The organism is Paenibacillus agaridevorans (assembly GCF_018604145.1).
Lineage (GTDB): Bacteria > Bacillota > Bacilli > Paenibacillales > Paenibacillaceae > Pristimantibacillus > Pristimantibacillus agaridevorans.
On sequence record NZ_CP075889.1, the window covers coordinates 57,672 to 147,500 of the forward strand.

Annotated in this window: 72 protein-coding genes (1 of these 72 cut by a window edge); 40 read left to right on the forward strand and 32 right to left on the reverse strand. The window is 53.4% G+C overall.

Annotated features, from left to right (window positions below; translation table 11 throughout):
• Window positions 1-770 precede the first annotated feature (770 nt).
• Window positions 771-1,157: a hypothetical protein gene (locus tag KJW29_RS00195; protein ID WP_108995945.1), complete on the reverse strand. Its 387-nt coding sequence runs from the start codon at window positions 1,155-1,157 to the stop codon at window positions 771-773.
• 698 nt (window positions 1,158-1,855) lie between these two features.
• Here KJW29_RS00195 and KJW29_RS00200 point away from each other — a divergent pair.
• From KJW29_RS00200 to prpB, 10 genes are all read left to right on the forward strand, one after another.
• On the forward strand, window positions 1,856-3,040 hold the full coding sequence (locus tag KJW29_RS00200; RefSeq protein ID WP_214628304.1) for an acetyl-CoA C-acetyltransferase: 1,185 nt from the start codon (window positions 1,856-1,858) through the stop codon (window positions 3,038-3,040).
• A 212-nt stretch (window positions 3,041-3,252) separates the two neighbouring features.
• Complete coding sequence (locus KJW29_RS00205; protein ID WP_214628305.1) at window positions 3,253-4,113, forward strand: 3-hydroxyacyl-CoA dehydrogenase family protein; 861 nt, start codon at window positions 3,253-3,255, stop codon at window positions 4,111-4,113.
• A gap of 72 nt (window positions 4,114-4,185) precedes the next feature.
• Window positions 4,186-5,334: an acyl-CoA dehydrogenase gene (locus KJW29_RS00210; protein WP_214628306.1), complete on the forward strand. Its 1,149-nt coding sequence runs from the start codon at window positions 4,186-4,188 to the stop codon at window positions 5,332-5,334.
• Window positions 5,335-5,349: 15 nt separating this feature from the next.
• Window positions 5,350-8,949 carry a methylmalonyl-CoA mutase family protein gene (locus tag KJW29_RS35855; protein ID WP_246608518.1) on the forward strand — a complete coding sequence of 1,200 codons (3,600 nt, stop codon included), beginning with the start codon at window positions 5,350-5,352 and terminating at the stop codon, window positions 8,947-8,949.
• A 173-nt stretch (window positions 8,950-9,122) separates the two neighbouring features.
• Complete coding sequence (gene mmgD, locus KJW29_RS00225) at window positions 9,123-10,238, forward strand: citrate synthase (protein ID WP_214628307.1); 1,116 nt, start codon at window positions 9,123-9,125, stop codon at window positions 10,236-10,238.
• On the forward strand, window positions 10,235-10,468 hold the full coding sequence (locus tag KJW29_RS00230; protein WP_214628308.1) for a hypothetical protein: 234 nt from the start codon (window positions 10,235-10,237) through the stop codon (window positions 10,466-10,468). The genes mmgD and KJW29_RS00230 overlap by 4 nt, the downstream gene beginning before the upstream one ends.
• Window positions 10,469-10,641: 173 nt before the next feature.
• A complete protein-coding gene (locus tag KJW29_RS00235) occupies window positions 10,642-10,974 on the forward strand; it encodes a transposase (RefSeq protein WP_214625949.1) in 333 nt (110 codons plus the stop codon).
• Window positions 10,971-11,831, forward strand: a complete 861-nt coding sequence (locus KJW29_RS00240) for an IS3 family transposase (RefSeq protein ID WP_246608780.1) — start codon at window positions 10,971-10,973, stop codon at window positions 11,829-11,831. Before KJW29_RS00235 ends, KJW29_RS00240 begins: the two co-directional genes overlap by 4 nt.
• 743 nt (window positions 11,832-12,574) lie before the next feature.
• On the forward strand, window positions 12,575-13,990 hold the full coding sequence (locus KJW29_RS00245) for a bifunctional 2-methylcitrate dehydratase/aconitate hydratase (RefSeq protein ID WP_214628309.1): 1,416 nt from the start codon (window positions 12,575-12,577) through the stop codon (window positions 13,988-13,990).
• A 56-nt stretch (window positions 13,991-14,046) separates the two neighbouring features.
• Window positions 14,047-14,952, forward strand: a complete 906-nt coding sequence (gene prpB, locus KJW29_RS00250) for a methylisocitrate lyase (protein ID WP_214628310.1) — start codon at window positions 14,047-14,049, stop codon at window positions 14,950-14,952.
• Window positions 14,953-14,975: 23 nt separating this feature from the next.
• On the opposite strand, the gene KJW29_RS00255 is transcribed toward prpB, so the two are convergent.
• Complete coding sequence (locus KJW29_RS00255) at window positions 14,976-15,752, reverse strand: AraC family transcriptional regulator (protein ID WP_214628311.1); 777 nt, start codon at window positions 15,750-15,752, stop codon at window positions 14,976-14,978.
• Window positions 15,753-15,890: 138 nt separating this feature from the next.
• On the opposite strand from KJW29_RS00255, the gene KJW29_RS00260 reads away from it, so the two are divergent.
• On the forward strand, window positions 15,891-16,664 hold the full coding sequence (locus tag KJW29_RS00260) for a phytanoyl-CoA dioxygenase family protein (protein WP_214628312.1): 774 nt from the start codon (window positions 15,891-15,893) through the stop codon (window positions 16,662-16,664).
• A gap of 252 nt (window positions 16,665-16,916) precedes the next feature.
• Here the strand turns inward: KJW29_RS00260 and KJW29_RS00265 are convergent, their stop codons facing one another.
• The 10 genes from KJW29_RS00265 to KJW29_RS00305 form a co-directional block, all read right to left on the reverse strand.
• The gene (locus KJW29_RS00265) at window positions 16,917-17,093 is read right to left on the reverse strand and encodes a dihydrofolate reductase family protein (protein WP_214628313.1); all 177 of its coding nucleotides are present in this window, start codon (window positions 17,091-17,093) and stop codon (window positions 16,917-16,919) included.
• Window positions 17,094-17,106: 13 nt separating this feature from the next.
• Entirely contained in the window at window positions 17,107-17,448 is a 342-nt protein-coding gene (locus tag KJW29_RS00270) for a DUF1801 domain-containing protein (protein ID WP_214628314.1), read from the reverse strand.
• On the reverse strand, window positions 17,445-17,918 hold the full coding sequence (locus KJW29_RS00275; RefSeq protein WP_214628315.1) for a YciI family protein: 474 nt from the start codon (window positions 17,916-17,918) through the stop codon (window positions 17,445-17,447). The genes KJW29_RS00270 and KJW29_RS00275 overlap by 4 nt, the downstream gene beginning before the upstream one ends.
• 103 nt (window positions 17,919-18,021) lie before the next feature.
• Window positions 18,022-19,266: an RNA polymerase sigma factor gene (locus KJW29_RS00280; protein ID WP_214630925.1), complete on the reverse strand. Its 1,245-nt coding sequence runs from the start codon at window positions 19,264-19,266 to the stop codon at window positions 18,022-18,024.
• A gap of 11 nt (window positions 19,267-19,277) precedes the next feature.
• The gene (locus KJW29_RS00285; RefSeq protein WP_214628316.1) at window positions 19,278-19,712 is read right to left on the reverse strand and encodes a YciI family protein; all 435 of its coding nucleotides are present in this window, start codon (window positions 19,710-19,712) and stop codon (window positions 19,278-19,280) included.
• A 90-nt stretch (window positions 19,713-19,802) separates the two neighbouring features.
• Entirely contained in the window at window positions 19,803-20,465 is a 663-nt protein-coding gene (locus KJW29_RS00290) for a DUF998 domain-containing protein (RefSeq protein WP_214628317.1), read from the reverse strand.
• Window positions 20,466-20,470: 5 nt separating this feature from the next.
• The gene (locus KJW29_RS00295; protein WP_214628318.1) at window positions 20,471-21,298 is read right to left on the reverse strand and encodes an alpha/beta fold hydrolase; all 828 of its coding nucleotides are present in this window, start codon (window positions 21,296-21,298) and stop codon (window positions 20,471-20,473) included.
• A gap of 320 nt (window positions 21,299-21,618) precedes the next feature.
• Window positions 21,619-22,173 carry a hypothetical protein gene (locus tag KJW29_RS35860; RefSeq protein WP_246608519.1) on the reverse strand — a complete coding sequence of 185 codons (555 nt, stop codon included), beginning with the start codon at window positions 22,171-22,173 and terminating at the stop codon, window positions 21,619-21,621.
• 398 nt (window positions 22,174-22,571) lie between these two features.
• Window positions 22,572-22,964: a hypothetical protein gene (locus tag KJW29_RS35865; RefSeq protein WP_246608520.1), complete on the reverse strand. Its 393-nt coding sequence runs from the start codon at window positions 22,962-22,964 to the stop codon at window positions 22,572-22,574.
• Between the two features lie 770 nt (window positions 22,965-23,734).
• Window positions 23,735-24,724 (reverse strand): LacI family DNA-binding transcriptional regulator, encoded by a 990-nt coding sequence (locus tag KJW29_RS00305; protein ID WP_214628319.1) that lies wholly within the window; start codon window positions 24,722-24,724, stop codon window positions 23,735-23,737.
• Window positions 24,725-24,975: 251 nt separating this feature from the next.
• On the opposite strand from KJW29_RS00305, the gene KJW29_RS00310 reads away from it, so the two are divergent.
• From KJW29_RS00310 to KJW29_RS00350, 9 genes are all read left to right on the forward strand, one after another.
• Entirely contained in the window at window positions 24,976-25,737 is a 762-nt protein-coding gene (locus KJW29_RS00310) for an SDR family oxidoreductase (RefSeq protein WP_246608521.1), read from the forward strand.
• Complete coding sequence (locus tag KJW29_RS00315; protein WP_087566277.1) at window positions 25,734-27,011, forward strand: nickel pincer cofactor-dependent isomerase, group 22; 1,278 nt, start codon at window positions 25,734-25,736, stop codon at window positions 27,009-27,011. The genes KJW29_RS00310 and KJW29_RS00315 overlap by 4 nt, the downstream gene beginning before the upstream one ends.
• On the forward strand, window positions 26,975-28,510 hold the full coding sequence (locus tag KJW29_RS00320; protein WP_246608522.1) for a gluconokinase: 1,536 nt from the start codon (window positions 26,975-26,977) through the stop codon (window positions 28,508-28,510). The genes KJW29_RS00315 and KJW29_RS00320 overlap by 37 nt, the downstream gene beginning before the upstream one ends.
• A gap of 340 nt (window positions 28,511-28,850) precedes the next feature.
• Window positions 28,851-29,666 carry an ATP-dependent sacrificial sulfur transferase LarE gene (gene larE, locus KJW29_RS00325; protein WP_214628320.1) on the forward strand — a complete coding sequence of 272 codons (816 nt, stop codon included), beginning with the start codon at window positions 28,851-28,853 and terminating at the stop codon, window positions 29,664-29,666.
• Window positions 29,666-30,346, forward strand: coding sequence for a nickel pincer cofactor biosynthesis protein LarB (larB, locus tag KJW29_RS00330; RefSeq protein ID WP_087566280.1), 681 nt, complete (start codon window positions 29,666-29,668; stop codon window positions 30,344-30,346). Before larE ends, larB begins: the two co-directional genes overlap by 1 nt.
• On the forward strand, window positions 30,343-31,860 hold the full coding sequence (gene larC, locus KJW29_RS00335) for a nickel pincer cofactor biosynthesis protein LarC (protein ID WP_214628321.1): 1,518 nt from the start codon (window positions 30,343-30,345) through the stop codon (window positions 31,858-31,860). The genes larB and larC overlap by 4 nt, the downstream gene beginning before the upstream one ends.
• Window positions 31,861-31,875: 15 nt before the next feature.
• Window positions 31,876-33,126: a glucuronate isomerase gene (locus KJW29_RS00340; protein WP_214628322.1), complete on the forward strand. Its 1,251-nt coding sequence runs from the start codon at window positions 31,876-31,878 to the stop codon at window positions 33,124-33,126.
• Between the two features lie 190 nt (window positions 33,127-33,316).
• On the forward strand, window positions 33,317-34,498 hold the full coding sequence (locus KJW29_RS00345; RefSeq protein WP_214628323.1) for a MalY/PatB family protein: 1,182 nt from the start codon (window positions 33,317-33,319) through the stop codon (window positions 34,496-34,498).
• 14 nt (window positions 34,499-34,512) lie between these two features.
• Entirely contained in the window at window positions 34,513-34,887 is a 375-nt protein-coding gene (locus KJW29_RS00350) for an MmcQ/YjbR family DNA-binding protein (RefSeq protein ID WP_246608523.1), read from the forward strand.
• A 381-nt stretch (window positions 34,888-35,268) separates the two neighbouring features.
• Here KJW29_RS00350 and KJW29_RS00355 read toward each other — a convergent pair whose 3' ends face one another.
• The 9 genes from KJW29_RS00355 to KJW29_RS00395 all read right to left on the reverse strand — a co-directional run bounded on the left by KJW29_RS00355 (window position 35,269) and on the right by KJW29_RS00395 (window position 47,722).
• Complete coding sequence (locus tag KJW29_RS00355; RefSeq protein ID WP_214628324.1) at window positions 35,269-37,416, reverse strand: ABC transporter transmembrane domain-containing protein; 2,148 nt, start codon at window positions 37,414-37,416, stop codon at window positions 35,269-35,271.
• Window positions 37,417-37,489: 73 nt separating this feature from the next.
• The gene (locus KJW29_RS00360) at window positions 37,490-41,416 is read right to left on the reverse strand and encodes an endo-1,4-beta-xylanase (protein ID WP_214628325.1); all 3,927 of its coding nucleotides are present in this window, start codon (window positions 41,414-41,416) and stop codon (window positions 37,490-37,492) included.
• Between the two features lie 253 nt (window positions 41,417-41,669).
• Window positions 41,670-42,488, reverse strand: a complete 819-nt coding sequence (locus tag KJW29_RS00365; RefSeq protein WP_214628326.1) for an SPL family radical SAM protein — start codon at window positions 42,486-42,488, stop codon at window positions 41,670-41,672.
• A complete protein-coding gene (locus tag KJW29_RS00370) occupies window positions 42,485-43,051 on the reverse strand; it encodes a methylated-DNA--[protein]-cysteine S-methyltransferase (RefSeq protein WP_425517479.1) in 567 nt (188 codons plus the stop codon). The genes KJW29_RS00365 and KJW29_RS00370 overlap by 4 nt, the downstream gene beginning before the upstream one ends.
• Window positions 43,044-43,646: a bifunctional transcriptional activator/DNA repair enzyme AdaA gene (locus KJW29_RS00375; protein WP_214628328.1), complete on the reverse strand. Its 603-nt coding sequence runs from the start codon at window positions 43,644-43,646 to the stop codon at window positions 43,044-43,046. Before KJW29_RS00375 ends, KJW29_RS00370 begins: the two co-directional genes overlap by 8 nt.
• Window positions 43,647-43,959: 313 nt before the next feature.
• Window positions 43,960-44,988: a hypothetical protein gene (locus KJW29_RS00380; protein ID WP_214628329.1), complete on the reverse strand. Its 1,029-nt coding sequence runs from the start codon at window positions 44,986-44,988 to the stop codon at window positions 43,960-43,962.
• Window positions 44,981-45,484, reverse strand: coding sequence for an RNA polymerase sigma factor (locus KJW29_RS00385; RefSeq protein WP_214628330.1), 504 nt, complete (start codon window positions 45,482-45,484; stop codon window positions 44,981-44,983). The genes KJW29_RS00380 and KJW29_RS00385 overlap by 8 nt, the downstream gene beginning before the upstream one ends.
• A gap of 143 nt (window positions 45,485-45,627) precedes the next feature.
• Window positions 45,628-46,428 (reverse strand): lipid II flippase Amj family protein, encoded by an 801-nt coding sequence (locus KJW29_RS00390; protein ID WP_214628331.1) that lies wholly within the window; start codon window positions 46,426-46,428, stop codon window positions 45,628-45,630.
• Window positions 46,429-46,663: 235 nt separating this feature from the next.
• Window positions 46,664-47,722: a LacI family DNA-binding transcriptional regulator gene (locus KJW29_RS00395; protein WP_214628332.1), complete on the reverse strand. Its 1,059-nt coding sequence runs from the start codon at window positions 47,720-47,722 to the stop codon at window positions 46,664-46,666.
• Between the two features lie 489 nt (window positions 47,723-48,211).
• Here KJW29_RS00395 and KJW29_RS00400 point away from each other — a divergent pair, with 489 nt between their 5' ends.
• The 7 genes from KJW29_RS00400 to KJW29_RS00430 all read left to right on the forward strand — a co-directional run bounded on the left by KJW29_RS00400 (window position 48,212) and on the right by KJW29_RS00430 (window position 65,976).
• Complete coding sequence (locus tag KJW29_RS00400; protein WP_246608524.1) at window positions 48,212-49,009, forward strand: ABC transporter permease subunit; 798 nt, start codon at window positions 48,212-48,214, stop codon at window positions 49,007-49,009.
• A gap of 18 nt (window positions 49,010-49,027) precedes the next feature.
• A complete protein-coding gene (locus KJW29_RS00405; RefSeq protein WP_108995918.1) occupies window positions 49,028-49,915 on the forward strand; it encodes a carbohydrate ABC transporter permease in 888 nt (295 codons plus the stop codon).
• A gap of 58 nt (window positions 49,916-49,973) precedes the next feature.
• Window positions 49,974-51,674 (forward strand): extracellular solute-binding protein, encoded by a 1,701-nt coding sequence (locus KJW29_RS00410; RefSeq protein WP_214628333.1) that lies wholly within the window; start codon window positions 49,974-49,976, stop codon window positions 51,672-51,674.
• Window positions 51,674-54,028, forward strand: a complete 2,355-nt coding sequence (locus tag KJW29_RS00415; RefSeq protein ID WP_214628334.1) for a glucosidase family protein — start codon at window positions 51,674-51,676, stop codon at window positions 54,026-54,028. Before KJW29_RS00410 ends, KJW29_RS00415 begins: the two co-directional genes overlap by 1 nt.
• Before the next feature lie 127 nt (window positions 54,029-54,155).
• The gene (locus tag KJW29_RS00420; RefSeq protein WP_214628335.1) at window positions 54,156-56,618 is read left to right on the forward strand and encodes a glycoside hydrolase family 2 protein; all 2,463 of its coding nucleotides are present in this window, start codon (window positions 54,156-54,158) and stop codon (window positions 56,616-56,618) included.
• 30 nt (window positions 56,619-56,648) lie between these two features.
• Window positions 56,649-62,684, forward strand: coding sequence for an S-layer homology domain-containing protein (locus KJW29_RS00425; RefSeq protein ID WP_281426306.1), 6,036 nt, complete (start codon window positions 56,649-56,651; stop codon window positions 62,682-62,684).
• Window positions 62,685-62,820: 136 nt separating this feature from the next.
• Window positions 62,821-65,976: a hypothetical protein gene (locus tag KJW29_RS00430; RefSeq protein ID WP_214628337.1), complete on the forward strand. Its 3,156-nt coding sequence runs from the start codon at window positions 62,821-62,823 to the stop codon at window positions 65,974-65,976.
• Between the two features lie 44 nt (window positions 65,977-66,020).
• Here KJW29_RS00430 and KJW29_RS00435 read toward each other — a convergent pair whose 3' ends face one another.
• From KJW29_RS00435 to KJW29_RS00480, 10 genes are all read right to left on the reverse strand, one after another.
• Entirely contained in the window at window positions 66,021-66,824 is an 804-nt protein-coding gene (locus KJW29_RS00435; protein ID WP_214628338.1) for an SDR family oxidoreductase, read from the reverse strand.
• Between the two features lie 283 nt (window positions 66,825-67,107).
• Complete coding sequence (locus KJW29_RS00440) at window positions 67,108-68,298, reverse strand: Ger(x)C family spore germination protein (protein ID WP_214628339.1); 1,191 nt, start codon at window positions 68,296-68,298, stop codon at window positions 67,108-67,110.
• Between the two features lie 56 nt (window positions 68,299-68,354).
• A complete protein-coding gene (locus KJW29_RS00445) occupies window positions 68,355-69,863 on the reverse strand; it encodes a spore germination protein (protein WP_246608525.1) in 1,509 nt (502 codons plus the stop codon).
• Window positions 69,860-70,981, reverse strand: a complete 1,122-nt coding sequence (locus KJW29_RS00450; protein ID WP_214628341.1) for a GerAB/ArcD/ProY family transporter — start codon at window positions 70,979-70,981, stop codon at window positions 69,860-69,862. The genes KJW29_RS00445 and KJW29_RS00450 overlap by 4 nt, the downstream gene beginning before the upstream one ends.
• Window positions 70,982-71,007: 26 nt before the next feature.
• Window positions 71,008-71,241 carry a hypothetical protein gene (locus KJW29_RS00455; RefSeq protein WP_214628342.1) on the reverse strand — a complete coding sequence of 78 codons (234 nt, stop codon included), beginning with the start codon at window positions 71,239-71,241 and terminating at the stop codon, window positions 71,008-71,010.
• A 159-nt stretch (window positions 71,242-71,400) separates the two neighbouring features.
• Window positions 71,401-72,339 (reverse strand): coiled-coil domain-containing protein, encoded by a 939-nt coding sequence (locus KJW29_RS00460; protein ID WP_214628343.1) that lies wholly within the window; start codon window positions 72,337-72,339, stop codon window positions 71,401-71,403.
• 37 nt (window positions 72,340-72,376) lie between these two features.
• Window positions 72,377-72,577 carry a hypothetical protein gene (locus tag KJW29_RS00465; protein WP_087566319.1) on the reverse strand — a complete coding sequence of 67 codons (201 nt, stop codon included), beginning with the start codon at window positions 72,575-72,577 and terminating at the stop codon, window positions 72,377-72,379.
• A gap of 166 nt (window positions 72,578-72,743) precedes the next feature.
• A complete protein-coding gene (uraA, locus tag KJW29_RS00470; RefSeq protein ID WP_214628344.1) occupies window positions 72,744-74,039 on the reverse strand; it encodes a uracil permease in 1,296 nt (431 codons plus the stop codon).
• 223 nt (window positions 74,040-74,262) lie between these two features.
• A complete protein-coding gene (locus KJW29_RS00475; protein WP_214628345.1) occupies window positions 74,263-74,976 on the reverse strand; it encodes a cupin domain-containing protein in 714 nt (237 codons plus the stop codon).
• A gap of 90 nt (window positions 74,977-75,066) precedes the next feature.
• Window positions 75,067-75,972 (reverse strand): helix-turn-helix transcriptional regulator, encoded by a 906-nt coding sequence (locus KJW29_RS00480; protein ID WP_214628346.1) that lies wholly within the window; start codon window positions 75,970-75,972, stop codon window positions 75,067-75,069.
• 173 nt (window positions 75,973-76,145) lie between these two features.
• Here KJW29_RS00480 and KJW29_RS00485 point away from each other — a divergent pair, with 173 nt between their 5' ends.
• From KJW29_RS00485 to KJW29_RS00540, 12 genes are all read left to right on the forward strand, one after another.
• On the forward strand, window positions 76,146-76,829 hold the full coding sequence (locus tag KJW29_RS00485) for a carbohydrate-binding family 9-like protein (RefSeq protein ID WP_246608526.1): 684 nt from the start codon (window positions 76,146-76,148) through the stop codon (window positions 76,827-76,829).
• Window positions 76,830-76,831: 2 nt separating this feature from the next.
• Window positions 76,832-77,680, forward strand: coding sequence for a sugar phosphate isomerase/epimerase family protein (locus KJW29_RS00490; protein ID WP_087566323.1), 849 nt, complete (start codon window positions 76,832-76,834; stop codon window positions 77,678-77,680).
• Between the two features lie 32 nt (window positions 77,681-77,712).
• Window positions 77,713-78,723, forward strand: coding sequence for a Gfo/Idh/MocA family protein (locus tag KJW29_RS00495; protein WP_214628347.1), 1,011 nt, complete (start codon window positions 77,713-77,715; stop codon window positions 78,721-78,723).
• A gap of 249 nt (window positions 78,724-78,972) precedes the next feature.
• Window positions 78,973-79,710 carry a GTP pyrophosphokinase gene (locus KJW29_RS00500; protein WP_087566335.1) on the forward strand — a complete coding sequence of 246 codons (738 nt, stop codon included), beginning with the start codon at window positions 78,973-78,975 and terminating at the stop codon, window positions 79,708-79,710.
• Window positions 79,711-79,867: 157 nt separating this feature from the next.
• Window positions 79,868-80,245 (forward strand): ATPase, encoded by a 378-nt coding sequence (locus KJW29_RS00505; protein WP_108995907.1) that lies wholly within the window; start codon window positions 79,868-79,870, stop codon window positions 80,243-80,245.
• A gap of 159 nt (window positions 80,246-80,404) precedes the next feature.
• Window positions 80,405-80,695 carry an Asp-tRNA(Asn)/Glu-tRNA(Gln) amidotransferase subunit GatC gene (gatC, locus tag KJW29_RS00510; RefSeq protein ID WP_214628348.1) on the forward strand — a complete coding sequence of 97 codons (291 nt, stop codon included), beginning with the start codon at window positions 80,405-80,407 and terminating at the stop codon, window positions 80,693-80,695.
• Window positions 80,696-80,725: 30 nt separating this feature from the next.
• Window positions 80,726-82,183, forward strand: coding sequence for an Asp-tRNA(Asn)/Glu-tRNA(Gln) amidotransferase subunit GatA (gatA, locus tag KJW29_RS00515; protein WP_214628349.1), 1,458 nt, complete (start codon window positions 80,726-80,728; stop codon window positions 82,181-82,183).
• Between the two features lie 24 nt (window positions 82,184-82,207).
• A complete protein-coding gene (gatB, locus tag KJW29_RS00520) occupies window positions 82,208-83,647 on the forward strand; it encodes an Asp-tRNA(Asn)/Glu-tRNA(Gln) amidotransferase subunit GatB (protein ID WP_214628350.1) in 1,440 nt (479 codons plus the stop codon).
• Between the two features lie 186 nt (window positions 83,648-83,833).
• Window positions 83,834-84,559 carry an MgtC/SapB family protein gene (locus KJW29_RS00525; RefSeq protein ID WP_214630929.1) on the forward strand — a complete coding sequence of 242 codons (726 nt, stop codon included), beginning with the start codon at window positions 83,834-83,836 and terminating at the stop codon, window positions 84,557-84,559.
• Entirely contained in the window at window positions 84,541-86,547 is a 2,007-nt protein-coding gene (locus KJW29_RS00530) for a DUF4097 family beta strand repeat-containing protein (RefSeq protein ID WP_214628351.1), read from the forward strand. The genes KJW29_RS00525 and KJW29_RS00530 overlap by 19 nt, the downstream gene beginning before the upstream one ends.
• A 113-nt stretch (window positions 86,548-86,660) precedes the next feature.
• On the forward strand, window positions 86,661-87,083 hold the full coding sequence (locus KJW29_RS00535; protein WP_087566330.1) for a Fur family transcriptional regulator: 423 nt from the start codon (window positions 86,661-86,663) through the stop codon (window positions 87,081-87,083).
• Between the two features lie 137 nt (window positions 87,084-87,220).
• Window positions 87,221-88,948 carry a glycosyl hydrolase family 18 protein gene (locus KJW29_RS00540; protein WP_214628352.1) on the forward strand — a complete coding sequence of 576 codons (1,728 nt, stop codon included), beginning with the start codon at window positions 87,221-87,223 and terminating at the stop codon, window positions 88,946-88,948.
• Window positions 88,949-89,098: 150 nt separating this feature from the next.
• Here the strand turns inward: KJW29_RS00540 and KJW29_RS00545 are convergent, their stop codons facing one another.
• Window positions 89,099-89,449 (reverse strand): YgzB family protein, encoded by a 351-nt coding sequence (locus tag KJW29_RS00545; RefSeq protein ID WP_214630930.1) that lies wholly within the window; start codon window positions 89,447-89,449, stop codon window positions 89,099-89,101.
• Between the two features lie 164 nt (window positions 89,450-89,613).
• Between KJW29_RS00545 and KJW29_RS00550 the strand changes: the two genes are divergently transcribed.
• Window positions 89,614-89,829: the start of a nucleotidyltransferase-like protein gene (locus KJW29_RS00550; protein WP_214628353.1), read on the forward strand. It continues 663 nt past the right edge of the window; the window shows 216 of its 879 coding nt (coding positions 1-216); its start codon is at window positions 89,614-89,616; its stop codon lies beyond the right edge, outside the window.

Below are 89,829 nucleotides of genomic sequence, written 5' to 3' on the forward strand. Positions count from 1 at the left end.
ATCGTAAAGTAACTCAGATTAGCGTCCATAGGCGTTAGTAACGCTTATGGCTCAAAAAAGTAGGCGAACGAGCAGCTGTAGGCGTTAAAAACGCCGATGGATCGTAAAGTACCTCTGAATAGCGTCCATAGGCGTTAGTACCGCCTATGGCTCCAAAAAGTAGGCGAACGAGCAGCTGTAGGCGTTAAAAACGCCGATGGATCGTAAAATAACTCAGATTAGCGTCCATAGGCGTTAGAAACGCTTATGGCTCAAAAAAGTAGGCGAACGAGCAGCTGTAGGCGTTAAAAACGCCGATGGACCGTAAAGTGTGCTCTGATTAGCGTCCATAGGCGAAAATAGCGTCTGAAGCCGAAAAGTACAAGTTTTGCTGCCACTGTGCTGGCAAAGTCAGTGAAACGCAAACGAATTTGGTGAAAAGAAAAGGGTGAAAGGAAGAGAGTTGGGCGGTAGATCGCATATGAGTTTGCTAACACCCCGTCAGGTGATTTTGTTCGTTTTTATACGCTTACACTCTAAACCGCATAAATACTGTACTTTCCTGCAAATACGTTCCATCCTTACTGTATTAGTAGGAATGCAACATGCTGTTCTGCCGAAGAACGTCGACGGATTTTTCACTTCGAGACGAGTGCTTGTCGGAACCGATCTGAGGTAGCTGCGTGAAGTGACTGCAGCCTGCTTATCTCGCAAGATAAGCAGGCTGCAGGCTAAACCCAACATTCTTAGTGCTTCCAATAACTATAGATGTCCGCTGAGATGTCTATCGGTTAATAAAAGCCGCCGCCGCAACCTCCGCCACATCCGCCGCCGCAACCGCAACCTCCACCGAAGCCGCCGCCGAAACCTCCGCCGAAACCGCCTCCCCAGCCGAAGCCGAACGGAACGATGAACAACGCCGCGATGAACGCGAGCGCGATGGCCGCGCCAAAGAAGAAAAACGATACATGCGCTTTTGTTTTGGCTCGTTTGGCATGACGTTTTTTGAGACGATTGTAGGTCGGCCCTTTACCCTTGTCGATAGAGGAGAAGTAGAGTCGGCCATTTTTGTACGCCTTGATCGTTCCGCGAATCATAGAGCCGTCCTTCAGTCTTGCTTGAACCACCCTGCCGATATACGGGCGCAAAGCCGCTTCATTTAGTGCAATTCGTTGCATTTGGTACACCTCTCTTTCCGTTAAGCATCTATTATTCTATTCCGAACTCGTCTTAATAGATTGTATGAATAGCGGGGTAGGGGCTTAATGCGGCTTATGTCACGGGGGGCTCAGCAGCGCCGCCTGTGTGGAGTTCAAGTCGGCGAGGCCGATCTAAAACGCCAGCGGCGCGACTTTTATGGAGTTTAGGTCGACGAGGCCGATCTAAACCGTCGTCAGCGCCGCTTTTATGGAGTTTAAGTCGACGCGATCGATCTAAAACGCCAGCAGCACCGCATGTGTGGAGCTTAGGTCGGCGAGGCCGATCTAAACCGTCGTCAGCACCGCTTTTACGGAGTTGAAGTCGACGCGGCCGATCTAAACCGTCGTCAGCGCCGCTTTTATGGAAGTTATGTCGGCGCAGCAGACGTAAAATCCCATGGCGGGCGATGCCTATCTGCATATGAATGGTGCGAGTCCAGGACACGTACCGTGAACAACAAATATCATGTTGCCGGCATCGCAAACATAAGTATGGATAAACAGATAGATTGGAGTATAGATAGCTTGTACGTCACAAGTGCTGGACCACTAGACAGACTATGATTCGAAACGTCACAAATGCCGGATCACTAGGCAGCCTTTGATCCGAAGCGTCACATGAACGAGCGGGGACCATAAGTTGCGCAGCAATCGGCAAGGCGAGAGGGGATGGGAGCATGGCTTCGACAACCGTTATCGTCAGCGGAGCAAGGACGCCCTTTGGCAAGCTCGGCGGTGTGTTCAAGGAAATCACAGCCGTTCGACTAGGGGGTGAAGCCATCAGAGAGGCTGTATGCCGTGCGGGACTGCGGCCGGAGCAGGTAGAGCATGTCATCATGGGCATGGCCTTGCAGGGCGGGGCTGGACAGAATCCCGCGAGACAAGCGGCGAGATATGCAGAATTGCCGTGGAGCACACCTGCCGAGACGATTAACAAGGTTTGCGCGTCAGGGCTTCGGGCGATTACGATGGCGGACGGAATGATTCGAGCGGGAGATGCCGACATAGTCGTGGCAGGCGGTATGGAAAGCATGAGCCAGGCGGCGCATGCCATACCCGGCATGCGCTGGGGCAGTCGGCTTGGCAATGCGACGATCGTCGACTTGATGCTTCACGACGGGCTGCAATGCCCGTTCGATAAAGTGCATATGGCTGTGCACGGCAGCAAGGTGGCACGGGAATATAACGTAACTCGGCAGGAGCAGGACGAGTGGGCGCTCCTCAGTCATCAGAGAGCGATACTTGCTATGCAGGACGGTAAGCTGCGAGAAGAAATTATGGCCATTCGTACGCCAGGCAGGCATGGGGCGGAGAACGTTATCGAAAGCGACGAAGCTCCTCGAGCCGATACGAGTGCGGAAGCGCTGTCGCGCCTGGCGCCCGTCTTTGCTGCTGACGGCACGATCACGGCGGGAAATGCGCCAGGGGTGAACGACGGCGCAGCCGCGCTGCTGATGATGTCGCAAGATAAGGCGAATGAGCTTGGTTTTAAGCCAATAGCCCTCATTGTAGGTCACGCAGCTTCGGCGCTGGAGGCTCCTTACATTGCGACGGCCCCGGCTGCCGCCATCAGTAAGCTGCTCGACCGAAGCGGCCATTCTGTCCAGAACATTGATTTGTTCGAGATAAACGAGGCATTTGCGGCTGTCACTCTAACAAGCGCGCGTATGCTGGGATGCGATCCATCCAAGGTGAATGTAAACGGAGGAGCGGTTGCGCTCGGACATCCCGTCGGAGCAAGCGGGGCGCGCATCGTATTGACGCTCGTGACGGAGCTCCGCCGTAGGGGCGGCGGACTGGGAGTCGCGGCCATATGCAGCGGAACAGCCCAAGGGGATGCCGTTTTGCTCGAAGTCATGTAGCTCGTTAATAACCCTGTTGTCTGCGGGGAGCGGAGCGATCGTAGAATTGCTGCCCTGGCATGATCAGGATGGAGCCGGTTCGACTTGAATAATGAAGTCTGCCGGTCGGCTCTGACGCATGCGAGACCAATGCAGGAAGGAATGCTTGGAGCATTAAGTCCAAGTACGATATCCGAATGTACGATAACCGAACCGCGGAAAGGAGGCCATCCATGAGCAATCGTATTCGGACGCTGATGGTTGTCGGCGCGGGGCAGATGGGAGGCGGCATTGCCCAGTCGGCGGCGGAGGCGGGGCTGCAAGTGCTTCTGCATGATGTGTCGCCGGAACGCGCGGAGCACGGGCTGGAGTCCTTGCGCCGCCAAGCGGCACGAGATGTCGCCAAGGGACGGAAGAACGAGGCCGAAACGTCGGAGATGCTGGGGCGGATTATGATTGCCGACGATATTAAAGCGGCGGCACGCGCGGAGCTAGTCATCGAAGCCATCGTCGAGAGTTTGCCGGCCAAGCGTGAGTTGTTTCGCCGCCTCGACGATCGTTGTCCGTCGGCGACCATCTTGGCGAGCAATACGTCGGCGCTGCCGATTACCGAGCTGGCAGCCGCGACGGGGCGGGCTGATCGGGTCGTGGGCATTCATTTTATGAACCCGGTGCCCGTCATGCCGCTTGTGGAGCTTATTCGCGGCCTTGCTACCTCGGATGCAACTTTCCGGGAGGCCCATCATTTCGTGCAGAGGTTAGGCAAGACGCCGGTCGAAGCGGGAGACAGCCCGGGCTTCGTTTCCAACCGCGTGCTGATGCCGATGATTAACGAAGCGATCTGCTGCGTGCATGAAGGCGTAGCTTCGCCGGAGGCGGTGGACGCCATCATGAAGCTGGGCATGCGGCATCCCATGGGACCGCTGGCGCTGGCAGACCTGATCGGTCTCGATACATGCCTGGCCATCATGGAGGTGCTTCTTCAGGGATTCGGCGATTCCAAGTACCGCCCGTGCCCATTGTTGCGCAAGTACGTGCAGGCCGGTTGGCTGGGCAAGAAGACGGGGCGGGGGTTCTATTTGTACGACACATGATGTTGTCTGCGACAAAGCGGTTACAACGTAAATTCCAATCAGCACGATTATACAGCGGGGGAAGTGGATGCCATGATGCCGCCACTGACAAGCGAGCAGGAAGCGATGCGCGAAATGATACGGGATTTCGCGAGGAGAGAGGTAACGCCGTGCGTCGCCGATATGGAAGAAAGGGATGCCTTCCCTGAGGCGCTGATTGCCGCAATGGGAGGGCTGGGGCTCATGGGCATCGCCGTGCCGGAGAAGTATGGGGGCGTCGGCGCGGATTACGTCTCGAACGTGATTGCCATCCATGAAATATCGAAGGCAAGCGCCGCGGTTGGCGTTATTCTGTCCGTGCACAGCTCGGTCGGTACTTGCCCGATTCTATACGACGGCAACGAAAACCAGCGAAGCCGGTTCATCCCGCGGCTTGCCTCGGGCGAGGCGCTGGGGGCCTTCGCCCTGACGGAGCCGAGCGCGGGCTCGGATTCCGCAAGCATGCGGATGAAGGCGGAGAAACGCGGCGACCTCTACATTTTAAACGGCACGAAATCGTTTATTACGAACGGAGGTTACGCGGACACTTACATTACGTTCGCGGTAACGGACCCGAGCAAAGGGATGAAGGGCATATCCGCTTTTATTGTAGAGCGCGGCACGAAGGGACTGACGGTCGGAAAACGCGAAAAAAAGCTGGGTCTTCACGGCTCCAGCACGACCGAGCTTGTGTTCGACAACGCGGAGGTGCCAGCAGATTGCTTGCTTGGCAAAGAAGGAGAGGGCTTGCGAATCGCGCTTTCGCATCTGGATGCCGGCCGAATCGGCATCGCGGCGCAGGCGCTTGGCATCGCGGAGGCCGCCCTGGACTGCTCGATGCAATACGCAGGCAGCCGCCATCAATTCGGCAAGCCGATATCGGGCCATCAGGCGATCGCTTTTAAGCTCGCCGACATGGCGACCGCCATCGAAGCGGGAAGGCTGCTTGTCTATCAGGCGGCAGCGCTGCGCGCTCGCGGACTGCCTTGCGGCAAGGAGGCGGCGATGGCGAAACGCTTCTGCTCCGACGCGGCCTTGTCGTGCGCGACGGAGGCGGTGCAGATTTTCGGCGGGTACGGCTATATGCGCGAATATCCAGCGGAGAGGCTGTTCCGGGATGCGAAGGTGACGCAAATTTACGAGGGGACGAACGAGATCCAGCGGTTGGTTATTTTTAAGCATATGGTCAAGGAAGGGCGATAGGAGGCGGCAGACGGGATGACGAAGCCAGCGGGAATGCAAGCGGACGGCAGCGAAACCAGACGGCCTATTCGGTTCGTAACCGCCTCGGCCTTGTTCGACGGCCACGATGCGTCCATCAATCTGATCAGAAGGCTGCTTCAAGCGGCGGGAGCCGAGGTGATCCATCTCGGGCACAACCGCTCGGCGGAGGAGATCGTATCGGCAGCGATACAGGAGGATGCGGCGGCGATCGCGGTCAGCTCTTACCAGGGCGGGCATGTGGAGTTTTTGCGCTATATGGCGGATTTGCTTCGGGAGCGGGAAGCCGCTCATATTCGAATTTTTGCAGGGGGAGGGGGCGCCATTACGCCGGAGGAAGCCGAGCAGTCGGCAACGTACGGCGTATCCAAAATATTTACGCCGGAAGACGGCCGGACGCTTGGGCTGGAAGGGATGATCGCGTGGATGCTCCGCGAATCGGACTGCGAGATGGCGATCGATCCGGCGAGGGAGTTGGAGCGTCTGAAGGAGCGCGACCCCTCCGCGCTCGCACTCCTCGTCACGGCAGCCGAGGCGAATGGGTCGGCAGCTTGGCTTGCCGACATTCGGGAGCAGCTCCCCCACGGCGTACCGGTAATCGGCATAACAGGTACGGGCGGCGCGGGCAAAAGCTCCCTGACCGACGAGCTCGTCAGGCGGTTTCTGCGAGAGAAGGCGGCAGGAACGATCGCCGTCATCTCCGTCGACCCGACAAGGCAGAAGACAGGAGGCGCGCTGCTCGGCGATCGTATTCGCATGAACGCGATTGGGGACGGCCGCACTTACATGAGGAGCATGGCGACCCGCGGCTCGGGCAAGGAGCTGAGCGCGGCAACATCGGATGCTGTCGCGCTTGCGAAGCATGCGGGCTTCGACTGGATCATCGTGGAGACGAGCGGCATCGGTCAAGGCGACTCGGCAATAACGAGGCTCTGCGATATTGCGGTGTACGTTATGACGAGCGAATACGGAGCCCCATCCCAGCTGGAGAAAATCGACATGCTCGATTACGCCGACATGATCGTCGTTAACAAATTCGACCGTGCCGGCTCCGAGGATGCGCTGCGCGACGTCCGCAAGCAATACCGTCGCAGCCGCGGCATGGGTACGGACATTGCTGACGAAGAGCTGCCGGTTTACGGCACGATCGCAAGCCGGTTTGGCGACTTGGCGACCGATGCTTTGTTCCGCGACATTGCGGAAGCGGCGGAGCGTTATGTCCGTAACGCTTTGAAGCCGGCGTCGCGATCGCCGCTGATTCCAGAACCTCAGTCGCCGGCCTACGATGCCCGGATCGCTCCCAAATGGCTGAAGCTATCGCTTCCCGGCTCCATCATTCCGCGGGAGCGGAGCGGATACCTGGGCGAGATCGTCGAGACGCTGCGGGAACGTCGAACATTTGTAGAGGAGCAGGCTGAGCTGGCGAGGCGGATCGGCAAGCTGCGAGGCGCGCGGATGCTGGTGAAAGCGAATGGCGGAAGTTTTTTATTGCGCGAGGCAGCGTCCGGGCAGTCGGGGCAAGGTACAAGATCTCAGGCGCGGGACGCCTCGCAAGCGCCGCCCATAGCTGCTCAGTTTCCAGATGCGGCGATATCGCGACCAGCGGCGGAGCAAGGAGGAGCCATGCCGCCGTTGGCTGCGCAGTCACCCGATGCGGTTGAGTCGCCACCCGTGGTGCTCGAAGCGGATGGATCGCCTGCCGGGCAGTCGAACCTGGCTCAAGCCGACACCGGGCAAATCGCGGTGCTTCTGGAAGCGATGGCGGCCGAGCTGGAGCTTCAGCTTCATCCCTCCTGCAAGAAGCTGCTGGACGAGTGGCCGGCTTTGCGGGAGGGTTACGGAGTTGGAGCAAAAAAGTTTCAGGATGCGGGACCAGCAACCGCTAATCCCTCATCGCCCGGGTCAACTGCTGCTAAGCCCCCTCAGGCGAGGCTGCACTGGACTACGCTCTCCGGCCTGACGCTGCCTCGCATCGCATTGCCACGGTATTCCTGTCCGGGCGATCTGCTGCGTTGGCTGCTGACGGAGAATGTGCCCGGCAAGCCGCCCTACACGGCCGGCGTATTCCCGCTCAAGCGAAGCGACGAGGAGCCGAAGCGACAATTCGCGGGCGAAGGAACGCCGGAGCGAACGAACAGGCGATTCCATTATTTGAGCAGGCATGATAACGCGAAGCGGTTGTCCGTGGCTTTCGACAGCGTCACCTTGTACGGGCATGATCCCGGCGAACGTCCCGATATTTATGGCAAAATCGGCAACAGCGGCGTCAATGTCCCGACGCTGGACGACATGGAACGGCTCTTCCGGGGCTTTGATCTGTGTCATCCCGCCACGAGCGTCTCCATGACGATTAACGGCCCCGCGCCGATCTTGCTTGCGATGTATATGAATACGGCGATCCGCCAACAGCTTGCGAAGTTCGCGGCTCAACATGGCCGGAAGCCGGACGCCGCGGAGGAGGAGGCCATACGGACGCGGACCATGCAAACAGTTCGAGGCACGGTGCAGGCCGATATTTTAAAGGAGGATCAGGGACAAAACACCTGCATCTTCTCGACCGGGTTCGCGCTGAAAATGATGGGCGATATTCAGCAATATTTTATTGACCATGGCGTGCGCCATTATTATTCGGTAAGCATCAGCGGCTACCATATCGCGGAGGCCGGAGCCAATCCGATCTCCCAGCTGGCGTTTACGCTGGCCAACGGCTTTACGTACGTCGAATATTATCGGAGCCGGGGGATGGCCGTCGACGAATTCGCGCCGAATCTTTCCTTCTTCTTCAGCAACGGGCTTGATCCCGAATACGCGGTGCTGGGCCGCGTCGCCAGACGGATCTGGTCCACGGTCATCCGGCATAAGTATGGAGGCAATGAACGGAGCCAGAAGCTGAAATACCACATTCAGACCTCGGGTCGTTCGCTGCATGCCCAAGAGATGGATTTTAACGATATTCGGACGACGCTGCAGGCGCTGCTTGCCATCTACGACAACTGCAATTCCCTTCATACCAACGCTTATGACGAGGCGATTACAACCCCTACGGAGCATTCCGTTCGCAGAGCGATGGCGATTCAGCTCATCATCAATAAGGAATTCGGGTTCGCGAGAAACGATAATCCGTTGCAGGGCTCCTTCCTGATCGAAGAGCTGACCGACCTGGTAGAGGAGGCGGTGCTCGCGGAGCTTGGGCGGATTCATCACCGGGGAGGAGTGCTCGGGGCGATGGATACCGGCTACCAGCGGGGCCGGATTCAGGAGGAGTCGATGCTGTACGAGAGCCTCAAGCATTCCGGGGAGCTGCCGATCGTCGGGGTCAATACCTTCCTTAATACGAATCCCGCAGCAGCGCTGGCGTCGGATCCGGAGCTGGCTCGTTCGACGACGGAGGAGAAGGAGACGCAGCTCGCGAATCTCCGGACATTCCGGGAGAAGCATGGAGCGGCTGCCAAGGAAGCTCTGGAGCGTCTCAAGCAAGCGGCGCTGGGCGGCGGGAACGTGTTCGAGGAGCTGATGGAGACGGTTCAGGTCGCGACTCTGGGTCAAATAACGACCGCCTTGTTCGAGGTTGGCGGACAATACAGGAGAAACATGTAGATGGAACGCTGGAACGCCGGAACGCCGGAACGCCGGAACGCCGGAACGCCGGAACGCCGGAACGCCGGAACGCCGGAACGCTAGATGGCCGGAAATCTAGATCGCAGGAATGATGGATTGCGAGGGTAATTGACCAAGACGGGAACGCGAAAAGACGGGAGCGTGAAGCCATTATGACGGATCATCGTTATGTGCCTGGTCTTGAGAATGTGATCGCAAGCGAAACGAACATCTCCTACCTGGATGTAGAAGCGGAACAAATTGTGCTGCGGGGTTATGATCTTATCGAGCTTGCGCGGAGCGTCTCCTATGTGGAGGTGGCCGGCTTGCTCCTGAACGGCAGTCTGCCCGATGGCAAAGGAAGAGATTTGCTGGAGGAGCGATTGTCGGCGGCTAGCGCCATTCCTGACGCGATCTACGATATGCTGGCTCATGTTCCCGCAGGGACGCACCGGATGGACGCGTTGCGTACAGCCATTTCCGCGCTGGCAGGCTTCGACGGCGAGCTGGAGGATCATTCCGCTGAGGCGAACGGCCGCAAGGCCATCCGGCTGCTGGCTAAGGTGCCGGGCTTGGTGGCGAACGGCCATCGCATTTTGTCCGGGCAGCCCGTCATAGAGACGCGCGGCGATCTCAGCTTTGCCGGCAACTTCTTGTTTATGCTGACCGCCAAGGTGCCGGGGCCGCTGGAAGAGAGAATCTTCGATCAGTCGCTCATCGCCTACAGCGAGCATGAGCTGCCGAACTCGACCTTTGCGGCAAGGGTCATCGCCTCCACGATGTCCGACATGTACGGCGCGGTGGCAGGAGCGGTGTCGTCGCTCAAAGGTTATTTGCACGGCGGAGCGAATGAGGCGGTCATGGCCATGCTGGGCGAGGCGGCGACACCCGGGGAGCTGGAGGCCGTCATGCTCGGCAAGCTGGCGCGCAAAGAGCGGATTATGGGCTTCGGCCATCGCGTCTATATGCGGAAGCCGGATCCCCGAGCACTGCTGATGAAGGAAGCGCTCGCGAGGCTTGCCGAGGCCAAGGGACGGCGGGACTTGTACGAAATGTGCGACGCCGGAGAAGCGGTCATGAAGCGGGAAAAAGGGCTCTATCCCAATCTGGATTATTACGCCGCGCCGGTCTATGCGCTGCTTGGCATACCCGTCCCGTTGTTTACGCCCGTCTTTCTGGCCGCACGAATGGCGGGACTGTGCGCGCATGTCAGCGAGCAGCATGCCAGCAACCGGCTCTTTCGGCCTCGCGTGAGCTACACGGGCCCAAGGGGGCTGCGGCTTTCTTGATCCGTGCTGAGGTCCTTTTGATCCGGGCTGCGGCTTTCTTGATCGGTGCCGATGCCTTCTTGGTCCGAGCTGAGGCCTCCTTGATCCGAGCTGATGCCTTCTTGATCGGTGCCGATGCCTTCTTGATCGGTGCCGATGCCTTCTTAATCCGTGTAGCCACAAACCTTTGTGCAAGGATCGTGGGTGTTGCAGTCCGTTATGAATTGGATAAAGGGAAAACCGCCATCTAATCTCGCTGCTATACCGGATTTTGCGGCTTTAAGGGGAAAACCGCCCTCTAATTTCAATTTAATGGGCGTCTGCCCTCCATTCTACTTGGATTAGAGGGAGAATTGTAAGTAGAATAAATAGTGGACACCTCGTTAAGAGAATTCGATAATGAATGAAATAGGAGGTGTTCACAATGGGTGAACAACGGAATCGATACAATGAAGAGTTTAAGAAACAGACGGTAAAATATCTGCAAGAGCAGACAAAATCGGTGGAGGACATCGCCCTCGAACTAGATATTCCCGCGAAGACGTTGCATGCCTGGAAAGCGAAATATCGAGATTTTAAGAATGAACCCGTTGCCAGTTCGGGACGCCTCTATGAGCTCGAGCAACTCGTTAAAGAGCAAGAACGTGAGCTCCGCGCGAAAGACCAGAGGATTTCCGATGTAGAGGAGGAGCTCGCGATTGTAAAAAAGGCTGTGCACATCTTCAGCAAACCAAGGAACGACGGTTCCAGTTCATAGAAGATCATCGCTCCGAGTTTCGTTTGGAGAAGATGTGCGAAGTCATGGGTGTTTCACGTAGCGGCTACTACAAATGGAAAAATGCAGAGCTGAGCAACCAGGAACTGCGAAAACGGACTTTAATGGAGCGGGTTTCTTACCATTTTCATGATTCTGAGCAGCGCTACGGTGCCCCAAAGATCACGTATCTTCTTCAAGAAGAAGGCCACACAGTAGCAGAGCGGACCATTGGTTTATACATGCAGGAGCTTGGTCTGCGTGCCTGTGTCTCTCGAAAGTACAAGGTGCAGACGACAGACTCGAGCCATGATTTGCCGATCGCACCTAACGTACTCAACCAAAAGTTTAAAACGGAGAAGCCTAATAAGGTCTGGGTGGCAGACATCACCTATATTCCATGCAGAGAGGGTCGTTTATACTTAGCAAGTATTCTTGACCTGTGTACACGTGAGATCGTAGGCTGGCGCCTAGGGAGCCGGATGACGACCGACTTGGTACTTGGTGCGTTGCAAGACGCCTATAAAGCTAAAAAGCCAAAGAAGGGGCTGCTGCATCATTCAGATCGCGGTAGTCAATATGCATCTGATGATTACAGAAAACAACTCAAAGCCTACAAAATGAGAGCCAGCATGAGTCGGAAAGGCAACTGCTACGACAACGCTTGTATCGAGTCATTTCATAGCGTGCTCAAGAAGGAACTCGTTTACTGCAAGCGATTCAAAACGAAGCAACAGGCCTATGAAGAAATCTACAGATATATTGAGTTTTTTTATAACCGTAAACGGATCCACAGTGCACTGGGGTACTTGTCACCAGCCCGGTACGCTGCAAAATTTAATAAGAGAAAAGCGGCATAAATGGTGTCTACTTTCTTGACAGAGGTCCAAATTTCCCTCAATTACGCCGAAAAAACGAAATGAAATCCCATTAAAGGGAGTTTTTCCACTTATTCAAACTATAGGAAAGCCATAAGTTTTCTCCAAACTTGCCCTACAATTCTCGGAATAAAACGCGCTGCGCTGCCAAAGGACGGCGTCAGCCGCTTCACCTTATCCACGCTGAAGTACGCGTATGACTAGGCATAGTCCGCGAGTCGCAAACGTCGGTTACCCGCACATCTGCCTTAGTCACCGCCCGCTCATTTAGTCACCGCACACCCATCTACCTTAGTCACCGCACACCCAACTACCTTAGTCACCGTCCGCTCATTTAGTCACCGCACACCCAACTACCTTAGTCACCGTCCGCTCATTTAGTCACCGCACACCCATCTACCTTAGTCACCGCCCGCTCATTTAGTCACCGCACAATCTGCCTTAGTCACCACTCGCTCATTTAGTCACCGCACACCCATCAGCCTTAGTCACCACCCGCTCATTTAGTCACTGCACACCCATCAACCTTAGTCACCACTCGCTCATTTAGTCACCGCACACCCATCAGCCTTAGTCACCGCACAATCTACCTTAGTCACCGAATGCTCATTTAGTAAACGCCCGCTCATCTGCCTTAGTCAACGTACGCTTATCAGCTACTCCAGGCTAGAGGCCGGTTTATTTTGCCTGCTCCAATCTTGCAGAAGCGAAAGGAGTGTCTACGCATGGTACGAGATTCATTGCTGACCGAGCTGGCAGCATATGCGGCCCAGTACAAAGTTGAAAGCGAAGAGGCGTTGCGGATCGCCCAATACATGCTTATGGATTCCATCGGCACGGCGGTGCTAGCGCTGCGGTTTCCGGAATGCGCGAAACATATCGCGCCGATTGTCCCTGGCGCCGTATTGCCCGGCGGAGCTCGCGTGCCCGGCACGCAGCTCGAGCTGGAGCCCGTGCATGCCGCATTCAACATCGGCACCATGATTCGCTGGCTCGATTATAACGACACTTGGCTGGCCGCAGAATGGGGCCATCCGTCGGATAATCTCGGCAGCATTCTTGCCGTCGCCGATTATGTCAGCCGAAAAAGGCTGGCCGAAGGCGGAGAATCGCTGACGATGAGGGATGTGCTCGAAGCCGCCGTGAAAGCCCACGAAATCCAGGGCATTTTGGCGCTTAACCATTCTTTTAACGGCGTGGGGCTCGACCATGTGCTGCTTGTGCGCATTGCTTCTACGGCGATGGCGACGGCGCTGCTCGGCGGTACTGTTAAGGAGATCGAGGCTGCGTTATCGAACGCCTGGCTTGACGGCGGCGCGCTCCGAACCTATCGGCATGCTCCGAACACGGGCTCGCGCAAAAGCTGGGCGGCGGGGGATGCGGCTAGCAGGGCGGTGCGTCACGCGCTTATGGCGATGAACGGGGAGATGGGCTATGATACGCCGCTCACGGCCGCGAAGTGGGGGTTTCAGGATGTGTTGTTCCAAGGCCGGGAGCTTGCTCTTGCACGTCCGCTTGGCGCCTATGTCATGGAGAACGTCCTCTTTAAAATATCGTTCCCGGCCGAATTCCACGCCCAGACCGCCGTCGAGTGCGCGTTCGCCCTGCATGACATCGTGGTCAACCGTCTGGAAGATATCGCTGAAATTACTTTGACGACACATGAGTCGGCCATTCGGATCATCGACAAAAAGGGGCCGCTCGCCAATCCCGCGGACAGGGACCATTGCTTGCAATATATGGCCGCGGTGGCGCTTATTTACGGTTCGCTCACTGCGGAGCATTACGAAGACGAGGCGGCGGCCGATCCCCGAATTGATTCGCTTCGCGCGAAAATGACCGTCGTACACGATCCGCAATTCAGCCGCGACTACCTGGATCCGGATAAACGTTCCATTGCGAACGCCATACAGGTGCGGTTTACTGACGGAACAGAGACGGAGAAGATCGTCTGCGAATACCCCATCGGACATCGAAGACGGCGCGAAGAAGGGTTGCCGAAGGTGATCGAGAAATGCGAAGCCAATCTGCTGACCCGGTTCCCGAGAGGCAGGACTGCCGGTATTGTGGGCTCCGGCTTTGATTTTCAAAACTTGTCCGGCATGCCGGTAACGCAATTTATGGGAATGTTGGTTATCTAAAAAGATTTGCGGACGTTTGCAGTCAGAGCAGATGGAGAGGAAGGGAGAATGGGGCGATGTCATGGCTAGTGGAAGAAGAGCCTAGTCAATATGAGCTGTCTCAGAAGTTCCGCGCGCTTGTCGCAAGCGGACCGATCGTTCAAATACCGGGAACGCATGACGGCATGTCGGCCAGGGTGGCGAAAGGCTGCGGATTTCAAGCTTTGTATTTGTCCGGAGCGGCTTATACGGCAAGCCGGGGGCTGCCTGATCTGGGGCTTATCTATAGCAACGAAGTGGCGGAGCGGACGCGGGAGCTGGTTCGGGCATCGGGGCTGCCTGTGCTTGTCGACATCGACACCGGTTACGGTGGCGTATTAAACGTTGCCCGCGCAGCCAAGGAGCTGGTGGAGGCAAAGGCGGCGGCCGTCCAGCTTGAGGATCAAGACATGCCGAAGAAGTGCGGTCATCTCAACGGCAAGCGGCTTGTGACGGCGGAGGAGATGGCGCAAAAAATCCGGATGATCAAGGATGTTAGCCCGAGCTTGTACGTCGTCGCGCGGACGGATGCGAGGGACGGGGAAGGGCTCGAGGCGGCGATCTCGAGAGCAAAACAATATGCGGCCGCCGGCGCGGATGCGATTTTTCCCGAGGCGTTGGAGGGGGAGGCGGAATTTCGGACATTTAGCGAAGCCGTCCGTATTCCTCTGCTCGCCAACATGACGGAGTTCGGTCGAACGCCTTATTATACCGCCGATCAATTCGCGGACTGGGGCTTCCGAATGGTCATCTATCCCGTCACCTCGCTGCGCGCCGCGGCCAAGGCGTACGAACGGGTTTTCACGGAGATTGCCCGCAGCGGCACGCAAGTCGCATCGCTGCCGGATCTGCAGACGCGCAAGGAGCTGTACGAGACGATCCGTTACTCGGATTACGAGGCGCTCGACGGCCGTATCGCGAGGACGGTGCTTCCGGAAAAATAGGGTGGTATGTCCCCAAACGATCGTCAGAATCGATGTTTCTTACGATAATCGGACGGATTGATTTTACACTTGCTCTTGAACATTCTGCTGAAATAAAAGGCGTTTTGGTACCCGCATTGCTCGGCGATATGTTCGAGCGTATCGTCGGTTTCGACAAGCAGCGACCGCGCCTTCTGAAGCCTGATGGAAGTCAGATATTCAACTGGGGATTGGCCGTACGCTTGCCGAAAACGTCTGGTCAACTGAGAGGCTCCGATGCCCAGCTCCTTCGATAACTGGCCAAGATTCCAGCCATATTCCAGAGCATGCCGCTCCAAAAAAGCCAGAACCCTGCCCATGACAGGGTCCTGCTTCGTTTTGCGGGCTCTGTCCGCGGAGGATGCCTGCTCCAGCGACAGGACGGCCAGCAGGTCGCCGACGAAGTGGCGAATGTAGGCCGTTCCTTCGCCTTCTTCCGATTGCGCGCACGCAATGCGCAAATAACGATAGGTAGACTCCAGTCGCTGCAAATTCCGAATCGCAAGCTTGCCGGACGGCCACTCTTGTTCGGAGGCGAATTCGATAAACAGGAAGGAGAGGGGCTCCACTACACGGCGTTTCAGCCGCATGCCGGGCGGACAGAGGACAAGCTCGCCGTAGGCGGCCTCCTCGAAGTCGGCTTCCTCCCGATCGTCCATCGCGAAGGCGAACCGTCCAGACAACGCGGCAAGCATCACCCAGTCCTCATATTGATCCTCCTCCAGCCTAAATTCCTCGCGGACTCCGCTTATGTAGCTAATCTTGATTTCCAACGCTTGCAAGTCGCTTTCCCCTTTCCCTCGATATTTGCAAAAAAGTATATGAAATAGAATAAAGCAGTGCATGTAAAAAGTAAATGTCGGCGTTTATTATAGGTATCAAGAAGACAAACGTAAAAAAAAGTGAAGGGGAAAGGGGAAATGATGATGAGCAACATTATGCTGTTGTCCGACGAGCAAGTGAAAAGCTATAACGAGCAAGGGTATTTTGTGCTTCGCAATGTATTTAGCGAGGAGGAAGCCCGCGTCCTGCAAGCAGAATGCGACAAACTTCTGACGACGGAGCGTTTCCTGGATAGCGGCAACGTTCGCGCCGGCTACAAGAGCTACGCCAATGGAGACGTGAAGATCGAAAGAATGGATCCGGTGCACGATATATCGCCGCTGTTCGCCGAACTGGTGAAGGATGAGCGCATTTTGTCGCCGCTGCGCGACATCTATATGGATGAGCCGCTGCTGTTCAAGGATAAGCTGATCTTTAAGCTGCCGGGAGCGAACGGATACAGCATGCATCAGGACGCATCCTGGTGGCAGGGCTTCCCGATCGAAGGGCTGATCAGCGTCATGGTCGCTATCGACGGAGCGACGGTGGAAAATGGCGGGCTGGAGCTGTTCCCCGGTTATCATGACCGTTTCCGCTCGACTCCGGGCGAGTTGCGCAATATGAACGCGGCGGAAATCGCCGAGATTGATCCTCGGAAAGGGGAGATTGTCGAAACCAATCCCGGGGATGTCATCATCTTCCATTCCTTTACGCCGCATCAGAGCGGAGCCAACACTTCGGACAATAGCCGCAAGCAGCTTTATTTGACCTATTCCCCGTCGAAAAACGGCCAGCTGTACAACGCGCATTACCAGCACTACAAGCGGTATGCGCTCGCGGGCAAAGATTTGAGCAAATATTATTTCTTGTAATCGCATGGCACGAATCGCCGAAACCTTCTCCTGATCGTCAGGAGAAGGTTTTCTGGTGCGCTAGGCAGCACAACGACTACTTCACTCCTCGTCGTTGTACGTTATTTCTCCAACTCATATCGGGTCGCGATTGAACGTTCTGCTAGACAGCAGCTTGAGCTTGATTTTCTCGTCGTTGCCGTCGAATATCGATTCCCCGCCCCCCAGGACGACAGGACAAATGGTAAGCAGCTGCTCCTTAAGGGCCTTGATTTACTCTGCGATATTGTCTTTGATCAGCGTCGTATTGTTCCATTCCACCTTGTCCATCGTGCCGGAAATAACGATCTTCTTGACATCCTGTATCCACTTGGCATGCTCCATACTGTGTGTCGACGCATTCGGATCGTCCAACACCGTGGGCCAGTAGCGTCTACCGACGGGCTGCATCTACGCTTGCAAGTTATAGCGAGCTCGAAGCTTGTCCAAGCAACGACACTATCTCCTCCAAGTCGACCGGATCGCCTTGGCGCAGTTTGATCGATTTGCGCTCCGGCGGGCCGTCGTAACGGCCTTCGGGGAACTCGAGACCAGTCGCGTTAAAGATGGTGAAGCTGACCGCGTCTTTGGAGGTCGAGATGACGGCGGCGTATTTGCCGTTCTTGAGGAAATGGGGTTTCTTGTACTGCATGCGTTCGGTTGCCTCTGGTATCGTCTGCAGGACGGTTCCTCGGAGAGTGGATGACAATTCCTTCTGCCACGGCAGTTGCAAAGCTTCGATAAAATCCGTTACTTCTTGGTTCATGGTTTGGCGCTCCTCCGTGATGGATTTGGCGAATTGGTCGTCTTTCTTAACATGTGCAAATGGTTCTCCAGATCGTGTTCAAGCGTCGAATGTTGAATCTTTTTCTCGGCAGCCGGCTGCTCCTTGAGTCGGCGAAGCTCGATCAAGAATTCTCCGCAGCCTGCCGGCACCGGCACGCGAAGCGCCCAGTTCAGCGCCTCTTCCTCCGAATCGACTTCGATTAAGGCGACTTCCGCCACTAACATTCCATCGGTCGGGAACGGGCCGGATTGTATGCGGGGGCGAGCCCGGTCTGCCGAATACGTGATTCTCGCGCCGAACGAGCTGGGGAGCAACTCCTCGGCAGCCAGCAGAATGCCGGCTTTCGCCAGCGACCGCCGAAAGGCCGAGACGGCATGGACATCTTCGGCGCGAACGGGAATGCCCGCCTCGCGATGTCCCGTGGATTTGATGATGATCATGTAACGCATGTAAGCGTCCCTCCTCGCGGGAAGGAGCTTTCAAGCTGCAGCCTTCCCTTATTATAGCAACGAGCGGGAGACCTCATAATCGACATGCGCATGCAAAAAAATATTAAAGCGCCGACTCGCATTTCGCCGCCCTGCCGAGCAGCAGCGCCCGTTCCCGTTCGTTCCGGGTCAAGGACGCGGCGCGGAGAAATTCCGCCCGGGCTTCGTCACTGCGTCCTAGCTTAAATAGGAGGTCGCCTCGTACGCTCGGCAACAGGTAATAATCGGCTAGAGCAGGCTCGTCTTGCAGCGCATCCAGCATCTGCAGCCCGAAAGCGGGGCCAAAAGCCATGGCGATGGCCACGGCCCGGTTCAGTTCGACGATCGGCGAGGGCGCTGCCCGAGCAAGCGCTTCGTAAAGCGCGGCGATGCGGGGCCAGTCCGTTTCCTCCGCGGCAGGCGCCTGAGCATGACAGGCCGCGATGGCCGCCTGCAGCGCGTAGGGTCCCAGTGGCCGTCCCAGAGAGCGGCATCGATCCAGCGCGGCAAGTCCGCGCCGGATCAAGAGCCAGTCCCATGCCGCCCGATTCTGATCCATCAGCAGTACGGGATCGCCCTTCGCGTCCACCCGCGTTCGCAGCCTGGAGGACTGGATTTCCATTAGCGCGACCAGTCCGTGGACTTCGGGCTCGGCAGGCGCTATTTCCGCCAAAACGCGACCGAGACGCAGCGCTTTCTGGCAAAGCAGGGGGCGAGTCCATTGCTCGCCGGAGGTTGCCGAATATCCCTCGTTAAACATGAGATAGATCACCTCGAGAACGGCGGACATGCGTCCTTGAAGCTCGTCGCGGGCAGGAAGCTCGAAGGGCACTTGCTCCGTCTTCAGCGTCTTCTTGGCTCGGACGATGCGCTGGGCGATCGTGGATTCGGCGACCAGGAAGGAGCGGGCGATCTCGTCGGTGGCGAGACCGCATAACAGTCTTAGCGTCAAAGCGACGCGGGCGTCCTGCGACAAGACGGGGTGGCAGGTCATAAAGATCAGACGGAGGAGATCGTCGCCGATCTCCCCGTCTATCGCTTGATCCACGTCGTCTTCCGTGTAGAGCGGCATGCCATGCGCCAGATCTACGTACTTCTGATCGCGCAGCTTCGATCTGCGAATATGATCCAACGCGCGCCGCTTCGCCGTCGTCATAAGCCAACCGCCGGGATTATCCGGCAAGCCGCTTGCGGGCCACTTCTCGAGCGCGACGACGAGCGCGTCCTGGGCGAGATCCTCCGCTAGTCCGACATCCCTCACCATCCGGGTGAGCGCCGCCACCAGCTTGGACGATTCCATCCGCCAGATGGCCTCGATCGTTCGCTCCATCCGGTCGGCATTCACGCTTTAGCCTGTTCCTTTGCTTGCTCCCGCAGCGCGGCATCCCTTGCGATGGAGTCCGGGTTCTCCATAAGCTCCTCCATCTCGAACACTTGTCTAAGCTCGATCTCGCCTTGTCCGAACCCGTGGGGATCCGGCATGCGCATTGCCCAAACGATAGCTTCTTCGCGCGACTTGACCTCGATGAGCGTGTAGCCCGCGATCATTTCCTTCGCTTCGGTGAAGGGACCGTCGATGACCTTCGGCTTGCCTCCGGGCTCGGGATACGAAATCCGGACGGCGCCCGCGCTTGGCTGCAAGCCGTCAGCGGCCAGGAAGACGCCGGCTTTGATCAGTTCTTCGTTATATTTTTGCATGGCTTCGAGCAGTTCGGGGGTTGGTTTGACGCCTGCTTCGGAATCGGTTGTCGCTTTCACGATCATCATAAATCTCATGGGTAAAACCTCCTGTAATTTGGTTTCGTTAATGGTCTACTTAGGTTTCGATAGGGGAAGATGAATGTCCTGCCGCCAAGCGCAACGCGTTCAAGCGGCGGTTACTTCGAGTTGCAATCGCGTTGCGAGCGCCGAGACAAAGCCGAATGCAACGATGCCTGCAATGCCCATGATGATGCCTACCCAACCGACGAGAGACATGCCGACTACGATGAGGAGGGGAGACAAGCATGCCGTGGCGATGCAATAAGACGACCAGCGCCGCTGACCTATGGATGCGAACCTCCGCGCAAACACGATATTCGCCGCGATCAGCGCAAGGAACGCGACAAAAAAGGCGAGGGAGTGAATCGCGGCTTCGCCGCTCATCGTCGTCGGCGCCTCCTCGGGAGCCCCCGATGGGAAACCAAGTCCGGGGTCCGGACGGAATAAACCCGCCAGAATCATGCCGTTGCCGTAGATAGCGGTAAGAAGAGGTCCCCAGGTTCCGCCTTTGCGCCCCCGCAGTACGGTACGAATCGCAATCGCCGCCAAGGCAGTGAGAGAGCCGGTAACGATAAAGTTCGCGCACTGGATCCACCCGGCATCGCCGAGCGTCAAGGAACTGATGGCGTGGCGACGGATATCGAAGCCGGAGCGGGTGAATATTTGGGCAATGACAACCGCGTAGAATAGCGGTGCGGATAACATGCCGCATCTGAGCAACCATTTGGTAACGCGAGATTTGGCGGATACGGATAAGAAGGCCGACATGAGTATCAATTCCTTTCTTTTGGTTGTGCAGGCGCGAAGAATGCCTTTAGCTCTGCGGCGGTCGCTTCGGCTGGAAGCTGCTTCATATGTCCGAGTCCCTTTCTGCACACTAGAGCGGCATGGGGGAGAGCGGCCGCCGTCGCCTCGGCGCCCCGGCGCATCGACTCCGGGCTTTCCGCTCCGGCGAGCACGAGGGTCGGCATGGCGACGCCGGTCCATTGGTCCGTGGGCAGCGGTCGGCCGTCCATATATCCCTCTAGCAGAGCGGCATCGTATGGGAGCGTATGGGCAACAGCGGTAAGCTTGCGCCATACGCCCGGCATGATGCGCATCATGCCGACCACAAAGGAGGGCGCGCCCATCCCCGTCGTCAAGAAATAGCGGACTGCGTCTCCTCGGCGATCGTCGGCGATGAGCTGGCGCAAATGTCGCAGAAAGTCCTTAGGAGGCTTGCGATCCGCGGCTCCTACAATAAAAGGCGGCTCGTGCAGCGCAAGCTTGGAGATAGCGGAGCCGCTTGCCGCCGCATGCAGGGCGAGCGCCGCTCCCGAGGACAACCCCCAGACATAAGCGCTGCCGCCGGCTGCTGCGATAACGGCGTCCAAATCCTCGATCTCACGTTCGATGGCATACGACTTTGCGTCCCCGCTGTCGCCGCGTCCTCGTCGGTCGTAGTTGTACACCGTGAATCGCTCCGACAACAGTCCGGCAAGCTTGACCGCGCCGGGAAACTTGCGGTAGCCGAACGCTCCGGAGACGAGAATGAGAGGCGGGCCTTGCCCTGTTTGGTCATATACGATGGTCGTGCCGTCCTTGGAGGTTACCGTGTTCATGAGTGTTGCTCCCTTCCGAATTGTGTGTCTCTATTATGACAACGATTGATGCCGGAGGAAATCGACATGCTGCGAAAAAGTTTTTTGTTGATTGTGCGTTTGAGTTTTAGTGCCTGTTGTTCAAAGAAAATAATGTGTTGGGTTGTAAGCTAAGTATTAGTCTCGGATTATATAGAGAAAATGAAATATTTGCCAATCGGCCGATTAAGCTAATGGACAGGTTAGTTCCAATATGTGTTAAAACCACTCGTCTTTCTTACTCTCATACCAAGCATCGACATGCTGGCAAATCAAAATGCCGTAGATACGCATGTACCACATCATCGTCGAGCGGTGACGGCCCGTTCTAATTTGTAGTCGACCTTCTCACGCTTGTTGGAGCGCTCGACGGATGTGCGGCGTTTGTAGACCAGCTTCCATTGCTCGGTTCCGCGAACGGTCTTCGGGAACAAGCGAAGGTTGTCGTTGCTGTGCGTGTGGTAGGTCCGGCCGTATTTGGCGTTAGAGCATCCGCAGGAAGGGGTGCATCTCCACTTGCGACGTAGCTGGGATTTGTCATAACCATTGGGCTTCATCTTGTTGCCGTTCGGGCAGATGGGTATACCCTTCGGAGAGACTTGAATATCACTGTTCGTAGCGATGTTGCTCTTGCTCCGGCTATTCAGATCGATGAATGGCTCGATGTTTTGGTGGTCAAGCGGCAGGTAGATGGTCTCGGCATCGAGGAGCATTTTAGTTACTGTGCCCAAGGAGAATCGTTGCTTAAATTCAGCTGAGCTCGCGACCAGGCTGACAGCATCATGCCGCGAGGCAGGCTGCAGTCTGGGATACAGCGGTAAATCGTGTTTACTGTCCGCCGCAGAGATCATGTACATGTGGTACCCGTTGAAATACTTTTCTCTGGCGCTGTCCCACCCCGAGTTGCAATCGGGCTGGGAGTAAAAACGAGGGTGGCTGCAATTGGCTTTGCCGAGGGCACGACAATCCGCAAGTCGGCTTGCTTCGGGGATACGCCGATGTGACCAGTGGCGTCCCATCGCCTGCGACGGTCATCGCAGAGAGATCCCCGAGCAAAGCAAGCTGAGCAGAGACGGAGAGAAACGTTCTTGGAAGAAAGCGAACAGGCGATCAGCCGGCAAGGCAGACTGACGATGGGCGTGCCGCATGATCCACTTCATAAGACGCTTGACACGACCGGTCGAGGTCGTGGGCGCTTTTTTGCCCTTCTTGCCTTTCTTCGGTTTGCGAATTCGCTTAGGCAAGCGTTGAGGTTTTAAATGCTTGTCTTCAACTGGCCATAGGCGCGTAAGTAGTCGTAGTAGGTGCCGACGCCGGGAACGTCGTCGCTTGCAAACCCGCTGAGAATCACATAGATCCGCGTCCGCTTCATCTCATTAATCCACTCGGTAAGTCCCATCGTCGGATTGGTCATGAGCAGCAAGAGATACGAGCGAAAGAGAGAAGCAGGATCTCGAGGAGCAGGACCTTGGGCAGAATAGTGGTCTTGCATGAAGGACGTGAGGGACGAGAGGTCGTTCATGCAGCATTTCAGTACAAGAGGCCAATCTTTGTTGATGAGGACGGTGCCGTTAACGCCAAAGGCCGTTTGCAATTGCTGGAGGACAAGTTGTTGGTAGTTGGCATGAGGGATAATGGAAGGTTTCAAGATAACACGCTCCAATCGGGAGTGGTAAGGGTCATACCCCTTCACGCGAGTTTATGTCCAATGCACTTTTGTGGGCAGAGTCCAAGAGAAGGTTTGCACAATTAGTGCAGCGATTGGACGTCACATCGATTTCGAGGAGCTTACCGAAGAGCAAGCGCGAGAACGCATGCGGAAGAAAGGCGCCGATGAGGAAACGATCGACTTTGTAATAGGTTGGCATGCCAATCGTCCAAAATCTGCTTATACAGTAGTTCCGACCGTCGAGCAGATCACTGGCCATCCAGCACGAACCTTTGCGAGGTGGGTCTCTGAAGCACGTACAACATCTTACTAACCCATAAGAAGCGCTTCAAAGCAGCAACTATTGATTTGCTAAAGGGAGAACGTTGGTTCAGAGCAGTCATTATCGGTCAAGGTAGGAGTGGACGGGGTATTCACGGCCAACTGTTAGGCAAGCTGGGAGTCGATACAGGTTACTTAATCACAAAATCCTTCCCCTCGCCTTCTACCATCTGCTCCCAAGATTCATACGCTGTACAGTAATATCATTTCGATGTCGATGTGGACGCAAAGTCAAATATCTGCGGATTGCGTAAGCAAGAAGTAGTAGATGGGCTGTTCCGCCCCATGTGCCAAGAGCACATGGGGCTTATTTAGAGCGACCGCTTCCGAAGACACCCATACACATGGCTAGCAACAAACTCCAGCTTCGGCCTGTTGAGCTGTAAGTGAGGAGGTTACCTTAGTGAAGGCTCTGTGTCGGAGGGGCTTTATTGTAATCGGGTGGAGGAACTCCTGACGACGATTTCCGGTTCGAGCGCAATCGTCAGCAGTTCGTCCGACATCTCAATCAATTTGTGAAGCGCTTCGGCGATGACGGAAGCGATCGCGTGGACGGAGACGCCGACTGCCGTTGTCGGTACGTCGAGATCCTCCATCAGCGGAATATTGTCGTAGCTGACGACGGACAAGTCCTCCGGTACGCGAAGCCCCCGCTCGCGCGCAGCGCGGTAAATGCCGCGCGTCAGATCTACGCCGCCGCTGATGACCGCCGTTGGTGGCGAGGGCCAATCGAACATAGCTTCCGCCGCGATGTAGCCGTCGTGAGTCTCGAGCCCTTCCATTCGCAAGATGGATTCGTCGGCAACGCAAAGACCGAGCTTCCGTGCTTCGCCCAGAAACGCTTCGATCTTGACGGTCTGCATCGGGTCGTCGCCGTCGGGTCTGCCGAGGTAGGCGATTCTCGAGTGGCCAAGCTCCGCCAGATGACGGACGGCGAGGCGAATCGCCTGGCCTCTGTTGACGTCGACGGTGGAGAACGGATGCGACCCGGCCGCCCCGTAGACAAGTAGCGGCGACTGCATGCTCCCGATCCCGCTTAGCTCGTCGCGGTTGCCGCTGTGGTCGCCGAACAGCAGGACGGCATCCATTCGGTAGCGGTTAAAGGATTCGATCGCGGCTTCCGTCCGGCTGATGGAGAGCAGCGTCGTGTAACCCCGCCGCTCCAATTCGTCATTCAGCTTCGTGATCAAGGAGGACAAGGCCCCGCGTTCGACGGTGGGCCAGATGATGCCGATGGCGCCGGACTTCCGCGATACAAGGCTGCGGGCGGCGATGTTGGGCTGGTAGCCCATCTCGCGCGCAATCTCCCAGATCCGTTCTTTGGTATCCGCTTTAATATTCGGATTGCCCAGAAGCGCCTTGGAGACGGTGGAGAAGCTGACGCCAGCGCGTTTGGCGATGTCCTTAATCGTTACCATATATTCTCTCCTTATGGGGATAATGTTGGAGTAACAATAGGTGTAGAAAGTAATTGTAACGTATCTAGCGTAGATGGCGGGATCGAAGTTGATGTATCGTCTTCTTGTCTCGTATCTGCGGCTGCATGCCGAGATGTAGTCGATTGTTTAAGGCATCCGGAACACTTCGTTTTTTGTGGTGGACAGTACTAGCTTAATCTATTATGATTGAAATTACAACGTTGTAAATTATGAGCGAAGGGGTTGCTCTCATGTTTAATTTGGAGAATACCGTGTCCGTCGTCATCGGCGGCAACGGCGTGTTGGGAAGCGCGATGTCGGAGGCGCTGGCGGAAGCAGGATCTAAGGTGGCCATCATCGGCCGCGATATGGAGAAGGCGGAACGCGTATGCGAAGCGATTCGCGAGAAGGGCGGCGAAGCGATCGCATTAAAAGCGGATGCGGCGAACAAAGGCGATCTGGAAAATGTACTGGCGAAGGTGCTGGAGTGGGGCGGCAGCGTAGACACGCTGATCAACGCGTCGGGCACAAATAGCGCTACTCCTTTCTTCGAGTTGGAGATGGATGAGTGGGACCGCATCTTGGACGTGAACCTGAAGAGCGTCGTGCTGGCCTGCCAAGTGTTCGGCAAGCAGATGATCGACCAGGGCAGAGGCGGCTCTATCATTAACATTTCGTCGGTATCTTCGGGTCCCCCGCTGTCCCGCGTGTTCACGTATTCCGTGTCCAAGTCGGGCGTCAACTCGGTTACCCAGTTCCTTGCGCGCGAATTCGCGAAGGACAACGTGCGTGTCAACGCCATTATCCCGGGTTTCTTCCCGGCCGAGCAGAATCGCAAAATTTTGTCGCCGGAGCGGATAGAATCCATTATGGGCCATACGCCAATGGACCGGTTCGGTACGCCTGAGGAGCTAAAGGGCGCCGTCGTCTATCTGGCCTCTTCCAAAGCATCCTCCTTCGTGACGGGTTCGTTCTTGCGTGTTGACGGCGGCTTCGGAGCGATGACGATATGAGCGATCTGCTGACACGCCTTGTCGAGCAAACGCCGCTTCCGAGCCTATACCGTATCCGTCAGCGATTTGATGGCACCAAGCTGGAGGATCCTGTAGGAGATCTTCGTCGCGGGCTGAAGGAAAGCCCTCAGCTGCAAGCCCTCAAGCCGGGCGCGAAGGTGGCGCTGGCCGTCGGAAGCCGCGGCATCTCGCGAATCGACGAGCTGACCAAGGCCGTCGTGGACGAGCTTAAGCTGCAGGGCTGCGAGCCGTTTATCGTACCTTGCATGGGCAGTCACGGAAGCGCTACGGCGGAAGGCCAGACGGCCGTCCTCGCTCATCTCGGCATCGACGAATCGACGATGGGCTGTCCCGTTCGTTCCTCCATGGAAGTGATCGAGCTTGACCAGCTGCCGAACGGCTTGCCCGTTTATTGCGACAAGATCGCGGCGGAGGAAGCCGACGCCATCGTGGTCGTGAATCGGATCAAGCCGCACACGGCGTTCCGCGGCCCCATCGAGAGCGGCCTCTTCAAAATGATCGCGATCGGCCTCGGCAAGCAAAAGGGTGCCGAAGCTTGCCACCAGCTCGGTTTCAAATACATGGCCGAGAACGTTCCCGCGATGGCTCGCATTATGATCGACAAGCTGCCGATCTCCTTCGGCGTCGCGGTCGTGGAGAACGCGTACGATCAGATTTGCCGCGTAGAGGTGGTCGGGACGGACGTCATGGAAGCGAGAGAACGCGAGCTTCTCGCGGAAGCGAAAGCGCGCCTGCCGAAGTTTCTGTTCGACAGCTTCGACGTGCTCGTCGTCGACTATATCGGAAAGAACATAAGCGGCGACGGCATGGATCCCAATATAACGGGACGGTATCCGACTCCTTACGCGTCGGGCGGTCCCGAAGTGAACAAGATCGTCGTACTCGACTTGACGAAGGAGTCCAAGGGCAACGCCAACGGCGTCGGCACGGCGGATTTCACCACGAGCCGGCTTGTGGGCAAGACGGATTGGCCAGGCACCTACGCCAACGGTCTGACATCGACCGTATGCGCGCCGACGAAGCAGGCGACGACGCTCGCGAACGACATGGACGCCATTAAGGCGGGCATTAAGACGAGCAATATTTTGGACTATACGACGGTTCGTCTGGCTCGCATCAAGGATACGCTGCATCTTGGCGAGATCGAAATTTCGGAGAGCCTTTTGGAGGAAGCCAAGGGTCATCCCGATATCGAAATTCTGGAAGGCCCGTATCAATGGCAATTCGACGAGGAAGGATTTCTGCCGAAATGAATCGTGAATCCAAGCTGATTATCAGCATCGATATCGGAACGACAAGCACGAAGACGCTGGCCGTCGATTACAAAGGCGGGATTCTCGGCTCCCACTCGATCGGCTATCGCCTGCATACGCCGCAGCCTGGTTATGCGGAGCAGGACCCGGAGGAGATGTCGGAGGCTGTCATCGAATGTGTCTCGCAACTGATGGCGAAGGGGGGCTGGAGCGCGGATGACGTGCTGTGCGTAAGCTTCAGCTCCGCCAATCATAGCGTGATACTGATGGACGAAAGCGGCAAGGCGCTGACCCCGGTCATCACCTGGGCAGATTTGCGCAGCGCGGAGCAAGCGAATGAGCTGAACGTCATAGGCGAGGGGCTGGGCGCTTACTTGCGTTCCGGTACTCCAATCCACCCCATGTCGCCGCTGCCCAAGCTGATCTGGATGAGAGAAAACCGCCCGGACCTGCTGGCCAAGACCAGCCATGTTATCGGGATTAAAGAATATTTGCTGCATAAGCTGTTCGGAAGATACGTCACGGACTATTCCATGGCAAGCGCGACGGGACTCTTCAATGTAGAGACGCTGGATTGGGATCCGCAAAATATGGAGCTTGCCGGCGTTAAACGCGAGCAGCTTCCAGAGCTGATGCCGTCCACGGGCCGGATCCAGGGGCTGAAAGCGGAGTTCGCGGAGCGGATGAAGCTGTCGGCAGCTACGCCGTTCGTGCTTGGAGGACAGGACGGCGTACTGGCGAATCTCGGCATCGGAGCGATTGAGCCTGGCGTTGCCGCCGTCACGATCGGCACGAGCAGTGCCGTACGCACCGCTGTTCGCGGTCCGCTGTTGGAGCCGGAAGGGCGCCTGTTCTGCTACGCGCTTGCGGATGATTATTGGATGATCGGCGGAGCTTCCAACAATGGCGCGATCGTCGCTCAATGGACCGCGGAGCGGCTGTTCCCCGGCAAGGCGATGGAGGACGTGATGCCGATTGCGGCGGAAGTGCCGCCAGGTGCGAACGGCCTGTTCTTCTTGCCGCTGCTGTCGGGAGAGCGCGCGCCGTTCTGGGATGGCAAGGCCAAGGGCGTTATGTTCGGCCTGACGCTTGCTCACACGGAGAAACATATGCTCCGCGCCGCGATGGAAGGCGTCATGTACCAGATCGCCGCCATCGTATCGCTGATGAAGGAATGCGGCAACGAAGTGAAGGAGATCCGCGCCTCGGGCGGCTTCGCACGTTCGGAGATATGGTGCCAGATGTTGGCCGATATTCTCGGCGTGCCGGTGTCGATACCGGAATCGGTGGAGAGCTCCGGTCTCGGAGCGGCTCAGTTGGGACTGTTCGCCATGGAGGAGGGCCGTGGCCCGCTCCTTCGTTGGAACGCGACGAACGGCGTATCCTACGAGCCCAACATGGACACGCATGCGATCTACAGCGAGCTGCTTCCGTTTTATTTGAACCTGTATCACGCATTGAAGCCGTCCATGCATGAAATGGATCGTTTGCCGATCTAAACGAGCGAGCCGCCCCATTGCAGGGCTCTGTAAGCCGAGAAAATCGGGTTACAGCATGGCGCGGAGTAACTTTTGGCTCTGTAAGCCGAGAAAATCGGGCTATTGCATGGCGCGGAGTAACTTTTGGCTCTGTAAGCCGAGAAAATCGGGTTACAGCATAGCGTGGAGTAACTTTCAGCTCTGTAAGCCGGAAAAATCGGGTTACAGCATAGCGGGGAGTAACTTTCGGCTCTGTAAGCCGAGAAAATCGGGTTACAGTATGGCGCGGAGTAACTTTCGGCGCTGTAAGCTGAATTATCGGCTTGCGGCACAACAAGCAGCACAATGAAGGAGGGGCGTTATGGCTCAGGAAAAGGTTGAGAGACTTCAAGAGATTTTGCGCGAAATGGGCTCTGTTGTCGTCGCCTTCTCGGGAGGCGTGGACAGCACGTACCTCCTTTATGCGGCGCTGGAGACGTTGGGTAAGGATAAGGTGTTGGCGGTAACCGCGGATTCCGAGACGTATCCGGCCGAAGAGCTGGAGGCTGCGAAGACGCTTGCGCTTCAGATGGGCGCCAATCATGCCGTCATCGAGACCTCGGAGCTTAACATTCCCGGCTACAAGGAAAACAACGGCAATCGCTGCTACTTCTGCAAAAGAAGCCTGTTCGAGCATTTGGAGCCGTTCGTTCAGGATGGCCGCTATCGCCATATCGTCTACGGTTTGATCGCCGACGATATGAGCGAGCATCGCCCGGGTGTACAGGCGGCGAAGGAGAAAGGCGTGCGGGGACCGTTGCAAGAGGCTGGATTAGGCAAGGAAGAAATTCGCGAGCTGTCCATGCGCGCGGAGCTGTCGACTTGGGATAAGCCCTCCTTCGCTTGCTTGTCCTCCCGTATCGCTTATGGCGAAGAGATTACGATCGAAAAGTTGAACAAGGTCGGCTCTGCGGAGCGGTTCATCCGATCGCTTGGCATCCGCCAGGTGAGGGTAAGGGTGCACGGCGATCTTGCGCGCATCGAGGTTGAGCCCTCATCCATGGTCGAGCTGGTCGGTTACGCGTCCGTTATTTCCGACGAGCTTAAGAAGCTCGGCTTTCTGTACGTATCGATGGACATGGGCGGTTACAAGAGCGGCAGCATGAACAAAGCGCTGAAGCTGGAAGGAGCCGTCTAATGTCCGGATACGAGGAGATGGATTTTTGCAAGCTGGACGTGGACAGGGAGGAGCGTACGGGCTTCCCTGAGGTCATCTTCGGACTTGGCAAAACGCCGGAGCAAGCGGAAGCGATCTTCGGCCGCATCGCCGAGGTTCATGGCCGGGCTCTCGTAACGAGGGCTTCGGCGGAAATGGCGGAGCGAATTCAGGCCGCGTACCCGGGAGCCGTCTACGATCCGGTGTCGCGGCTTATTCGTTTGGACGGCGAACCGAAGCGGCTGCCCGGAACCGTGGCGGTTCTGACCGGGGGAACATCCGATATTCCCGTAGCAGAGGAAGCGGCCTGCACGGCGGAATGGATGGGCTGCCAAGTGGACCGCATCTATGACGTAGGCGTCGCAGGAATCCATCGTCTGCTGGCTCAGATGGATCGCATTCGCGCAGCATCCGTCGTCATCGCTGTTGCGGGGATGGAAGGCGCGCTCGCCAGCGTTGCGGGCGGACTCGTGCGGCGTCCCGTCATCGCGGTGCCGACCTCGGTGGGATACGGGGCGAATCTGCAGGGCGTAACGACGATGCTGGCGATGTTGACCTCCTGCGCGTCAGGCGTCACGGTCGTCAACATTGACAACGGGTTTGGCGCCGCTTACCAGGCGGCTGTTATTTTGCAATTGGTTGCGGAGGCGAGCGAAAAATGAAGACGTTATACCTGGACTGCGTCTCCGGCATCGCCGGCGACATGACGTTGTCTGCGCTGGTCGATCTGGGGGCGGATGCAGCTTATATTAGCGAGCAATTGCGTACGCTGCCCATCGACGAATTCACCATGGCGTTCGTGCCGGTTATTCGCAAAGGCATCTCAGCCAAGTGGCTCGACCTTCGTTTTGAAGAGAGCCAGGATGGCCACGGCCATTCGCACTCACACGAGCACGGACACGACCATGGCCACTCGCATTCACACGAGCACAGCCACGACCATGATCACGGCCACTCGCACTCACACGATCACAGCCATGACCACGGCCATTCGCACTCACACGATCACAGCCATGACCACGGCCATTCGCACTCACACGATCACAGCCATGACCACGGCCATTCGCACTCACATGAGCACAGCCATGACCACGGCCACTCGCATTCACACGAGCATAGTCACGCCCATGACCACGGCCACTCGCACTCACACGATCACGGCCATGACCATGGCCATACTCATGATCATTATCACGACCACGAGCATCGCAAAGCCTCGGACATCTTGGCGATGATCCGGAATTCCGCGCTGCCGGAGCGGGTCAAGGCGCGATGCCTTGCCATCTTCGAAGTTATCGCGGAAGCCGAAGCGAAGATCCACGGGATGAGTCCGGCGGATGTGCATTTCCATGAGGTCGGCGCGATGGATTCCATCGTGGACATCATTGGCGTATGTCTGGCGCTGGAGAATCTAGGCATCGACCGGATCGTGGTATCGCCGGTGCCTGTAGGTCATGGCCGTATTCGAATCGCGCACGGCGTTTATCCAATCCCGGCCCCGGCGACGGCGGAGATAATGACCGGCGTGCCGATCTCGGCGTTTACGGCGCAAGGCGAGTTGACTACGCCAACGGGAGCCGGCATCGTCAAAGCGCTGGCGTCTTCGTTCGGACCGACTCCTGCCGGCGTGGTCGAGCGGATCGGATACGGCGCGGGAACAAAGGACATGGATCATCCCAATGTCGTGCGTGCCGTTCTTTACCGCGAAGAGAACGCGGCCCAGTCGGAGCGAATCACCGTCTTGGAAACGCAGGTTGACGACACGACGGGAGAACGGCTCGGCTATACGATGGAGAAGCTGTTCGGCGCCGGAGCGCTTGATGTTTACTACACGCCGGTGTTCATGAAGAAGAACAGGCCCGGCGTCCTGCTGACCGTCCTATGCCATGCGCGGGACAAAGCTGCCTGCGAAGACATTTTGCTGCGGGAAACGTCGACGTTCGGAGTACGCAGCTACGAAGCGGACAGACGAATCCTGGACAGAAGCTGGGTAGAGGCGGAGACCCGTTACGGCATGATCAAAGTAAAGCAAGCGCATGACGGCGAGCGGCTAGTGAAGTCTTCGCCGGAGTACGAGGACGCGGCCAAGGCAGCGCGGAAATACGGCGTCTCGCTGGAGGAAGTGTACCAGGAAGTGTTCCAATCGCTTCTGTTCCGCGACAAGCAAGGAGAATAGGGGAGGATCCAACCGATGAACGAAGAGATTCGGCAATTAAGAGAGAGAACGGTACATCTGGCAAACACGCTGCCCGTCACCGACATGCACACCCATCTGTACGCGCCTGAGTACGGGGAACTGTTGCTATGGGGCGTGGACGAGTTGCTTGTATACCATTATTTGGTGTCGGAATCGTTCCGCAGAACAGACCAGCCTTACGACGAATTCTGGTCCTTATCCAAGAAGGAGCAGGCCGATCTGATCTGGCAGCGGCTGTTCGTCGATCATTCGCCGGTGAGCGAGGCGGCAAGCGGATTTATTACGATGCTTAATCGGCTTGGCATCGACGTATCGTCCAGGAATCTGGACGATTACCGCGAGGCCTTCGCGAAGCGCAGCGTGAACGAGCAAGTCGACGCCGTGATGGAGATCGCCAAAGTAGAGCGAATCGTCATGACCAACGATCCGTTCGATCCGCTGGAACGTCCCGTTTGGGAAGCCGGCAACGGCAAAAAGGATCCTCGTTTCTACGCCGCCCTGCGCGTCGATTCCTTGCTCAATAATTGGCCGTTCGCGGTCCAAGAGCTGAACAAACAAGGCTACCTGGTGGAAGAGGCATGGACCGAAGGGACCAAAAACGAGGTGCGCCGCTTTCTCAAAGAATGGATTATTCGCATGGACGCGTTGTATCTGGCCGTTTCCATGCCTGGCGACTTCGCGTATCCGGCCGAACATCATCGCACGTCCATGATCGACGAGGTGATGATTCCGGTCTGTCAGGAGCAAGGCATTCCGTTTGCGCTAATGATCGGCGTGCGCCGAGCATCCAATCCAGGGCTTAAGCTTGCCGGCGACATGAGCATGAAGTCCGATGTGTCCGCGGTGGAGGCGCTGAGCCGGAAGTATCCGGAGCAGAAGTTTATCGTGACCATGCTGGCCCGCGAGAATCAGCATGAGCTTGCCGTGCTTGCCCGCAAATTCCGCAATCTGATGATTTTCGGCTGCTGGTGGTTCCTGAATACGGACTCCATCGTGGAAGAGATGACGCGCTTCCGGATCGAATTGCTGGGAACGACGATGATCCCGATCCACTCCGACTGCCGCGTGTTCGAGCAGCTTATCTACAAGTGGGAATATTCCCGCAAGATTGTCGGCGAAGTGCTTGCGGACAAGTATGTCAAGCTGCTGGAAAGCGGCTGGCGCGTGACCGACGAGGAGATCAAGCGCGACCTGGAAGATATGTATCATCGCAACTTCTGGCGCTTCCTCGGTCGCGAAGCTTAACCCCGATCCAAGCTCCCATTCCGCAGCAACGGCGGAGCGGGAGCTTTTCTGCTGGATGGAGATATGCGGATCCAAAGAACCTAAATTCCATATAGCTGTTGCTTAGCGGGGACGGAATCGGTAAAATGATGACAAACAATAGGCGGCGCGAGGAGACTCGCGCCCGTACGCTGCAGAAGAGGTGAAACGCGTGACTGTAAATTTTGACGAATTGCTGGACCGCCGGAATACAAGATCCTACAAGTGGGATCAATCCGAAAATATGTTTGGCGACAAAGATATACTTCCTCTATGGGTAGCGGACATGGATTTTCCGAGTCCTCCCGCCGTGCAAGAGGTGCTTAAGCGTCGCGCGGAGCTGGCTGCTTACGGCTATGCGATCCGGACGGACGATTATGCTGCGTCCATCGTGAACTGGTTCAAACGCCGCCATGGCTGGGATATCGATCCGGCCTGGCTCGGGGATGCGCCAAGCGTCGTTACTTCTCTAAGCCTTTGCGTCGAACAATTCTCAGAGCCCGGAGGTCAAGTAGTGCTGCAATCGCCGGTCTATTATCCGTTCTACGACGTCATCGAGAGCAATGGCCGCAAGGTCGCCAAGAACCCGCTGATTCTCAAAGACGGTCGATATGAGATGGATTACGAGCATCTGGAATCGTTGTTCCAGGGCGGAGCCAAGCTGCTGCTGCTGTGCAGTCCGCATAATCCCGGCGGACGGGTATGGGAGCGGAGCGAGCTGCTGCGGCTGGGAGAGCTGTGTTTGCGTTACGGCGTCATCGTCGTATCGGACGAAATCCATTGCGACTTGACGTTCCCGGGGCATGTCCATACGCCGTTCGCGACGTTGTCTCCGGAGATTGCCGACATTACGATTACGACGTTGTCCGTCACGAAGACGTTTAATTTGCCCGGCCTTGTAACTTCCTTTATGGTGGTTTCCAATAAGGCGCTCAAAGCCAAGCTTGACAAGCGGATCCATACGCTGTCTCTCCATATGGCCAGCCATTTCGCGCAGGATGCGGTCGTAGCTGCCTATAATGAGAGCGAGCAATGGCTGGATGACATGTTCGCCTATGTGGAAGGCAATCTCGCTTACGCGCTCCAATACTTGCAGCAACATCTGCCATCGGTAAAGCCGATGAAGCCGGACGGCACCTATCTGCTGTGGGTGGATTGCAGGGAATTGGGACTCGATAAGGAGGGTCTCAAGGATTTGATGTATAAGCGCGCCAAGGTTGTCTTCAACGAAGGCTCTTCATTTGGCAGCGAAGGCGAAGGCTGGCTGCGGATCAACCTGGCTTGCCCAAGGTTTATTCTCGAGAAGGCTCTCCGTCAATTCGCGGAGGCGGCAAACAGTCTGGAATCCCGATAAAGGCGGCGATGAACGTGGAGCAGCAGGATAGCGGCATGAAGACGGAGGAAGGACAGGCTATGCTGGAACGGGTTCGGTCGATATGCGCGGAGTTTCCCGAATCGACCGAGCTTATCGACGGCCATGGACACACGGTCTATAAGGTGAAGAGCAAGTCGTTCATTATGATGCGGGATGGCATTATGCATATCAAGTCTACGACGGAAAATGCAGAGATCTTGCTTCAAGACGCGAGATTCTTTCGGACTCCTTACATCGGCCAGCATGGCTGGATCAGTATAAGGCATCCCGAGGACTGGGAAATGATCGCCGATCTCTTGGAAGAGGCTTACCTGCTGGCCGCGCCTAAGGGACTCGCGAAGGCGTGGCTTCAATCCAAACGAGGCTAGTGCCGCTTACGGCCCCTCCATACGCATCTATAAAGCCACAAAAGTCAATTTGTGATTTTTCGAGCCCCGCATTAAGTCGGATTTAAGAAAAAGGACCTCCTCTCCACTTACAGTGGAGTTCGAGGTCCTTTCACGTATAAAACTCTAACAGACGTAATCGACGCTATTTGCCCGTTTTTTGTCCTCAACCAAATCTAACAGACAGGAGAGACGTTATATGGTCGAAAACAAGCAATTAGACGTTCGGATGATGCCGATAATGTCGTGTGTGTCCCTTAGATTTTAGAAAACCTGCAAAATTGAAGAATAACGTTGTTTATGTCCGTTAGGAGGCAACAGGACGCTTTCGGAATTGTCGAATAGTTGTCGGGTAATTTGTTATCACGATCGCTCCAACAGCGATTGCTCCAGTACGGAACGGATCCGCGGGTACCTGGCGGTGATGCCCAGGAACGACTCCCGGTTCATCGAAAGCACGGTTCCGGATGCCGAAGCCCTGACGGTCGCCGTGCGCGGAATGTCCCGCAGCAGCGCGATCTCGCCGAAATGGTCGCCGTCTTGCAGCACGGCAACGGTGATCTCGCCTTGCCCTTCGATCTCCTTGCGTACCTCGAACCGGCCCCGGACGATAATGTAGAATTTGTCGCCTTCCTCGCCCTCGGTGACGACATCGTCTCCTGCCTTGAAGGTTTCGGTCGCGAAATGGGCGGCGATCTCCTCCAGCGCGTCCGATTCCAAACCTGAAAAGAAAGCAAGCTTGGACAAACGCTCTCCCTGCACGGCGGCATGTCTGCCGTCTTCGGAGAGGCGGAAGCCATGCTGCTTGTCCCATAATCCCCGATAGACGCCGCCGCGCTCCATCAGCTCGGGATGCGAACCGGATTCGACGACGACGCCCTGGTCGAAGACGAAGATCAGATCCGCTTGTGCGGCGGAATCCAGCCTATGCGTTACGGATACGAGGGTATGATCGCCGCGAAGCTCCAGCAGCAGCTTGTTAATATCCGCTTCCGTCGCGGGATCAAGGGCGGACGTCACCTCATCGAGCAGGAGCAGCCTCGGTTTGCGGAGGAGCGCCCGCGCGATGGCAAGCCGTTGGCGTTCGCCGCCCGACAAAGTGCCTCCCTCGTGATGCACCTTCGTATCGTAACCATCCGGCCAGCGTTCGATAACGGCGTGAATTCTTGCTTTCTCCGCCGCTACGCGCAGCTCTTCATCGGTCAGGCCGCTCTGGTCGAGCACGAGATTGTCGCGAATGGTGGTGTTGAACAAGAAGGTTTCCTGCGTAACCAGTGTGACGTACCGTCTTAAGGAAACTTCGCTGATGGTGCGGAGGTCCAGGTTATCGGCCGTCACGGCGCCTTCGCGAGGATCGTAGAAGCGGGCCAGGAGCTGCAGCGCCGTGCTTTTGCCGGAGCCGCTGGAGCCCACGAAGGCAACGTAGCTGCCGGAAGGAATGGCCAGGCTTACATTCCGCAGCTGCGTCGTCGTATCGGAATAACCAAACGTCACCTGGTTTAACCGAAACGTGCCGACTTCCTGCGGAAGCGTTATGGCGTTGTCGGCCTCCGGAACGGTCGGCTCTACCTCCAGCACCTCGCTCACTCGCCGGAAGCTGACGCCGGAATCGATGAAATCCGGAATGAGATACGACAGATTGGCTCCTCCTTGCGCAACGGTCAGCGATAGGGTGAAGAAAGCCATAAAGTCCCCGATGCTCATCATTTCCCGGAAAATAAGATACCCTCCGAGGCCAATCAGACCGCCGTTTGTCAGCAGCATGATGGCCAGCGGAATCCTTTCCATCAGCGAGCTCGTCATATGCAGGCGGAATCCTAGAGTGAACAGCCCTTTTATGTTGCTGCCGCCGCGGGCCGCGAATCGTGCCTGCTGATGCAAACCTTTGATCGTCCGATGACCTTTGATCATCTCGTCAATCGTATTGGAGAAGTCGGCTTGCGCATCGCGGTAGGCGATCGTCGCGGCCTCCGCCCGCTTCTGCATCAGTTTGGGAGCGATCATCATAAGCAGGGAGGCGGCGAGTAGCGCGAGCGCCAGTCTCCACTCCAGCAGGAAAAGAGCCGTCAAGCCGAGAATGACCGAGAACGACTCCTTCAGCAGCGAAGGACTTGTCAAGCGGACGAGGCCCTCAATCGAGGACATGTCCGACGAGAAACGTGTCGTCAGGTCGCCGATTCGATATTGCTGAAAGAAGGGAAGCGATTGCTTTTGCAGATGCGAGAACAGCTTCGCTCGAAGGGTCCGGATCGTATTGCCGCTAAGAATGCCGAGCGAATAGTCGCCCAGCAAATTCGCGAGCACGCTGATTGTGCCTCCGATCAGCAGAATGCCCAGGATAAGGAGGAATACCTCCATATTTCGCGGAATCAGCGCTTCGTCCATAATAAATTTCAAGCTGTACGGTGCTGCTACCGCATAAGCCACTTCCAGTACAAGGGCCAACAGGAACAGCACCGTCCAAAGCTTATGCTTCCATAATTGCGACAGAATCATTGTGGTCAACTGCAACGGGACACCGCCTCTCAAGTAACTCTAGCGTACTTCAGAAGAGGGCGGTCTGTAAATATGCCAAGATCCGATCTTACAACTGCCAGAGTCGATAGAGAATGACGGCGGCTTCGGCTCGGGTGAGCATGTCTCTTGGCGCCAGGCTGCCGTTTTTGCCGACAATGATACCGAGGTCCGCGAGCGCCTCCGCGCTCTTTCTTGCATACCCGGCCATTTTTCCGGCGTCGCCGTACTTGTCTAACGTCGATTCCGCGGAAGCCGCAACCTCGATCCCGGCTGCTTTCAGCGCGCGCATCGTCAGCACCATAACGTCCTGGCGAGTGATCGGGCTATCCGGATTGAAACGGCGCTCTCCGACGCCTGCTGCAATTCCTAGTTGCTTTGCGGTTAACAGTTCCTCGTAATAATAAGCGCCCGAAGGGACATCGTCGAACATTTCCGTCCCATAGTCCGCTTGCTGCAGCTCCAGCGCTCGCACCAGCAGAGCGACGAAGTCGGCTCTCGAGATAGAGGCTTTAGGCGAGAAGAGGTTTTCGCCGATCCCTCTCACGATATCCCGAGCCGACATTGCGTTAATCGCGGTTTCGGCCCATTTCACGCCCGCCAGATCCCGAAAAGCAGGGCTGGCATAAGCAACCGCGTAGGTGCTGAAATGCGTTGTTTCGAACACGACTGCGCCTTCGCTTTGGTCGTAAATGCTATTTTTGACCGGAGTAGGCGCACCCGATCCATCTATATGCCAGACCACGATTCCTTCCGGGTGCAGATTCTCCTCTGCCGTTGGCGTATAAGGAACAACTACTGTAACAGGCGATTCCGGGTTGTGCCAAGGGATGATCCGGTCGCCGTCCAGCACTTGCAGCTCGATGACGGGACGGTCTCCGATCAGCGTCTTAACAGCAGAGTCCAGCTCTGTCTCAGCCGTGTCCGATATTCGAATGGATATTTCGCCGGATAAGCCGTCCGCGCCGGACAACATGTCGCTCGGAATATAGATCATGTTGCTGCCCATCTTCACTGCAAGCACGAAGGATTCTTTGCCCCGCAGACTTTCCGTCGGCAATACAATTTCGTAAGACGACGCGTTCGCCTGCGTCGGCAGCTCAATCCAAATCTGTTTGGCTCCTCCGTCGCCGGAGTCCGCCAGCTTCAGTGCATCCTTTAAGTTGTCGCCAGTTACCAAGGCGGTCGAACGGCCGTTCTTGAAAGTTGTTCGAGGCTGGATGGTGACGACGCCCTCCTTGCTGATCACAGCCCCGGAATTGGGGAGAACAATTACGCCGTTCCCGTTCCCGTTGCCGTTACCGGAGCCTGGGCCGAGAAGGGCAAGCACCCCGTAGACAGAGGTGTCCTGATAACCTTGGCCTGTCATATCGTTCCATGTCGCGACGCTTTGACGGGAGCCGTTTTTGCCGTCGTTGATTTGCACGTCGAAACCAAGCTTCGAACCGATGTCCGGGGTGACCGAAGTCAGCGGTATCCGCAATTCCACCGTATAGTTCGTTCCGTTAATCGCGGTTGCGGAATGGAAGCCTTCGGCGATGGAGGGCGGATTAAATGACGTTTCATTGTCATAGTTGACCCGGTATTGTCCGTCATCATTCTGATAGGAGGGAATTTTCCCGTTGTTCTGATCCAGAAATACCTCGACGGAGTCTTGCTCGTAGGCGTTCGGACTGCTCTTGTCTAGCTCGGCGTTGTTGACCTGGAATAGCACGTACAGATATTCGTTGTCCCATAGCGCCTTGGCCGTGCCATGGGCGCCTTGCCACGCCATCTGATATTGATTGACGGGAATGTCGGCCGTCGTGCTCCAGATCCCGTCGATAAAGCCGTCTACGACAGGCGTTCCGTAACGGGCCGTCGTTTCCTTGGCCGTGACGTCTACGGGAGGATTTTGTTCGATAAACTGATCGGGATCGATAACTCCGTAATAAGCGGGCTTGGCTTGCAGCTCCCTGTCAAAGAGGAGCGGGTTATTGTCCGATCTCCAGCTGGAAGCGTCGTTAAGCCCCCAGAACGTCACGCGGGCGATGTGATCGGCATATTTCTTGTAGATGTTCATGAGCTGCGCGTACAAGTAGCCTTGCGCCTTCGCTTGCGCGTCGGACAGAGTCGCATTATCGCCGGCCGTAATGTCGATCTCCGTAATGCTGACCTCTACGCCAAGCGCGATGAAACGCTCAAGAGACGCTTCCACGTTGTCAGGCTTCGTATTGAGATTGTAATGGGCCTGCATGCCGATTCCGTCGATGAGCAGCTCGCCGTCATGCGTCTCCGCGTATTTATCGTTAAGCTCCTTCACCATATTGGCGATGGCGGTAGACTTGTTCGCGTTGTCGTCGTTGTAGTCGTTGTAATAGAGCTTGATATCCCAACCATTGTCCAGAATGACTTCCTTGGCGATCAGAAAAGCCTGCTTGACATAGTCGTCGCCGATGGCCGCTTTCCACGGGGAATTGCGCAGCGAAGCCCGCCAGTCGGACGGATTGGGGGGATTATCGCTCATGGCTTCGTTGACAACATCCCAGGAGATGACCTTGTCGCCGAAGTGCTCAACGACCGTCTCGATATGCGTCCGCAGATTGGCCAGTGCCGATTCCCGGCTGAGCGGCGTGTTATCCTCCGCGGTGCTTAACCATAAGGGCATCTGCTGATGCCAGACAAGGACGTGGCCGTGCAGCAGAAGCCCGTTCGCTTCGATCTTGGCGATCAGGGCATCCTCCGCTGCGAAGTCGAACTGCCTGCTCTCATTGTAGGCATAGTCCGGCTTCATCGCATTTTCCGCCGTTACGACGTTATGATGCCGCTTTAGGAGATCCAGGCGGTTGCCTTCGAACTCGGCGTCTCCAACCGCGTTGCCGATCAGGAAGTAGTCCTCATAGGTTTCCTTGATCGGAGTCAAATTCTGAATCGGCTTCGGCGCCGCCACGGGACCGATATAGGAGAGGACGAAGTCATCCATATAGAAAGCAACGGCTGCTGCGGGCTTCTGAGCCGTCTCTACATAGGCCTTTAATACGCTCGGAGTAGTGGCGACTGTAAAGGAACCGGACAGTTGAACCCAGTCTCCGTCCATTGCGGTCACGTTGGGGGAGACGTTTGTATATGTGCTGTCGCCGCTTTGTACGCTGAGCCGAAGCGAGGTTGGCGGCTCTCCGGGAGCCATCTTGACCCACGCCGAGAGCTTGTACTGATGCCCTCTGTGCATCTTGCCCATCACATCCAGAATAGGGCCGTTGTATTGGGACGACACGTTCACCAGCAGACTGCCTCCGCCGCCGGCGGTATGATTGTCTGCATCGGAGACTGCGATACTTTCGCCAGGACTGCCGCTTCTGATGGCCCAGTTGCCGGAACCGTTCTCGAAGTCGGCCGTCAAGCCGGTTTGATCGAGGTCGCCGCCGCCTGGCGAGGTATCCGGCGTCACGTCTTTGATCAGCACCTCGTCGATGTAGATATCCGCCGTAGAGACGGAATCACTGGCGGATTCTACCCAAATACGGAATTCCGTTGTGTTTGCCGGAACCTCGAAGTTGCGGATCGAAAAGGTCGTCCATTCCGAGGAAGATACCGTTTGGTTGCCGATGATCCAGGGGTATTTGTTCTCCAGAAGCGGAGAGTCGACCTTGGAGGCGACATGGAACGTATCGCTGCCGGAGCCGGATCGTACTTTGAGGGAGAGGTCGTAGGTTTTGCCGGAGGTCATGAGAGCCGTTAGATTCAGACTGGGGCTGTTGTCGCGCGTATCACGGCCGCTAAAGAGCAGGGAATGAGTGCCTTCCGAAGCCTGTTCCGTGGAGATGGAAACAGTGCCGGGACCGCCCCAGACGGATGCCCAGCCGCCGGTCTGTCCATCTTCGAAACTTTGGGACAATACGATGTTGTCCGGTGCCGATTCTGCGCCCTCAGCCATCGAAATCCCGGCTGGCCAGCCTGCCGGCAGCAGCAACAGCATGGTCAGCGCGACCGCAATGACCTTATAAAGCGATTTTCTCATTGCTAGTTTTCCCCCTCGCGGATAGTGGTAGAAGCTGCGGCAGGATGCCGCCAAGGCAAGGCAGACCTTGCCAAGCCTCCCGACTTTCATTATATCGCGGGGGTTGTAAGCGTTTGCTTAAGAAACTATAGAACATACTGGACATATTAAACATATATTCGAGGGCAAAGGTGGAAGAAGCCGGGAATGGGGGGGCGTTCCCGCCTCCCGACGGAAGACCGCATGATCAAGACGCGGCACATATTGCGGCTTGTCAGGGGAGAAAGCCGGCCTGGCTTACAAGGACGGCATCCGGCGGAAATGCCCGACGCAATCGCTCCAGCAAGGAACGATAGGCGGAAGGCGTATACCATTCCTGCAATTGAAGCTCATCGTACAGCTTATCGATGCCGAGCCGCTTCGTTCGCTTGCCGCCGCTGCCATCGCCCATGAAATAATCGTCGACGCATACACGGTCCACGACCGCGCGCAGAGTCTCGGCGAATTCTTCGCTGCTCGGCAGCAGCGGAGCGATGGCCGCCTGCGTGGGAACGCCTGCTTCGGCTAACTCGCGCAGCGCCCGCAGCCTGGCAGCGATCGGAGGAGCGGAAGGAGTAAACGCCCTGCGAATGTCTTCGCGATCCGTCTCTATCGTCATGCTGACCCGAACGCGTTTGCCAAGCTTAAGCAGCAGATCGATATCGCGCGTTACGAGCGGGCTGCGGGTCTGCACCAGCAGGAAGTCGGGAGGAAGCTGAGTCATTACCTCCAGCAGCGAACGCGTAACGTTCTCCCGCGCTTCCGCCGGCTGATAAGGATCCGTGCTTGACGACATAAAGATCGTGACAGGTCCTTTGGCTTTGTCCCTCGCGAGCTCCTTGCGAAGCACGTCCGCCGCGCCTTGCTTGACATCCACCCACGAGCCCCACTCCTCCCCCCGGAACAAGGAGACGGGCATGCCGCGCACATAACAGTAGGAACAGGCGAACGAACAGCCGGAATAGGGATTTAAGGAGTGGCTGTAGCCCTCCAGAAATCCCGTTCCTTTGTTCAGCAGCGTCTTGGGTTCCTTGCGGACGATTTTCGCCTTCATCGGGATGAGCCCGTCGCAAGATGAACTCCTGTACTGGAAGGGACAGCCCCGTCTTCCAGCTCCAGCAGCAGCTTCTTCATCGGCAATCCGCCGCGATAGCCCGCAAGCGCCCCGTTTTTGCCAATGACGCGATGGCAGGGCACGAAGACGAGTACCGGATTGGCGCCGATCGCGGTGCCTGCCGCACGAACGGCGGAAGGGCTGTCGATCGCCTTCGCGATATCGGCGTAGCTTCGGGTCTCGCCGAACGGGATGTCCAGAAGCGCCTTCCATACCCGAAGCTGGAACGGAGTGCCCCTCAGGTCCAGCTTCCCTTCGAACAGCGATCTGTTCCCGCCCGCGTATTCCGCAAGCTCGCTGCCATAGCGCTTCATCCGCTCGTCATCCCGAATCCATTCTATGCGGCCGAATCGACGCGTACACCGCTCCGCCATTTCGTCAAAAGGTTCGCCAAGCGCCCCCGCATAACAGAGACCCCGTTCGGTCTCCGCGATAGGCATATGGCTGTCCCCGAATGGAATGAGGGACCAGTAGAGACGGCTTCCTCCAGTTTGTTTATTCATGATTGGCATCCTCCTTGCGCTGTAATAGCCGATATTGGGCGGGCGTGCACCCTGTAACCTTCTTGAACAACGTAATAAAATAAGGGGCGTTCGGCAAGCCGACCCGCGCGCCGATCTCGGCTACGGAAACGCCGCTCTCCGCAAGCATTTTCTTTGCCTGCCGTATGCGGAACTCCTGAATGTAAGAGACGGGCGTAACGCCCGTCACTCGCTTGAAAATCCGGTGCAGGTGATACGGACTGCCATGGCCGATCTCGGCCAGCTTCTCCAGCGTTAATGGCTCCATGTACCGCTCACGGATATAGTCCGTTATCGTCAAGATCCATTCCTCGTCGGGCAGACTCACGCCTGTTGGCTTGCATCGTTTGCACGGTCTGTACCCGGCGCTTCCGGCGGCATCCGGCGACCGGAAGACGGAGGCGTTCTCCCGAATGGGCGGTTTCGATTTACAAGAGGGGCGGCAAAAGATGCCCGTCGTCCGAACCGCGTACCAAAACGTTCCGTCGCTTGCGCCATCGTTGCCGACGATAGCCTCCCATTCCGCCTCCGAAGGGCGATCTCCCGTTTTACGGGGAGTGATTTCGTCCCTGTTCATCTGCGATCACCTCTGTTACAAGTATAACCGCCGGAGACGAAGCGCGCGCGTACATCCTATTGGAAAAGCAAGATTTCGAAAGACATATTCAGCCATAAGTCTCCTCAAATAGGGTGTTGGAACAAGAACGGATCCCCGTTTACATAGGCCCTTAGTATCGCTTGCGCATAGGGCTGCTCTTCGATTAAGCCTTCTATCTCAAGCGGAACTGTATGTTTCTATGGTGGCGGAGAGTTCAGAAAGCTAGCCTTCAAAAAATGACAAAAAGAGTGGGCAAGTACCTTGATTCTTGCTCACTCTTTTTGTCTATGATTTAGTTTTTAAACGGTATTTCCTTATCAAAAAAGACGATGGATACGATTTCCTTGTCATTAATCACATTTTCAAATGTTTTAACCGTAAATAACTGAGCGCCATTCTCCGTCAAATGCAATCCGTTAAACAGGTTTGTCGTTTCCAACGTACCGTCCTGGTACTTTATCGTGATCGGATAGTTATCCAAGTGTTGGTTAACGCCAATTTCCTTTAATGAACCAGCAGCTTCGTTAATCTCATTCATTGAACTGCTCTCAATCTTTAATGAAATCGAAATCGGCGAGACGGAGATCGTTTTTAGTACCGCTCCATAACCAAACATGGCAATGTTTTTGTTGACTTCATAAGGAGTAGAGTACTCCTTGAAATCCAGCTTAAAATCCGTTTCCCAAACGTCTGGTATGACCGTTGTAAAAATGCCAGGAAACGGACCTGCCGCTTGTAGATCTTTGAGTTGGAAATGAACGTTTTGACCAGCTATGGAGTTTTTCGTTAGGATGCTCATAGCCAAACTAATTTTATTGTCACTGCGGTTGCCATCGTCAAGCACTTTAAAGCCTACGCTCTTATAGTCCTGATTTGTTGTAATGTCGTAATTTAAAAAGCGGTACCGTGCCGCGTCTAATACCGTACCTTCAGGTGCAGTAAAGTCCATTAAGATATAGGTCAGATTACTGTCGCCAATGACTTGTTTAATTTTAAGCGTCCCGTTCTTATTTTTTACCTGTTTATCAACCACATAAGCGCCATTTGACAAATATTCTGCTTGCTCTTGGTTTACCGGATTAAGAAATCTCATAAACACATCATCTAATTTCATATATGCCGCTGCAAAAGCGGTTGTGGCTAAACAAACCGTCAATACAGCAACCAATAAAGCGGGTCTTAAACGTTTCGAAAGAATAAATCCCCTATTTTTTTTATTTCCATCCCTGCTTTGCACTAAAAGGTTATGAAACATCTCTTCTTTTTTTTCGGTATTTGGCGTAAGAGCTTCGAAAAGCCGATTAATATTATTGTTACTCAAGGAGCTTCCCTCCCAGGTCAATTTTGAGGCGTCTACGACCTCTGAATAGTTGCGTTTGAATCGTGCTTTCTTTGTATCCCAACATCTCAGAGATCTCTTTTACGGTGTACTCCTCGAAATAGTACAGATATAAAACGGTTTTGTATTTTTCGGGCAGTGAAAGTAGTCTTGCAAGCACGTTTCCCGATGGCTCATCGCCATCCCAAGAAGAAACCTCAGGTAAAGCGTCTAAAGCGACTCGACGGGTTTTCCACCAATTTTTAAGAACGTCTTTACAGTAATTTCTGGTCGTTACCGTCAACCACGCTTTTTCATGCTCGCGGTCATTGAAAACCATTTGATATTTGATCAGCTTTAGAAATACAGATTGAACAGCATCTTCTGCATCAACGGGATTCTTCAAATAGATAAAGCATAGCCTGTAAACTCGATCTACATGCCGTTGATATAGTTCAGCCAATTCTTTATCCGTACGCAATAAAGAATTGTTCTCCATTTTTTCGCCTCCTGCATATAACACGATCGGGTACTCGAAATAATCCCATTACCGTTAATTATTTTACAGTACGCAGAGAAGCAGAGTAATCATAAAGAAAAGCCAAACCATTTGCTTGATTGGGCTTTTTGATGCAATCCTATTCAAAGAACAGATACAATCCATTTTATCCAGTAAGCAGCTGGCACCAGTAATACCTGTGCAAAAACAGTTCCTAATAATCGGGAAATCATTAATAAACCAAAAACCTTATTAAGTGTAGCGACCTTTTTTTCTCCTTTAAGGACTTTATCTGTCATTAAACCAACTTGCGGATCAATTAGTATGGTAAGTAAAATGGTCGCCATTCCATTTATTAGACCAGATGCTTGTGATGCGGTAATCGAGTATTCTGTCGTTAAAGTTGAAGCCAGTAGTGCAGCTAACACACCGATTGTGTAAATGGCTGTCACTAGACAATTAAGAGCCACTAGCCTTTTGGGAATACCTCCAACCCTCAATCGCGACAGCATCGATAACTTTGGGGATCGCAAATGATATCGTGCATGATTTATCTTTTGAAAGGAAACAGAAGAACGGACCATTTGAGGTATGGATCCAGCAACTTCTAAATGAGAGATTACCCTCGAAGATAGAAAAACCGCGGATGGAAACAGCAATAATGCTGTAAAAGTTCCTACTGTTGCCGCACCAATAATAATACGAAACTGATCAATTAGATTATATTCTAAATTGAATTTTTTTGATAAATCAATAATGTTACCTGTAAGTGGGGCCTGTAGCATATTAGCTGTTCTTGAAATGAGCAGTATGATCCCCGATAAGGATAAAGCAACCGCCAATTTCCCTAATCGTACACCTGCGAGGCGAATAGAATAGGTAAGAGTCTCCGAAAGATGAATAATAAAAGTAAACATAGATACAAGCAATACTTGCTCCAACAATCGAACACCTCATATCGTTCTTGACGATAGTGAATATAGATAAGACCTGTATAAATTATATTGATGTAATAACCTTCAATAAAGAGAAATGAGCTCCTAGGTTTTTTCCTGTTTTTCACATACCCAGGTGATGGTACGGTTAGAACGGAATATAATTTAGACTGAGCCTGGAAAATGAACCAGCGACAGCCAAGGACTTTATTTCTCGTCCTTGGCTGTCGCTGTTGTCATTCAACTAACGTTCCCCGATGGCGTAATCCGGATCAGGAATCAATGGGGGCGAATCCGATAATGATTTGACGGAATCTCTTTCGATTAACTTTGAGTTCACGTACACAAACTGTGCCTCTTCATCGGGATGCTGGAGTCTCCACTGCATTCGTTTTAACGCCTTTTCTGCAAATTCGAATCTATCGATATGCATCGTCGTAAGCGCAGGGACCATAGTTTGACTGATCTCCGTATTATCGAAGCTGATAAGCGAAACATCTTCGGGTACCCGAACACCACTGATTTGGAGCTTGGATAACAAGATATGCGCAGCCATATCGCAATAACAAACAAATGCCGAGGGGAGCTGGTCCGGCAACGAAAAGTCGAAGTGGTATTTTCCCGACTCATCGTTATTGACAATATGCCATTCTTTGCGAATTTCCAGTCCGTGCTGCGTTAAGGCTCTAAAATATCCGCAGTATCGGTCCATTACACTGCTGGTATAGTTCGGGTTACCGACAAAACCAATAGTATGGTGACCTTTTTCAACCAAATAATTAGTTGTGAAATAACCCATCCGGTAATTATCAGACACGATATAATCCAATCGCAGGTTGTTTTTGTAGAAATCAATCGCAACGATTGGTATGGGCAGATTCAAAAGCAATTTTAAATAATCGCTCTTAATTTCACCCGCAATAAACAGGCCGCTCAGTTCGCTTTGATCTTGAGTAAATGATAAAGGGTAATTTAAGGCATCCTCTTCCTTTGGTTCGAGGATGTAAAGGTTCAAAGTATAGTGCAAGAGGGCACACTCTCGATTCAAGTAATAAAAGATCTTAGTATAGAAATCATCGATCTCCAGAAAAAAACGTTTCGGGACGATGAGTCCCAACTTATAGACGGTCTGAATCGGTTTTTCTTTACGGGTTACGTATCCCATTTGATTGGATAGTTCTATGATCTGTTTCTTTAAAGCCTCACTGACGCCGGGCTGGTTTTTTAGTGCTTTTGACACCGTAACCTTAGTAATCCCGAGTTTACTGGCGATCTTATCCAGGGTTACTTTTTCCTTAGTCATACTCAACACTCCTCCAAAAGATAGCAAAAACCTTTATGTGCATTATCGCAATTATATAATATTGTAACTTTACAAGTCAACAAAATAAACAAAGTGGTTTGATCGTCTTTATTGTTGAATTAATCGCTATTCAGCAATGAATGAAAGCGGAAACAAGAAAAATGTAAACACAAAATAAAAGGTATTGACACAAAAATATGAAGTGACATATACTTGCATCGAAAGGTTATTTATTCGAAATTACTAAAAAAGTAAGGTTACAAAATGAACGGGGAGGTTGCTTGAGATTTATTGGAAGCAAATTAACTTGATGAGGTGCTTGGGGCGATTGACGCGTTTGGATCCTCGCACTAACAAAATGGTGGTGTTAGTAAATTGAAACATAAGGGCTTAAGAGATTTGGTGAAAAATCGTTACATATATCTAATGACGCTCCCGGCTCTGTTATTCAGCTTGATATTTTCTTATTTGCCGCTCGCAGGCATTACGATGGCATTTCAAGATTTCAACCCTATCAAAGGTATTTTTGGAAGCGAATTCATTGGTTTGCGAAACTTCGAGTTCTTTTTTCGGGGCCGAGATTGGTTCACCGTGACGTTTAACACAGTCTTTCTTAATCTTCTATTCATTGGATTTGGAACACTGCTGTCCATCACTCTTGCCATCATGTTATCCGAGCTTGGTAAAAGCTTGTTTGTTCGAGGCATGCAGTCGATCATGATTTTGCCCAACTTTATATCCTGGCCCATTGTCGGGCTGTTCTCCGTAGCCTTTTTGACTGCGGATACGGGCACCTTGGACGGACTTATGAAATGGTTGGGTATCTCGGATGCTTATATGGAATCTTCGATTTGGCCTGTTATTTTGCTCTTTTTCAGCTTATGGAAAGGCGCGGGCTTTGGAGCCATTGTGTACTTGGCGGCAATAGCGGGCATAGACAGGGGGCTATACGAAGCGGCAAAGATTGACGGGGCCAGTCGACTCCAATGCATTTTCCGAATTACGCTGCCGATGCTTAAAAGTACGATCATTATGTTGTTTTTGCTTGCATTAGGCGGAATATTCTCGGGCACGTTGGATATGGTCTATTCGTTGGTAGGGGATAACTCTTTCCTGTTTCCGACAACGGACACGATAGATACTTATGTATTTCGTGCGTTGCGTACGCAAGGCTCATTCGGGATGTCCCAGGCCGTAGCCTTGTATCAATCGATTATCGGGTTCATCCTTGTCGTGCTCTCCAATCAACTTGTCAAAAAATTCGATAAAGATTCATCCATTTTCTAGAGTGGAGCGATGAAAGTAATGAAATTATCATCTTTGTGGTCGTTGTCTACTTTATTTTACTTATTTACGGCATTGTTTTCTCTGGCCTGCGTCTATCCGTTTGTACTCGTATTGACGAGCTCGTTGACCGATGAAGTGGAATTGATACGGAACGGCTACTCCCTGTTTCCTGAAACTTGGTCCATTGCTGCTTATAAAGCCATATTAAGCACTCCGACGATCCCGAGAGCCTATCTAGTAACCATATTTACAACCGTTGCGGGTACGCTTATCAGCTTGATTGTTACCAGCATGATCGCCTATGCCTTATCAGGTCGAAAGCTGTATTACCGTAACCACATTAACTTCATTTTCTATTTCACGATGCTGTTTAATGGCGGACTTGTATCTTTTTATATTTTAGTAACCCGATACTTGCAGCTAACGGACTCCATTTGGGTTTATATTATCCCTTTTGTTCTCAATCCATGGAACATGTTCCTCATGCGCAACTTTTTTAACGAAATACCGGAAGAGCTGTACGAATCGTCGAGGCTGGAAGGCGCGGGGGAATGGCGGATTTTATGGCAAATTGTATTGCCGTTGTCATTGCCGGCGTTGGCAACCATTGGTTTGTTCTATGCCCTTATGTATTGGAACAGCTGGCAACCGGCACTTCTTTTTATTAACAATGACAAGTTATTTTCGCTGCAGTATATCATCATGCAGATTATTCGCAATATTGACATTGCACAGAATATCGCAGTCTCAAGTACGGCCGGTTCGGTTATCAACACCCAGCGGCCTCCTGCTTTTACCGTAAGACTTGCGACCGCCATGGTTACAATTGGTCCGATTATCTTTCTCTATCCGTTCCTGCAGCGATACTTTGTAGGAGGCTTGAAAATCGGGGCGATAAAAGGATAAATCACAGCTACAATCAGCAAAGCTGAATTAGCATATAAAAATATCGGAGGGGTTAAATATGAAAAAAGGTATGAAGAAGACACTTTCTTTGATCTTTGCAGTCACCATGAGTACTTCTTTGCTTGCGGCATGCACCGGAAAAAACTCGCCATCGACACCGGATAAGGGCGAGTCGTCACCGACAAATGCGGTTCAAAACAATTCGTCGGAACCGCCCGCAGTTAAGACTCCGTTGGAGCCTGTAAAGCTGGAGGTCATGCTCTGGGGAGACAAGCCGAAGCAATTCGATGAGATTGTCGATGAATTCGAAAGACAGACCAAAGATACTTTGAACATTGACTTAAACGTGACGTGGACGCCGCTGGCCGACTACGGCAACAAAATAAAGCTGATGCTGTCAGCCGGGCAAAAAATTGACTTGGCTTTCGATGCACCGTGGTTGAACATGCCAGGTTTGATCGCTAACGGCAGCTACATTGAATTGGACAAGTATTTTAATAACGATCAATACCCGGGCTTGCAAAAAGCGTTCGGCGAAAGCTTGCTTAACAACAATAAATTTGTTGGTCCCGATAAACAGCAGCATGTTTACGGGGTACCGCTTGGTCAAGGTTATGCTCCCGTATATGCGCTGTATTACCGGAAAGACTTGGCCCAAAAATACGGTATATCGGAACTGAAGTCCTATGACGATATGATTGCTTACTTTGATGCAGTAAAAAATAATGAGCCTGGAACTACTCCATATATCTTTAATAAGGATCAATACCCGCCAGCATGGATTATTGACGGAAATAGAGCCATTAAAATCGATCAGGCCAAAAATAATATATGGGAAGTATCGACAGGCTCCGCTGGCGTCGCCAAATTGCATATTGTAGACAACAAGATTAAAGCAGCCTATTTGCCAGGGGAAAGTACGGATGCTTTGAAGGATTTTCCTGAGCCCTTTCATGCACTCGACTTCACAACCAATGAAGAGATATTGAATTGGAACGAGAAGGGTTACATCGAATCCAATGCAATCAACCGCAAGGATGCGCAAGATCAATTTACCGCAGGCACCGCTGGCTCGTACATGCAGACGTTAGACAGCTATGTCGCTCTAGAGAACGCATTAAAAGCAGCAGTGCCGGGAAGCGAGCTGGGGGTATATGTGTACGAAAACAACGTGCGCAACATGGAACCGGCTTCTCTGCTAACCGAATTTAAGTTTTGGAACTTCTTGAGCATCCCCGCTTCGTCTAAGAATGCCGATCGTTCTATGATGTTCCTGGATTGGATCTTTGCAAGCCAACAAAATCACGACTTATTTGAATACGGAATCGAAGGTAAAAACTGGGTTGCGGTAGGGGACGATAAATACAAGCTTCCGGATGGAGTGGATTCTGGCCAGAACTACGCATTTCCTGGATACCAATTAACTTGGAATCCGAACTATATGCGTCTTGCAGAAGCCTATCCGCAAGATGTAGTGGAGTATTACAGTTATGTTGCTCAAGATACTACGTTCCTCAAACAAGTTAGCGCCGGCTTTACTTTTAACGGGGAGCCTGTGAAAACCGAAATGACCAACCCTTCATTTGCAAAAATGGCCGCCGAAAACGCAGGTTTTGAGCTGGGACTCATTAAAAATATTGCAGACAACAAAGCCAAACAAGAACAGAATCTGTTGAAAGACAAGCAACTCCAGGCAGATATTCAGAAAATCAAAGCGGAATTGGTTCAACAACTGCAAGCGTTCTTGGATGAGCAATAATGACGGAACTTTGGACCGTTGATAAACTGCGGGAAAGGGGCGGCAACCAGCAACGGTGGCTGAGCCTTCCCGGTAGTCGCGTCGTTGTAAATCCTTTTAATTTCAAGAAGGCGGGGACGACGTCCCCTTCTTCTTACAGCAATCGATCTACAATGCCAATGAATATCGGATATCTCACTCCGCATATTCCCGAGTCCGAGATAGGGTTCGAGTTTGGGGATATGATTATGATCCACACGGATGCCCATCACTCACCGCAGCGAATCGAAGGATGTGTATTAAATGTATCTGACCGGGCCCAGTGGACAATGAGCGAATACGATGTGCCCGGTCATGGAAACGCCCTGTTCGACGTCTCTGGTATTACGATTAAGGTCAATAGCGATGCAAGAGATTACTGGCAGTATCTTACGACGGAGATTGAGGTTGACCTTGATCAAGCGCCAATGCTGCATGTGGAAGTGCCGGAATGTTTGTCCGCATGGAGCATTAAAGTTGCGCCGCTTGAGGCGGAGTCTGCAAGAGAAGATATCGAACTGATTACGGAGAATTCCAACTCGGGCGTCTTTAGCGCTAATATTGCCGAAGTGACGGGATGGGGAAGACGCAAGCGTTTTAAGCTGAGGTTATATGCTTATGGGTTTGGCAAATCCATAACCTTTGAAAAACTGGAGATTGCGGGTGTTTTGAATCCTTACGCGGATGCTATCCGCTATGATACCGAGTGGGCGCCCCACGAACTTGCCTTTCAAGCGGTTTATCGAAATCATATGACGTTGGAAGGGCGAGACTATTTCTATAACACGAACACGGTGTGCAGATCCATAACTTGTACGCAAGAGGCGTCGGGCGCCGACATCATCTTGGGCGGCCGTTATACGGGACAGCTGACGTATGATCCCAGCCTGGCCATGCTTGTTGTAAAAGACAAACGGTATACCTTCGCGATTCGACTATTAGGAGAACACGTTGAGGGGATGGTTTACTATGCCAATTATTGCGACTATTTAAGCGGCACTCGGGCATTGGAGGAGCCTCCGCAATACGGGTATTGGCAGATGCGGATAAAATCGGTTCGGAGTATCGGAGAAGGCGTTCATCTATTGGTCTCCTTCCCGGGTCCGCTTGAAACGGTCGAGAGCCTGGTACGGAATTTGAGCGCGATTTCGCTTCGGGAGTCGGTTGACGAACGTTTAACGGAAAAAAGGCAACAGAATGAACGATACTGGAACGAGTTTTTGGAAAAGGTCCCATCGCCTTCTTTGTTTTCGCTTGATCATGTTCCATCCAAAGGAGTAACACCCGTTCAAGCGGAGGAGCAGTATTATAAGGCATGGATTTTCCTGGCGTCCAATGTGCTGGACATATCGCCGGAGGCTGGGTATCCGTACCCCCAATTATGCTGCGGCAAACCTTCGTTATGGGGGTCCGGGGCTCACGAAGCGCCTTATTCGGCTGCATGGGAAAGCCTCTTTGCGATACAACTATACGCGTATATCGATCCTGACGTGGCTTGGGAAGCATTTAAAGGTCTGATGTCTTTGGTTGACCCGACCGGCATGCTCGGGGGAGAAAGTTTGCCCTCCAGAAAAGCGCAAACGGCCATGATTTTATATGAACTAACCGGAGATATAAATGCCTTGCGGTCCGTATATCCGTCAATCCGTTCATACTTACGATGGCGTGTGGACAACCCGCGCTGGATTCTTGGATCGATTAATAACCCGAATTCGAAAGATTCGGAGTTCGTCGTGTCCGCCCTTATCGATATTTCTTATTTCATTCAAATGGCGGAATTGCTCGGCATGCAGGACGAGATTCCGATCTGGCAAGAAACGTATGCCGAATTATTGCAAAATTACAAAGCATGGTTCTGGGACGCGCCGGGCGGATTTCCTAATCAATATTACGATACCGCCACGGGAGCGAGAAACCCGGGTTGGACCTCCTGGGTGCTGACGGGCATTTACCTCCCTTCCTTGGAAACGCCTTATGCGGAGAGCCTGATTAACCGGTTCTTGGGGGAATTCAACCCGAGCAAACCGTTTGGAGGTCTTGCTTATCCCAAACATCCGGATATTAACTTCGACATTTACGGCTTGATACAGTTGGGTTTTCTGGAGGAGGCTCGGCAGCTTGTCGAGGTATGTATCCGCGATGTAACGATGTCCGGTTTTTTTGCGGAGCAGTATGATGTGGAGGATAAACCTCATCCGACGGGTGTCAGGCCATCCATTTTCGGATGTGCGCAATTAATAGAATGCGTACTCATGAAGAACGGGTATCGTTTGGAAATCGGCAAGCCTTATCGGATGAATTTGTTCCATGAGCAAGGGCTGGTCGAGAATTTGTAGGAAATGTATTCGATCATAGAGACTTCAAGGATTGGGAGTGTAAAAGCTGACTAACACCGTATCTTTAAATGAATGTGAATGGGGATTAATGGGCTTTTACAAAAACCAATGGCGACTATATGAGTCCATGGAACTCGGTCATGAGATCATTCCTGCTATTGGACATATGAAAGCAAGTATCCCCGGCAGTGTGCAAACGGATTTAATGGCGAACGGGTGGCTGAAGGACCCCAATGTAGGATTGGCCAGCTTGGACGGCGAGTGGGTTGATAACAGGGAATGGGTATATGAAACGAATTTCAGCATATCCGATGACTGGCTGCAAGAGCGATGCGAACTCGTATTCGAAGGATTGGATTACTCCGGAGAAATTTATCTCAATGGGAGCAAAGTTGCGGGTTTTGAAGGCATGTTTATCCCCGTGAGACTGGATATAACAGACCGGATCCGTACAAATGGATCCAACCGATTGTTAGTCGTCTTTCATGCCGCGCCGGATATTGACGGACAATTCGGTTATTCCAATCAAATTCGAAAGCTGAAATCTCGCTTCAACTATGCCTGGGATTGGTGTCCGAGAATTGTCCCGGTCGGTATTTGGAAAGACGTGTATCTTCAAACTTACAGCGAGGTCAAGATCAATGATTTCTACCCCAATGCGATGGTAGGGGACAACATGATCGACGGCCATGTGCGATTTCGTACGGAAGTGACCGTTCAGCGACGGGGCCCTTATACAATCTCTTACAAGGTCATGACAGACCAAGGCGAACAGAAGGAGATTGCCGTTCACACAAAGGAGCTTGAATGCGGGAAGGGTTGCATTGAATACGAACTTGCAGTGGCTGACATTGCATTATGGTGGCCTAACGGGTACGGAAATCAACCTCTGTATAAAGTTGAAATCGATATCGCGAATGATAGCCATTCCATATGCCATGATATGAAACTCATCGGGTTCCGTAAAGTGGAATTTATTAATAATCCGAATTCCCCTGAAAGCGCTCTACCTTATACGCTCGTAATCAATGGCAGATCGATCTTTATGAAAGGCGTTAACTGGGTGCCTATTCGCCCTTTTTATGGAGATGTCAAGGCGGACGAATATGCCAACTATCTTGGCCGGTTTAAAGATATGAATGTAAATATTTTGCGGATCTGGGGCGGCGCCATTATTGAAAAACAAGATTTTTATCAATATTGTGATGCCAATGGACTTATGGTGTGGCAGGAATTATTGCAATCCTCCAGCGGAATCAACAATACACCGCCGGATGATTCCAAGTTTCTCGATGATTTGGAGCAAGTGGCCATTTATGCCATTAAGGAAAAAAGATCGCATCCAAGTCTTGTCATCTGGTGCGGGGGCAACGAGCTCATGTGGGAAGGGTTCAAGCCTGTCGATGAGAGACATGCAAATATTGCGAGACTAAAAAAAGTTGTCGAGGAGTTTGATCCTGGCCGTGGATTTTTGCCGACAAGCGCCTCCGGCCCAAGCTTTAATGCTAATGTCAAACATATGGGCAACGGGCTTCATCATGATGTGCATGGACCCTGGTTATATTTGGAATCGGACCACTACGAATTTTTTAACAAGGACGACTCTCTATTGCTGTCCGAGATGGGCACCCCCGGTATTTCAAGAGCGGAAAATATCGAGAAATATGCGATAGGCTGTTCGGCTTGGCCTCCAACAAAGGAAAATCCGTATTGGGTTCATCGGGGGGCATGGTGGATTCAATGGGAGCAGTTAAACAGATTATTCGGCGAGTGGAGTCGGGATCATAATGAATTGCAAATATATAGTCAAGCCAGCCGGTACGTGCAGATGGAATCGCTTCGTTATGCGATCGAAGCAACTCGGAGAAGGGAGCCATACGCATCCGGTTTTATTATCTGGATGGGAAATGAACCCTTTGCCAACAACTCGAACACATCTGTAATCGAATATGACGGGATGGTTAAACCCGCTTATTATGCCGTTAAAAACGCATTTTCCCCGCTCCATATTTCGGCGAAGTACGACAAGGTCAATTTTAGCGAAGGCGAGCGTTTCAGCTGTCAATTGTACTTGCACGATGAGCTTGGAACAAACGGACAGACCTTTGATGTGCAGGCCGAAATTGTAGGGATCGATGGCACGGTTTATAAGCAAGAGCGGTTTACCTGTACTTCCGAACAACTTGCAACGCAAGCAGGCGAGCTGGATTGGATTGTCGCAGAAGCTCCGTACTCCCTCTTTTTCTTGAGATTGCAAGTACGGGATAAAGGGAATACGGTTGTCAGCTCCAACACGTACCTGTACTCTTTGGACTTGCTCTCCCCTTATCGACCGCTGCGACAGCTGCCTAAAGCATCGTTAGTCGTGGAACTTATGAGAGAAGAGCAACTGCAGATTCGGAACATCTCTGATATTACAGCAGTAGGCGTGATGATTCAAGAAAAAGAAGCTTCCAGGTTTACATCATTTGATCATAACTATCTTTATATTTTCCCAGGGGAGAGCGTTACGATTAAGTGTTCTATGCAACCTATGGATACTGTGGAGCAGCTTATAATAAACGGTTTCAATATTGGTTTGCCGAGTTAATCATCGATTTGAAGAAAGGGAGGGGATTCTATGTTTAGGTTTAAGAGATTAAGCAGGCCTATTTCATTACTTGTTATCGCATGTCTTTTGTTTTCCTATCCGAGTTTGGTCTCAGCGCAGAAATCGGAATTGGAAAATCATTGGGCACAACGGGCAATGACAAAATGGATAGATAAGGGGATCATCCGAGGAGATTCCAAACAGTCGTATAAGCCTGATCATCCAATGACCAGGGCGGAATTAGCCAGCTTTATCGTACGCATATTGAACCTGAAAGAAACGAGCAATAAGCCATTTACCGATGTACCTTCCAATGCCTGGTATGCTTCCGACTTTTCGAAGGCGTATGCTGCCGGACTTATATTGGGCGATGCGAGCGGACATGCCAGACCGCTCGATTTTATTAGCCGCGAGGAAGCCGCGGTCATTTATTCCCGGGTATTTCAATTGCAAGCAAGCGACAAATCACAGTCTCAGAAGTTTGCCGATGCAGCGCTTATTGCCGATTGGAGTCGTCAAGCGGTACAAGCCATGCAAGGGAAAGGCTATATCAAGGGGAAGATCGGAAATAAATTCGACCCCAAGGGTCGCTTAACCCGTGCGGAAGCCTTTCAAATCTTTGATAATGTCGTAGATGAATTGATTAGCGATGGAGGTACATATTCAGGAGACTACCAAAAAAGCGTCATCATTAATGGCAATCATGTTGTTCTTTCCAACATGAAAATAAAAGGCGATCTCTATCTTACGGTTGGAGTCGATGCCGGTGTCGTCACACTGGACGGGGTCGAGGTAGAAGGAAATATTATCATCAACGGCGGTGGGCTTGAAGGCATATCTATTGCCAATTCTCAAATTAAAGGCAAGGTTATCGTAAACAAGGAGCAAATGAAAGTCGTTGCGGAGAACAGTGTCATTGACACCCTGGATCTGGCGAAACCCGCAAACATTAGCTTAATCAACTCCAAGGTGAACGATATGGTTCTCGGTAACAAGGGAGCAGGGAGCGAGCTCCATCTCGATAAACAATCAAGGGTGGGGCAATTTATCGCACAAGCTTCAATAACAATAACAGGAGCCAATTGGATAGACAATGCCGATATTCAAGCTGGCGGAGTGGTGATGGATAATCAACCCGGCAAGATCATTATCGCTCCAGGTATAAGCGTGAAGATTGCGGGTAAGGACGTAACATCCCAAAACTTAACGAATCAAGCGGGATCGACTGCCCCAGGCGGGGGTGGCTCTAATCCAACAAACCCAACTGATCCTACCGATCCAATAGATCCAATGCTAAGTCAGCAGTTAATAGAAGAGGATAGTCCGCAGCAGCGTCGTTGGATGAGTGTGCCGCAAAGCAGGATTGTCGTCAATCCTTTTGACTTTCATCAGCCGGATCAGACGACGCAGGCGCATTACAGCAACAGCCCAATCCTTCCCTTAAATATAGGATTTCTTAGCCCATGGCCAACGAATTACAAGGGGTATTCCTTGCCGAACGTAATGGGAATCTTCGATAAGTCGCATACGGATCAGGCCGTCGACACGATATGGTCGGCAAGCTTTAACGATCCGGACAAATGGCGAATTAGCGAGTTTGAATATCCCGAGGATGCCATTGTTGACTTCAATTCGGATTATATGCAATTGTCTGTAAAAAACGATGCGACATACCCCTGGCAGTTTCTAACAAGCGAATCGATAGCCATAGATTTGGATAAGAAACCATTACTACAGCTTCATACAGAAACGACGGGAGCTTGGGCCATTAAGATCTACGACTTGAGCAAAGGCGACCGTGGAGATGAACGGGTATTACGCACGGAGAGCTCGGCTGACGGAACGGAAACTATTGATATTGCCAAGATGGTTCCGGACTGGACAGGCGAGAAGGATGTATTGATGCGCATTTTCCAGGTGGGCAAGGGCAGCTATCTCAAAATAGATACGTTGGAGATTGTCGAGATTCAATCGACATTAGCGGAAGCGAGCGACTATACGACAACATGGGCGCCGCATGAGCTAACCTTCGGGGCGGACTACAATAGCGGTCTGCGACTGGAAGGGTCAGACTTCTTCTATGACGAGAACACGGTTGTTCGAACCATTAAAGCAAATCGAAACGGTACTAGCAATTCCATCTCTTTGTTTGGGCAATACAAAGGGGATACCCAATGGAATGAAGATATAAATACCTTATACGTATCAACGGGGACAACCTTGCAGGATCAGCAGTATGCGATTTCCTTCGGGCAACAGCCTTCTAACGGTATTCGATATTTCGAAAGTTATGCGGATATGCTGATTGACAACGGCTCATCGCAACCCCATGGCAAAGGGTACTGGCTGATGGATTTCGAACTTCATACGTTGCCGCCTGGCGGATTATCCGCAGCATTCAGTATTGGAACGTCAGCGGACAGCGAGGTTAGTATTATGGAAGCCGTTCGCAATCCTTTTGTGAACAACGATCGCGATCTTAAATTTAAGGAACGATTGGATAATTGGAATCAATATCTCGCCAAAGTACCTAAACCGGGTAAGTTCGAACTGGAACATGTTGATCCGCAAGGCGTCACATTCGAACAGATTGAACAGGAATATTACAAAGCTTGGGTGTTTACCGCTTCGAATATTTTGGCTGCTGCTCCCGAAGTCGACTTTAACTATCCGCAAATCGTGACAGGGAAGGCTTCGCTCTGGGGACATGGCGATCAAAAAGCGGCGTATTCCGCTTCGTGGGAAAGCTTGCTGTCGATTCAACAGTATGCATACATTGACGTCGAACTGGCATGGGATGCGTTTAAAGGGATGATGTCCCTGGTGGATGACGACGGACTTATGGCAGGGGAAAGCTTGCCTTCCAGAAAAGCTCAAACAGCGCTCATCCTTTATAATATATCCAAGGATGCGGATTCTTTGGAAGAGATTTACCCCGCTTTAGAGCGGTATCTCTTGTGGAGAATTGATCATCTTCGTTGGATTATGCCCGGCGTCGACAATCCGGATGTCATTGACGCGGAATTTGCAGTCTCTGCACTTAAGGATATCGAATTCGCAATCGAAATTTCTCGCATATTAGGGTACACCGACAAGATTGACTTCTGGGAAGATAGATATAAGGAGTTATACAAAAAATATACAACGACCTTTTGGAAGGATGGAGTGCCGTACCAATATTACAATGTGGTAAATGGCGAATTCACGCCGGGCAACCCGCTTTGGACCTCCACGGGAATGTATATTACCGATTTAGACCCGACTTTGCGTGACAGTTTATTTAATCGTCTGAAAGCTAATATGAACCCGGAAGCACCATTTGCAGGGTTGTTTATCCCGAAGCATCCGGATGTTGGTTATTTGACATACGGTTTAATTGACAACGGTTTAATAGAAGACGCAAAAATGATTATTGAAACCATGATAAGGGATGTGACCAAAGCCCATTTCTTCGCCGAACAATATTCGGTACCGGGAGTGCCATATCCGCAAGGCGTACGTCCATCCTCTTTTGGAGCTACTATGCTCGTCGATAACGTGCTTCAGCGTAACGGCTACCGTATGGATATGGGCAAACCGATGTTTACGAACTTGTTTGAGGCCGACGGTGAAGTATCCAATATTTTATTGGATGGATCGACGCTGAACTACAAACTGGACGCTTCCAAGAAGCAAATCAATTTGTCGGGATCTTGGATGGGCGGCACATCTGCCGTTATTGATGCGCCTGATCATAGGCCCGTTCATTTGCCGGCAATAACGGAATCGCCGCTCAAGGATCAAATCATTGTCGTTGGCGAACAAGTGAGACTCCAATTGCAAGACGCGGTCACTTATCATGTTGCGAGCAGCAAAAATACGACAGCGGCAGTCGAGTTGGTTGACAACGTACTTACTGTGACAGGCCTCTCTGCCGGAAATGCTGTTATTACCGTTGTTTCCAGTCGAAATGGCTATTCGGATACGATCCGAACTTTCAATGTGGGTGTTTCCGCAGCGACAGGATGGCAGCATGAACAGGCAGGTTTGGATGCATGGACTTGGGATCGCGGAAAGTTAAACGTGAACGAGGCCGGTGGCAAGCTGCAGCTCGACGTGTTGCAGAACAACTACATCGAAACGGTAATTGAAGCCGATTCCGGTACGGTCCAACTGCTAAAGCTCGCTGTTGTAGAGGCTGGCGCTCGTTGGGGGATCAGCTTGATCAACGAAAGCAATGAAGAAGTGGTTGTAAGAGAGATCGGACAAGGAACAGGCGATTACCTCTATGACTTGGAGGCATTGACGGGCTGGACGGGGCAGCAGACATTCAAGCTGCGGATCTACGCTTCGCAGTTGGGCGGACGGGTAATCTTCGATACGTTGGAGCTGATGAGCAAGCCCGAGATCACGATGCAAAGCATTGCCGACTACGAAGTAGAAGCTTATACGGATACAATGATTTCGTTACGGACTACCCCGGGGTTTGTCAGCTATGAATTGACCTCGGAACATCCGGAGATCGCCACCGCTCAGATGGCGGGGAATCAGTTGAAGCTGCAAGCGCTAAGCGAAGGGACGACAACGATAACCATTCAATTGAAGAAAGAATTTTATGGGGATCGGAGTCTCTCCTTTCATGTGAACGTCAGCATTCCGGATGTCACTGTTGCCGATATTGCGGCTCAGTATGTTTCGATCGATGCGAGCAAGCGGGTGCAGGTTGTTGCTGTTCCGGAAGATGTAACGATTGTTCCGGTATCAAGCGACAGCGCTATCGTTCAGGCAACCGTGCAAGACGGGGAATTGTCGATCATAGGTGTATCAGAAGGCAATGCGACTATTTCGTTAACGTTGTCGAAGACGGGCTATCAGTCCGCAACGAAGACATTTCCAGTCACGGTATTCGCCAAAGGCTTAGGCTGGCAAGCGGACTTTACAGACTTGCAGCGGTGGAATGCCGGATATTCCTCGAACCCCGGCGGCCTTGATGTCGTGCAAATGGATGGCGGAGCGGGCGGCGTTAAACTAACCATGACCGATCAGGCGAATCCGACCTGGCAACCGTTCTACACAAAAATAAAGGTAAACGTGGATGAAACGCCGATCCTGCAAATTCGGACCTCCGACGCATCAAAAAATTGGACGGTAAAAATCGGGACCAGCGAATTCGGAGAGGAGCAGGCCTTAAAAGGGGAGGACGGATCGGAAGGCACATTCAACTACAATCTGAAACAGTATGGACAGATGAATAGTTGGACCGGGGAGCAGGAATTTTTCGTCAAGATTTATCTTGTCGGCGGGTCGGGCGCTTCCATTACGATCGATCAGCTGCGTATGGTTAGCCAGACCTATCTCGACAACAACGCGTCGGCTATTACGGTTGGCGATATTTCGCCGCAGTATGTTTCGGTCGATGCGAGCAAACGAGTGCAGGTTGTTGCTGTTCCAGGCGACGTAACGATTGCTCCGTTATCTAGCGACAGCGCTATCGTTCGGGCAACCGTACAAGACGGGGAACTGTTGATCAGCGGCATATCCGAGGGAGAAGCGAATGTTACGTTGACGTTGTCAAAGGCCGGGTATCATTCGTTGACGAAGACGTTCCCAGTGACGGTGCTGGCCGAAGGTTTAGGCTGGCAAGCGGACTTCACAGACTTGCAGCAGTGGGAATACGGATATTCCTTCAATCCAGGAGGTATTAAAGTCGAGCAGGTAAACGGCGGAGCGGATGGCATTCGATTAACGACAACAGATTTGGCGGATCCGGCATGGCAACATTTTTACACGAAAGTGAAAGTAAAAGTGAATGTGGATGAAACGCCGATTCTGCAGATTCGTACCTCCGCGGCAGTGAACAACTGGACGGTAAAAATCGAAAACTTAGACATTGGAGTTGATCAGGCCCTGAAGCCGGAGGACGGATCAGCTGGTACTTTCAACTACAAGCTGACTACTTTTGGACCAATGTTAGGCTGGACCGGGGAGAAGGAGTTCATGATCAAAATATTTGTCATCGGCGAGCCGGGCGCTTCCATTACGATCAATCAACTGCGTATCGTCAGTCAAAGCTTCATTGAAGTATAACAGGTACACCTAAAAGTCAGCGGTGATGTCGCAATTACTGAGATGTGTGTTTTGCGACTCGCTGCTGACTGTGTTTTTTCATCTGCCGAGGGTGATTGAACGGGATGAAATCTTAATCTATAGGGAGGAGCATGAAATGATGCGGAAAACCAAAAAGTCGGGTCTGTATTTCCTGGTATTCGCGATTCTTGCAACATTGCTCGAAAGTTCCTTTGGACCTATGAAAGCTCATGCTGCACTGATTGGTAATGTGGAGATGGCGGGAGACGCTGCTTTTAACAGCGACAGTATTGCGGACAGCAGCGCTCAACAACCCCGCTGGCTTAGTTATCCGGGGAGCCGCCTATCTTTGAACGCCAACATGGGCGACTCATCAACGCCGCCGGGGGCATTGGATGGAGAATTAGCGGCTCATTTGGGCGGATGGTTCCAATCATCCACTTTCAAATGGCCTTCCGTAGTGAATACAAGATTGGTAGCTACCGGAACGAACGGAAACCCGGCCGGCACCGTTCAATCTACTTGGTATCCTTACAAAATCGATTTTAATGCAACTTACTCCGGCTTGGTCAACCAATCCTTAAGCGGCTACGATTTTTTTGTGGATGACAATGGCACATTTGTCCGTTATCTCCAAAATAATTCGGGCGTCCCCAATGATGTTCTCGTAAGAGGGACGATCACCGGCTCGGGCGGCGCACAATGGGACAGCACCAACCGTGTCCTGCTAGTATCGGATGCCAACTATTATTATGCCGTTCATTTTATTGGCCTGACTGCGGATACAACCCCGGTAGCTTTAAATGAGGTCCCTGTTCTTGGAGCATCTACATGGAGCTTTAGAAAGCATTTTAATTCAGGCGGGAGGATGGCGGTTAGCATAGGCGTTGCCTCCTCATCCGAAGGCAGTACCGTAGCCATCTCTCGTGCTAAAGATGTGTTTGCCCTTAAAGTAACCGATCGATTAACGGCTGCCAAAGCCTATATGGACACGCAACTCCGGAAAGCGCCGCTGCCTTCTGTCTGGGGATTCTCCACGGTTAACCCCTATGGGGTAACCGCTCAGCAGCATCGCGATAGCTATTACAAGGCCTGGACGTTTTATTTGCAAAATTACATGAAAGCGCTACCGGAAAATGCTGCCTCTTTCCCCTATCCGCAAATGATGACGGGCAAGCCTTCCTTATGGAATTTCGGCGAGCCGCGCAATCCGGGATCGGCGCAATGGGAGAGCCTGTTCGGTTACCAGTTTCTTTCTTACATGATGCCTGCAGAAGCATGGAACGCCTATTTGGGCTTAATGAGTCTGGTCGATTCAAACGGAGCGCTTGCAGGAGAATCTTTGCCGACTCGAAAAGCTCAGACAGCATGGATGCTTTATAAAAATACGAACGATTTGAACAAACTGCAGACCGTATACCCTAAACTAAAACGGCATCTCGATTGGGCCGAGGATCACCCGTACTGGTTTATGGAGGGGGTCAATACTCCGCCTACGTCCAGGGATTTGGATTTCGTCGCCTCGTGGCTTTTCGATGTGGATTTTGCTATAAAAATAGCCAACGAACTAGGGATAACAGCCGACATCACGATGTGGCAAGCTAAAAAACAATCGATGATTGCAAATATGGAGTCCTGGTTCTTCGCAGAGCCTCAGCAAATCTATCAATATTATGATACGATATCGGGTCCAGTCAGCCTTGGGGGCGACTACATTAAAATTAGCGCGCTTGCGGTTAATGGCTTGCCATCCAATCCTTTATCCAAGTTAAAAGATTATTTTATAAGCATTCATAATCCAAGCGGGCAAATGAGCGGCTTTGGCGCAATGAAATATCCGAACGCTTCCTTAACCATTTATGGACTGTTGAATGATAGCGGTCACAAGCAAGCGAAGGAATTTATCGAAGCCAATTTGCGCGATGCGATACGCGCCCCGGATTTTGCTGAGATGCTTCTTCCTGGCAGTTCGAATAATCCGACCGTCGGCGGCGTTCGGCCGAGTCTGTTTATGGCAAGCGCGGTTATTGAATTTACCTGGTTGTTGAACGGCGTTCGCATTGATTCCGGGTCGGCTACGAACTTTGCTTTTAACTCATCCGCCTTCTCCCTGCCGAATGTTCCGAATGTTATGCCTACTGTGGAAGATTTCAAAAATGTGGAAGACTGGACCGAACGTGTAAATTCAGGTATGTATGCGATCGGCGGAGCGGGTACGATATTCAACTATTCCGTCAACAATCTCAACTACGGATATGGCGCCAAGCAAGTTACCTATGACGTAGACGCATTCTCTCAAATGACGATCAAGGTGGATAAAGTGCAAGGCAGTTGGGCGTTAAAAGTCAATGACGGCGGAGTGGATATTGACTTGCAGACATCCACCTCCCAGGTCGGAGAGTTCACGTATGACTTGAAGGCGATCACGGGGTGGTCCGGTACGAAGACATTTAAAGTCAAGCTGTTTGCTGTTAATGGTTGGGTAAAAGCCGACACGATCCATGCCATCCCTGCAACAGTACTGGAGGATTTCAATCATGTATCGGACTGGACGAATCCATTTAATGCATCCATCTCTACAACTTCGGGGGTAGCTACAGTATCCGCTGCTGTCGGTCCTTATGGTTCTGTAAGAAAAAACGTAACTGCCAATCTGACGGATTCGCCGTTATTGCAGATTACCGTACCCCAGGTTTCGACCGGGACCCAATGGGCATTAAAAGTGAACAAAGGTTCTGGAGATATCAATGTGCAGACGGACACCTCTCAAACCGGAACTTTTACCTATGACCTGAAGTCTATTACGGGTTGGAGCGGCAAACAAACCTTTGATATTTTGTTATATGTCGTAGGTCCAACAGGGTCGAGTTTTAAAGTCGATTTACTATCGAGCCCTGCCTACACACTGGAGGATTTCGGCAATGTCGCGGATTGGCCGATCCGTAACAATGCCATTGCAAGCTCTTCGAACGGTCTTACAACCCTTTCCGCCGTAAGTGGTCCTAACGGAAATATGATCAGAGCGGTGGAATACGATTTAAATCGATATCCTATTCTCGTTGTTCAAGTTCCGACTCTGACCAATGGCGCTAAATGGGCGTTAAAAGTCAATGACGGAACCGGTGACAAAGTCATTCAAGCGGATACACTGGAGACTGGGAGTTTTAGATACAATATCCCAGCTCTTACAGGGTGGAGTTCGGAGAAAAAATTTGATATTGTCCTGTTTGAAATTGGCGGAGCGGGAACATCCATGGTAGTCGATGAAATGAGGATTTCGAACGCCCCGTAATGTTAAGCATAGTCCCGTTCAGTTGAACGGGACTATTCGATCATTTACAGAAGCGACTCCACGCCGTCAATATAAATCGCCGTGCCGGATATATGGCTGGACTCGTCCGATGCCAGAAACAGCACGAGATCGGCGACTTGCTCCGGCTTGCCGGGTCCATGTTCCAGAGGCTGATTGCCCTCCGGATACTTCACGGGAATCGTAATTTCCTCTACCTCGGGCGTCTTGTGCGTGTTCTCGCCGATATTGGTCTCGATGGCGCCGGGACAGATGGCGTTGACGCGAATGCCGTATTGCGCAAGCTCCAACGCCGCCATCTTGGCGAAGGCGACTTGGCCAGCCTTGGAGGAGCTATAGGCGGACATGCCGAAGCCGGTGAACTTTCGGCTTCCGTTGATGGAGCTGGTTATGACGATGCTGCCGCCTTTCTCCTTCATATGGGGAATGGCATATTTGGCAGTCAGGAACGTTCCCTTGAGATTAATGTCGAGGGTCTTGTCCCAGTCCTCGGGCTCCATGTGCTCGATCGGAGCCAGCGTGCCGTTTACGCCCGCGTTTGCGAACAGAATGTCGATGCGTCCGAACTTGTCGGCCGCCTCCTTCATCGCTTGCTCGACGCGGGCGGGATCAGAGACGTCCGTGTCGACGAAGAGGGCTTCGCCGCCCTTTTCGCCAATTTCCGCTTCGACCTCTTCGCTACGCGCGTCTACAAGATCGACCAGCACGACCTTTGCTCCTTGTTCCGCAAGCCTCAACGCGGCTGCCCGGCCAATGCCGGATCCTGCTCCCGTAACGACCGCTACTTTTCCGGCTACTCTTCCTTCGGTTTTCTTGTCCGCTGTGCTCATGCTATCGCTCCTTTTAGAGGTTGTTCAAAAAGTCCGCTTCCCATTACGAAGTAATCCAAGAAGCCTACTCGACGTCGAATCTTGAATGCAGCCGAACCTTCCGGTGCTCACGTAGCTTCCACTACGCTCCGCTCCTCAGGTTCTAGCTTCATCCAATCTTCTCGGTACTGATAACCGAACTTTTTGAACACGCACATTAAGAATTGTCGTTCTAATCTTTCCATAACCGCCAGACGGCTATTCCGAATCTTTTGATATTCGAATATAGCCGTATGCCGGGGATTCAAGGCTCGTTGGCAGTGAAGGGTTGGCCCGCATCGATGCCTGTATTAGTTAGACGTACGTGCACGTTAATTTCGAATTTTGCTTGCTTGAAGCGTTCCCTCCAATTTTGCCGCAAGGTTTTCCATTGGCCGTTATGCCAGCGGTGCAGGTGTTCGCCTACCCCGATCACATCAGCTTCCTGTTCCTGCAAGTAAGCCGCCGTCGAGGCAAGCTGCTTCTCCAGCTTTCCGGCGATTTTGTCGGTGAAGCTGTTCACGTCGCCTTGCGTTGCGATGCTGGTGCAGACAAGCTCCTTGACGCTGCCCGATATCTCCACGCCAACATGTACCGTCAACTGGTCATTGATCAGCCGAGGTTTGATTGTGCTGCGGAGAGACCCGATCTTAAACGCTTCGCTTCCCTGACCGTTGTTTTTGTCTTCGCCGCAGGGGATATTGACGAAACCGTTACGATAACGATTCATCATCATGAGCAGTAATGGGGTCTTCGAGACCGGCACGACGTCAATCAGCTTGCCCTCGGGAAATCGGAACAGCGCCAAGGTTGGCGTATGGGGGAGGGTGCCTGCTCCCGTGAAAGGAAGATAAGGAAGAACGAACGTCGCTTCTCGCTGCTTCGCCAGGATGCTAAGCTCCCTGAGGCTTACGGACAACGACATTCCCGTAAGCATTTGGGCATTCTCGATACTGGAGGCCAGCTGCGTGCCGACGTTGTTCTCCACGAGAGGTTTGGCATCCAGATGGGATCTTGCATCGCCCTTGGCGATCGCAATCGCCAAGGTGCTCTTCGGTTCGTTGGAGCGTGAGAAAAAATCCAGCACTTCGCCGATGTTGCGATCCCTCGCGAAAGCTTCGCTAATAATCAATGTTTCCATATGGCTCCACTGCAGCTTTCGGCCGGTTTCGTTGCCCGCCGTCAGCGAGGCGCCATAGACGGTGGCGTTTTCGCTGGAGATGTTGAAGAACGTTGCCCCGGTGGAGGGGGACATGCTGGATGCCTCCGTAGAACCGGGCTTGTAGATCTGGCTGGTGAGACGCAGCCGCCCGTCCTTGGACAGGTCGACGGAGGCTGCCTGCACGAATGCCCAATTGTTGATCTCCAGCTTGTCCCAGCATCCGGATAGGAGGAAGGGAATCATGCAGAGGCAGCAAGCGGATAGCCATCCTTTTCCTTTGCTATGAGACGGCATAGGAACTCCTCCTTATTCGAGGTTGTATCTGGCGCAAGACGCTTCTGCACGCGATGTCAGGGATGCGGACGTCTGCCTCCAAACCGGAGCAGCTTGCGATTGCGCGGGGATCGCAGAAAGACCTTAAGCGGCACCCTGATAAACAGATCGCGCCAATCTCTGGGCTTGAACGGCGCAATCGACGTTAAATAAGGCTCGCCAAGCGAATGCAGGCTGGTGAGATGCAGCAGCGTCAACAGGAAAACGACCATCAGCCCGTAACCGCCAAGCAGACTGGCCGCGATCATGTAAGGAAAGCGCAAGAGGCGCAGGGAGATCGCCAGATCGTAATGCGGGATCGCGAAGGAGGCGATGCCCGTCAGCGCCACGACGATCACCATGATCGGCGAGGCGATCTTCGCCATAATGGCGGCTTGTCCGATGACCAACGCCCCCACGATGCTGACGGCAGATCCGACCGTCCTTGGCAGCCGGATGCCGGCCTCGCGGAGCAGCTCGAAGGAGGCTTCCATGACGAGCGCTTCGAAGAAGGCGGGAAACGGGATACCCTCGCGGGAATCGACGATCGCCAGGAGCAGCACGGTCGGGATCAGCTCCGGGTGGAAGGTAGACAGCGCAATATAGAGACTGGGCAGCGTCAAGGCGATGATGAACGCGAGCAGACGCAGCATTCGGATAAAGGAGGAGAAGATGGATCGCACGTAGTAATCCTCTGCCGTTCCCATAAAATCCACCAGAAACGCCGGACAAATCATGATCATCGGCGAGTTTTCCACGAGCACGATAATTTTGCCATCCAGCACGGCCGCGGCGGCCGTATCGGTCCGCTCCGTATAACGGACCTGCGGGAACGGAGACAACGTCGATTCTTGAATCCAATCATCGATGTAGGAGGTCTCCAGCACCTCATAATCCGTGATGGATTCGACTCGCCGCCTGAATTCCGCAAGCACGTCGGGGTTTACGACCCCGTCCAGATAGCCGAAGCAGATCGCGCTCTTTGTGACTGCGCCGGATTGCAGAAATTCGAACTTAAACGCCGGATTGCGGATGCGGCTCCTGAGCAAGGTCAGATTCAGGGACAAGTCTTCCGTCGTGCCTTCCCGGGGGCCGTGCACCGCAGGTTCGTTGACAGGCTCCGTAATTTGCCTTCTGGCTGCCGATTCCGTCGGGAATCCTAACGCTTGATTGACTTGGTCGAACAAAATGACAATGAAGCCGTGCATGACAGACTCGTACACGTTTTCGAATGATTCCAGCAGCGAGAACGGTTGAAGGGAGGCATTATTAACCTGCAAGCAGCGGCGCAGCTTTTCCGGCGTCATGCTATTCCAGTCTTCGTTCTCGTATCCAGGAATTTTTTCCAGAGCACGCTGGAGGAGGTGGCTGGAGTAGTCGGCGAGCGATGAGCAGTAGACGGACACGGCCTGGAACGCGAACCCGTCGCCATAATTCCATTGTTGGAAGTGTACGTCTCCGCAGCGGGAAAATACGCCTTCAAGCTTCTCTCGATTAAATGTGATGTCGTCATGAAGAGCCTTGGTCGTACGACTGTCCGTAGTCAAGAAGTATCGCCTCGTTCCGCTTGAAGATATCGATGCTTGATCCACGTAATCAAGGTAAACAGGAGAATAAGTCCGCATCCCACGACAATGACCGTGAACGGCCAAATCGTATAGACTTGCTCCTGAAAGTCGGCAGGACTTTGAAACATGGTGGCCGATAAGAAGATGCAGGTCACCGAGAGGGGATAGATCAATACATGATCGTCCTTTAGGTTAAAGAGCTGGATGAGACATTGGTAGAGAATGAAGAGCAGAAGCGTCGCTTTCATATATGAGCCCAAAATAAGCGCAATGCCGATTATGGCTTCCATTCGCTGGAACAGCTCGACGATGTGAATCTCGATGGCTAGTCGGTACAGCGAATAATTAAAGTAACCGGCCGCCGGGCCGAATGCCATGAGGGTGCACAGCGTCGGCACGATCAGCATCAGCGCGGAAAAGGAATAGGACGCGTACATTGCTTTGCTTAAGGATTGTCCGGTTTGAAGCCGCACGAACGGCAGCAGCATCGCGAATATTACGATCTCTCCAAACGGGAACCCGGCCGAGATGAACAAACCATGAAGCATGGGCTTGATGCCGTTCTCGAACAACGGAAGAAGCATTGCCGGTTGATAGATGGGAATGGCGAGTATCATGACCAACAGAGAGAAAAAGAGCATCAGCCACAACAGCAAAAAAAACATGCGGGCCATGATGCGAATGCCTGCACGTGCCGTCAGCGCGGATAGCAGCATGCCGATCGAATGAAAAATATACGGAGGGGTCCGCTTCATCATCACGCTCGTGAAAAAATCGCCGATGCTGGCATTAATGGCGCATACGGCAAAAAAAAGCATCAAGACATAAAGGATTCCTACGGGATAGGTCGCCGTCCGTCCGATCAGTTTGCGGCTATATGCGATTACGCTCGCTCCATCGTGCCTGTTATGAAGGTACAGGACGCAAGTCAACATGAGGATGCCGAAGCCGTAAGCGAGCGTCATCGAAATCCACGCATCATTGCCGGCCGCGGCCGTAAGAGGATTGGGGATAAACACGATGGCGGAACCGATCACGTAGCAGCATAACAGACCTGCCAGCTGCCTTAAGTTGATGGTGGACCGATCGGACGACATAGCTACATCCCTTTCCGCGCGCGGAATTATTTGAGCAGCGCGACGATTTGTCTGGCAGGCCATCCGTACATGGCTTTGGTGAGATGTCCGATGTTGAACCAAGGCAATTGCAGGATGAACAATAAGGACAAGTAAGAAGCCGGGAGGAGAAGGAGAATATACAGTACCTTCGTCCCGCGCTCCGACCGTGCGAAGCTGCGCCTATCCGCGAACAGGAGCGCCATCGCGATAATGACTACGACTAACAGGTTTTCCAGCAAGGGGCAACTCCTTCTGGCGCTGGCCGGAATATCGGCATTATTATTCCATTTTGCTGCTAAAATATGCAAGACACCGCGGTGCGAAGGAAGAAGGAATGCAAAAAGGCCCCGAAGGGCCTGTTGGCGGGGGATAAATAGGGTAGAATTCCATGAAGCCGTCTAAGCCTGTTCGATAAGAGAGGATTGGCGCCGTCTTAATTCCGCCAGCTTTCGATCCTTGGCTCCCAGTTCGGTTTCCAGCTCCGCAACAATGCGGCGAATGAGCGCGCGTTTCTCCCTCACGGATTCCGCCGCGTCCTTAATACGGCCCTGTACGACCCAGTCCATCAGGAAACCGTCGAAGAAATAATCCGCGAAAGTCATCATGGAGCCAATATCGATCGTCATTCCAACGTCGCGCTGAACGTCCTTTAATTCCTTCTCGAATCGACGCAATGAGCTCTGGGCGGAGTGAATCGCCGAGCGGGCATCATCGATATGGCCGTGTTTGGCCATCGTCGTAAGTAAACCGCCTCCGAGCATGTCCGCGGTTCCCCAGTTCCTGGCTGACTGCAGACGTTCGCTGGCGCGATCCAGAGAGGAGATGACGGACCGGCCGGCGTTAACGGCCTCGCGCAGCTCCTTGGCGTCCGCCTCCGTCTCCGCTTCCTCGTCAGACCACAGCTTTAGCTCCGACGCCAAGGCAGGATGGGCATCGTAGATGTGTTTTTCCTTCTCTCGCATGGCCGCTTCGATGTCGGACTCGACATAGCGGACTGGCGCGAGATTGGCTTCGATATCCGCGAGCTCCTTTTCGAGATCGGATACCGTATCCGAGGCTTCATCATATTGAAGCTTGGCTTGCAGCAGCTCTGCTTCTTCTTCCGAGAGCTTCTCCTGTTTTTTGCCGATGAGGGAGTAGAATAGTCCGCCAAGCGACAGTTTCTTCAGCCGGTCGACGTCTCTTTGTTCCTCTTGAAGCCAGGCTTCAAGCCTGCCCAGATCCTCTTTGGCGTCTGCCAGACTCTCCTTCAACTGCTCTCTGCTCGCGGTCCAGTTCGATTTCTGTCTTTGCCGATTTTTTAATTCGGCCAACCGGTCATTGTAATGCTGCAGCATGTTGCGTATCCTCCTCTTCTATATGAATAATGCGCTTCTAGGCTCTTCGTATGATCAAATACACGATCAGCCCTGCAACCGGGAATATCAGCGTGCCGATCAGCAACAGCAGCGCGTATTCGTTGCTCTTGCCCAGCTTCTTTGCATCCAGGTAAGCCCATACGCTCGTAGCGATATTAATCAGGAATAAGAAGAAACCGAACATGAGAAATATGCCGAATAATCCGAACCCCGACATGCGCAACTCTCCTTTCGTCCTGTTTGTGTATCCCTATGTACGTTGGCAAACGGATGATGTTTCGGTTTCGTGGAATTGGAGGGGAATATTGTAAAAGGGTTCGTAACAAAAAAAGCCAGCTTCCGGTAGTGAAACCGGTGCTGGCTGTAAAACGTGAAGTGCCGGATCAGTGGCCCCCGGCTTCGGAGTCGTTCGTTAAACGCAGTACCTCGAACAGCTTGAACAGCAGGCTGAGCAAAATCGCGACGATTGTCGCGAGCGCCATGCCGGTGAAGGATACATCGCCGAAAGTCAGCTTGACGCCGCTCAGGCCGACAACCAATACGACCGTTGTCAGGAACAGATTAGTCGGTTTGCTGTAATCTACTTTGGATTCCACGAGCATGCGCAGGCCTGAGGCTGCGATGACGCCGAAGAGCAGAAGCGATACGCCGCCCATAACGGGACCGGGAATGCCGGACACGAGGGAGGAGAACTTGCCCGAGAAGGACAGGATGATCGCGATTACGGCCGCGCCGCCGATGACGAAGGTGGAATATACCCGCGTAATCGCAAGTACGCCGATATTTTCGCCGTACGTCGTGTTCGGCGTGGAACCGACGAAGCCCGACAGAATGGTCGAGATGCCGTTGCCAAGCATGGAGCGATGCAAGCCAGGGTCCTTGGACAGATCCTTCTCCACGATGTTGCCGGTTACGATGAGGTGGCCGATGTGCTCCGCAATGACGACCAGGGCTGCCGGAGCGATTGCGATAATGGCGGTCCAATGGAACTCCGGAAAGGTGAGTGTCGGTGCGGCTAACCAGCCAGCCTTACCCAGTCCGCTAAAGTCGGTCATGCCCATAAAGTAAGCCAGCACATAGCCGAAGATGATGCCGAACAGGATGGGAATGATGCGCATGAAGCCTCGGAACAGAACAGAGCCCAGTACGGTGACCGCCATCGTGGATACGGCCAATATGACGACATCGGTATCCATCGTCCAAGTCGGCGGATCTTCCGGGTAAGGGATAAAGCCGGACATCCTGGCCGCGACCGGAATCAGCTCCAGGCCGATGATCGCGACGATCGCGCCCATGGCTGCCGGAGGGAACACGACGTTTAGCCAGCCTGTACCCGTATATTGAATTATAAAAGCAACGACCGTAAAGATTACGCCGACGGCGATGAAGCCGCCCAGCGCAGCGGCATAGCTGCCGCCTGATGCTTCGTTTGCGATTACGGCGCCGGCAGGGCCAAGGAAGGCGAAGCTGGATCCGAGATAAGCCGGTATTTTGCCCTTCGTCACCAGAATGTAGAGCAAGGTGCCGATGCCGTTCATCAACAGGCAGATCGCGGGATCCACCTTCAGAATGTTCGGTACGAGCACGGTTGAGCCAAACATGGCGAATAGATGCTGGAAGCTCAGCATCAAGCTTTGAAGATGCGGCGGTCTTTCGTGAACGCCAATGCTTTTTCTCATGGTATGTAAGATCTCCTTCGAGCAAATTGGACCGGAGCTCCGTCCGGCCGCTATGGATGATTCTACCTAGTTCGACAAAAGAGCGCAAGCGTTTTCTTGTGATTATTATTAGGCGGAGGGAGCACTTGCTTTCATTCCGTATAAATGAGGCAAAGCTGCTCCGCGCAAGGTCCGTCAAGACCTTTCGAAGCAGCCCCATGACAGCCAATCGTGTTGTTGTTTCCTAATCCCAATATCTATAGAGAAAGGGAACGGGATGAAAGGGAGGAGGGTAGGGGGAGTAGGCGGACTCGATGGGCCGCAGCGGGTAAGCATACGAACCGTGGCTTTGCTGCGTTTGCCCCGGCATCAAGCTGGCGCCTTGCTGTTGGCCGTCAAGTATGGCAGCCGGTCCATTGGACGATTGGCAGCCGGCGGGAGGACCGATGACGACGGTGGATTCGATCGGAGCCAGCGTCTCCTTTACCATGTCCTCATTGAGGCAATAATTGGCGGCAAGTACGGAAGCCGGCGTAAGACGCAGGATGTCCGAGCCGAAGATCGCTTCCGGTACCGGAGCATCGAAGATGGCCAGGAGATGCGTGTTATCCTGAGTCGCCACCTCGTAGTGCCACCAGCCTTGCGGCACGTTGGCGACTTGCCCCGGTCCGATGGGGAAGTGAAGCAGCTCGTTCGTAAAAGGGTTAATCAGCGAGACGACGGCGGAACCGGCAATGCAGTACACTAGCTCCGACGCGTTTTGGTGATAATGCGGCTCCACATAATTATCCTTGTCCAGATAGATGTCCAGCAGCGAGGAATTGCCCAGCGTATTCAACTGCTTGACGGATAACGAAAGAATGAAGTTATGGTCGTCTTTCTTAAAGAATACATTGTTCCTCAAATCGTATGTGAATTGAGTGTTCGGCGCAGCGTAATCCATGCTTGTTGCTTCCATCGGCTATCCATTCCTTCCATGATACTTAAGTGTCATAATGCCCAGGTTAGTGTATGTTTTCGCCCAGTACATGGTGCATGGCTGAGAAGGCTAGAGGACTTGCGACAGCTTCCGGTATTCGGACGCCGACACGCCCTCGTGCTTGCGGAATTGCCGGCTGAAATAATGGATGCCGGAATATCCGACGGCGTCGCCGATCTCTTCGATCGACATGTCGGTCTCCCGCAGCAGCTTCCGCGCTTCGCGATGGCGTATGGAAGCAACATATTCGCCGGGCGGGCGTCCTACAAGCTCCCGGAACAGCTTGGCCGCATGATCGAGACTTAGATCGAGCCGTTCGGCGATCATAGCGTTGGTCCAGGCGGCGGAAGGGTGCCGTTCGATCTCTTCTGCGAGCTCTTGCAAGCGGATAGCGTGCTGCGAGGAGAACGCGTGCGACCGGGAGTGCGGGAGCCGCAGCAGATGAGCAAGAATGTTCAGCATCAGCGCCTTGCATGCAAGCTCGTAGCCAAGCGGACGCATCGTAAATTCGTTCACGAGCTGCTCCATTAACGTGACGCATGCGAGAGTTGGCGTATAGACCACTTGCTGGGACAGCGGCGGAAACACATCGGGGACGGCCTCCGTAGCGAATCGAACAAGATCTGGAGCGGCATCGCCCACGATCATATCGTACTCCGTATGGATATCGAGCTCCCCGAAGAAGTCGAAGTGGATGCCGAGGAAACGCGTGCCGCCGGGCGATACCACTTCGTTCTGATGCAGCACGCCCGACGGGAGGAAGATCAGGTGCCCGGCTGACAGCTCGTACCGCCGGCCGTTCATGATCGTGGCGGCTTCTCCCTGGCTGACGTATAACAATTCGAAATTATAGATGCGCCTTGGCGCAAGCTTCCCCTGTTCCAGTCTTTGAGACTTCGCATAATGAATGACGGGGGACCACTCCCGAAACGGAGCGGTCCGCTGCAAGGGAAATACCGTTTTATGGATCGTCACAGCGGCTTCACCTCTTTGTAGAGAAGTTACAGAAATTACATAACGGAATCATGCAAATATTCGCTTGTATTGCTAAAGAAAGTCACGCATAAATCTTTTATGATATAAGCATTATCACAGAAAAAATGAGATATCGCAACGAAACGGAAATGGATAAAGGAGCGAGATCGTCGATGTCTCGGGACATGGATCTGAAACAGTACTTATGCATGCCGGTGCAGTGGGTCTCCGGAAGAGGGACCTCAAGTGTCGGAGAGGAGCGGCAGATTGATTGGAGCGGTTGCGAAGCCGCGCCGTTATCCGAAACGGTAGACGGCGGCGCCGTCACAGAGCCTACGGAGTTCAAAGCCTGCTGGAGCCCGGATTATGTCTGGTTTCGGATCAGGTGCACGGACCATCATATCGTCTCGCGCTTCACGCAGCGCGACGAACCTCTGTACGAGGAGGACGTTGTGGAATTGTTTATTGAAGAAGGGCATCAGGAGACTGGTCCTTACGTTGAACTGGAACTCAGTCCGCATAATGTGGTATTCGACGCAAGAGTGTGGAACGACGGCCAGGGCGGGATTGCCCGTATTGACGTGGAATGGAATATGGAAGGACTGCGGACGGAAGTTGTCAGGCACCGCAACGAGCTCATCTATCAACTTGCGATTCCGACCGCGGGCTTCGCAAGGAAACCGGCGCCTGGCGCATGGTGGCGAATGAACGCCTACCGGATCGATCAGGACGAGAAGGGCGTTCGGCAATTCCAGGCATGGAGTCCGACGGGAGCGGTCAATTTCCATCTGCCCGCGCGGTTCGGGATGCTGCGGTTTCTGGATCAAGGCGACAATCCAACTATCGAGGAGGAATGACGATGAAAAAAGGAATTAATATTTGGTCGTTCAAGGAAGGGACTTCTATTGCGGATGCTATCGCGCTTGCGAAAAAAGCGGGCTTTGACGGCATCGAGCTGTCCCTTAACGAGTCGGGCGAGCTGGGGCTGGATGCCGGCGACAAGGAGATTCTCGCCGTTCGCAGCCGTCTGGAGGATGCGGGGTTGGAGATTGCCGGTCTTGCTACCGGTCTCTACTGGTCGTACGCCATGACCAGCGAGGATAGCGGCATGCGCTCAAAGGCGGTCGACGTCTGCAAGAAGCAGCTGGAGGTCGCGGCCGCGCTAGGCGTCGACGCGATTTTGGTCATCCCCGGCGCCGTAGGCGTGGATTTTATTCCGGGAGCAGAGGTCGTGCCTTACGATAAAGCATACGACCGCGCGCTCGAAGCGATCGGCAGTCTCGTGCCGCATGCGGAAAGCGCTGGCGTGTCCATCGCGATCGAAAACGTATGGAACAAGTTCCTGTTGTCGCCGCTGGAGCTGAGAACATTTATAGATGCGCATGGCTCCCGTTATGTGGGCTCTTACTTCGACGTAGGCAATGTCGTGCACAGCGGGTACCCGGAGCATTGGATCCGCATTCTCGGCGACCGCATTAAAAAGGTTCACTTCAAGGATTACCGCCGTCAAGCGGGAGGACTGCACGGCTTCGTCGACTTGCTGGCGGGCGACGTGGATTACCCTGCGGTCGTATCGGCGCTGAAGGAAATCGGCTATGACAATTACGTGACGGCGGAGATGATTCCTCCGTACACCCATCACGCCGAGCAGATCATCTACAACACTTCGGGCGCTATGGACGCCATACTGGGCAGAACGGACCGCTAAGGGCGGATTACGCGATAAGGGAGAGGACATCTATGCTAAAAATCGGATTAATCGGTTTCGGATTTATGGGAAGGATGCACTTCGATAACTATGTACGATTGATGCAGGAAGGGGCGGACATTAAACTTGTGGCGATCTGCGACAAGCTTATCGAGGAGTTGAAGGACGGTGCCGCTTGGGGCAATATCGCTACCGAGCAATCCGTATACGATCTGACCCCGTACAAGCTGTACGATTCCATAGAGGCCATGCTGTCGGAAGAGGAGCTGGACATCGTCGACATTACGCTGCCTACGCCGTTGCATGCGGACTTGACATGCTCCATGCTGGAGCGCGGCATTCATGTATTGTGCGAGAAGCCGGTAGCCCGCACCTCCGAGCAGGGCTGGCGCATGGCGGAAGCGGCTAAGCGCACGGGCAATACGCTGATGATCGGACAATGCTTGCGCTTCTGGCCAGCTTACGAATATTTAAAGGCTTGCGTAGAGGACGGACGCTACGGCGACGTAACGTCGGGGAGTTTCTTCCGCGGAGGCGGCTTGCCTCAGCCGTGGTTCCTTAACGGGGAACTGAGCGGCGGCTGCATGGTGGATATGCATATTCACGATACGGATGTCATCAACTGGCTGTTCGGCAAGCCGGAGAGCGTCTCTTCCATCGCGCGCAACGTAGTGCCGGGCAGCGCCTACGACGTCGTATCGACCAACTATGTCTATCCTGACGGCAAGGTGCTGAACGCGCAGGCCGACTGGACGCTGGGCGGCGACTTCGGCTTCTCGATGACATTCCGGGTGAACTTTGAGCGCGGCAATCTCGTATTCGAGAATAATGTGCTCAAGGTGAATCCGCATGATAGCGAAGGGTTTGTTGCAGAACTATCCCCGGATATGGGCTACTATCGCGAGATCAAGTATTTCGTCGAATCGGTGGCGGCGGGAGAGCCGGTTACGGTTTGTTCGCCGGAGAGCGCCGTCCAGTCGCTCGAAATCGTAGAAGCGGAGATTCGATCCGCGGACAGCAAGGGCGCATACGTCAACGTTTGATAAACAAGCAAAGAGGCTTCTACCTTCGCGGGCAGAAGCCTTTTTGCCGAGCCCTTTTAAAATATAGGGAAGCATTCTTCGCAATACTTTCCCTATATTTCCCGGAATGAACCGAGCAGCGCAGCCAAAGGACGGCGACAGTCGTTTCACCTTGTTTGCAATGGTGCCTTCGTTCATAATATGATGGATTTATTCGAGCATCAAGGGCGCGCTCCGCGTCTTGAACGAAGGAGAATGGAAGAGATGAGCATGACGAATTACCAGATCGAGCAATTCAAGAAGCTGAAGACCGAAGTTACGCGGTTTATGATGATGTACCAATTTGCGCTCAACGAGCTGGAGACAAAGATCGAGATCGTGAAGGAAGAATTTCAGTTCCTGCACGACTATAATCCAATCGAACATACGAAGTCGAGAGTCAAGTCGCTGGAAAGCATTATGAACAAGATCGGCCGCAAGGGCATCGCGTTCTCTCTGGAGGATATTAAACGGGAGATCAAGGATATAGCAGGCCTGCGAATTACTTGCTCCTTTATTTCGGATATTTACCGGATCCGTGATATGCTGCAAAATCAGTTTAATCTTCATATCTTCGAAGTGAAGGACTATATCGAACATCCCAAGCCGAACGGCTATCGAAGCCTGCATTTGCTCGCGGAGGTGCCGGTCAACATGTCGGACGGAAGCGAAAGCGTCTGCGTCGAGATCCAGATTCGCACGATCGCGATGGACTTCTGGGCAAGTCTGGAGCATAAAATCTTTTACAAATACAATCAATCCGTGCCGGCCAGGCTGATCCAGGAGCTTAAGGAAGCTTCGGATTCCGCTAATCGTCTGGATCAGCAGATGGAGCGGCTGCATAGGGAAATCTCCGTCATCAAGGAGAATCAGGCTGACGATACGGAGGAACTAACCCGATTGTTCTTAAATAATAAGGCGTTCCAACTGCCTCAAGCTTTGTTGGAGCTGGGCAAAGAAGCCGAATAATCCGCCAGGCGGGCAGCATCTCGTCAACTATCGCTCTATGAGACTCTGGCAAGTCAAATCCTCTTCCGCCTGCTATTGGACAGCGATGTCGTTTTTTAGTAGGATAATAGAAATGGAAAGAGAGACTACAACGACAAGGGCGATTGGGGGAGATTGGATGTTGCAGCTGGGCTCCAAAGTCATCATTATATCGGATCAATACGAACAGAATCTTCCCGTTGGGGAGCATGGATATATTATTGCCTATGACCGCAATGCCGACAACGTGTTCGATTACGTAGTCAGAGTTCCGGCATCGAATCGCAATTTCTTGCTGCCCGACGAGGACGTCGAGCTGGAGGAAGTGCTGTTTCAATTAGAGGCGGAGCGGATCGAACGGGAGGCGCTGATCGATTACGCGCTTGCGACGCATAACGAAGAGCTGTTCTATCGGATCATGAAGGGCGACGGAGAGCAAGAGGATGAAGTAGCGGCGAAGGAGCCGCTGAGTCGGGAAGACTTTATTCGCCAGGTAAACCTCAAGGCCTGGATCTAATAGGCAATTCAAAGGAGCGGACTTTGGTGTCCGCTTCTTTTTGCTGCCCTGCGGGAAATTGTTCGGCCCATGCGATTCGTTGCTTCTTACTAATTGATGTACGCGCCGAATGTAGGCTATAATGATGGGTATGACTGACGCAGAGAAGGAGAGTTACCGATGAGCATTACGCTGAAGGATGTCGAGCATGTCGCTAATCTGGCGCGGCTGGAATTGTCGGATGCCGAGAAGGCGCAATTTACCGACCAGTTGAACGCCATTTTGAAATACGCGGAGAAGCTGAACGAGCTGAATACGGACGAGATCGAGCCGACCAGCCACGTGCTGCCGATCACGAACGTCATGAGGGTCGACGTGCGCAAGGAGTCGCTGCCGATCGAGAAGGTGCTGCTTAACGCGCCGGACGAAGAAGACGGACAAATCAAAGTGCCTGCGGTGCTTGAATCATAATTTGCTAGGATTTGAAGGGAGGAGCTACTGTTGGCATTGTTTGATCTGCGCCTGCAGGACGTACATAACAAGTTAAAGGGCAAGGAGCTTTCCGTGGCGGAGCTCGTGGATAGCTCGTTCGACCGGATCGCGAAGACGGATTCCGCGATCGGGGCTTTTCTATCATTAAACGAGGACGGCGCCCGCACGCAAGCCGCCGAACTGGACAAGACGCTGCAAGCCGGCGGCGAACGCGGCCTGCTGTTCGGCCTGCCCGCCGGCATTAAGGACAATATCGTAACGGAAGGCTTGACCACGACTTGCGCAAGCCAATTCCTGAGCAATTACAAGCCGATCTACAACTCAACGGCTGCTGGCAAGCTAAACGCGGCCGACGCCGTTACAATTGGCAAGCTAAACATGGATGAATTCGCGATGGGCGGCTCCAATGAAAATTCCAGCTTCCATCCGACTCGCAATCCCTGGAATACCGATTACGTGCCGGGCGGCTCCAGCGGCGGCTCTGCGGCATCTGTAGCGGCCGGACAAGTCTACTTTTCGCTGGGCTCCGACACTGGCGGCTCCATCCGCCAGCCAGCTGCCTATTGCGGCATCGTAGGCTTGAAGCCGACGTACGGCTTGGTATCGCGCTTCGGCCTTGTGGCGTTCGCCAGCTCGCTCGACCAGATCGGCCCGCTGACGAAAAACGTGGAGGATTCGGCTTACGTGCTTCAAGCGATCGCCGGCTACGACGCCAGCGACTCGACGTCCGCGAAGGTGGACATCCCGGATTATACGGCCGCGCTGACCGGCGACGTCAAGGGACTCCGCATCGGCGTTCCAAAGGAATATCTCGGTGCGGGAATCGATCCGCGCGTTAAGGAAGCGGTTATGGACGCTCTTCGCGTATATGAGTCGCTTGGCGCGACATGGGAAGAGATCTCGCTGCCGCATACGGAATATGCGATTGCAGCGTACTATTTGCTCGCATCCTCGGAGGCATCGTCCAACCTGGCGCGCTTCGACGGCGTGCGTTACGGCGTGCGCGCGGACAATCCGGACAATCTGATCGACCTTTACCGCAAATCTCGAAGCCAAGGCTTCGGACCGGAAGTGAAGCGCCGGATCATGTTGGGCACGTACGCGCTCAGCTCCGGTTATTACGATGCCTATTACTTGAAGGCGCAGAAGGTTCGCACGCTGATTAAAGGCGACTTCGACAAGGCGTTCCAGCAATATGATCTCATTATCGGTCCAACGGCGCCGACGCCGGCATTCCGCATCGGCGAGCAGGTCGGAGATCCGCTCACGATGTATTTGAACGACATCTGCACCATTCCGGTCAGCCTGGCGGGCGTTCCGGCCATCAGCGTGCCGTGCGGACAAGCCGACGGCTTGCCGATCGGACTGCAAATCATCGGCAAGGCGTTCGACGAATCGACGGTGCTGCGCGCCGCTCATGCGTTCGAAGCGCACACGGACTATCATAAGCTGCGTCCGCAGCTGTAATTCGAACGGAAGGGAACGATAAGAATGTCAGTATCGAACAAATACGAGACGGTCGTCGGGCTGGAAGTGCACGTCGAGCTCCATACGAACAGCAAGATCTTCTGCGGCTGCTCGACCGCCTTCGGCGCGCCGCCCAATACCCATACGTGTCCGGTCTGTCTCGGACATCCCGGCGTCTTGCCGGTCCTGAACAAGCAGGCCGTAGAGTACGCGATGAAAGCGGCGATGGCGCTAAACTGCACGGTCGCGGATATTAGCAAATTCGACCGCAAAAACTACTTCTACCCGGATTCGCCCAAAGCGTACCAAATCTCGCAATACGATCAGCCGATCGGCGAGCACGGCTGGATCGATATCGAGGTGAACGGGGAGACGAAACGCATCGGCATTACCCGTCTTCATCTGGAAGAAGACGCGGGCAAGCTGACGCATGTGGACGGAGGCTACGCGTCGCTAGTCGACTTTAACCGCGTAGGCACGCCGCTTGTCGAGATTGTCTCCGAGCCGGATATTCGCACGCCGGAGGAAGCCAAGGCGTATCTGGAGAAGCTGCGCGCGATCATGCTGTATTGCGACGTATCCGACGTCAAGATGGAAGAGGGCAGCTTGCGCTGCGACGCCAACATCAGCTTGCGTCCATACGGACAAGAGAAATTCGGCACGCGCGCCGAGCTCAAGAACATGAACTCGTTCCGCAGCGTGCAGCGCGGTCTGGAGTACGAGCAGGTACGCCAAGCGGAGATTCTGGATGGCGGGGGCGAAGTCGTGCAGGAGACGCGCCGCTACGACGATGCTGTCGGCAAGTCGTTCTCGATGCGCGGCAAGGAAGAAGCGCATGATTACCGTTACTTCCCGGATCCGGATCTTGTCCGTCTGCATATTAGCGAGGAGTGGAAGGAGAACGTACGCGCCTCCATACCAGAGCTTCCGGATGCACGCAAGGCACGCTACCAGGCCGATTACGGTTTGTCCTCCTATGATGCCGACGTTATTACGGCATCCAAGAAGCTTGCCGACTTGTTCGAGGAGAGTCTTGCCTATACGAAGGACGCAAAGGCTGTGGCGAACTGGGTCATGGGCGATCTGCTCGGTTATCTCAATGCCAATAATCTGGAGCTGTCGGACGTAAAGCTGACAGGTCAAGGCCTTGGCGAGATGATCGGACTTCTGGAGAAAGGCACGATCAACGGCAAGATTGCGAAGACGGTCTTCAAGGCGATGCTGGAGAACGGCAAGCTGCCGGGTCGGATCGTCGAGGAGCAAGGACTTGTACAGATTAGCGATGAAGGCGCGATTCTGGCGATCGTCGATGCCGTGATCGAAAGAAATCCGCAATCCGTGGAGGACTTCCGGGCAGGCAAGGAGAAGGCGATCGGCTTCCTTGTCGGACAGATTATGAAGGAAACGAAAGGCAAGGCCAATCCGGCACTCGTAAACAAGATGCTGCTTGATCGGCTTAGCTGACATAGACCCGGACGCGAACGGCGGGGGATATAGAGCGAAGGCGCGGTTCATCCTAGAGATGGACTGCGCTTTTTGTTCGTTATTGGTATCCCGCCGATTTGGGTATTCATGCATCCGGCCATTAATTGTCTGATAAACGTCGGACATATCCGGCGATTTCGAAAAAAAGGCGGGGTATTTATGGATATGTTTGTTGCTGCGGCAAGGGATCCCTGGTTCATTAACGAATTGGACATTGCCGCCCGACTTGGGCTCGCGATCGTGCTTGGGGGTTTGATCGGCTTCGAACGAGAATCGTCCAATCATGCTGCCGGCTTCCGAACCAATATCCTGGTTTGCTTGGGAGCCTGCTTGTTGATGTTGTTATCGATCTATGGATTCGCGGACTTTGTGGAAGAGCCGAATGTGCGTGTAGACCCTGCGCGTCTGGCTGCAGCCGTTATTACCGGGGTAGGCTTCCTTGGAGCGGGTACGATTCTATTTACGGGCAAATCGATTACGGGACTGACTACGGCGGCTTCCTTATGGGTTGTTGCGGCTATCGGTCTCGCCGTCGGAGCGGGCTTCTACTTTGCATCGGCGACAGTTACGGTTATGGCATTATTAACGTTATGGGGTTTTAACAAGATCGAGAAGAAGTTTATGAATGCGAAGAAGGACAGAATAATCAAGATTGAAGCTCATGATCTGTCCCCCTTGCTGAGCAAGATTAACGACATGCTGGACCAACGCAAGGTTACGATTCGCAAAATGTCGATGGAAACCGTAGCTGCTTCAAGGCAGAGCGGAGACGAAGCCTTCACGAGGCTGATTCTTCATGTCAGGATGCCTTCGCGCAAGAAGGATCCCGCCGTTCGGTTACTCGACGAGTTGAATAAATTGGAGGGCATACGTTGGGTAAGCTCCGAATAACGCAACGAAAACGGGCGTGGCTTGCGGTCTTGCTTGCGTTCGCGATCCCGGGCATGGGACATGTGTACAATGGACAATATTCGCGCGGCTTGCTGCTTCTTGCCGGCTTGCTGCTGGATGTTACCGCGATCTTCCGGCTTGCCGATTCCGATGGCGGCAGACATCTGCTGTTAATCGTTTATCTGGGCATGCTGCTGCCCGTCTTCTATTTCGTCAGCGTGTACGAGGCTCTTCAACTTAAGGAGATTCCGCGAGAGGAGCGGACGCCTGTGCGTCTGGCGCACGGCATTTTGCTTGCCCTGTCGGGAGTCGTCATGATGATTATGGTCAAGCCGCCGGATATGCTGCTGCCTTGGATGAACGAGCTGGCGGAGCTGATTGTCGGTCCGCTGCTCATGACGCTCGCTTGCGTCGTCGTATGGACAGCAGCGAGGAGAGGAGGATTCGCCGTGTTTAAGCTGGGGCGGCTGACGGCTGCCATTCTGATCCTGAGCGTCGGAGGGCTGCTGCTCTGGGACCAGGCGAGGGGATCAAGCGATATTGCGTTTCTTGGCGACTGGTGGCCGCTTCTGTTCCTGCTGCTTGGCATTGAGGTCATCCTGTACAGTACGGTGCTTCGAGCCAAATCCGCCAAGCTGAAATTTGATTTGTCCGGCGCCGCCGCGGCGCTTGTCGTTACGGTGACGGCTTACGCGGTGACGCAATATGCGGACTTCCCTGTCCGCTGGCTGGACCAATTCAATGTCGATTTAAACGGAATGGTCGATTACGGCGATGAGAAGGGCTACCGCATCGACAAAAACGTGATGAAGGTGCTTGTTGACGAGGATTTGTCATCGATTACGGTCAAAAATGTTAACGGCGATGTGACTCTCCGCGCCGATGACGTTGCGGGAATCGAGGTCTACTCCACCGTGTGGGTCGATGCCGGAGACGAAAACGAATCGAAGCGGATTGCCGAGCAGTCGACCGTCGACGTGACACCTGGCAACGAGATTGTGCTGGAAGCCAAAGGACAGCGCTATGGAGCCGATAACAACCGCGTTCCCAAGATGAATCTGACGGTTGTGGTGCCGCGTATCGAACCTAGCGTCAAGCTGTCGCCTCCGGGTGTGCAACAGGATGAGCAAGATGATCAAGGCGGAAGCGAGGGCGATGGACAAATAGAGGACGCGGAAGGAGCACTAGCGACCCCGTCCACGGATATTGAAGCCGATGGATCAGAAAGCCATTCAGGCAATACTCCGACAGCTTCTTCCGGGACCGTGCAAACGCTGGAAGAACAACTCGCGGCACTACCGGGGGATGAGCTTTCGCTTGCTTTACCCGATTTCGAATGGGAAATGTCGCCGCCCCCGGCAGCACCTTCCGCCATCAGGGTTGCGATTGAGAACATCAATGGCGATACGGAGGTTACGGATCTGGTCGCGGAAGACGGATTAACCGTGAAGAGCGGAGATGGCAATATCAGGGTCGCGCGAATTATCGGTCCGCTTGCCGTAACGGGTAACAGCGGGAGCATCGAGGTCGATACGCTGGACGGTTCCAGCACGCTGGAATTGAAAAACGGCGAAATCACCGTCAATGACGCGACCGGCGGCGCGTTATATGCGGTTACATCCAACGGGAACATTTCGTTGGGAGGAGTTTGGGGTGATGCGGAAGCCGAGACCAAGAACGGCAGCATTACGATAGCGGAAGCGCATGGACCGGTAAAGGCGAGCACGATGAACGGCGGCATTGCCGTAAGCAGCAGCCAGGTTGGCGGCAATTGGGATCTCGACAGCTCCGTGGGCGAGATTAAGGTTGTTGTGCCGGAACGGGGCGACTATTCGCTTTACGGCTCGGTAACTTTTGGCAAGATCAATGCCGAGATGCCGTTCAGGCAGATCCGCAAGACAGTGAGGGGAACGGTAGGGACGGGCGTATACCGGATTCATATTAATGCAACTAACAGCATAACCATTGAAAGTCAGGACACGACTTAGAGAGGTAATTCAAAAAGTCCATTTAGAGGCGCTTTCATTGACAAAATCTTTGAACTGAACGTACAATAGATTATAACGATTATTAATTAACAATAAAGAAAGGCGTGAGGGGAATGGCAGCCAACGTTCATTCGGCACTGGAACAACTGAAGATGAATGGCGTTCGTATGACCCCGCAGCGACACGCCATACTGGGATATTTGATGGATACCAAGTCACATCCGACCGCCGACGAGATCTACAAGGCGCTGTCGCCGACTTATCCGAGCATGAGCGTTGCGACGATTTACAATAACTTAAGGCTGTTTGTGGAAGCGGGCCTGGTTCGAGAGCTGACATACGGAGATGATTCCAGCCGATTCGACGCTGACTTGTCCGACCATTATCATGCAATCTGCAAGGGCTGCGGCCAGATCGTAGACTTCGGATACCCGCCGCTGCTAGAGGTCGAGAAGGTAGCCTCGAAGGAAACGGGATTCACCGTTCACGGACATCGAATGGAAATATATGGATTGTGCGCAACTTGCAACACTTAAGACGGATTCGTCGTCTATAGAATTGGATAACGGCTATTATAACGTGCTGGGCAGCGTTCTGACGCTACTTCTTGCACGTTTTTATTTGAGGTGACAGCAGTATCCGTACAATATCGAACAATAAGGAGAGTGAGTGCTTGGAGACGAATTACGTCCGCTCGCCGCGCAAGAAGCGGAGAGTCGGATTCATGACACTGGTATTCCTATTTATGATTTCAGCTATTGCTACCTTCGGGTGGTTCGGATATATGAAGTATGTACCAAGCAGGGAATATCAAGCGCCGGCGTACGCATCGACGAATCCCATCATGATCGGCGGCAAGGAAATGGGGCATGGGGCGTTGATCGAGAACGGCGAGGTAAAGCTCCCGTTGCCCGTATTGGAGGAGCTCTTCGCCCAGGACAAGCCTCTTCATTACGAAAGCTCGACGGGGACGATTGTGCTGACGAGCGCGGACAAGGTGCTTCGGCTCAAGACGGATACGCTGACCGGCATCCTGAACAGACAGCCTTACAAGCTGACAATAGCGGCGGAAGTAACGAATGAAACGGTGTACATTCCGTCTGCGCCTTTGAAGGAGCTGTATGGACTCCGAGTGGATTATGATGCGGAGAGCGGCATCGTCACGCTTCTTACGGAAGGAGAAACGGTGCCGCTGGTAGAAGCAAAGCCCGAGAAGGGGGCGGCGGTTCGCACGGGACCATCTATTCGCGAGCCTTACTTGCTTAAATTGCCTCAAGGAGAGAAGCTTCGCGTCTGGGAGGAGAATGAAGGCTGGCTGCTCGTACAGAGCGGCGATGGTCATATCGGCTACATCAGAGAGAAGGATGCGACGCCTGCAGGCTCCGAGACGGTAACCGAAGTAGAACGAGACGACCCGTTCGTGCCGTGGAAGCTGGACGGCCGAAAGATCAATCTGACCTGGGAAGCGGTTTATGAGCGCCGTATCGATCCCGCCAAGATCGGCGAGATGCCGGGCCTTAATGTGGTTAGCCCGACGTGGTTCGAGCTGATTGACGGTACGGGAGCGATTAAAGGCAAAGCGGATTCCGCTTATGTAAAATGGGCGCATGACAGAGGGTATCAGGTATGGGCGTTGTTTAGCAACGGCTTCGAGCCTGATCGGACGACGGAGGCGCTGGCGACGGTAGAATCCCGATTTGTTATGATTCAGCAACTGCTCGCTTTTGCGGAGATGTACAACCTTCAAGGCTTTAACATCGACTTCGAGAATGTCTATACAAAGGATAAGGAAAATCTCGTTCAGTTTATGAAGGAGCTGACTCCACTGCTGCACGAAGCGGACTTGGTCGTATCGATCGACGTCACTCCCAAGTCGAACAGCGAGATGTGGTCGGTCTTCCTGGATCGCGAAGCGCTTGGCCGGACGGTAGATTACATGATGGTGATGGCCTACGACGAGCATTGGGCGTCGAGTCCGAAGTCCGGCTCTGTTGCATCGCTTCCATGGACGGAGCAATCCATCGCCCGCATACTGGAAGAGGATAAAGTGCCCCCGGGCAAGCTGATTCTCAGCATGCCGCTCTATACGAGAATTTGGAGCGAGGAGACGGGCGAGGACGGCAAACTTAAAGTTTCGTCCAAGGCCGTGGGCATGGAGCGAGTGAAGACGATTATTCAAGAGAAGGGGCTAAAGCCCGTGTTAGATACGGCGTCGGGACAGAATTACGTGGAATACGACGAAAATGGCATCAAGCAGCGGATTTGGATCGAAGACGATATGTCCATGAAGGCAAGAGTTGAGCTCGTGCACAAATATAATCTTGCAGGGGTCGCGACTTGGCAAAGGACTTTCCAGACGCCATCCATCTGGCAAACGATCGACGAAGCCTTGCATGACTAGCAGAAGGCTCTAATTCATGTTATCATCACTATTTTTGCCCCAAAAAAACCTCCATTTCGAAGCGGCTTAATCACCGCTGAACATGGAGGTTTTTTTGTGATGTATGTCCCTGTCTGTCTCGGGACGCTACAACTCATTTTTCGTACGAAGTTATGCATTGACCTCGTTTGCAGAATCTCTGGCTTGATTTGGATCAAGCGTCAGCATCGTTCTGCAGAACATGCAACGGTCCGTCTTGCCTAACATCTTGGTCTGGCGTCCGCATTCCGGACACTCCAGCATAGTAGCGCTCGTCGACATCATGCCGGCCCAGAAGTAGACGGCAACGCTGATCAACAGCGAGATCATGCCGAAGATCATAAAGATGCCTGCAACGATCTTGCCGGCTTGCCCCCACAATACGATTCCGGCCGTTCCAAGGATCATGATGCCCATGCCGACGAGCGTGAATACGAGTCCCCAGAGGCGGAATTCATTGATTTTGGCCGATTTGAAAAAAATTCTGTTCATGGTTCAAACCCTTCCTATTACTATTGGCTTAAGAAATTGAGACTGGAAAGCTTCGTGTAAAAGCAGGAAACCGCAAGGTTGTTGTCGAAAAGAAATAAATCTGTAGATTATTATTATAGCCTAATAGAAGGCGATAAGCTATACGGAGGAGCCCAGTGGAGCATATCAGAACTCAATTCTTAGACATCTTTCGGGAACGCCCCGGACTGCTATCCCTAGCCGTCATCGAGAACCCTTACCTCTATAATCCGCTAATGGATGGGCTGGATGCGCTTGTATTGGCCGTGCTCAGCGAAGAAGCGCAGACGGAATACGCAAAGCATATTCGAGTGGGCGGCGCGCGCTTGTTAGTCAGAGCTGTTCGTCAAGAT

Bases quoted from the DNA above. Each gene is read 5' to 3' on its own strand.
- KJW29_RS00320 (WP_246608522.1), top strand. From the start codon at position 26,975: ATGGCAATTCGACGAGGAAGGATTTCTGCCGAAATGAATCGTGAATCC.
- KJW29_RS00535 (WP_087566330.1), top strand. From the start codon at position 86,661: ATGGCAGCCAACGTTCATTCGGCACTGGAACAACTGAAGATGAATGGC.
- KJW29_RS00505 (WP_108995907.1), top strand. From the start codon at position 79,868: ATGTTGCAGCTGGGCTCCAAAGTCATCATTATATCGGATCAATACGAA.
- KJW29_RS00405 (WP_108995918.1), top strand. From the start codon at position 49,028: ATGAAATTATCATCTTTGTGGTCGTTGTCTACTTTATTTTACTTATTT.
- KJW29_RS35860 (WP_246608519.1), bottom strand. From the start codon at position 22,173: ATGTACATGATCTCTGCGGCGGACAGTAAACACGATTTACCGCTGTAT.
- KJW29_RS00305 (WP_214628319.1), bottom strand. From the start codon at position 24,724: ATGGTAACGATTAAGGACATCGCCAAACGCGCTGGCGTCAGCTTCTCC.
- KJW29_RS00415 (WP_214628334.1), top strand. From the start codon at position 51,674: ATGACGGAACTTTGGACCGTTGATAAACTGCGGGAAAGGGGCGGCAAC.
- KJW29_RS00365 (WP_214628326.1), bottom strand. From the start codon at position 42,488: ATGAAGGCGAAAATCGTCCGCAAGGAACCCAAGACGCTGCTGAACAAA.
- prpB (WP_214628310.1), top strand. From the start codon at position 14,047: ATGTCATGGCTAGTGGAAGAAGAGCCTAGTCAATATGAGCTGTCTCAG.
- KJW29_RS00375 (WP_214628328.1), bottom strand. From the start codon at position 43,646: ATGAACAGGGACGAAATCACTCCCCGTAAAACGGGAGATCGCCCTTCG.
- KJW29_RS00280 (WP_214630925.1), bottom strand. From the start codon at position 19,266: ATGGAGCGAACGATCGAGGCCATCTGGCGGATGGAATCGTCCAAGCTG.
- larC (WP_214628321.1), top strand. From the start codon at position 30,343: ATGAAGACGTTATACCTGGACTGCGTCTCCGGCATCGCCGGCGACATG.
- KJW29_RS00260 (WP_214628312.1), top strand. From the start codon at position 15,891: ATGATGATGAGCAACATTATGCTGTTGTCCGACGAGCAAGTGAAAAGC.
- KJW29_RS00420 (WP_214628335.1), top strand. From the start codon at position 54,156: ATGGAACTCGGTCATGAGATCATTCCTGCTATTGGACATATGAAAGCA.
- KJW29_RS00430 (WP_214628337.1), top strand. From the start codon at position 62,821: ATGATGCGGAAAACCAAAAAGTCGGGTCTGTATTTCCTGGTATTCGCG.
- KJW29_RS00400 (WP_246608524.1), top strand. From the start codon at position 48,212: ATGGCATTTCAAGATTTCAACCCTATCAAAGGTATTTTTGGAAGCGAA.
- KJW29_RS00440 (WP_214628339.1), bottom strand. From the start codon at position 68,298: ATGCCGTCTCATAGCAAAGGAAAAGGATGGCTATCCGCTTGCTGCCTC.
- KJW29_RS00485 (WP_246608526.1), top strand. From the start codon at position 76,146: ATGTCTCGGGACATGGATCTGAAACAGTACTTATGCATGCCGGTGCAG.
- KJW29_RS00490 (WP_087566323.1), top strand. From the start codon at position 76,832: ATGAAAAAAGGAATTAATATTTGGTCGTTCAAGGAAGGGACTTCTATT.
- KJW29_RS00270 (WP_214628314.1), bottom strand. From the start codon at position 17,448: ATGAACCAAGAAGTAACGGATTTTATCGAAGCTTTGCAACTGCCGTGG.
- larE (WP_214628320.1), top strand. From the start codon at position 28,851: ATGGCTCAGGAAAAGGTTGAGAGACTTCAAGAGATTTTGCGCGAAATG.
- mmgD (WP_214628307.1), top strand. From the start codon at position 9,123: ATGACGGATCATCGTTATGTGCCTGGTCTTGAGAATGTGATCGCAAGC.
- KJW29_RS00425 (WP_281426306.1), top strand. From the start codon at position 56,649: ATGTTTAGGTTTAAGAGATTAAGCAGGCCTATTTCATTACTTGTTATC.
- KJW29_RS00275 (WP_214628315.1), bottom strand. From the start codon at position 17,918: ATGCGTTACATGATCATCATCAAATCCACGGGACATCGCGAGGCGGGC.
- KJW29_RS00495 (WP_214628347.1), top strand. From the start codon at position 77,713: ATGCTAAAAATCGGATTAATCGGTTTCGGATTTATGGGAAGGATGCAC.
- KJW29_RS00195 (WP_108995945.1), bottom strand. From the start codon at position 1,157: ATGCAACGAATTGCACTAAATGAAGCGGCTTTGCGCCCGTATATCGGC.
- KJW29_RS00235 (WP_214625949.1), top strand. From the start codon at position 10,642: ATGGGTGAACAACGGAATCGATACAATGAAGAGTTTAAGAAACAGACG.
- KJW29_RS00245 (WP_214628309.1), top strand. From the start codon at position 12,575: ATGGTACGAGATTCATTGCTGACCGAGCTGGCAGCATATGCGGCCCAG.
- KJW29_RS35855 (WP_246608518.1), top strand. From the start codon at position 5,350: ATGACGAAGCCAGCGGGAATGCAAGCGGACGGCAGCGAAACCAGACGG.
- KJW29_RS00285 (WP_214628316.1), bottom strand. From the start codon at position 19,712: ATGAGATTTATGATGATCGTGAAAGCGACAACCGATTCCGAAGCAGGC.
- KJW29_RS00465 (WP_087566319.1), bottom strand. From the start codon at position 72,577: ATGTCGGGGTTCGGATTATTCGGCATATTTCTCATGTTCGGTTTCTTC.
- gatB (WP_214628350.1), top strand. From the start codon at position 82,208: ATGTCAGTATCGAACAAATACGAGACGGTCGTCGGGCTGGAAGTGCAC.
- KJW29_RS00310 (WP_246608521.1), top strand. From the start codon at position 24,976: ATGTTTAATTTGGAGAATACCGTGTCCGTCGTCATCGGCGGCAACGGC.
- KJW29_RS00500 (WP_087566335.1), top strand. From the start codon at position 78,973: ATGACGAATTACCAGATCGAGCAATTCAAGAAGCTGAAGACCGAAGTT.
- uraA (WP_214628344.1), bottom strand. From the start codon at position 74,039: ATGAGAAAAAGCATTGGCGTTCACGAAAGACCGCCGCATCTTCAAAGC.
- KJW29_RS00475 (WP_214628345.1), bottom strand. From the start codon at position 74,976: ATGGAAGCAACAAGCATGGATTACGCTGCGCCGAACACTCAATTCACA.
- KJW29_RS00410 (WP_214628333.1), top strand. From the start codon at position 49,974: ATGAAAAAAGGTATGAAGAAGACACTTTCTTTGATCTTTGCAGTCACC.
- KJW29_RS00435 (WP_214628338.1), bottom strand. From the start codon at position 66,824: ATGAGCACAGCGGACAAGAAAACCGAAGGAAGAGTAGCCGGAAAAGTA.
- gatC (WP_214628348.1), top strand. From the start codon at position 80,405: ATGAGCATTACGCTGAAGGATGTCGAGCATGTCGCTAATCTGGCGCGG.
- KJW29_RS00395 (WP_214628332.1), bottom strand. From the start codon at position 47,722: ATGACTAAGGAAAAAGTAACCCTGGATAAGATCGCCAGTAAACTCGGG.
- KJW29_RS00460 (WP_214628343.1), bottom strand. From the start codon at position 72,339: ATGCTGCAGCATTACAATGACCGGTTGGCCGAATTAAAAAATCGGCAA.
- KJW29_RS00370 (WP_425517479.1), bottom strand. From the start codon at position 43,051: ATGAATAAACAAACTGGAGGAAGCCGTCTCTACTGGTCCCTCATTCCA.
- KJW29_RS00210 (WP_214628306.1), top strand. From the start codon at position 4,186: ATGATGCCGCCACTGACAAGCGAGCAGGAAGCGATGCGCGAAATGATA.
- KJW29_RS00295 (WP_214628318.1), bottom strand. From the start codon at position 21,298: ATGAACACGGTAACCTCCAAGGACGGCACGACCATCGTATATGACCAA.
- KJW29_RS00205 (WP_214628305.1), top strand. From the start codon at position 3,253: ATGAGCAATCGTATTCGGACGCTGATGGTTGTCGGCGCGGGGCAGATG.
- KJW29_RS00315 (WP_087566277.1), top strand. From the start codon at position 25,734: ATGAGCGATCTGCTGACACGCCTTGTCGAGCAAACGCCGCTTCCGAGC.
- larB (WP_087566280.1), top strand. From the start codon at position 29,666: ATGTCCGGATACGAGGAGATGGATTTTTGCAAGCTGGACGTGGACAGG.
- KJW29_RS00450 (WP_214628341.1), bottom strand. From the start codon at position 70,981: ATGTCGTCCGATCGGTCCACCATCAACTTAAGGCAGCTGGCAGGTCTG.
- KJW29_RS00385 (WP_214628330.1), bottom strand. From the start codon at position 45,484: ATGGAGAACAATTCTTTATTGCGTACGGATAAAGAATTGGCTGAACTA.
- KJW29_RS00200 (WP_214628304.1), top strand. From the start codon at position 1,856: ATGGCTTCGACAACCGTTATCGTCAGCGGAGCAAGGACGCCCTTTGGC.
- KJW29_RS00265 (WP_214628313.1), bottom strand. From the start codon at position 17,093: ATGCAGCCCGTCGGTAGACGCTACTGGCCCACGGTGTTGGACGATCCG.
- KJW29_RS00360 (WP_214628325.1), bottom strand. From the start codon at position 41,416: ATGAGAAAATCGCTTTATAAGGTCATTGCGGTCGCGCTGACCATGCTG.
- KJW29_RS00340 (WP_214628322.1), top strand. From the start codon at position 31,876: ATGAACGAAGAGATTCGGCAATTAAGAGAGAGAACGGTACATCTGGCA.
- KJW29_RS00525 (WP_214630929.1), top strand. From the start codon at position 83,834: ATGTTTGTTGCTGCGGCAAGGGATCCCTGGTTCATTAACGAATTGGAC.
- KJW29_RS00290 (WP_214628317.1), bottom strand. From the start codon at position 20,465: ATGTCGGCCTTCTTATCCGTATCCGCCAAATCTCGCGTTACCAAATGG.